This window comes from Nocardia sp. XZ_19_231, assembly GCF_015355705.1.
Lineage (GTDB): Bacteria > Actinomycetota > Actinomycetes > Mycobacteriales > Mycobacteriaceae > Nocardia > Nocardia salmonicida.
Window position 1 is genome coordinate 343,215 of sequence record NZ_JACUZI010000004.1, and the last position, 111,700, is coordinate 454,914.

At 66.6% G+C, this 111,700-nt stretch carries 113 protein-coding genes and 1 pseudogene (2 of these 114 only partly in view); 61 read left to right on the plus strand and 53 right to left on the minus strand.

Annotation, left to right across the window (positions count from 1 at the left end):
• The 4 genes from IBJ82_RS20155 to IBJ82_RS20170 form a co-directional block, all read right to left on the minus strand.
• A protein-coding gene (locus IBJ82_RS20155; protein WP_194827503.1) for an ABC transporter ATP-binding protein crosses the window boundary here: on the minus strand, positions 1 to 293 show its beginning. It extends 505 nt beyond the left edge of the window; only the first 293 of its 798 coding nucleotides appear in the window; it begins with the start codon at positions 291 to 293; the stop codon falls past the left edge of the window.
• On the minus strand, positions 283 to 2,295 hold the full coding sequence (locus IBJ82_RS20160) for an ABC transporter permease (protein WP_194827504.1): 2,013 nt from the start codon (positions 2,293 to 2,295) through the stop codon (positions 283 to 285). The genes IBJ82_RS20155 and IBJ82_RS20160 overlap by 11 nt, the downstream gene beginning before the upstream one ends.
• 88 nt (positions 2,296 to 2,383) lie before the next feature.
• On the minus strand, positions 2,384 to 3,646 hold the full coding sequence (locus tag IBJ82_RS20165) for an ABC transporter substrate-binding protein (protein WP_194827505.1): 1,263 nt from the start codon (positions 3,644 to 3,646) through the stop codon (positions 2,384 to 2,386).
• A 232-nt stretch (positions 3,647 to 3,878) separates the two neighbouring features.
• On the minus strand, positions 3,879 to 4,865 hold the full coding sequence (locus IBJ82_RS20170) for an oxygenase MpaB family protein (protein ID WP_370585396.1): 987 nt from the start codon (positions 4,863 to 4,865) through the stop codon (positions 3,879 to 3,881).
• A 144-nt stretch (positions 4,866 to 5,009) separates the two neighbouring features.
• Here IBJ82_RS20170 and IBJ82_RS20175 point away from each other — a divergent pair, with 144 nt between their 5' ends.
• Positions 5,010 to 5,642: a TetR/AcrR family transcriptional regulator gene (locus IBJ82_RS20175; RefSeq protein WP_370585397.1), complete on the plus strand. Its 633-nt coding sequence runs from the start codon at positions 5,010 to 5,012 to the stop codon at positions 5,640 to 5,642.
• Positions 5,643 to 5,650: 8 nt separating this feature from the next.
• On the opposite strand, the gene IBJ82_RS20180 is transcribed toward IBJ82_RS20175, so the two are convergent.
• From IBJ82_RS20180 to IBJ82_RS20195, 4 genes are all read right to left on the minus strand, one after another.
• A complete protein-coding gene (locus tag IBJ82_RS20180; protein ID WP_194827507.1) occupies positions 5,651 to 6,625 on the minus strand; it encodes an oxygenase MpaB family protein in 975 nt (324 codons plus the stop codon).
• Between the two features lie 254 nt (positions 6,626 to 6,879).
• Positions 6,880 to 7,104: a hypothetical protein gene (locus IBJ82_RS20185; protein ID WP_194827508.1), complete on the minus strand. Its 225-nt coding sequence runs from the start codon at positions 7,102 to 7,104 to the stop codon at positions 6,880 to 6,882.
• A gap of 507 nt (positions 7,105 to 7,611) precedes the next feature.
• Entirely contained in the window at positions 7,612 to 8,793 is a 1,182-nt protein-coding gene (locus IBJ82_RS20190; RefSeq protein ID WP_194827832.1) for an acyl-CoA dehydrogenase family protein, read from the minus strand.
• Between the two features lie 259 nt (positions 8,794 to 9,052).
• The gene (locus IBJ82_RS20195; protein ID WP_194827509.1) at positions 9,053 to 10,336 is read right to left on the minus strand and encodes an MFS transporter; all 1,284 of its coding nucleotides are present in this window, start codon (positions 10,334 to 10,336) and stop codon (positions 9,053 to 9,055) included.
• A gap of 112 nt (positions 10,337 to 10,448) precedes the next feature.
• On the opposite strand from IBJ82_RS20195, the gene IBJ82_RS34730 reads away from it, so the two are divergent.
• Positions 10,449 to 11,294 (plus strand): helix-turn-helix domain-containing protein, encoded by an 846-nt coding sequence (locus tag IBJ82_RS34730; protein ID WP_228537420.1) that lies wholly within the window; start codon positions 10,449 to 10,451, stop codon positions 11,292 to 11,294.
• A 23-nt stretch (positions 11,295 to 11,317) separates the two neighbouring features.
• Here the strand turns inward: IBJ82_RS34730 and rox are convergent, their stop codons facing one another.
• Positions 11,318 to 12,748, minus strand: a complete 1,431-nt coding sequence (gene rox, locus IBJ82_RS20210; RefSeq protein WP_194827510.1) for a rifampin monooxygenase — start codon at positions 12,746 to 12,748, stop codon at positions 11,318 to 11,320.
• A 402-nt stretch (positions 12,749 to 13,150) separates the two neighbouring features.
• On the opposite strand from rox, the gene IBJ82_RS20215 reads away from it, so the two are divergent.
• Positions 13,151 to 13,363, plus strand: a complete 213-nt coding sequence (locus IBJ82_RS20215; RefSeq protein ID WP_194827511.1) for a hypothetical protein — start codon at positions 13,151 to 13,153, stop codon at positions 13,361 to 13,363.
• 75 nt (positions 13,364 to 13,438) lie between these two features.
• Positions 13,439 to 13,969, plus strand: coding sequence for a hypothetical protein (locus IBJ82_RS20220; protein ID WP_194827512.1), 531 nt, complete (start codon positions 13,439 to 13,441; stop codon positions 13,967 to 13,969).
• 63 nt (positions 13,970 to 14,032) lie between these two features.
• Here the strand turns inward: IBJ82_RS20220 and IBJ82_RS20225 are convergent, their stop codons facing one another.
• Positions 14,033 to 14,596, minus strand: coding sequence for a TetR/AcrR family transcriptional regulator (locus IBJ82_RS20225; RefSeq protein ID WP_194827513.1), 564 nt, complete (start codon positions 14,594 to 14,596; stop codon positions 14,033 to 14,035).
• A 150-nt stretch (positions 14,597 to 14,746) separates the two neighbouring features.
• Here IBJ82_RS20225 and IBJ82_RS20230 point away from each other — a divergent pair, with 150 nt between their 5' ends.
• Entirely contained in the window at positions 14,747 to 16,114 is a 1,368-nt protein-coding gene (locus tag IBJ82_RS20230; protein WP_194827514.1) for an NAD(P)/FAD-dependent oxidoreductase, read from the plus strand.
• A gap of 145 nt (positions 16,115 to 16,259) precedes the next feature.
• On the opposite strand, the gene IBJ82_RS20235 is transcribed toward IBJ82_RS20230, so the two are convergent.
• On the minus strand, positions 16,260 to 16,880 hold the full coding sequence (locus IBJ82_RS20235) for a TetR/AcrR family transcriptional regulator (RefSeq protein WP_194827515.1): 621 nt from the start codon (positions 16,878 to 16,880) through the stop codon (positions 16,260 to 16,262).
• Between the two features lie 75 nt (positions 16,881 to 16,955).
• Here IBJ82_RS20235 and IBJ82_RS20240 point away from each other — a divergent pair, with 75 nt between their 5' ends.
• Positions 16,956 to 17,834: an alpha/beta hydrolase gene (locus IBJ82_RS20240; RefSeq protein ID WP_194827516.1), complete on the plus strand. Its 879-nt coding sequence runs from the start codon at positions 16,956 to 16,958 to the stop codon at positions 17,832 to 17,834.
• 203 nt (positions 17,835 to 18,037) lie between these two features.
• Here IBJ82_RS20240 and IBJ82_RS20245 read toward each other — a convergent pair whose 3' ends face one another.
• Entirely contained in the window at positions 18,038 to 18,508 is a 471-nt protein-coding gene (locus IBJ82_RS20245; protein ID WP_194827517.1) for a nuclear transport factor 2 family protein, read from the minus strand.
• A gap of 356 nt (positions 18,509 to 18,864) precedes the next feature.
• On the opposite strand from IBJ82_RS20245, the gene IBJ82_RS20250 reads away from it, so the two are divergent.
• Positions 18,865 to 20,049 (plus strand): alanine--tRNA ligase-related protein, encoded by a 1,185-nt coding sequence (locus IBJ82_RS20250; RefSeq protein WP_194827518.1) that lies wholly within the window; start codon positions 18,865 to 18,867, stop codon positions 20,047 to 20,049.
• A gap of 283 nt (positions 20,050 to 20,332) precedes the next feature.
• Here the strand turns inward: IBJ82_RS20250 and IBJ82_RS20255 are convergent, their stop codons facing one another.
• Positions 20,333 to 21,088 carry a phosphotransferase family protein gene (locus tag IBJ82_RS20255; RefSeq protein WP_228537421.1) on the minus strand — a complete coding sequence of 252 codons (756 nt, stop codon included), beginning with the start codon at positions 21,086 to 21,088 and terminating at the stop codon, positions 20,333 to 20,335.
• Between the two features lie 224 nt (positions 21,089 to 21,312).
• Here IBJ82_RS20255 and IBJ82_RS20260 point away from each other — a divergent pair, with 224 nt between their 5' ends.
• A complete protein-coding gene (locus IBJ82_RS20260) occupies positions 21,313 to 21,720 on the plus strand; it encodes a PPOX class F420-dependent oxidoreductase (RefSeq protein ID WP_194827520.1) in 408 nt (135 codons plus the stop codon).
• A 185-nt stretch (positions 21,721 to 21,905) separates the two neighbouring features.
• Complete coding sequence (locus tag IBJ82_RS20265; RefSeq protein WP_194827521.1) at positions 21,906 to 22,244, plus strand: hypothetical protein; 339 nt, start codon at positions 21,906 to 21,908, stop codon at positions 22,242 to 22,244.
• Between the two features lie 296 nt (positions 22,245 to 22,540).
• Here IBJ82_RS20265 and IBJ82_RS20270 read toward each other — a convergent pair whose 3' ends face one another.
• Positions 22,541 to 22,906 (minus strand): hypothetical protein, encoded by a 366-nt coding sequence (locus IBJ82_RS20270; protein ID WP_194827522.1) that lies wholly within the window; start codon positions 22,904 to 22,906, stop codon positions 22,541 to 22,543.
• A gap of 529 nt (positions 22,907 to 23,435) precedes the next feature.
• Between IBJ82_RS20270 and IBJ82_RS20275 the strand changes: the two genes are divergently transcribed.
• Positions 23,436 to 23,828 (plus strand): hypothetical protein, encoded by a 393-nt coding sequence (locus IBJ82_RS20275; RefSeq protein WP_194827523.1) that lies wholly within the window; start codon positions 23,436 to 23,438, stop codon positions 23,826 to 23,828.
• Between the two features lie 193 nt (positions 23,829 to 24,021).
• Here the strand turns inward: IBJ82_RS20275 and IBJ82_RS34735 are convergent, their stop codons facing one another.
• Positions 24,022 to 24,192 (minus strand): hypothetical protein, encoded by a 171-nt coding sequence (locus tag IBJ82_RS34735; protein WP_228537539.1) that lies wholly within the window; start codon positions 24,190 to 24,192, stop codon positions 24,022 to 24,024.
• 244 nt (positions 24,193 to 24,436) lie between these two features.
• Between IBJ82_RS34735 and IBJ82_RS20285 the strand changes: the two genes are divergently transcribed.
• Positions 24,437 to 24,922, plus strand: a complete 486-nt coding sequence (locus tag IBJ82_RS20285; RefSeq protein ID WP_194827524.1) for a VOC family protein — start codon at positions 24,437 to 24,439, stop codon at positions 24,920 to 24,922.
• Between the two features lie 21 nt (positions 24,923 to 24,943).
• Here the strand turns inward: IBJ82_RS20285 and IBJ82_RS20290 are convergent, their stop codons facing one another.
• Positions 24,944 to 25,549, minus strand: coding sequence for a TetR/AcrR family transcriptional regulator (locus tag IBJ82_RS20290; RefSeq protein ID WP_194827834.1), 606 nt, complete (start codon positions 25,547 to 25,549; stop codon positions 24,944 to 24,946).
• A gap of 135 nt (positions 25,550 to 25,684) precedes the next feature.
• On the opposite strand from IBJ82_RS20290, the gene IBJ82_RS20295 reads away from it, so the two are divergent.
• The 4 genes from IBJ82_RS20295 to IBJ82_RS20310 all read left to right on the plus strand — a co-directional run bounded on the left by IBJ82_RS20295 (position 25,685) and on the right by IBJ82_RS20310 (position 29,506).
• Complete coding sequence (locus tag IBJ82_RS20295; RefSeq protein ID WP_194827525.1) at positions 25,685 to 26,857, plus strand: SRPBCC family protein; 1,173 nt, start codon at positions 25,685 to 25,687, stop codon at positions 26,855 to 26,857.
• Positions 26,858 to 27,007: 150 nt separating this feature from the next.
• The gene (locus IBJ82_RS20300; protein ID WP_194827835.1) at positions 27,008 to 27,175 is read left to right on the plus strand and encodes a CsbD family protein; all 168 of its coding nucleotides are present in this window, start codon (positions 27,008 to 27,010) and stop codon (positions 27,173 to 27,175) included.
• An 86-nt stretch (positions 27,176 to 27,261) separates the two neighbouring features.
• Positions 27,262 to 28,101, plus strand: a complete 840-nt coding sequence (locus IBJ82_RS20305) for a DUF1206 domain-containing protein (RefSeq protein ID WP_194827526.1) — start codon at positions 27,262 to 27,264, stop codon at positions 28,099 to 28,101.
• Positions 28,102 to 28,357: 256 nt separating this feature from the next.
• Positions 28,358 to 29,506, plus strand: a complete 1,149-nt coding sequence (locus IBJ82_RS20310; RefSeq protein WP_370585398.1) for a lipase family protein — start codon at positions 28,358 to 28,360, stop codon at positions 29,504 to 29,506.
• Positions 29,507 to 29,638: 132 nt separating this feature from the next.
• On the opposite strand, the gene IBJ82_RS20315 is transcribed toward IBJ82_RS20310, so the two are convergent.
• On the minus strand, positions 29,639 to 29,899 hold the full coding sequence (locus IBJ82_RS20315; RefSeq protein WP_194827528.1) for a hypothetical protein: 261 nt from the start codon (positions 29,897 to 29,899) through the stop codon (positions 29,639 to 29,641).
• A 207-nt stretch (positions 29,900 to 30,106) separates the two neighbouring features.
• On the opposite strand from IBJ82_RS20315, the gene IBJ82_RS20320 reads away from it, so the two are divergent.
• Positions 30,107 to 30,448: a DUF5713 family protein gene (locus IBJ82_RS20320; RefSeq protein ID WP_194827529.1), complete on the plus strand. Its 342-nt coding sequence runs from the start codon at positions 30,107 to 30,109 to the stop codon at positions 30,446 to 30,448.
• A gap of 87 nt (positions 30,449 to 30,535) precedes the next feature.
• Here the strand turns inward: IBJ82_RS20320 and IBJ82_RS20325 are convergent, their stop codons facing one another.
• Entirely contained in the window at positions 30,536 to 31,144 is a 609-nt protein-coding gene (locus IBJ82_RS20325) for a TetR/AcrR family transcriptional regulator (RefSeq protein ID WP_194827530.1), read from the minus strand.
• Between the two features lie 61 nt (positions 31,145 to 31,205).
• On the opposite strand from IBJ82_RS20325, the gene IBJ82_RS20330 reads away from it, so the two are divergent.
• Complete coding sequence (locus IBJ82_RS20330; protein ID WP_194827531.1) at positions 31,206 to 31,967, plus strand: nuclear transport factor 2 family protein; 762 nt, start codon at positions 31,206 to 31,208, stop codon at positions 31,965 to 31,967.
• Between the two features lie 136 nt (positions 31,968 to 32,103).
• Entirely contained in the window at positions 32,104 to 32,829 is a 726-nt protein-coding gene (locus IBJ82_RS20335; protein WP_194827532.1) for a nucleotidyltransferase domain-containing protein, read from the plus strand.
• 172 nt (positions 32,830 to 33,001) lie between these two features.
• Here the strand turns inward: IBJ82_RS20335 and IBJ82_RS20340 are convergent, their stop codons facing one another.
• The 3 genes from IBJ82_RS20340 to IBJ82_RS20350 all read right to left on the minus strand — a co-directional run bounded on the left by IBJ82_RS20340 (position 33,002) and on the right by IBJ82_RS20350 (position 36,433).
• Complete coding sequence (locus IBJ82_RS20340; RefSeq protein ID WP_194827533.1) at positions 33,002 to 33,379, minus strand: nitroreductase family deazaflavin-dependent oxidoreductase; 378 nt, start codon at positions 33,377 to 33,379, stop codon at positions 33,002 to 33,004.
• A 681-nt stretch (positions 33,380 to 34,060) separates the two neighbouring features.
• Entirely contained in the window at positions 34,061 to 35,776 is a 1,716-nt protein-coding gene (locus IBJ82_RS20345; RefSeq protein WP_194827534.1) for an SMI1/KNR4 family protein, read from the minus strand.
• Between the two features lie 135 nt (positions 35,777 to 35,911).
• Positions 35,912 to 36,433, minus strand: a complete 522-nt coding sequence (locus IBJ82_RS20350) for a hypothetical protein (protein WP_194827535.1) — start codon at positions 36,431 to 36,433, stop codon at positions 35,912 to 35,914.
• A gap of 327 nt (positions 36,434 to 36,760) precedes the next feature.
• Between IBJ82_RS20350 and IBJ82_RS20355 the strand changes: the two genes are divergently transcribed.
• Complete coding sequence (locus tag IBJ82_RS20355) at positions 36,761 to 37,081, plus strand: hypothetical protein (RefSeq protein ID WP_194827536.1); 321 nt, start codon at positions 36,761 to 36,763, stop codon at positions 37,079 to 37,081.
• 112 nt (positions 37,082 to 37,193) lie between these two features.
• On the opposite strand, the gene IBJ82_RS20360 is transcribed toward IBJ82_RS20355, so the two are convergent.
• The gene (locus tag IBJ82_RS20360; RefSeq protein WP_194827537.1) at positions 37,194 to 38,456 is read right to left on the minus strand and encodes an FAD-dependent monooxygenase; all 1,263 of its coding nucleotides are present in this window, start codon (positions 38,454 to 38,456) and stop codon (positions 37,194 to 37,196) included.
• 245 nt (positions 38,457 to 38,701) lie between these two features.
• Between IBJ82_RS20360 and IBJ82_RS20365 the strand changes: the two genes are divergently transcribed.
• On the plus strand, positions 38,702 to 38,914 hold the full coding sequence (locus IBJ82_RS20365) for a hypothetical protein (RefSeq protein ID WP_194827538.1): 213 nt from the start codon (positions 38,702 to 38,704) through the stop codon (positions 38,912 to 38,914).
• Here IBJ82_RS20365 and IBJ82_RS20370 read toward each other — a convergent pair.
• From IBJ82_RS20370 to IBJ82_RS20380, 3 genes are all read right to left on the minus strand, one after another.
• Positions 38,889 to 39,122: a hypothetical protein gene (locus tag IBJ82_RS20370; protein ID WP_194827539.1), complete on the minus strand. Its 234-nt coding sequence runs from the start codon at positions 39,120 to 39,122 to the stop codon at positions 38,889 to 38,891. The two genes, IBJ82_RS20365 and IBJ82_RS20370, sit on opposite strands and share 26 nt — an antisense overlap.
• A 566-nt stretch (positions 39,123 to 39,688) precedes the next feature.
• Positions 39,689 to 40,840 carry a hypothetical protein gene (locus IBJ82_RS20375; RefSeq protein ID WP_194827540.1) on the minus strand — a complete coding sequence of 384 codons (1,152 nt, stop codon included), beginning with the start codon at positions 40,838 to 40,840 and terminating at the stop codon, positions 39,689 to 39,691.
• 11 nt (positions 40,841 to 40,851) lie between these two features.
• Positions 40,852 to 41,778, minus strand: a complete 927-nt coding sequence (locus tag IBJ82_RS20380; protein ID WP_194827541.1) for a metal-dependent hydrolase — start codon at positions 41,776 to 41,778, stop codon at positions 40,852 to 40,854.
• 121 nt (positions 41,779 to 41,899) lie between these two features.
• On the opposite strand from IBJ82_RS20380, the gene IBJ82_RS20385 reads away from it, so the two are divergent.
• Positions 41,900 to 42,508 carry a TetR/AcrR family transcriptional regulator gene (locus IBJ82_RS20385; protein ID WP_194827542.1) on the plus strand — a complete coding sequence of 203 codons (609 nt, stop codon included), beginning with the start codon at positions 41,900 to 41,902 and terminating at the stop codon, positions 42,506 to 42,508.
• Here the strand turns inward: IBJ82_RS20385 and IBJ82_RS20390 are convergent.
• The 5 genes from IBJ82_RS20390 to IBJ82_RS20410 all read right to left on the minus strand — a co-directional run bounded on the left by IBJ82_RS20390 (position 42,457) and on the right by IBJ82_RS20410 (position 46,471).
• Positions 42,457 to 43,131 (minus strand): ABC transporter permease, encoded by a 675-nt coding sequence (locus IBJ82_RS20390; RefSeq protein ID WP_228537422.1) that lies wholly within the window; start codon positions 43,129 to 43,131, stop codon positions 42,457 to 42,459. The genes IBJ82_RS20385 and IBJ82_RS20390 overlap by 52 nt on opposite strands.
• A gap of 25 nt (positions 43,132 to 43,156) precedes the next feature.
• The gene (locus tag IBJ82_RS20395; RefSeq protein WP_194827543.1) at positions 43,157 to 44,176 is read right to left on the minus strand and encodes a medium chain dehydrogenase/reductase family protein; all 1,020 of its coding nucleotides are present in this window, start codon (positions 44,174 to 44,176) and stop codon (positions 43,157 to 43,159) included.
• An 83-nt stretch (positions 44,177 to 44,259) separates the two neighbouring features.
• On the minus strand, positions 44,260 to 44,829 hold the full coding sequence (locus tag IBJ82_RS20400; protein ID WP_194827544.1) for a TetR/AcrR family transcriptional regulator: 570 nt from the start codon (positions 44,827 to 44,829) through the stop codon (positions 44,260 to 44,262).
• A 51-nt stretch (positions 44,830 to 44,880) separates the two neighbouring features.
• Positions 44,881 to 45,687 (minus strand): sugar nucleotide-binding protein, encoded by an 807-nt coding sequence (locus IBJ82_RS20405; RefSeq protein ID WP_194827545.1) that lies wholly within the window; start codon positions 45,685 to 45,687, stop codon positions 44,881 to 44,883.
• 4 nt (positions 45,688 to 45,691) lie between these two features.
• Positions 45,692 to 46,471, minus strand: coding sequence for a crotonase/enoyl-CoA hydratase family protein (locus IBJ82_RS20410; RefSeq protein ID WP_194827546.1), 780 nt, complete (start codon positions 46,469 to 46,471; stop codon positions 45,692 to 45,694).
• A gap of 253 nt (positions 46,472 to 46,724) precedes the next feature.
• Here IBJ82_RS20410 and IBJ82_RS20415 point away from each other — a divergent pair, with 253 nt between their 5' ends.
• The 3 genes from IBJ82_RS20415 (at position 46,725) to IBJ82_RS20425 (ending at position 49,976) form a co-directional block, all read left to right on the plus strand.
• On the plus strand, positions 46,725 to 47,144 hold the full coding sequence (locus IBJ82_RS20415; protein ID WP_194827547.1) for a YciI family protein: 420 nt from the start codon (positions 46,725 to 46,727) through the stop codon (positions 47,142 to 47,144).
• A gap of 6 nt (positions 47,145 to 47,150) precedes the next feature.
• Positions 47,151 to 48,428 carry an RNA polymerase sigma factor gene (locus IBJ82_RS20420; RefSeq protein ID WP_194827548.1) on the plus strand — a complete coding sequence of 426 codons (1,278 nt, stop codon included), beginning with the start codon at positions 47,151 to 47,153 and terminating at the stop codon, positions 48,426 to 48,428.
• A gap of 189 nt (positions 48,429 to 48,617) precedes the next feature.
• Entirely contained in the window at positions 48,618 to 49,976 is a 1,359-nt protein-coding gene (locus IBJ82_RS20425) for an MFS transporter (protein ID WP_194827549.1), read from the plus strand.
• 55 nt (positions 49,977 to 50,031) lie between these two features.
• Here IBJ82_RS20425 and IBJ82_RS20430 read toward each other — a convergent pair whose 3' ends face one another.
• From IBJ82_RS20430 to IBJ82_RS20455, 6 genes are all read right to left on the minus strand, one after another.
• A complete protein-coding gene (locus IBJ82_RS20430) occupies positions 50,032 to 50,508 on the minus strand; it encodes a nucleoside deaminase (protein ID WP_194827550.1) in 477 nt (158 codons plus the stop codon).
• Positions 50,505 to 51,485 (minus strand): ornithine cyclodeaminase family protein, encoded by a 981-nt coding sequence (locus IBJ82_RS20435; protein ID WP_194827551.1) that lies wholly within the window; start codon positions 51,483 to 51,485, stop codon positions 50,505 to 50,507. Before IBJ82_RS20435 ends, IBJ82_RS20430 begins: the two co-directional genes overlap by 4 nt.
• 28 nt (positions 51,486 to 51,513) lie before the next feature.
• Complete coding sequence (locus IBJ82_RS20440) at positions 51,514 to 52,440, minus strand: ABC transporter permease (protein WP_194827552.1); 927 nt, start codon at positions 52,438 to 52,440, stop codon at positions 51,514 to 51,516.
• Complete coding sequence (locus IBJ82_RS20445; RefSeq protein WP_228537481.1) at positions 52,437 to 53,498, minus strand: ABC transporter permease; 1,062 nt, start codon at positions 53,496 to 53,498, stop codon at positions 52,437 to 52,439. The genes IBJ82_RS20440 and IBJ82_RS20445 overlap by 4 nt, the downstream gene beginning before the upstream one ends.
• 107 nt (positions 53,499 to 53,605) lie before the next feature.
• Positions 53,606 to 55,180, minus strand: a complete 1,575-nt coding sequence (locus IBJ82_RS20450; protein WP_194827554.1) for an ABC transporter ATP-binding protein — start codon at positions 55,178 to 55,180, stop codon at positions 53,606 to 53,608.
• 5 nt (positions 55,181 to 55,185) lie between these two features.
• Positions 55,186 to 56,178, minus strand: coding sequence for a BMP family protein (locus IBJ82_RS20455; protein WP_194827555.1), 993 nt, complete (start codon positions 56,176 to 56,178; stop codon positions 55,186 to 55,188).
• 159 nt (positions 56,179 to 56,337) lie between these two features.
• Between IBJ82_RS20455 and IBJ82_RS20460 the strand changes: the two genes are divergently transcribed.
• Positions 56,338 to 57,060, plus strand: a complete 723-nt coding sequence (locus tag IBJ82_RS20460; protein WP_370585399.1) for a GntR family transcriptional regulator — start codon at positions 56,338 to 56,340, stop codon at positions 57,058 to 57,060.
• Positions 57,061 to 57,123: 63 nt separating this feature from the next.
• On the opposite strand, the gene IBJ82_RS20465 is transcribed toward IBJ82_RS20460, so the two are convergent.
• Positions 57,124 to 57,996, minus strand: a complete 873-nt coding sequence (locus IBJ82_RS20465; RefSeq protein ID WP_194827557.1) for a LysR family transcriptional regulator — start codon at positions 57,994 to 57,996, stop codon at positions 57,124 to 57,126.
• A 71-nt stretch (positions 57,997 to 58,067) separates the two neighbouring features.
• Between IBJ82_RS20465 and dapA the strand changes: the two genes are divergently transcribed.
• Together dapA and IBJ82_RS20475 are read left to right on the plus strand one after the other, a co-directional pair.
• A complete protein-coding gene (gene dapA / locus IBJ82_RS20470) occupies positions 58,068 to 58,958 on the plus strand; it encodes a 4-hydroxy-tetrahydrodipicolinate synthase (protein WP_194827558.1) in 891 nt (296 codons plus the stop codon).
• A 53-nt stretch (positions 58,959 to 59,011) separates the two neighbouring features.
• Positions 59,012 to 60,544, plus strand: a complete 1,533-nt coding sequence (locus tag IBJ82_RS20475; protein ID WP_194827559.1) for a DHA2 family efflux MFS transporter permease subunit — start codon at positions 59,012 to 59,014, stop codon at positions 60,542 to 60,544.
• 61 nt (positions 60,545 to 60,605) lie between these two features.
• Here the strand turns inward: IBJ82_RS20475 and IBJ82_RS20480 are convergent, their stop codons facing one another.
• Positions 60,606 to 61,037, minus strand: a complete 432-nt coding sequence (locus IBJ82_RS20480) for an SRPBCC family protein (protein WP_194827560.1) — start codon at positions 61,035 to 61,037, stop codon at positions 60,606 to 60,608.
• A 296-nt stretch (positions 61,038 to 61,333) separates the two neighbouring features.
• Between IBJ82_RS20480 and IBJ82_RS20485 the strand changes: the two genes are divergently transcribed.
• From IBJ82_RS20485 to IBJ82_RS20520, 8 genes are all read left to right on the plus strand, one after another.
• Complete coding sequence (locus IBJ82_RS20485) at positions 61,334 to 62,713, plus strand: sensor histidine kinase (RefSeq protein ID WP_056817100.1); 1,380 nt, start codon at positions 61,334 to 61,336, stop codon at positions 62,711 to 62,713.
• Complete coding sequence (locus IBJ82_RS20490; RefSeq protein WP_194827561.1) at positions 62,691 to 63,104, plus strand: roadblock/LC7 domain-containing protein; 414 nt, start codon at positions 62,691 to 62,693, stop codon at positions 63,102 to 63,104. Before IBJ82_RS20485 ends, IBJ82_RS20490 begins: the two co-directional genes overlap by 23 nt.
• A complete protein-coding gene (locus IBJ82_RS20495; protein WP_194827562.1) occupies positions 63,101 to 63,451 on the plus strand; it encodes a DUF742 domain-containing protein in 351 nt (116 codons plus the stop codon). Before IBJ82_RS20490 ends, IBJ82_RS20495 begins: the two co-directional genes overlap by 4 nt.
• Positions 63,426 to 64,028 carry an ATP/GTP-binding protein gene (locus IBJ82_RS20500; protein ID WP_056817091.1) on the plus strand — a complete coding sequence of 201 codons (603 nt, stop codon included), beginning with the start codon at positions 63,426 to 63,428 and terminating at the stop codon, positions 64,026 to 64,028. Before IBJ82_RS20495 ends, IBJ82_RS20500 begins: the two co-directional genes overlap by 26 nt.
• Positions 64,025 to 65,230: a cytochrome P450 gene (locus IBJ82_RS20505; protein ID WP_194827563.1), complete on the plus strand. Its 1,206-nt coding sequence runs from the start codon at positions 64,025 to 64,027 to the stop codon at positions 65,228 to 65,230. The genes IBJ82_RS20500 and IBJ82_RS20505 overlap by 4 nt, the downstream gene beginning before the upstream one ends.
• 128 nt (positions 65,231 to 65,358) lie before the next feature.
• Positions 65,359 to 66,237 (plus strand): siderophore-interacting protein, encoded by an 879-nt coding sequence (locus IBJ82_RS20510; protein WP_194827564.1) that lies wholly within the window; start codon positions 65,359 to 65,361, stop codon positions 66,235 to 66,237.
• A gap of 96 nt (positions 66,238 to 66,333) precedes the next feature.
• Positions 66,334 to 66,792, plus strand: coding sequence for a MarR family winged helix-turn-helix transcriptional regulator (locus tag IBJ82_RS20515; RefSeq protein ID WP_194827565.1), 459 nt, complete (start codon positions 66,334 to 66,336; stop codon positions 66,790 to 66,792).
• A complete protein-coding gene (locus tag IBJ82_RS20520) occupies positions 66,792 to 67,169 on the plus strand; it encodes a DUF5313 family protein (protein ID WP_194827566.1) in 378 nt (125 codons plus the stop codon). Before IBJ82_RS20515 ends, IBJ82_RS20520 begins: the two co-directional genes overlap by 1 nt.
• Before the next feature lie 18 nt (positions 67,170 to 67,187).
• On the opposite strand, the gene IBJ82_RS20525 is transcribed toward IBJ82_RS20520, so the two are convergent.
• Positions 67,188 to 67,742, minus strand: coding sequence for a TetR/AcrR family transcriptional regulator (locus IBJ82_RS20525; RefSeq protein WP_194827567.1), 555 nt, complete (start codon positions 67,740 to 67,742; stop codon positions 67,188 to 67,190).
• Between the two features lie 206 nt (positions 67,743 to 67,948).
• On the opposite strand from IBJ82_RS20525, the gene IBJ82_RS20530 reads away from it, so the two are divergent.
• The 4 genes from IBJ82_RS20530 to IBJ82_RS20545 all read left to right on the plus strand — a co-directional run bounded on the left by IBJ82_RS20530 (position 67,949) and on the right by IBJ82_RS20545 (position 71,906).
• The gene (locus tag IBJ82_RS20530) at positions 67,949 to 69,184 is read left to right on the plus strand and encodes a cytochrome P450 (RefSeq protein WP_194827568.1); all 1,236 of its coding nucleotides are present in this window, start codon (positions 67,949 to 67,951) and stop codon (positions 69,182 to 69,184) included.
• A gap of 92 nt (positions 69,185 to 69,276) precedes the next feature.
• Positions 69,277 to 70,131 (plus strand): N-acetylmuramoyl-L-alanine amidase, encoded by an 855-nt coding sequence (locus tag IBJ82_RS20535; protein WP_370585400.1) that lies wholly within the window; start codon positions 69,277 to 69,279, stop codon positions 70,129 to 70,131.
• A 420-nt stretch (positions 70,132 to 70,551) separates the two neighbouring features.
• Entirely contained in the window at positions 70,552 to 71,388 is an 837-nt protein-coding gene (locus tag IBJ82_RS20540) for a carbohydrate-binding protein (protein WP_370585401.1), read from the plus strand.
• A 125-nt stretch (positions 71,389 to 71,513) separates the two neighbouring features.
• Positions 71,514 to 71,906 carry a hypothetical protein gene (locus IBJ82_RS20545; RefSeq protein ID WP_194827569.1) on the plus strand — a complete coding sequence of 131 codons (393 nt, stop codon included), beginning with the start codon at positions 71,514 to 71,516 and terminating at the stop codon, positions 71,904 to 71,906.
• Positions 71,907 to 71,963: 57 nt separating this feature from the next.
• Here the strand turns inward: IBJ82_RS20545 and IBJ82_RS20550 are convergent, their stop codons facing one another.
• Entirely contained in the window at positions 71,964 to 74,561 is a 2,598-nt protein-coding gene (locus IBJ82_RS20550; RefSeq protein WP_194827570.1) for an ATP-dependent Clp protease ATP-binding subunit, read from the minus strand.
• A gap of 317 nt (positions 74,562 to 74,878) precedes the next feature.
• Here IBJ82_RS20550 and IBJ82_RS20555 point away from each other — a divergent pair, with 317 nt between their 5' ends.
• Positions 74,879 to 76,942, plus strand: coding sequence for an AMP-binding protein (locus tag IBJ82_RS20555; RefSeq protein WP_194827571.1), 2,064 nt, complete (start codon positions 74,879 to 74,881; stop codon positions 76,940 to 76,942).
• Here the strand turns inward: IBJ82_RS20555 and IBJ82_RS20560 are convergent.
• The 4 genes from IBJ82_RS20560 to pruA form a co-directional block, all read right to left on the minus strand.
• Entirely contained in the window at positions 76,925 to 77,548 is a 624-nt protein-coding gene (locus IBJ82_RS20560; protein ID WP_194827572.1) for a TetR/AcrR family transcriptional regulator, read from the minus strand. The two genes, IBJ82_RS20555 and IBJ82_RS20560, sit on opposite strands and share 18 nt — an antisense overlap.
• 30 nt (positions 77,549 to 77,578) lie before the next feature.
• Positions 77,579 to 79,006, minus strand: coding sequence for an amino acid permease (locus IBJ82_RS20565; protein WP_194827573.1), 1,428 nt, complete (start codon positions 79,004 to 79,006; stop codon positions 77,579 to 77,581).
• Between the two features lie 127 nt (positions 79,007 to 79,133).
• A complete protein-coding gene (locus tag IBJ82_RS20570) occupies positions 79,134 to 80,099 on the minus strand; it encodes a proline dehydrogenase family protein (protein WP_194827574.1) in 966 nt (321 codons plus the stop codon).
• Positions 80,099 to 81,745 (minus strand): L-glutamate gamma-semialdehyde dehydrogenase, encoded by a 1,647-nt coding sequence (gene pruA, locus IBJ82_RS20575; protein WP_194827575.1) that lies wholly within the window; start codon positions 81,743 to 81,745, stop codon positions 80,099 to 80,101. Before pruA ends, IBJ82_RS20570 begins: the two co-directional genes overlap by 1 nt.
• Before the next feature lie 130 nt (positions 81,746 to 81,875).
• Here pruA and IBJ82_RS20580 point away from each other — a divergent pair, with 130 nt between their 5' ends.
• A complete protein-coding gene (locus tag IBJ82_RS20580; protein WP_194827576.1) occupies positions 81,876 to 83,516 on the plus strand; it encodes a CdaR family transcriptional regulator in 1,641 nt (546 codons plus the stop codon).
• 111 nt (positions 83,517 to 83,627) lie between these two features.
• Positions 83,628 to 85,622 carry an alkyl/aryl-sulfatase gene (locus IBJ82_RS20585; protein ID WP_194827838.1) on the plus strand — a complete coding sequence of 665 codons (1,995 nt, stop codon included), beginning with the start codon at positions 83,628 to 83,630 and terminating at the stop codon, positions 85,620 to 85,622.
• A 5-nt stretch (positions 85,623 to 85,627) separates the two neighbouring features.
• Here IBJ82_RS20585 and IBJ82_RS20590 read toward each other — a convergent pair whose 3' ends face one another.
• The gene (locus IBJ82_RS20590; RefSeq protein ID WP_194827577.1) at positions 85,628 to 86,431 is read right to left on the minus strand and encodes a VOC family protein; all 804 of its coding nucleotides are present in this window, start codon (positions 86,429 to 86,431) and stop codon (positions 85,628 to 85,630) included.
• Positions 86,432 to 86,678: 247 nt separating this feature from the next.
• Between IBJ82_RS20590 and IBJ82_RS20595 the strand changes: the two genes are divergently transcribed.
• Both IBJ82_RS20595 and IBJ82_RS20600 read left to right on the plus strand, forming a co-directional pair.
• Positions 86,679 to 88,718, plus strand: coding sequence for a CocE/NonD family hydrolase (locus IBJ82_RS20595; protein ID WP_194827578.1), 2,040 nt, complete (start codon positions 86,679 to 86,681; stop codon positions 88,716 to 88,718).
• A 114-nt stretch (positions 88,719 to 88,832) separates the two neighbouring features.
• On the plus strand, positions 88,833 to 89,315 hold the full coding sequence (locus IBJ82_RS20600) for a gluconokinase (protein WP_194827839.1): 483 nt from the start codon (positions 88,833 to 88,835) through the stop codon (positions 89,313 to 89,315).
• Here IBJ82_RS20600 and IBJ82_RS20605 read toward each other — a convergent pair.
• Positions 89,306 to 90,052, minus strand: a complete 747-nt coding sequence (locus tag IBJ82_RS20605; RefSeq protein WP_194827579.1) for a M50 family metallopeptidase — start codon at positions 90,050 to 90,052, stop codon at positions 89,306 to 89,308. The two genes, IBJ82_RS20600 and IBJ82_RS20605, sit on opposite strands and share 10 nt — an antisense overlap.
• A gap of 164 nt (positions 90,053 to 90,216) precedes the next feature.
• Here IBJ82_RS20605 and IBJ82_RS20610 point away from each other — a divergent pair, with 164 nt between their 5' ends.
• Positions 90,217 to 91,215, plus strand: coding sequence for an SMP-30/gluconolactonase/LRE family protein (locus IBJ82_RS20610; protein ID WP_228537423.1), 999 nt, complete (start codon positions 90,217 to 90,219; stop codon positions 91,213 to 91,215).
• Between the two features lie 2 nt (positions 91,216 to 91,217).
• On the opposite strand, the gene IBJ82_RS20615 is transcribed toward IBJ82_RS20610, so the two are convergent.
• Positions 91,218 to 91,796 (minus strand): pyridoxamine 5'-phosphate oxidase family protein, encoded by a 579-nt coding sequence (locus tag IBJ82_RS20615; RefSeq protein WP_194827580.1) that lies wholly within the window; start codon positions 91,794 to 91,796, stop codon positions 91,218 to 91,220.
• A gap of 135 nt (positions 91,797 to 91,931) precedes the next feature.
• On the opposite strand from IBJ82_RS20615, the gene IBJ82_RS20620 reads away from it, so the two are divergent.
• Entirely contained in the window at positions 91,932 to 92,759 is an 828-nt protein-coding gene (locus IBJ82_RS20620) for an NADPH-dependent oxidoreductase (RefSeq protein WP_194827581.1), read from the plus strand.
• Positions 92,760 to 92,772: 13 nt separating this feature from the next.
• Here the strand turns inward: IBJ82_RS20620 and IBJ82_RS20625 are convergent, their stop codons facing one another.
• Positions 92,773 to 93,765: an LLM class flavin-dependent oxidoreductase gene (locus IBJ82_RS20625; protein ID WP_194827582.1), complete on the minus strand. Its 993-nt coding sequence runs from the start codon at positions 93,763 to 93,765 to the stop codon at positions 92,773 to 92,775.
• 144 nt (positions 93,766 to 93,909) lie between these two features.
• On the opposite strand from IBJ82_RS20625, the gene IBJ82_RS20630 reads away from it, so the two are divergent.
• A complete protein-coding gene (locus IBJ82_RS20630) occupies positions 93,910 to 95,325 on the plus strand; it encodes an amino acid permease (RefSeq protein WP_194827583.1) in 1,416 nt (471 codons plus the stop codon).
• A gap of 127 nt (positions 95,326 to 95,452) precedes the next feature.
• A complete protein-coding gene (locus IBJ82_RS20635; RefSeq protein ID WP_194827584.1) occupies positions 95,453 to 96,457 on the plus strand; it encodes a hypothetical protein in 1,005 nt (334 codons plus the stop codon).
• Between the two features lie 5 nt (positions 96,458 to 96,462).
• Here IBJ82_RS20635 and IBJ82_RS20640 read toward each other — a convergent pair whose 3' ends face one another.
• On the minus strand, positions 96,463 to 97,269 hold the full coding sequence (locus IBJ82_RS20640) for a class I SAM-dependent methyltransferase (RefSeq protein ID WP_194827585.1): 807 nt from the start codon (positions 97,267 to 97,269) through the stop codon (positions 96,463 to 96,465).
• Between the two features lie 84 nt (positions 97,270 to 97,353).
• Between IBJ82_RS20640 and IBJ82_RS20645 the strand changes: the two genes are divergently transcribed.
• Positions 97,354 to 97,992, plus strand: a complete 639-nt coding sequence (locus IBJ82_RS20645; protein ID WP_194827586.1) for a hypothetical protein — start codon at positions 97,354 to 97,356, stop codon at positions 97,990 to 97,992.
• A 95-nt stretch (positions 97,993 to 98,087) separates the two neighbouring features.
• Here IBJ82_RS20645 and IBJ82_RS20650 read toward each other — a convergent pair whose 3' ends face one another.
• Both IBJ82_RS20650 and IBJ82_RS20655 read right to left on the minus strand, forming a co-directional pair.
• Positions 98,088 to 99,515 (minus strand): MDR family MFS transporter, encoded by a 1,428-nt coding sequence (locus IBJ82_RS20650; RefSeq protein WP_194827587.1) that lies wholly within the window; start codon positions 99,513 to 99,515, stop codon positions 98,088 to 98,090.
• A gap of 114 nt (positions 99,516 to 99,629) precedes the next feature.
• The gene (locus IBJ82_RS20655; protein WP_194827588.1) at positions 99,630 to 100,376 is read right to left on the minus strand and encodes an IclR family transcriptional regulator; all 747 of its coding nucleotides are present in this window, start codon (positions 100,374 to 100,376) and stop codon (positions 99,630 to 99,632) included.
• A gap of 213 nt (positions 100,377 to 100,589) precedes the next feature.
• On the opposite strand from IBJ82_RS20655, the gene IBJ82_RS20660 reads away from it, so the two are divergent.
• The 8 genes and pseudogenes from IBJ82_RS20660 to IBJ82_RS20695 all read left to right on the plus strand — a co-directional run bounded on the left by IBJ82_RS20660 (position 100,590) and on the right by IBJ82_RS20695 (position 108,165).
• Positions 100,590 to 101,627, plus strand: a complete 1,038-nt coding sequence (locus IBJ82_RS20660) for an NrtA/SsuA/CpmA family ABC transporter substrate-binding protein (RefSeq protein ID WP_194827589.1) — start codon at positions 100,590 to 100,592, stop codon at positions 101,625 to 101,627.
• Position 101,628: 1 nt separating this feature from the next.
• Positions 101,629 to 102,444: an ABC transporter permease gene (locus IBJ82_RS20665; protein WP_194827590.1), complete on the plus strand. Its 816-nt coding sequence runs from the start codon at positions 101,629 to 101,631 to the stop codon at positions 102,442 to 102,444.
• Positions 102,441 to 103,205 (plus strand): ABC transporter ATP-binding protein, encoded by a 765-nt coding sequence (locus IBJ82_RS20670; RefSeq protein ID WP_228537425.1) that lies wholly within the window; start codon positions 102,441 to 102,443, stop codon positions 103,203 to 103,205. The genes IBJ82_RS20665 and IBJ82_RS20670 overlap by 4 nt, the downstream gene beginning before the upstream one ends.
• Complete coding sequence (locus tag IBJ82_RS20675; protein ID WP_194827592.1) at positions 103,202 to 104,227, plus strand: ABC transporter substrate-binding protein; 1,026 nt, start codon at positions 103,202 to 103,204, stop codon at positions 104,225 to 104,227. The genes IBJ82_RS20670 and IBJ82_RS20675 overlap by 4 nt, the downstream gene beginning before the upstream one ends.
• Positions 104,224 to 105,324, plus strand: a complete 1,101-nt coding sequence (locus IBJ82_RS20680) for an LLM class flavin-dependent oxidoreductase (RefSeq protein ID WP_194827593.1) — start codon at positions 104,224 to 104,226, stop codon at positions 105,322 to 105,324. The genes IBJ82_RS20675 and IBJ82_RS20680 overlap by 4 nt, the downstream gene beginning before the upstream one ends.
• Positions 105,321 to 106,489 (plus strand): annotated as a pseudogene (locus tag IBJ82_RS20685) (LLM class flavin-dependent oxidoreductase). The gene IBJ82_RS20680 and the pseudogene IBJ82_RS20685 overlap by 4 nt, the downstream one beginning before the upstream one ends.
• Positions 106,490 to 106,504: 15 nt before the next feature.
• On the plus strand, positions 106,505 to 107,224 hold the full coding sequence (locus IBJ82_RS20690) for a class II aldolase/adducin family protein (RefSeq protein WP_194827594.1): 720 nt from the start codon (positions 106,505 to 106,507) through the stop codon (positions 107,222 to 107,224).
• Entirely contained in the window at positions 107,221 to 108,165 is a 945-nt protein-coding gene (locus tag IBJ82_RS20695; RefSeq protein ID WP_194827595.1) for an ABC transporter substrate-binding protein, read from the plus strand. The genes IBJ82_RS20690 and IBJ82_RS20695 overlap by 4 nt, the downstream gene beginning before the upstream one ends.
• Before the next feature lie 92 nt (positions 108,166 to 108,257).
• Here IBJ82_RS20695 and IBJ82_RS20700 read toward each other — a convergent pair whose 3' ends face one another.
• Positions 108,258 to 108,806: a hypothetical protein gene (locus IBJ82_RS20700; RefSeq protein ID WP_194827596.1), complete on the minus strand. Its 549-nt coding sequence runs from the start codon at positions 108,804 to 108,806 to the stop codon at positions 108,258 to 108,260.
• Between the two features lie 108 nt (positions 108,807 to 108,914).
• Between IBJ82_RS20700 and IBJ82_RS20705 the strand changes: the two genes are divergently transcribed.
• Positions 108,915 to 110,063 carry a sensor histidine kinase gene (locus tag IBJ82_RS20705; RefSeq protein WP_194827597.1) on the plus strand — a complete coding sequence of 383 codons (1,149 nt, stop codon included), beginning with the start codon at positions 108,915 to 108,917 and terminating at the stop codon, positions 110,061 to 110,063.
• Positions 110,060 to 110,704 carry a response regulator transcription factor gene (locus IBJ82_RS20710; protein ID WP_194827598.1) on the plus strand — a complete coding sequence of 215 codons (645 nt, stop codon included), beginning with the start codon at positions 110,060 to 110,062 and terminating at the stop codon, positions 110,702 to 110,704. The genes IBJ82_RS20705 and IBJ82_RS20710 overlap by 4 nt, the downstream gene beginning before the upstream one ends.
• Positions 110,705 to 110,775: 71 nt before the next feature.
• On the opposite strand, the gene IBJ82_RS20715 is transcribed toward IBJ82_RS20710, so the two are convergent.
• Entirely contained in the window at positions 110,776 to 110,922 is a 147-nt protein-coding gene (locus IBJ82_RS20715; RefSeq protein WP_194827599.1) for a hypothetical protein, read from the minus strand.
• Positions 110,923 to 111,202: 280 nt separating this feature from the next.
• Between IBJ82_RS20715 and IBJ82_RS20720 the strand changes: the two genes are divergently transcribed.
• Both IBJ82_RS20720 and IBJ82_RS20725 read left to right on the plus strand, forming a co-directional pair.
• On the plus strand, positions 111,203 to 111,493 hold the full coding sequence (locus IBJ82_RS20720; RefSeq protein WP_174555379.1) for a hypothetical protein: 291 nt from the start codon (positions 111,203 to 111,205) through the stop codon (positions 111,491 to 111,493).
• A 27-nt stretch (positions 111,494 to 111,520) separates the two neighbouring features.
• A protein-coding gene (locus tag IBJ82_RS20725; RefSeq protein WP_194827600.1) for an NAD-dependent epimerase/dehydratase family protein crosses the window boundary here: on the plus strand, positions 111,521 to 111,700 show its 5' portion. It continues 405 nt past the right edge of the window; 180 of the gene's 585 nt are visible here — the first part of the coding sequence; it begins with the start codon at positions 111,521 to 111,523; its stop codon lies beyond the right edge, outside the window.

A 111,700-nucleotide genomic window follows, 5' to 3' on the forward strand; every position in this document is an offset into this window, starting at 1 on the left:
GTGAGGTCGCCGAAAAGCTCACCCGCCTGCCAGGTTCGGGCCAATCCGGCGCGTCGTCGTCGATGCGTGCCGAGTCGGTCGAGCGCGGTGCCTTCGAGGGTGACGTTTCCGGTGTAGGGGGTGAACCCGGTGACCGCGTCGACGAACGTCGTCTTTCCCGCGCCGTTGGGTCCGATCAGACCCACGATCTCTCCGGAATCGACAGCGATGTCGATGTCGGTATTGGCCACGACACCGCCGTAGCGAACCGACAATCCGTGGGTCCGCAACAGAGGTTGCACGCTATCGGACATGCGCTACTGCCTTCTTTCCCGACTCAGCGGCCTCGTCGCCGGTGATTTCACGGCTGCTTCGGCGGGGGATCGTCGCGGTGAGCCACTCGACTGCCGAGGTCACCGCCCCCGCGACGCCGACCGGGTTGAGCACGGCCATCAGCAACAACACGGTCGCGGCGATGACCTCGTAGTATTCGCCGAGTTCGAGAGTCTGGTTGAGGAATACGTAGCCGACTCCCAGTGGACCGATGGTCCCGGCGATGAACGCGCCCGACACGGAGGTGATGCCGCCGACGTAGGTCATCGCCAACAGCGTCAGGCCGATCATCACGGTGAACGAACCCGCCGAGAGCTGTCCTCTGCTGTAGCCGATCAGGCAACCGCCGATGCCGGCCAGGAACGCCGAGACAGCGAAACCGAGCAATTTCGTTGCGGCGACGTCGATTCCGACCGATGCCGCTGCTCGCTCGTTGGACCGCACGGCCAACATCGCGCGACCGGTCGCGCCCGCCATGATCCGCATCACCGCCAACGTGCAGATCGCGACGACCACCAGGACCATCAGCGAAAAGGGCAGCGTGACAAGGTTGGTGCCGTCACGAACCCCCAGGTCGATACCGAACAGGGTGGGGTCGGTGATGATGTTGCCCTGCGCGGGAGTCAACGAGGGGTTGTTGAACACGAAGCTTTGAATGGCCAATGCGGCGGCCAAGGTCACCACCGCCAATTGGGCGCCACGGATACGCAACGCAGGCACCGCGACCAGAATGCCCAACGCGGTGGCCGCCAAGGCGGCTGCGATGATGCCGAGCGGAAAGGGAACGTGCCATTCGGTGGACAATTTCGACAACGCGAAGCCCGCCGTGCCGGCGAAAGCCATACTGGCCAGCGAGATCTGACCGAGGTAGCCGGTCAGCAACACCAGTGACAGAGCGATCAGCGACAGAATGATCGAGGTCACGACGCCGTAGCGCCACGTCCCGGTCGTCATGACGATCGCGAGGACCGCGACTGCCAGCACCGCGATGGTCGGGGTGATCTTGACCCGGGGGATTCGCACGGCGGGCATCTTCACCGCCCCGAGTGAGCCGCGCGCCGGTATCCGGCCACCGAGCAGGAACAACGCCACGGCAACGATGACGAACGGCACGGCGTCGGAGAGCCCGGACTGCGCCCAATTCGGCCACAAGTCCTTGGTGTCGACCCAGAGGATGACCGCCTGGAACGAACCCAACGTCAATCCCGCCGCACAGGCCACGCCGAAGGACGACAGTCGCCCGACCAGCGCCGCCGCCAGCGCCGGGATCACATAGAACGTGTAGCTCGTCTCGTTCAATCCGATGGTGAACGCCGCTAGCACTCCGATCAGCCCGCAGGCGGCGCCGGTCAGTGCCCAGACGATCGCGGCCAGCCGATCGGGCGAATACCCGGTCAGGCGTGCGGCGAGTTCGTCTTCCGAGCCCGCGCGGGTCGCGATACCGACAGTGGTAAGGGTGAAATAGGCCCGCAGACCGACGGCGATCACGATCGCGATCGCGGCCAACACAAGATCGGATACGTTGACCAGCGCACCGGCCACGGTCACCGTGCTCTCCGGCAGAATCGGTGTGGCGAAAAGGTTTTCGGTATCGAACCGCAGTCCCGCCAACGCCTGGATGAACAACATCAGTCCTACCGAGGCGACCACCTGCGCCAGCACCGGCGCGTGACGCAGGGGCCGGAACACCACCAGATGCGCCAGCAACGCCCACACCGTCGCAGAGGCGATTCCCAGTGCGATCGCCGCCACCATGGGCGTCGGGTGATCTTCACTGCCGAGCGCGATGCTGCCGAGCGGCAGGACGAACGTCCCGTCGGTTCGCAGGGCCGCAACGACGTAGACCGCCCACAGGGCGAACGCGCCCTGCGCGAAATTGATGATTCCCGTCGCGGCGTGCACACCCACCAGTGATGTGGCCAAGACCGCGTAGACCGCGCCGGTCGACAGACCTAGGAAGACGAACTGCAAGAACTGGCCCATGTGCCCTGTTTTCTGTGGATAGCCCAGGCCCCGGTGGACAGGTCGCTGATAGTGCGAGCGCCCTGTCCACCGAGGTCATCCGGATCGATTACGCCGCACCCGGGATCAATTTGAGAACCTCGGGGCTGGGCGTGATGTACCCACCGGAGACGGGTGTTGTCTTCTTGTCCCCGGTCACCTCGAACAGCAACATGTCGGTGGTGCAGTTGGGCGTCGTGGCTTTGCCGCAGTTCAGTTTCGGGCCGAGGAAACTCTGGTAGTCGACGAGCCCCTTGAGCGCGGTGAGGATCGCCGGACCGGTGAATTCGGCAGGCGGGGTGGAGGTGAGTGCCTTGGCGAGATCGACGAGTGTGGCGAAGGTGCCGTACGCGTAGAACCCGGCCGTTCCACCGGCGTTGTCGATGAATTGTTGGGCTGTCTTCAGATTCGATTTCGCGGGTTCTGGAGCCGAGTCGATGGCGGGCGGCAGCCACACCGGCGAATAGGACTGAGCACCGACGGCTTGTGCGCCCATCACGTCGACGTATTCCGTACACGCGGCCAAAAACACAGTGCCCGAATATTTCACGGACTTCAGTGCTTGGGCCAGCTTGTTGCAGGTGTTGTCGTTGGGCGCGGTCATCAGACCGCCCGCGGCGGGAGAACCATCCGCGATCGTGGACGCGAGGGCGGTGAAGTTCGGTCCCGCCGGCGGATAATAGGCACTCTTGACTTCGATTCCCAACTGTTTGCCCAGCGGGGTCAGGAGACCGTCGAACACCTGATGTGCCTGGGGCAGATCGGAGTTGACCAAGGTCAGCGAGTTCTTCCCCGCCTGCTTCAGTGATTGCAGGAATCCGACCAGGAACGCCGCGGGCGGCGGACCGAAGAACACGCGGTTCTCGGGAACCGCGCCGGTCGCGGTATTGAAGGGAATCTGGCCGATCAGCGGAATTGCCGCGGAAGTCAAAATCGGCATCGCCGCGGCCGATTCGGCGTTGTAGCCGTCGACCGCGGCCACCACGCCTGCCTGCACGAACTGGTTGGCGCACGAGATCGTGGACTCCGGCGAGGTGTTGTCGATACCGCAGTCGACGATTTCGATCGGGCGGCCGTTGATCCCGCCGATCTGGTTGTTGATGTACTCGACCGCCGCATTCCTGCCGGTGGTCACACCCGCCTGGGTAGCCGGGCCCTTGGAGGGATTGAAAAGGCCGATCTTGATCGGGGCGCCGGCCGCTTTGACTCCCGGCGCGATGGCGGTCGTGCTGCCGCCCGCCCCGGAACTGCTGTCGTTACTGCACGAAGCAACGGAGAACACACACGCTGCGGCCACCGCAACCGCGGCGATCCGGCGAGAATTACTGGCCATTCTGAATGCCTTTCCAGGCCGGTTGTCCTGGCGAACAGCGCCGGTCAACCCGTCGATCTCATGTTCGACACCTGATCGCCCGTTCGGCGATTCCGGCGACCCGACCGCAACTTGTGATCTGGGCCACTAGAAGCTAACTCAGCCTTACACGCGTGTCAAGCTGAATTCGGAACCTCTTCGCCAGCGTGAAATGCGAGGTGAGAAGCCTTATCTCGCAGGTTTCCCACCGTGGTCAGATCGGGCAGCCGCCGCTGCGCTCCGCGGGGACCGAGAAAGTATCCAGCTCGTACTTGCGATGAACGTGTACGAGCTTCTCGTACTGGAGTCGGTTGTACGCGAGTGGCGCCAGCAGTAGCCGATCCGGCAGAAGTCGCCACGCCGCCCGCAACGCCGTGGTGTAGACGGCGAATTCCAGATCGTGGTGGGGGCGCAGCCGGAAGCCGGTGAGTGCCTGCATTTCCGGAACCATCGCCTTGGACGAGCAGACTTGAATGACGTGACCGACGATCGGCCGAATGAGCAACCACATCGGCGACAGCGCTGCTCGCGCGGGCGCGGACATTCCGATCGTGGGCAGCGGCAGCCTCGTGAGCGCGGCGAACTGTTCCACCAAGAAGGGGTTGGTCTGCAATTCGGTGTCGACCATCCGGTCGTAATAGGCGGTCGCCTCCGCCAGCGTCGCGGGCAATTTCCCGGCTTCGGCGCGCAGTTCCAGGTCGGAGAACGATTCCCGCAGCAGTTGATAGGCCGCTTCCTGCTCCGCGGGTCGCAGCACGGTGCCGGTGCAGTAGGTGAAGGTTCGCAACGCGAGATAGACGCCACTGAGGCCCACCCACACCCAGGCATCCGGATTCAGTGCGCTGTACCGGATCTCGGAAAAGTCACCCGTGCCGCGGCCGTGGACGTCGCGGTGTCGTGTCTTGAGCCGGTCTGCCTCGGCGGCTCGATCGACCGGGTCGCCCCAGATAGCCAGCAATGACGAAAACCCACTGCGCACACCACGATTGGCGAAGTTGTCCGCGAATCTGCCGGTTCGATCCACCGCGGCCGCGACGGACACCAGGGCTACTTGATCGAACGCCGCGCCGGCGAAGACGGCGGACAGGGTGCTGGCGGTGTGTTTGCGGAACTCGGTCATCACCTCGGGGCGGATCGAGTTCTGGGTGGCTGGGGATTGTTGAGAGTCCAGGACCTCTCGAATCTTCGCGTCCCGAGTCACTTCGCCACCTCATTGTGATAGTAGTACGGCGATCAGACTATCATTCAGGCTCGGTTATCGGCAGTGGCGCTTTCGTGTCTCCGCCCGCTCACGGGTGGCCGCGCTCCGCTCGAGATGGCCGAATCAGCCGGTAGGGTGTCAGCGGTGAACGACCATCCAGCCCCCTTGCCCGAATCCTGGGCCGAGCTGAGTCGACTGGACGCCAAATCCCGGCGCATCGTCGATGCCGCCCGCGAGTCTTTCGTGCAGGTCGGCTTCGAAGAAACGACGATGGTGCACATCGCCGACGGCGCCGAAGTGGGCGTCGCGACGGTCTATCGCAGGTTCGGGACGAAGTCGGCGATCGTCCGATACGCGCTGATGGCCGAGGCCGAACGGGTCGGCGACATCATCTACGGGGCCATGCGGAAATCGGCGGGCCCGGTCGGCGCGCTCGCGGAGATGTTCTCGGCCTTCGTCAGTGAAGCTTCCGCACCACGGCTGCTGACGCGAAACCTGCGCACCTCGGGCGCGGCCGAGCAGATGGCCGATTTCGTGACCGGTGACGAATTCGTCGATCACGGGCGCATCGGTGTCGCCCGGTTCATCGCCTACTGGCAGCAACGCGGCGAGCTCGGCGACTTCGACCCCGACGTCGTGGCCGAGCTGTTCGTCCGACTGACCATGTCTTTCATCTCGAATCCGGGTGGGGTCCTACCGCTCCATGATGCTGATGCCGCACGCGATTTCGCCCGGCAGTACCTTGCTCCGCTGCTGTTTCCGCACGCCATTCGATAGCGCGCAGGCTACTGCTTCGGACGCACTTTGTATGCGGCCGATTTCAGCTCCCGCTTCTTCATCCGCTCGATGGACTGGTGGTGCTTTCGCGCATGGTAGGCGATCGGAAAGTAGGTCAACCGTTCCGGCAGCACGCGGTAGGCGAACCGGATCACCGCGTAAATTCGCTCCAGGCTGCGTTGTTCGGCGCGGCTCCATTCGACGCCGATCATGGCTCGCAGCCGCGGGTCGAGGAGACCGACGATGGACAGGTAGTTGAATCGCAGCATCGGCAGCAGCGCCAAGCGCAACACCCGATCCGCCGGAAACGGCATCTTCGCCAGTTGTTCGATCTCGCCGTCACGCAGCTGCCGGAACTGCTCGCGCACATCGTCGGTGGCGCACAGTACATCGCGGACCATGTGCTCGTAATAGGTGTCGAACTCGGCTCTGGTCTGTGGGTAACCCTTCATGGGCACCTGCAATATCCGCGCGATGCGGATATTGTCGGCCAGCAACCCGTCCAATTCCGCAGCGGTGAACTCGCGCCCGATCAGCAGCGGACCGGCCTTGGCGGTAGTGACGTAGGCGGTGGCGATAACCCATTGGTAGGCATCGGGATTCAGGGCGCTGATGGATTTTCCGTCCGCGTTCTTCATCCGCAACGGTTCGTGCAGCGAGCGCAGGCGTTGGCCTTCCTTGATCGCTTCGGCACCGCCGTAGGTCCAGCGCAGCACCGAGTCGACCGACCGAATGGCGCGTCCCGCCGGATCGGTGCGCGAGACCGAGTACTTGTCGACGACGTCGCGGATGGTCGGGTGCAGACCCTGCATGGCGAAGGCTGCGCCTTCGACCATGAGGTAGGTCCAGTGGCCGACCATCTCGGCGGTCATCGAATCGATGGCGACCAGTTCGATCGGGTCAGCGGGATCGCTGCCGACTCTCGCGCTTCGAGGTTCGGATTCGTTGCCGGAGCCGGCATTTCGGTGAGTGGTGGTGGTCATCGTCTTCCTTCTGTCTCCGGCGATCGGCGTATTCCAGGTGGTGGCGGCCCGGATGCGGATCTCGCCGCGGCCGGGATCGCGCACGATCAGCGCGAAGACCGGATGACGTACAGACCGCTGTGATAGTTGAACTGCTATGAAGCTATCAAAATGCCTCGGTTTGTGGCCCAGTATCCAGAGTTTGATCGTCAAAGAAGCGATAGGCGCTCGACAGGCGCGCTCGGTCGAGCACGCCGGATCACCAGCGCGAGGCTTCAGGCGCCCGAGGATTCGTCGGGGGCCGGTGGGGGAGTGCAGGATTCGTCGCTGTGTATGCGCCCGTCACGCAGGCTGGTGACCCGATCGGTGCCTTCAGCGGCCTGCTGGTCGTGGGTCACCATCACGACGGCGCGTAAGGTGTCGTGAGCGATGGCGGCGAGCGGGTTCATGATGTCCGCGCCGGTACGGGAATCCAGGTTGTCGATCACGGGTGTAGCCACAGCGCCTCGCAGGGCATTCGTCGGTTCGGGAGGAACCCATCGCTGATCTCTATGGCGACGATGGAGGGATGCGGGTGGGATAGCCTGTCGCGCAGGTAGTTCCGCACAGCGGTGCGGCAACCGCAGAAATCCACCACCAGGTCGGCACTGATCACTCGCAGGTGAGTGTCGGGTTCCTCGGGGCGAGGTGATCGAGACAGTGGCATCAGCCTCTACTGTCGACAATCGCGCCGGGGCTGCCGTGCGCGCGGTAGGGCTTCAGGAGTAACAGGCATAGCTTGACTGCCGACACCGTGTGACCTCCCCGTTTCTGCGTCAAGTATGCTGAAATGCTCCATTACTTAACCCGGTTCTCATGCCGCATCAGTGCCGCATATGTAGTGATCTAGGCCATATGGCACTAGATACTCTAGCTGTTTAGCGCTGGAATTGATAGTAACTTAGCGCACTGAAGGAAGATCCCGGAATCTTGCAATTCTCTTAGCCCCCGCCCGACTGGGATGGTGCTCACGAGGCCCGTCTGTCGGCTGCGCGAAGCGCCCGACGTGCGATCGCCCACCGTTGAGTCTCCAGGGGGCCGTCGTCTATGCGGAACAGTCGAACCTCGCGGTACAGCCACGACAGTGGCGCGTCCTCGAAATTGCCTGGTGCACTGCAGATCTGCAGCGACCGATCGACCACCCGCCCCACCGCCTCGGCAACGAATGTCTTCGCGATCGAGGTCGCCTGCGCCGACGGCTCACCCGCATCGAGCAACAGGCACGCCCGGTCCACCAATCCCCGGGACGCCGCGATGTCGATCTCGTTGTCGGCGATCAACTGCTGGACCATGCCGAGGTCGCCCAGCCTGCCCCCGGACGACGACTGAGTCGCAGCGCGCGCCACCGCGATGTCGGCAGCGCGCCGCGCTGATCCGAGCCACCGCATGCAGTTGGTGAGCCTGGTGTTCCACAGTCTGGTCTGGGCGTAGTCGAATCCGCGGTCCACCTCGCCCAGGACCATATCGTCGCTCACCTCGAGATTCTCGAAGATCAACTCCGACTCCCGCGCGAACACAGTCGCCCGGTCATGCTGAACTCGTAAACCGGGTGCGCCCGCGTCGACGAGGAACATCGTCGCGCCGCCCCGGGAATCCGGCTCGCCACTCGTGCGCGCCACCGCGATGGCGAACGCGGCGCCGTCGGCGCCGGTGACAAACCATTTCCGGCCGTTGATCACCCACCCGTACCTGGTCTTTTCGGCAGTCGTGCTCAGAGTGGACGGGTCGAATCCATTGCGGGGCACCGGCTCTGTCATCGCGAAGCACGACCGGATTCGCCCAGTTGCCAATGGCAGCAAGTATTGATCCTGTTGAGCCGGCGACGCCACTCGTTCCAGTAGGTGCATATTGCCTTCGTCGGGTGCTGCGCAGTTCTGTGCGATAGGGCCGAACAGCGAATACCCGGAAGCCTCGAAGACGGGCGCGCGATCGCGCATGTTCAGGCCGAGGCCGCCGAACGCCGCACCCACCTGGGGCGCGAAGACCCCCGCCGTTCTCGCCGCAGTCTGCAACGCGCGCCGCACGTCGCCGGGCAGGTCGTGCGCATTCCCGCCGTGTTGCTCTTCGACCGGCAAGATCAGCTGTCGCACCAGTAGCTCGGTCTTCTTGGTCAGATCAGCGACCGCCGTCGCAACGCCGTCGCCGGTCATCTCGGCCGCTCGGTGGTCGTGGCGCTTGCCGCCCACATCGCACACGCCGACGGCGTACGGGCAACATCGACGAAGACTGCGGACATCATGGCCTCCTCGGCTCACATCGACCTTCGACGTAAGCCCAATAAGTTAATGCACATTCTGGTATGAGGATTCCAATTATTGGCCACTAATCGCGTAGTAGTCGACTACTTGTGGCCTATGTTACTGAGCATTCGCCTGAGTGAGATGCTGGTGAACCTATGGACCTCGGGACTCATCTGAAACGGGAGCTGGCGGTTCCGAGACCGGCCGCGGTGAGGCACGCGAGGGCAGCGGTGATCCACAGGGGCGTGTAGGAGCCGTTGATATCGCGGATCAGTCCGCCCGTGAGGGCCATCGCGCCCGCGCCGAGTTGGTGGAAGACGCTGATCCAGCCGAAGGTCAGGGCGCTGTCGGCGCCGAAGTAGTGGCGGCACAGGGTCAGTGTCGGTGGCACTGTCGCGACGTCGAGGATGCCGAACACCACGGCGAAGACGACGAGGTCCGGGGACCAGCCGCTGGTGAACAGGAGAGGAAGGAGGGCGAGGGACACGCCGCGGCCGAGGAAGAACACCGCGAGTAGCAGCCGCGGTTCGATCCGGTCGGTGAGCCACCCCGCGGAGACGGTGCCGAGGATATTGGCGACGCCGATGATGGCCAGCAGGCCCGACGCGGCGGTGGCGGCCATGCCGTGATCATGCGCGGCCGGCGTGAAGTGACTCCACATCAGGCCGTTCGTGGTCGCCCCGCACAGCGCGAACATCGAGGCCAGAACCCAGAATCGAGTATCGCGAAGGGCCCGAAGCAGGGCGGCGATCGTGCGGGCGAACGGGTTGACCTGGCGATCCGTGCCGACCGGTTCGGTGTTCGGATCCGCGCCGAACCGGACGGCGCCGACCGAGGCGGGGCTCTCGCGCAGAAGGAACAGGACGCCGAGCAATGCCACCGTCGCCAAGGCGCCGCACGCGAGAACGGGTGCGCGCCAGTCGGACCGTTCGAGCAGCACCGACAGCAGGGGCAGCATCGCGAACTGACCGAATACGCCGGCCGCGGTGAGTATTCCGGTGGCAAGACCGATCTTTCGGTAGAACCACCGGTTCGCCACCGTCGCGGCGAACACCGTGGTGATCGACCCGGTCCCGACACCGATGGCGAAGCCGAACCATAAGACGAACCAGATCACCGACGGGGTAAACGTCGCGGTGAGAACCGAACTCGCGATCAGCGTGAGCAGTGCGTACGACGTCACGCGGCGGATGCCGTAGCGGTCCATCATGGCCGCCGCGAACGGCCCGACCACCCCGTAGAGCACCATGTTCACCGCCACAGCCGCACCGATGCCGGTGCGACTCCACCCCCTCGTCTCGACCAGCGGTTCGGTGATCAGGCCCGCGATGGTGGCGAAGCTCCCCGCCGCGATGAGCGCGAGGGCGGCCACGGCCACGATCGTCCACGCGGGATGAACACGGTGCACTCGCCGGTTCGCGCGCGGCTCGATATCGACTTCGGAAATACTCACCGGAACCCTTCGCGTTGCTCGACGTCCTTACCCTCGTTTCTATCAACCACCGAACGAGATCGACAGTATGCACAATATTGTCCATATGGACGAGTTGGATACCATCGAGCGTATGGCTATCGAGGACGAAGTCCGGGCCCCGATCGTGCGAGCGATGCGGAGCTGTCCCGTCGAAGTGAGCATCGCCGTGCTCGGCGGCGCGTGGAAGATGACGATCGTCAAATACCTCCTCGACGAGCCCCTGCGCTACGGCGAATTACGCCGCAAGGTCGGCGAGGTGACCCCGCGCGTACTCACCCGCCAACTGCGCGAGCTGGAACAAGACGGCATCGTGAACAGGCACGCCTTCGCCGAAGTCCCACCACGCGTAGAGTATTCGCTCACCACCACCGGGAAAGCGCTGCGCGGCTTCGTCACCGAACTGAACCGATGGGGTGCCGAGTACATCGAGGGTCTGGCGGGTGATCCGGTCCGCCATCACGGCGCACTGCGAATCAGCGTCACCGGGCACACGAACATCACCGCCGACACAGTTCCGATCGTTCGCGCGGCGATCGCCGATCTGATCGCCGACACACCGAATCCGGTCGGCATCTCGTGCCTCGCCCGCGGCGCCGACAGCGTGTTCGCCGAAGCCGTCCTCGACGCGGGAGGCAGCCTCGAGGTGGTGCTGCCGTCGCGCGACTACCGAGAGGCGAAGGTGAAGCCGGACGCTCTGGTGCAGTTCGACACGCTCATCGAGCGAGCCACGACGGTTCGGGTGATGGACTTCGACACTGCGGGCCGCGAAGCATATGAGGCCGCCAACGAGGTCATCGTCGGCGAGGCCGATCGGATGATCGCGGTGTGGGACGGCAAGGTCGGCGAGCGGGCCGGTACCGGGACAGTCGTCGCCCTGGCGCGTGAGCGAGGTGTCCCAGTCGACGTGGTGTGGCCGCACGGCGCCGAGCGCGGCTGACCGCGCCCGTTTCGCGGGTGAAATCAGTGGGTGGGCTGGCCGAACCAGTGGGAGAGATGGTCGTTCAGGTCGTGCTGGTGCTCGCCGATCCAGGCGACGTGGCCGTCAGGGCGGAGCAGAAGGCCTGGGACATCCAGTGGCGCAGTGGGATCCGTGATGACATCGACACGGTCCGACCAGCCGTTGACGTTCAGGCGTTCGGTGCGATCCAGTACCAGGCCCCGGCCCTGATGTAGTCGGTCGTACAGCCTGCCCTGTTCCAGATCGATGTCTCGCAGGCGGCGGCCGAGCAGATCGGGCCCCGCGCCGAGGTCGTAGCGGATATCGATCGCGGTGATCTTCTCGACCAGGTAGCGGTTCACCTCGTCGAAATCCATCAACTCGGTGAGCAGCCTGCGCACGGCCTGCGCGCCCGGCTCGGTGGACGACAGCTCCACCTGGGCGCGGGTGTTGTCCAGCACATCCGCGGCGACCGGATGACGTTCGGTCTGGTAGGTATCGAGCAAAGTTTCCGGCGCCCAGCCGTGGATCTGTGCGGCCAGTTTCCAGCCGAGGTTGACTGCGTCCTGCACGCCCAGGTTGAGGCCCTGACCACCGGCGGGCGGGTGGATGTGCGCCGCATCGCCTGCCAGCAGCACCCGACCGACCCGATAGCGCTCGGCCAGTCGGGTGGCATCGCCGAAGCGCGACAGCCAGCGCGAGGAGTGCACGCCGAAATCGGTTCCGGCGACGGCGCGCAACTGCTGTCGGAAATCCTCGAGGGTGGGAGGTTCCGTGCGATCCTCGTTGACTCCCGCGGCGGGGATCACGACGCTATAGATCCCTTCGCCGAAGGGCCGGAGACTGAATCGCTTGTTCGTGTCGCCGATTTCGGCCACCTTGGCGGCGATCTCCTCGGGCGTCACACCCACTTCCATCTCGCCCATCAGCGTCTCGGTCCGCGCGGGTTCGCCGGGGAAACCGACGCCGAGCAGTTTGCGCACCGTACTGCGCGCGCCGTCGCAGCCGACGAGATACCGCGACCGCAGTCGCTCCCCGTCGTCCAGCTCGACGGTCACACCTTCGTCATCCTGGGCGAAACCGGCCACCGCACAACCGCTCCGCACCTGCGCGCCCAGTTCGATCGCGTGTTCTTCGAGCAGATGATTGATGATCGGCTGCGGGATGCCCAGCTGATAGGCGTAGGCGGAATCCAAGCCCTCGGGCGTGGGTTTGGCGATGGCGGCGAAGACGCCGCCCACCGGACGCTGTCGTCCGCGTTCGAGAACGCGATCCAGCAGTCCGCGCATCGCCATCAATTCGAGACTGCGAATATGCAGACTGACGATGCGAACGTAGGACGCCACGGGCTCGGGTTCCTTCTCCACGACGAGTACCCGCACATCGTGCAGCCGTAGTTCGGCGGCCAGCATCGCACCGGTCGGCCCGCACCCGGCAATGATCACATCGAACATGAACCACCCATTCGCCCAATTCTCGCCGACCCAGCAGCCGCGCGTGCCCCTCATCCAGCGCCGCCACGCGTGCACGCGTTTCGCTGATCCTGGTTTTCCGCTGGTCCTGGCCTCGGCCGCCCATTGTGCGGCACCTCCGCGTCTTGCCACAAGCGATATATGTGGAGCCGACCAGCCTATCGTGGGCTGCCTGAGTCTCGGATATCCAGCGTGGCGAGGCGAGCTGAAGCCGCAACTTGTCCGCAAATAGGCTGAGTGGGGTGGATCCACCACGCGAGCCAGCTTGACAAAGTGTGGACGTTCGAAATCTACTGGATGCCGCACGGGCAGTGGCAATCTATTGGTTAACGATCAGCGGGCAGCGCTCCGACCTGTCTCGCTACCAGCGAAGGACGGACGATCATGCGGAAGTTGTTGGGTGCAGCCCTCGTCGGTGGCGCGATCGCCACAATCACTGTCGCGGCGAGCGGCGTCTCGAACGCCACCCCCGCGCCGGCCTCGCCCTTGTGCTCGGTCGTGGCGTACCCGCTGGCCATTGTCGTCGAGGTAACCGGAGGAAAGGCCAGCCCCTTGCTGCCAGTGGCACAAGCGATCTCCGATTCCGTCTGCCGCTGACCCGCGCCGAATCCTTCAGGACCACATCCCCGCTGGCGGATACTGCCGCCGGACACCATCTGAAACGGAGCTTCGATGAAGCGTGCGCTGACCGTTCTCGCTGGAATGGCCCTCATTCTGGGTTCCGCTGCATGCTCGACGGACTCGACGCCCTCGCCGGCGCCCAGCAGCGCGACCGCGACCGCCGCTTCATCGACCAAGGCGGCCCCGGCCTCGGCGACCTCGGTCCCGCCGCAGCCGACCGCCGACCCGGGACAACGCGGCGCCGACGGCTCCACCGGCAACAACCTGGGCGCCGAATATTGCGCGAAGAACCAAGATCCGGGCTGCCCACTCGGCAGCTACATCGGCCCCGATGCCATGGCGAACCCCAACGGCGACGGCACCTGGGTGCCCTGCGAGGGGACGATCTGCACCAACCCGAACCATGGTGCGGGTCCGGACACCACGGCCCCCGCCGAAACCCCCGCACCGGTCGTTCCTTCGACCACCCCGCAGGACCCGTCGCAGGTCGAAGGCGCACCCTGCGAGGGTGACGGCCATTGGGTCCGCCTGGGCGGAGGCAACGCCGGGCACTACGGCACCGAATGGCTCTGCCAGCACTGAACACATCCAGCGAGGCGTCATTCGCTGATACGAATGGTGTAAACCGTCGCAGGGTGGGATCCGCTAGCGGCTGATGGCGCGGGCTACCGCGTCGCCGACCTGTTCGTCGGTGAGGCTGCTGCGCTTGATCAGTACATGCGACAACGCGGTGCGGACGGCGATCTCCGCCGCCTGCGCCGGTGTGACCATGAGCGACGCGCTGTCGTCGCGAGCCGCCAGCAGCGGTGCGATGAAGGCACCGACGGTCTCGATCAGGTTGAGCTCGGACCCTTCGTGCTCGATGGCGACATTGATCAGCCATCCGGGTTCCTGGTCGCGCAGCCGGGAGATCACCGGGTGTCGGCGCAGGTAGCGAATAGCAAAGACCACAGCGTCTTTCGCCAACTGCGGTACCGGAGTGAAGATGTCGATCTCCTGGTAGGCGGCGCTCATCATGCGGGCTACTTCGATCTTGCTGACGGCGGCGATGAGGCCGTTCTTGTCGCCGAACTCGCGGTAGGCGGTCGCGCGTGAGACGCCCGCCCGGCGCGCGACCGCGGTCAGCGTCAGGTCGTCCAGGCCGGTCTCGGCCATCATCGCCAAGGCGGTGTCCACGAGCAACGAGGACGACTGCGTCGCATTGGTCATGCGGGTCATTCTGCATGCTCCTCGCTCCGGGGTGGCACGACCGGTTGCGACCGAATCGGTACTGAGACTATATTCGATATCAGTCTCAGTGATGGATCCACGACTCGATCCGTGTACAGGACTCGGAACATCGACGTTCGGAGGTATGACATGCCGGAAATCGGCGATCACGCGGTCGTGTTGGGTGCGGGCATCGGCGGGCTACTTGCCGCCCGGGTGCTCAGCGAGGCCTATTCGAGAGTGACGGTGATCGAGCGAGATGCCCTGCTCCCGGATTCCGAGGCGCGAAAAGGCGTCCCGCAGGGTCGTCACGTGCATGGGCTGCTGCCGCGAGGCAAGGACATCCTCGAGGAACTGTTCCCAGGGTTCGGCGACGACATGCGAACAAGCGGCGTGGTCGAATGCGATGCGCTCCGCGAAGTCCGCTTCACCATGGCCGGCCGCACCCTCGAGCGAGTATCGACCGGACACAATGCTTTTCAGGCAAGTCGCCCCCACCTGGAGTATCAGCTCCGCAGGCGAGTCGAGGCGCTGTCCAACGTCACCATTCGCGACAGGTGCGAGGCGGGGGCGCCCGTCGTGAATACCGACGGAACGCGGATCACCGGCGTCGCAATCCTGGACCGCTCGGACGGCGCGCGCGAAACCATCGACGCGGACCTGGTCGTAGCATCGATGGGCCGTGCCAGTGTCGTCCCCGCATGGCTGGACAGGCTCGGCTACGACCGCCCGGTCGAAGAAGGCACCACGATCGACATCATCTACCGCAGCGCCCTCATCCAGCTGCCGCCGAACGCGCTGCCCCACGACAAGCTGGTCACGATCGGCGTACGCGACCTACCTCCGCGCGCCCTCGCCCTGTTCGCCGTCGAAGGCAACCGCCACATCCTCACCCTGATCGGCCACGACGGCGAGGAACCACCGAAGGATGCGGCCGGATTCCTCGACTTCGCCGCAGTGATCGCCCCGCCCGATGTACTCGACGCCATCAAGAACGGTGAACTGCTGGGCGACATCTCGGCCTTCCGGTACAAGGCCAATCTGCGCCGCCGCTATGAGCGGCTCGATCGTTTTCCCGAGGGATTGCTCGCGGTCGGCGACAGCTTGTGCAGCTTCAGCCCCATCTACGGACAGGGCATGACCGTCGCCGCGATCCAGATGGCCGTGCTGCGCGAGTGTCTCGCTCGGGGTGGAAACAACCTTGCCGCAAGGTTTTACACCGCGGTCACGCCCGAGATCGACAACGCCTGGCAACTCACCGTGATCGCCGACGGAGCCATGCCACACGTCAGCGCCAGTGCCTCGTTGCCGGTGCGAGCCGCCGTCGCGGCGCTCGATCCGGTGCTGATCGCCGCCGAACGTGACCCCGCGGTCGCGACCGCCCTGTACCGGGTGATGGGACTCGTCGACAAACCCAGCGCACTACTCACGCCCACCATCGCCGCCCGCATCGGAATCGCGAATGCCCGCGCGGTGCTGGAAGGCCTCGGCCGTATTCTGAGCGTGGGCCGGAAATAGTCGAGAGTCCTTTCGCGACAAGCGTTTTACGCCCGCGCCACGTTTGCATCCACTCAGTCGAGGCAGAACTCGTTACCCTCGATGTCCCGCATGACTTGCGGACGTCCCGAGCCGCAACGCATCTCATCCGTCAACGCTGTGCCCCTCACGCATGGAGGCCGGTCAGGATCAGTTGTAAACCGGCGCGAAATTCGTCTTGCGGGTCGCTGTCGGCGGCGACTATCGCGATTTCGATCAGCTTGGGGAATCGGTCGGCGGGCAGGGCCGCGATACGTTCGGTGACGGCCGCGGGTGTAGCTGCCGACAGCGGGCTTGTGAGTTCGGCCTGGGCGAAGCCGGAGATGTATCCCGACACCGTACGGAAGGCGATGAGCAGTTCCCAGCTCGACCGCCTGCTGTCGGATAGCGCTCGCAACAGAGCCTCGGCCGGGGCGAGGGTGGCGACGTCGGAACTGCGGCGGGTCAAGATCAACGGGATGGCGTGGGGGTGGGCACGCACCGCCCGCCACATCCCCTCGGCAATCGCCGCCACCTGTGCCGCCCAGTCGTCACCGGTATCAGCCCACTGCGCCTGGCTCATCACGGCGGCGGCTACAAGTTCCTCGAGGCCCTCGCGGCCGTTGACATAGTTGTAGATCGTCATCGCCCCGGTGCCGAGTTCGGCGGCGAGATTGCGCATGGTCAACCCCGTCAATCCCTGCTCGTCGACCAAGTTCAACGCCGCCGTTTGCAGCTGCTCCCGGCTGAATTTTCTGGGCGCGGGCATACCCCTCCTTGTTTAAGTACGTTGTACGTGATTGACTCTGCCTCGTTCACGTACAAAGTACCTAATCGAGGTGTCATGACAATCCGAACTACTTTCCCCTCCGGCAACGACGAATGCGCGGCCTGGCTGACCTTGCCGGAATCGGCAGGCCCGCACCCGGTCGTGGTACTCGTCCACGGTGGCGGAGCCACCCACGCGATGATGCTCGCCCAGTACGAACAAGCGTTCGCGAAGGCGGGACTGGCCGTGCTGGCCTTCGACTTCCGCCACCTCGGCGAATCCGGCGGCGAGCCACGACAACTCGTCGATCAACGCCGTTACGCCCAGGACGTCGACGCCGCACTGGCCTTCGCCCGCTCCCGACCTGAACTCGATGCGGACCGAATCGCACTGTGGGGCACCTCCTTCGGCGCCAGCCACGTGCTGGCCGCCGCCGCACGCCAGCAGAACCTGCGCGCCGCGGTCGTCCAATGCCCGGTCTTCAGCGGGCGCGCCGTCGTTTCCCGTGCGGGCCTACGACATCTGCTGCGGCTCACCTTCCCCGTCGCTTCCGATTTGGTACGCGCCACACTGGGGCTCCCGAGGCGCTATGTACCGCTGGTCGGCCGCCCGGGCGAACTGGCCTTCGTCAACCAGCCGGGCGCACTCGAAGGCTGGCAATCGGTGATGCCCGCCGGATACGACTTCGACAACCGCATCACCGCGGCCTCCGGACTGGACATGCTCTTCTACAACGCCGCATCGGCCGCGCCTCGCGTGCACTGCCCCCTGCTGGTCTGCGCCTGCGACCAGGAAAACCTCATCGATCCGGCGATCGCGGGACGAGTCGCGGCCACCGCGCCCCGCGCCACCCTCAATCACTACGACGCCGACCACTTCACCGTCTACCACCCACCGGCAGTGGAGAAGATCCTCGCCGACCAGATCGACTTCCTCACCACACACCTGCGCTAACGGCAGGCCGATGCGCGCGGGCAGCCATAAGGTCGTTCGACGGTCCATCATGTTCGAGTTCGATTGCACGGACGTGAAGGCCACGGATGAACGCGCACAGCAAGTTGAGACACCGCTGACCCCCCAATCCGGTGATCCGAGTGGGGGCTCAGCCGTTGCGTGGAGTGGTGCGCTCGGCTGAGTCGCTCAGCCCGGTATGCGCACTATTTTGCGTCCGAATTCTCACCGGGCTCCGCCGCTTGCGGGGCGAACGCCTGAGCAACGGCGAGGCTGTCTTCGTAGACGTGGTGGCGGGTGATGAGGTCGTTCTCGACAGTGAGGTGCAGCGCGAATCGGGAACGGTAGGCGCGGCCGGTAGGCCGGGCGGTTTGGCGGATTTCACCCAGGATCACCGCATCCGTGCCGTCGACCAGGATCCGTTCGATCACAGTCCCGTTCTGATCGGGCACGTGGTACTGCGAGATTTCGCGGTAGTGCTCAGCCACGTCGGCGCGCGTGGCCCGATGCCGAATCCACGGGGTCTCGGTCCGGCCGTGCTCGTCCGCTGGCCAATCCAACTTCCAGTCGACGGCCGGGGCGTAGAGCGCCGAGGTGGCGTCCGGGTCGCCCGAACCGATTCGACGCAGAAGCTCTTCGACAACGGTGCGGGTGGCGCTTGTCAGGATGTTACCCATACAGCCACCTTGCCCGAGCCGGGCGCATTTCGTCGACTACCTCATCTGGACGAACGCAAGACCATCGGCAGAGCGTGCATCGGGAAGCGCTGTCGACCAAGCGATCTGGACGGTAACTCCACCAGCCCGTAAATCGGTGGTGCTCCGCACAGCCCGTTGCTACGGTCGCAGCATGAAGGTCACTTCACGAATCGCTGCCGCGGCCGCACGAGCTCTCAGCTCGCCGGTCGCTGCCGCCTGACCTCTTTCTCCCACGCCGGCGGCCGGAAACGGTCCGCTGGTTTTCGCCGGTCTTGTTGCCGGACTTGCCGTGTGCGGTCGCTTCCGGTCGATTTCACATCGATGGAGCAACCACCATGATCACAACAGACCAGACCGTTCAGACCTTCCTCGACTTCTTCCGCGAACGAGGACACGAACTCACGCCGGGCGGATCGCTCATTCCTTCACCAGGGGACCCGGTGCTGTTCACCACCTCCGGGATGCACCCGTTGACCCCGTATCTGATGGGCCGGCCCCACCCACTCGGCCATCGGCTCACCAGCCTGCAACGATGCCTGCGCACCACCGATCTCGATGAGGTCGGTGACGACACCCACCTCACCGTGTTCGAAATGCTCGGGTCCTGGTCACTCGGCGACTACGGCGGGCCGCAGAGTCTGCGTTGGGGATTCGAACTGCTGCGCGACGGCTTCGGCATCGACCCCTGCCGGATGCACGTCACGGTCTTCGGCGGTGACGACCAGGTCGAGCCCGACCACGATTCGTGGCGCACATGGGATGAACTGGGGTTGCCGGTCGAACCGACCACTGACGAGAACTGGTGGTCCAACGGCCCGACCGGACTCTGCGGGCCCGATTCCGAGATCTTCATCTGGACGGGAGATGAAAGGCCGCAGGGCACACCGACATCCGATGACCGGTGGGTGGAGGTGTGGAATCACGTCATGATGCGCTACGTCCGGCATCCCGACGGCAGCCTCGAACCGATGCGCCGACCCGGTATCGACACCGGCCTGGGTGTCGAACGGTTGGTGCGAATCCTGCAGAACACGCAGTCCGTCTTCGAGATCGACGTTTTCGAACCCTGGCTCACCACCCTGCCCCGAATCTGGGGCCCGCAGGACGAGCGGTCGCTGCGACTGCTGTCGGACCATCTGCGATCGAGCATCGTCGTCCTCGGCGACCGCGTCACACCATCCCCGTCCGGCCGCGGTCACATACTCCGCCGTTTGATCCGCCGCACCCTGACCACACTGTGGCGCGACGATCCGACCCGCACCCTGTCCGACTTGCCGATCGAGCTCGTGGAACACACCCTCGACCACTTCCAGCAATCTGTTCACTCCAACGAGGTGCGCACCACCCTGCTCGACGAGGAACGACAATTCGACCTACTACTCCAACGCGGACGAAAGGTCTTGTCCCACCGCCGATTCACCGGACCCGTGACCGACGACGACTACCACTACCTGCACGACACCCACGGCCTGCCCCGCGATCTCGTGGTGTTCCTGAACACCGAAGCCGGTGTCAGATGACAGGTCAGGCGGTGCCGATTTGATTGGTGGGGATGTCGGCGGGCAGCTCCAAGGCGCTGCGAAGCCGCTCGCCACAGACGGTGACAGTGTCCATGTCGGCGGTAGTGCCGGGGGCCTTCGAGCTCGAGCCGGCCTTGCTGCGCGATCTCTTGGAAGGGTTGCCACTTCGGCAAGCAACTGCTCCGCATCGCACCCGACCCTCTGTCGTAGCGCGTTCGGCGCATCACCTTGGTGCCTGATCGACTCTGCAGGTAGAGGCATGAGATCGGATGTCGCGTTCTCATCAGCCTCGCATCGCCTGGGTTCTCAGCACGTCGACCTCGCAGCCTGGCGAGGTCGGGTCGAAACCGTGCTCGACCAGCCAGCGGACCCCGCGAAGGCTGCGCAACGACCACCACGCGCGGATCACGTCGAGGTCTACGTCGGCGCCGTAACCGGCGACCACGTCGCCGAGGTGTTCCTCGTGTCCGAGTGTCAGGGTGGCGAGGTCGTACAGGGGGTCGCCTCGAGCCGCCTCGGACCAGTCGATGATGCCGGTGACCTCGTCACCGTCGACGAACACATGGGCGACCTGGAGGTCGCCGTGGGTGAACGTAGGTGTCCACGGTCGGAGCGCAGTCTCGGCAGCTCGGCGGTTGTAGGCGACCACGTCGGCGGCAACCACCCCACTCTCGGCAAGCCATGCACATCCGTGGTCGAGTTCCGTCGCGATCTCGTCGACGCTGCGACCGGGCCATGGCGGGAGCGGCGCGTCGTGCAGCACGCGGACGGCGGCACCTGCCGCGGACCACGCCGCCGACGACGCGGTCGACGGCTCACCGAGGCGACCGAGCGGCTTCCCCGGTAGCGCGGCGAGCGCTAGCACAGGAGGCTTGCGCCACAAGACCTTCGGAGTCGGGATCGGCGCCATGGCCATTGCCTCGACCTCGACGTCGGTATTCGATTGATCAGCGTCGATCTTCAGGAACACGTCGCCGACCCGCAAGGTCGCGCGCTCGTGATGGGCGACGAGGACCTCGACTTCTTTCACGTCGGCCATTATGGCTGGGATGAACACCGACGTCGCCGGGTTTATCGCCTGCAGTGGTTGGTCGCGGGCTTCACCGACGAAGGCGACGTCGGTATCCGATGAATTGGTCAGGCATTCGACGAGGCGCAGAACATCAGCCAGTTCGCTCGGGTCGCGGCATTTCAGGACGGATGTGTCCTGAGCGAACCCCACTGAGTCGGAATGCGTGGTCGATTAGAGGATAATCCGATGGCATGAGCTTCACGGATGCCGAAGTGGACTATCTCCGGTCCCAGCCGCTCGCTCGCCTCGCAACCCGAGCCTCGGATGGACAGCCCGACGTCGTGCCGGTCGCCTTCGAATTCGACGGCACCTGCTTCTGGGTCGGCGGTGGTGCAACGTTTCCCAGGACGCGCAAGGCGCGCAATGTCGCTGCGGGCAACGCCGAGGTGGCACTGGTCGTCGATGACGTGATCTCGATCGAACCGTTCATCGCCCGCGGTCTCCGCGTCTACGGTCGCGCCGAACCGCCCGTCGAGCGAGTGGGCATGGTGGGGCCCGGCTTCTATCTACGAATAACTCCTGTGCAGTCCTGGAGTTGGAACCTCGCCGGTGAGCCAGTCGGTGACCAGTGGTACGACACCCGCCACGCCTGGCACTGACGAACATGTGGGCAGCTACCTCAGCGATTTCGGCTGACGCGCCGGACCAGCGGCGGGTTGTGGTCGAGTCCGCTTCGGTGTGATGCCAGGTGGGACACTTATCCAGCGCTTGGGCCCGAGTGCTTGTCACCAGTTGTGCTGTCTTCGAATACCCCGTGGACCATTCGGCCGATGGGAGAACAGGCATGACGATCACTAGCGGTGTCCGGCGGTACGGATCTCTCGCCGCTGTGCTGGCGAGCACGACAGCGGTGGTGGTGGGGCTGTGCGGCCCAGCCAGTGCAGCGACCGGCGGGTTCGGGTACCGCGACCTCAACGTCGAGGGACTGACGCGCGCCTTGATCGACCCACCTGCCGGAAAATGCATCCCACTGCTGGCTCCGGCACGGCAGATGGACAACCAGACCGATGTCGTGGTCCAACTGTTCTCGAACGCAACGTGCGGCAGCCGCATCAGCGTCCTCCAGCCGGACACGACCACCACTACGGGTCCCCTCGTCGCAGCCGTGGTCTTCAACGGTTAGCCCGATCACGACCGGTAGCTGTATCGCGTGAACTCCGCCGACGCCGTTTCTCCGCGGCGTCGGCGGGGGAGTGCGATTCGGTCAGCCGATCTTCATCTCGATCGACGGGCAGGCAAAAGAGCGGAGTTGAACGCTTCGCTCAGCGCGCGCCCAGCGGCATGAGCGGATGCTCTTGACAACGTGTCTGAAAACCCTTGTGGGGTATTCGGACACCGCCCTTCTCGGGCGTCGCCGATTCACACCGCGAAGGTGTGAACGTCGGTTCCCGCGCCTTTCTGGCCGGTTTTCACCGTTGGTTACGCACTCGCGCGGTGACGTTCGCGCGCAGCGGCGAGCAGCGTTGTCAGGATGGGGAACGCTACCCACACCACCCACGCTGTCAGCACGATCTCGGGCGGATTCGGCGGCGTCTCGGGTTCGATGGGCAAGGTCCCTGGCGGGACGAGGACATGCGAATACCAGACGGACAGCAGGACGAAATCCAGGATGAACAGCAGGCAGCCGCCGATGATCGCCGTGGTCCGCCCGGTAATCGCGCCGACCACCAGTGTGAAGGCCGTGGCTGCGACGACGGTCATTTTGATCACGAGGAGGACGTTCTGTACGGCGGGCGCGGCCTCCTCGTCGGGTATGCCACCGACCACGCCGAACAGCAGCGCCAAGCCGTACACGGGGACCAGTCCGACGGCGACCAAACCTCCAAGTCCCGAAAGAATCCTCGCCGATATGTCTGCCGATTCCATGAGGTGAGTTAACCAGAGCGATAGGGGGATTCGCGATGAAGAGTTCGGTCTCGAGTCATGATTGGTTCGTCTCCCATACTGCCGCTTTCGGATCACCCGGCGAACGGCATGAGCGCGCACTGCTGGCGGCCGTGAAGCGCTCTGCCCGTTGGTCTTCCCGAGGTGCGGCGCAAGCGGTGGCGGGACCTACTCGACATTCACCGCCAGGAGGGCCCGCTCACGCTCATCGGCAGAAAAGTGCGTCGGCGGCTGGTGCGGCGGCCCTACGTTCAGCGATTCGCAGCCAGTACTCAGGACCCGATCCCGGCCAGGATCTGGTTCAGGCGCCCGGTGGGGTGCTCCCTCAGCAGCTGCCATTACAGGATGTTTTGGGCCGCAGTGGATCTCACCGCGCACGGCGCCGACGTCGGCCGGATCGACAGCGTCATCCAACGTTTATGATCTCGCCATGAAGGTCTGGACGGAGCGCCCTGCCGAGACCGACGTAGAAGCGGTCGTTTGCCACTATTTCAGCCTGCTTCGAGCTGGGAAGATCACTGAGGCCGAACAGCTCGTCGATCATTCATCGGTCCGGCATGTGCTCAAGTCGTTGTGGGTCGGCTCGGTAGGAGCGAGCATCGATGAGGACGAGGCGAGTCATAGCCTTGCGGCCGCCGCGTGGGAGCAGGACCTATCGTGGCTGCGCGAACTCGATCTCGGGGACTTCAACTGGAGCCACACTGCCAGCAATTTCTATGCCGAGGTCATCTACCGCGCGCAGATAATCGAGGTGGCATTGGGATTTTGGGTCAAGCCTACCGACGCTGGCTGGGTCATCTCGGGGCCGTCCACCTTGTGGTAGGAAACGAAACAACAACTCGATCACTTTGTCCGCCACCACCTCGGGCGGTCTGGACCAATGCTCGCTCATCGGCACTATCGTGCGTTGGGCTGAGCCTCGATCTGGTCGGCCGAACCGCGCGGGTCACGGCAAGCGCGGACATGTCACTAATTGTCGAACTGCCGGAGTCGAGCCGCAGTTCGACCGGGCTCCTTTAGCGCGAATTCGGAATCGGTGATATCTCCCGCGAAACGGTGACCGAGCGGACGAAGAAGTCCTCGCCCTCTGGAAACGTTGGCGAGAGATACGCGATCACGTGACTCATCACCAGGTCGGATGACAGCAGTTCGCCGGCCACCATGAATTGTCGATCGATCTCGATCATCGGAGCTGCCAAGTCCGGGTCGGTCGTAGCCCCCACCCACAACTCGTGCCATGCGGTGAATGTGGGGCGCGCGTACATCGACCACAGCAGATCGATCGCCGCGTCGAGCTTGTCTGCCGTGGGATCCGGATCGGCAATGTCACGCCCACCGCCGTGGCGAAATCGGCGTGGATCTAGGACAGAGGCAGACCTACATGGTTCCTAGGGTCGAAGACGAGTCGTACGCCGATCTGCAGGAGGAATTATGGCTGTCGAACACGTCCCCGCGGGGTACAGCACCGTCACGCCCTGGGTCATCTCGCAGGACACCGCAAGAGTCATCGACTACCTGAAGGCCGCCTTCGGGGCCGAGGAACTGGGGCGAGTCAGCGATGCACGCGGGCGTATCGGGCATGCCGAGGTGCGAATCGGGGATGCCGTGGTGATGCTGTTCGACGGTGACCCGAGCTGGCCTGCGACCCCGGCGTTCCTGCGGCTGTACGTGCAGGATGCGCGCGCCGTGCACCGGCAGGCCGTGGCCGCCGGGGGCGTGTCGATCTCGGAGGTGACACACCTGGCGTTCGGGGATCTCGTCGGGCGGATACGTGATCCGTTCGGAAATGTCTGGTGGATTCAGACCCGTATCGAGGACGTGTCGCCAGAAGAGATGGAACGACGCTTCACTGATCCGGGGTTCACCGCGGCGATGGAGTACATGCAGCGTCCGCAGACCGCGATCTTCCCTGGCTGAGAATGTGAGCGGTTGCTGTCGTTACCGCTGGTGGATATTGCGCAGGGCGGGTGCAACCCAGGTTGTGAGGTAGGCGCGAAGTTCTGAGCCGCGGCGAGGGGGGCGCCCTGGATCGAGGACGAAGGACTGGACGATGCGGAGCATGTGCTCGACGAGTTCGTCGAGGCGGGTGTTGTCGATTCCCGCTCGCTCCCAGTCGACGGCGAAGCGTTCGAGGATGGAACGACCCAGTATCAGCGCGGTGTCGGAGGTGACATCGGCGGAGTAGGCGCCGACGCGGCCCGGGGTCAACAGCAGGCTGAGGTAGCGGTCACGCGGCAGTGTTTCGAGGGTGTAGGCGATGCCTTCGACCACCGCGTCGGCAGGGTCGGTGATGCGGTCCAGGTGTGCGGCAAGAACGTCGAGGAAGCGACCGGTCTCGACCAGGGCGGTGGCGGCGATCAACGCTTCGGCATTGGGGAAGTAGCGGTACACCGTCTGCCGGGTGACGCCGAGTTCGCGGGCGATCTCGGCCATCGTGAAATCAGCGCCGGAGCGCTCGATAGCCGCACGAGCGACCGCCAGGATGCGGTCGACGGCCTCGGCATCGGTGCTCGGGACCGCTCCGGACCAGCCATGCCTGCGCAATCGAACCTCCACTCGGGCGCGTCTATCAGGCCGACACTATCGACTGATCATCGTTCGTGGGTTCCTCGCCGATCTTGACCATACAGATTGAGTTAAGTGTATGTTCTGAATGGATACGGAAAGGGAGGTCTCCCGATGACTCTTCACACTGTCCCCGGCACTGCCGGGTTGACCGACGACCTGACTCGACGCGCTCTGCGCCTGGTCCTCGACCGCACCACCGATATGGCTGAATCCCCCTTGCGTGTGCCGTTGCACTACTACCGGGATCCGAAGATCACCGAGGTGGAGGAGTCGCAGATCCTGCGCCGCACCCCGCTGGCGATCATGCCCAGCGCCCGGATTCCCGAACCCAACGACTACGTCGTGCGCCAGGTATTGAACGATTCGCTGCTGATCACCCGCGACCGTGCGGGCACCGCGCACGTGCTGCTGAACTACTGCCGCCACCGCGGTGCGCAACCGGCGTGCGGGTCGGGCAACGCCACTCGCTTCACATGTCCGTACCACGCCTGGACCTACAAGAACACTGGCGAACTTGCCGGTATGCCGGGCAAGGAAGGCTTCACCGGCCTCGACCGCGGCGACTACGGGTTGGTCGAACTGCCCAGCCAGGAACGCCACGGTTTCATCTGGGCAGTGCTCTCCGCCGATGGCGCGATCGACATCGATGCACACCTCGGTGCGATGGGACCGGAGCTGGCGCAGCTGGACTACGGCTCCTACGGCTACCACGACGACCGCGAATTCGTCTCCGAGGTCAGCTGGAAAGGCGCGCTGGAAGCCTTCGCCGAGAGCTATCACTTCCCCTTCGTTCACGGACAGAGCGTGATCGGGCAGAACACCGTCGCCAACACCTCCACCCACGACGGCTTCGGCCGACACCATCGCATGGGATTCCCCTTCAACTGGATCACCAACCTCGACACCGACGCGACCGGCGACTGGAACCCGTTGATGAACATGGGCGTCATCTACTGGATCTATCCCAACCTGATCCTGGCCAACAGCCCGGTCGGGGTGGAGGTCCTGGACATGCTGCCCGCGGGCGCCCCGACCAGGTGCACCGTCCGGCACAGCTGGATGGCCAAGATCCCCGCCACCACCGATGAACAACGCGCCGTCTACAGCACCATCTACGACCAGGTCCACGCCGCGGTCCGCGACGAAGACTTCGCCATGCTGCCGCAATGCGGGGAAGGTGTCCGCCAGGGCCAGCACGACCATATGATCATCGGCCGCAACGAAATCGGCGTCCAGCACATGATCAAGACCTTCGCCGCCGAACTCGGCGTCGCCCTCGACTGACCGGCATCGCTGATCCCTGATTCCCTCCGCACATCGACGGCTGTTCTCTTGCCTCGAAAGTGGGTATCCGTGTGTTGAAGATCAACGTCGTTGACAGCAGTGGAATGCGGCGTTGAGTCGATCTCACACAGCGAGGAAACCGCCATGAGTATGAGCAAGAAGATCGCGAATTCCGTCGAGGCCACCAAGGGTCGGGTGAAGAAGGCCTACGGTCGGGCCACCGGCAACCGAAGCCTCGAGGCCGAAGGTCGAGCCGAACAGGTCAAGGGCAATCTGAAGCAGTCTGCCGCCAAGATCAAAGACGCCTTCAAGAACTAGTTTCGCCGGACGCGACCGCACAGTAGATCCCGCGCGCCGACCGTTGCGGACCATCTCGACGGATCCACCACACGAGGGTTATCACCATGCCGAACAACACCGCATCTCCATCGTCATACGACAACTCGTCCAGCACCGTGGCCAAGGTGGCCCAGAACAGCATCTTCGAACGATTCGCCCGCGCGGGCTTCGTCATGAGCGGCCTCGTGCACCTGTTCATCGGTTACATCGCCATCCGGCTCGCCCTCGGCGGCGGGGGCGGCACCGCCGATCAATCGGGGGCCATGGCCGAACTGGCCGCCAAGCCGGGCGGTGTCCTCGCGCTCTGGATCGGTGTCGTGGCGTTCTCGCTGATGGCGTTGTGGCGGCTCGCCGAAGCGGGACTCGGCAGCTCGTCCAAACCCGACTCCGACAGCAAGAAATCCGAGGCCGTCCATCGCGTCAAGGCATTCTCCTTGGCGGTGGTCTACCTCGGCTTCGCCATCTCCGCATTCGGATTCGCCAGGGGTGCGGGCAAATCCAGTAGCGAGCAGAGTACGGGGATCACCGCTGCGATGATGAAATCGAGCGTGGGCACGATCGCCCTCATCGCCGCCGGGGTGATCATCATCGCGATCGGTGGCTATCACGTGTACAAGGGAGCGACCCAGAGCTTCCTCGAAGACTTGCACGGCTCCCCGAGCAACCTGGTTCGCCGGTTGGGCACGGTGGGATACATCGCGAAGGGGTTGGCCGTCGCGGCCATCGGGTTGCTGGTGATTATCGCGGTCGGTCGATCCGACCCCAGCGAAGCCACCGGACTCGACGGCGCGTTCAAAACCCTGGGGGCGCAGCCTTTCGGAGCGACCCTGTTGATCGCGTCCGGCCTGGGCATCATCACCTACGGCCTCTACAGTTTCGCCATGGCGCGATACACCAAGATGTAGCTGGCTCTGTGTAGTGCCAGACCGACCATAGGCACATCGCTGGGGGAGGGTTTCGGCTGCGGAGGGCGGTAACCGGCCGCTCGGACGGGACTTCCGCGCAACTCGAGTATCAGGTCTCATCGAATGCGCTACGCTCGCGGACGCAAACTAGAACAGGTTCTCGGGGTGGGAGTGTGCGATGCGGACAGTCGTGACTTTGCGGGCGACGGTAGTCGGCGCGGTTTTCGCGCTGGTTACGGCTTGCGCAGGATGGGCTGTGGCAGTGCCGCTGCCGGAACAGGATTCGTTCTACGCCGAGCCAGGCGGTCTCGCGGACCTACCCAACGGGACAGTGCTCACGTCCCGGGCGATCGAACCGGAGTCGTTCTTGCAGCCGCTGCCCGCAGATGCGTGGCAGGTGCAGTACAAGACGATCGACAACCATGGGGTACCACGCGCCTACATCGCGACAGTGCTTGTACCGCAACAAGAATGGACCGGAGACGGCCCACGTCCGCTGCTGTCGTATCAGGTCGCCGAAGACGGTGTCGGCTCGAAATGCGCACCCTCGTACGCGCTGCGCGGTGGGATCGACGGCGTCCCGAGCAACGCGTATACCGAGACCGGCATGATTCGGTTTGCACTGCAACAAGGTTGGGCTCTGGTCGTGCCGGACTATCAGGGGCCCGACTCCGACTTGTTCGGTGCCGACGGCTATGTTCACGGTGTCCTGGACGGCATTCGCGCCGCAAGAGCGTTCGCGCCGGCGAATGTCGACCCCGCGGCGCCGATCGGCATGTGGGGATATTCCGGCGGGGCGCAGGCCACCGCCATCGCAGCGCAAGCGCAAAGGACCTACGCTCCTGATCTGAGATTGACAGGTGTGGCGCTGGGTGGGATCGTCGCCGACCTGGAAGCCACCATGTCCGGCTTCAGCGGGGGAATCGCCGGCGGGGCGGCGGTGGTCGGTCTGGTGGGGTTGAACCGATCCTATCCGGAAGCCGATGTGGCTCAGTACCTCAATGAATCCGGCCGCAGAATGTTGGCCGCAAGCCGAGCCGATTGCCTGCTCGACGCCGCTATCGCGTATCCCTTCCTCGATGCGGCGGCGCTGGAAGCTTGGCCTGGATCGATCACGAACAACACCGAATTGAGCAAGGTGGTTCGGATGGCCAGCCCCTTGTTCCGCCCGGGCGTACCCGCCGTGCCGGTGCTGCTCCATCACGCTGTCGCTGACGAGTTCGCGCCGATCGACTCGGCACGGGCACTGGCCGGAAAATACTGTGCCGCTGGGGTTCCGGTGCAGCTGGTGGAGAATTCGGTCGGCGAGCATGGTACCGAAGCCGTGGTGGGAATGTCGACGGCCCTGACCTATCTGGCCGACCGATTCGCCGCAAAGCCGGCGGCAAGCACTTGCGCGCTCTAACGCCCGAGATCATTTCGGGCCGTTGATTTTCGGACCTGCCGGGATGGCTGATTCGAACAGCGCGGCATGCGGCAGGTCCGGGTGTTCCGCTGCGTATCACCAGCGCGGGCCTGAGTCTTTTGCGGGGCGGGCTCAATCGGCCGGGAACCTCAACGGAGCGGTAACGTCGAAGTTGCGGTCGATGACGTCGACGAGGTCGGTTCCATTGCTGCCCAAACCATTACGTTCAGTCCATGCCTGGACGCGCGACAGAAATCCGATCAGGTCCCGGTGCACCTCATTCAACAGGTCCGGCAACAAGGATCGCGCCACCACGACGCTCTCCGCGGCACGGCGGTTCGGACCGCTGTCCTGCCACACGCGGAGCTCGTTGACACCGATCTCGACCTTCACACAGCGGCATCTCCATGCGTTCGAGGACACGATAGTTTCAGCGCTGCTATGCCGATCCTGGGGCGATCATGCGCTTCGTCCGTATGCGCACGCCGCTGACGCTTCGTGGTCAGTTCGGGCAGTGGGGTCCGAGGGCATCGGTGACCGCGCAGCTGTCGGTGGTGTCATGCATGATCGACGCGCCACACCGAGAGACGGAGAAGCGCCATGCCGATCACAAATCATCAGACCGCAGCGCATGCGTTCCTGCAAGAGATGTACGAGGACCCCTACTATCCCGATGCCGTGCTCGACCAGTGCAGGGCGGTCTTGCAGCGGCTGTGCGAGACGATCGAGTCGGAGCGGCCATCGGATCTGGCGACCCTGTACGTGCTTACCCAAGCGGCGACGGCGGAGTTCAACGACCTGCAGGCGGAATTCGAGGCGGCCGGAAGCGAAATCGAGACGGTCGCGCGAGAACTGATCGCCGCCGACTTCTGCTTGATCGCCTCGGCTTACGGCTTCACTGAGGCGGATTCCGAGGAACTGATCGCCGGGCGAGACTGGTGAGCCGCGGGTATCGGGGCTCGAAAACGAATGAGTGAACCCACGCCCAGCCCGCGAGGCACGCCCACATTGCGATTTACGAGGCTCGCCTCACTGTCGGCGCCTTGTTTCGGCCGAGCTGATCTCGCTCATGAGTTGTGTCGCGACGGTAGTCACATGGCTGGCGAAGGCGTTCCGGTCGGTGCCGAGACTGCCTTCCGTCCACTCGACGAACAGTGAGATCAAGGCACCGAAGAGTGCCGAAAAATGCATGCGGACAATGGGATCGCCCGGGGAACCCACGATCCGATTGCCCAGTGCGGCTGTTGCGATAGCCGGAATGGTCTCTCGCACATAGCCCCGCAGTCGCACATCCGCCACCGGCTCGACCAACAGGATGCGACAGACCCGAGGATCGGCCTCCATGAGGCGGGCGGCGGCCTCGAACACCGCGTGCAGATCGTCGGATGCCACACCGGGCGCAACAGCTTGTTGTAGGCGAGACAGTGCCGCCCGGTACACCGCGTGCAGCAGCACGTCTGTGTCGGCGAAGCTCTCGTAGAAGAACCGCTGACTCAGCCCCGCCGCACGGCAGACGGACCGCATGCCCAGGGCGGAAACACCCTGCGTGCCAACTATTTCGACACCCACATCGATCAGCCGCGCCCGCCGGTCGGCGGCGCGGCTCTCAGCCGTCTGTCCGCCGTAGCTCCTTGACACGGCACCACTTTACAACAACCATCATTCATCAGGAAGCATCTGCTTCCGGATGGAGAGGGTCATGTTCACCGAGGAGCAGTTCCAACTGTCACTGCGACAGCCGCGCCTGACACAGCCGATACCGACAGCGCTGACGAACCGTGCCGAGCCGGTCGATGTTCTCGATGAAGCCGCGCTGACCGTCATGACGCAGACGTGGTTCGACGAATACGAGAAGAAGATCGAGTTCTATGCCGACCACGGCTTCGATATCGCCTGGACTCTCGACTGGGCGAAGAAGTACTGGTGGAGCTGGCAGACCCGGGATATGAGCCATAACCACGAGCTCTACACAGACGATCTCAGGTACAAGGATGTGACGACTCTCGGCGCGACCATGGTCGGCCTCGATGAATTCGTGGCCTACAACTTCGCGTTCTTCGATGCCATCCCCGACTGGCGCTACGACCCGATACCTGGGCAGTGCTACATCGACCTGTCACCGGACGGTGAGGTCAGAATGGTCGTGCGCTACTACGGAAGTGGTCACATCGTCGGGCCGCTGAAGCTTCATCCCTACGGAGCGGACGCCCCCGCGATCCCGGGCAACGGCGCGTTCATCCAGTGCACCGCCGTGGACCGGTATCACTTCAACGCCGAACACCTGATGTACGAAGGCGAAACGCTCTACGACCTGCTCGACGGCGTACAGCTGGCCGGAATCGTACCGGGGCCTTCGACCGCAGCCTTCAAATGGCTGATGCGCGGCGCAGGACTCGCAACCCGAACCATCACCCGACTTCGTCCTCCTGCCACTCGGCATCGTTCGACATCCATCCGATAATCGGCAGATGCGGACGTTCGTCACCGCGCGCCCAGCAGCATTATGGTGCGTTCGCCGGAACTGAGCTGGATCACGGCCACAGTCTCCGCCGTTTCCGGCGTCTTGCCGGGAGGGGGTTCGATGCCAGACTGGCAGGATGACGACCGACGGAATTGATGTCGCACGCCAACTGGTGCGGCGGGACTTCCCACACGCGCGGGCGGCATGGCTGGGTGGCAGCGTTGCACTCGGAATCGCTACGGCTACTTCCGATCTGGACATTACCGTCCTGTTGCCGGGTTCGCCGGCACCCTACCGTGCATCGATGTATCACGACTCATGGCCCGTGGAGTTGTTCGTGCAAACCGAAGCATCCCTGGAACACTTCTGCGTAAAGGAACATGCCGCGCGCAGGCCTGCCACCTTAAGGCTGATCGCGCATAGTCACCTTCTTCACGATGCCGATGGCAGCGGCGCGCGTCTTCGGGAGTCCTACGCAAATCGGCTGGCTTTAGGGCCTGATCCGTTGACCGACCAGGAATTACGATCTGCTCGCTATCGCATCACCGACCTGCTCGATGATCTCATCGGATCAAAAGATCCTGCCGAGCGGCTGATGATCGCGGCGACCTTGTGGCAGGTGACAGCGGACTTGTTGCTTACCGGGAACAAGCGTTGGACGGGCGGTGGCAAATGGTTGCACCGCGAACTGGACACCTTCGATCGGATTACAGGGACTTCCTACGCGCATGTGCTAGCGGGCGCAGTGGAATCGGTCGCGGCTGATGTGATCGAGCCGATGGTCGATGCAGTCACCGAGGCTCTTGATCGATTCGGTGGGCGACTGTTCGATGGATACTGCGTCCGCGGGCCCGCGGCATAGTCGGCAGATGCGGACGTTCGTGACCCGCGCGCCCAGCGGCAGAAGCGCGTGTTCGAATCCCTGGCGGTGCTAGCGGGTTTCGACGACGAGTTTGATGCCTAACCCAATAAGGACCGTCGCGGTGACGCGATCGGATGGCCGTTGTGGCGGCTCGGATGCGCTGGGCCGGAGACTATACGCGTTCGCCGAGTGTGGCGACCAGCGTCGAGTTTCCGGCCCGGGTGTAGCGCCCGGCGATACCCTTCGCAGTGATCTCCGACGCCGGGACGACCCGCGGATCGACGAGCTTGTAGCGCTTGCCGACCCGCTGGATCTCGCCGCCACCCGCAGCCAGCACGTTTTTGACCCAATGGCTTTGCGGCCCATAAAGAATCGGTATCGCGAAGCCCTCCGGGGTATTGAAGCCGACGATCGGCGTCCTGAACGCGCGGCCTGATGACCGGCCCGTGTGATGCACGACCGCCCACGGCGGGAGTAGCCACGCCCAGAGACCCTGTATGCGGTTGGTGACGTACTTGTTGAAGGTCGCGACCGGACGAGGGAAACGCATGGCGCTGACACTACCGCCGAACACGAACCGCTGCCGGGGACGGCAGCAATGACCCCGGCTCACCATCGGGTGTCGCCATCCAACGCCCATAGGCACAGAACGTGCACCGTAACGCCACATAATCGGCGGATGCGGACGTCCGTGACCGCGGGCCCAGCGGCGTTATTGCTCACTCGTGCTGACTAAAGTCAGCGCCGATGAGTGCGATCTAGAACGTCTCGAGCTGATGAGCGGTTTATTCGTCACCTGCAGCCAAAGCATGGCCTCGAACGCATCGAAAACGGCTGCGCGCCAGGCCTCACCGGCCAAGTGGCCGCGCGGAATTCCGAGGTGGTTGCCGAGTGAGGTCAGGTCCGGTCCGGAGGTTCACCGGCGGGTACCAGACACCTGGCCACACCGGAACTCCGAGAGCGCGAATGTTCACCGGAAGGTTCTCGTTCACCACGATGTCCGGCGTGATGCGGCGCACCGGAGGTAACTCCGCGCCGTCGGTGAGCAGATCCGCCACCATTGTCAAACAGTCCTGCTCGTTGTAGCCGGTGACACCGGCATACGGCGCGATCCACCAGAGGGCTGACGCGTGGCCTCTATCGAATTCAATCCAGAACCGCCGTACCACGGCATATACGCCCCCTTCGTAATCACCGATCGCTGAGCAGGAGTCCGGTCGGGGGGCAGGGATCAGTCATCGGCCAGCTGCTTGCGAAACTCCCGCCGCCACTGCGGGTCCTGACGCAGGACTACGACCAAGCCCAAGGCTTCCCGAACCGGCAAGGTGAGCGCGTCGGCCAGCGCGCGGGCGGCCATGGCACGGTCCTGCCAGACAACCTGGTCGCTGTAAACGTTTCGCGTCGCCCGGGACTCGACGTGTACGCGACGTAACCGCAGGCCCAGGGCCGAATCGTCGGTGAGACCGGGGCGATTACCCTCGCTCAGAAGCGGCAATGCGTCGGTGACCTCGTCGTAGGTGTCGAGTCCGGTCTCGGCGGCCAGCGACGTCATTTGTGTGGCGAGTACGCGGCGTAGGTGCTCGGGCGTCGCGGCGTCGACCAGGGTCGCGAACCGGTCAGGCACGGGAACCCGCTGGTTGTCGTCGGCGGGAAGCAGGGGCAGGATCTGTGCGCTGTCGAGTTCCCCGTTCAGGCCGGGTGGGGGCAGCGGGATGCCACAGCCGCGAACGACCGCGCCGCACACCGCCAGCAGCTGTTCGCGCCACTGCTCGGGCGTGGATTCCCGACCGAGCGGGGGCACAACGCTGACCACGCACTGTCGGTCCGGATCCCAACGCGCCGCCCACTTGTCGTGCAACGGCAGACCGGGGAAGACGTCGAACGGGTCGCGCGCCCCGTCGGGCACAACAGCCGATCGGGTGTCGTACCTCGTCACAGGTTCACTGTTGTCGAAAAGGGACACCACGATCGAGCCGATTTCGCCCCAACAGCTCACGGACACCGCGCGGGTACCACAGGACACACGGCGCAGCACCTCCTCGCGCGTGCCCTCGAAACCATAGACACCTGCCTCTTCCTGGATCCCGAACGCCCAGCCGTCGTGGGTTCCCACCCGGACGGCTGGCAGCAGCACGCTGTTCCCACCCCTTGTCTTACGCCGACCTCTGGGGCGCCGGGTCTCGGGCAACGCTCCGAACCGGCGCAGTAGTTCGGCCTCATCCAAGCCCTGTGCGAAGGTCAGACAGAACGAGTTGTATCCGCTGGGCCAGTTCTTCGTCGGTGCCGCGCGGGAGATCGGCCGGCGCGGCGCGGCGACGAGCGGGTCGGCGGCGGCGGATGCGAGGTCGAGCAGGGACTGGGGCTCGGAGCTGGGCTCGGCAGTGAACTCCCACAGCAACATCCCGTCGTCGACTACAGGGACATACGGTAGGCCCACTGTCATAGCGGTTCCGCCCTCGAGGGAGTCGGCGATCTGTTCCGAGAATGCTGCGAGACTTTCCCAGTTCCCGAATCTCGTACCCTCGGACTCCACGTGCTGGCCTACCGCGCCGAACGACTCGCCTCGACGGCAGTCCACGACCAGCGCGTCCACACTGGAGGTGCGGGCGAAGGTGACCAAATCCTGGTGCAAGTAGCCCTCGAATGGCGGGTCCTCGCCGTGCCTGCCCCACAGTTCGTGGTGCATCCGGCTCGAGGCGAGGATCTCGGCGAGGGTGTAGGGCTGATGGCCGGGGAAGCGGAAACTCCCCTCACCGGGGGAGACTCCGTCGTGGTGCCGCAGATACGCGACCAGATCGGCGGGGAACTCCACCCCCAGCTCGGCAGCTGCGGCGCTGATGGCCTCCGGTGCGGCAGGTGGCTGCATCGATGCGTAGGTGCGCGGCGCGTGCGCGGCGAGCCATGAGTCGATCCGTCGCAGGGATTCTTCGATGGGGGTCACGTGCATTGTCTGATCATCACCTTCACCTACGACATCGCTGTCTGCTCCGGAAACCGCCTCCACCTGCCAGCTCTGCCGATGGTCGAGAATCGCTCAGCATGTTGCGCTTCCACGTGCTGAGAACTTTGGGCTGAAAGCTGGTCAGGTGTCGGCTACGTAGCGCTGCCACAACGGCAGCTCGGTTACCTGCGTCGGAATGTTCAATCGTGCCCGCATGTCGCCATTGCGCCGCCCAGCACCGTTGGAGTCGGCGAAACCGATCGAAGTGCTAGCGGCAGCCGTGTCCTGTGAGGCATGCCTTGAATGCGAGGGACTTGATGTTCGTGTACGGCTTGTTGAAGCTCTTGCCGTCGGCGGTCTCGGTGCCTGCGGCGACAAAACTGACCCAGCGTCCGGTTCGACTCGGGCCTGAAGATAGATCTTGCCGTTGTTGGTGTAGGGGTCGTAGAACTTGCCCCAGACCCGGCCGTCGTAGGCGCCCCGGCCATTACTGACCCAGTTCCAGCAGACGTTTATCGACGCCGTTTTTCCGCCCACGGTCGGCGTGCTGAAGTCCATGCACTTTTCGTTGGCGGCCATCGCTGGGGATGCCGTAACAGCTGGTATACCTACGGCAAACGCAACTGCGGCAATTGCGGCGCCGAGGTATTTGATTCGCGTCATCGGGTTCCCCTTGCTCATGTGTCGATCAAGCTGCTGACGAAACCGTATGTGCTACAGCATGGTTGACTCAATCCCACAAAACTGAGGTCTGGCGCCGGAGCGTTTCGGGGCGAGGCGGTGAATCCTGTCCCAGCATGCTGGAGCAAAACGAGCCTCGGGCAGACGCAGACCGGTCCGGGCTCGATTGGTTCGAGGGCCGAATCGCGCACCCGTGGTGCCGGATTGCAGGTCTTTGACCGGTTTCGATCCGAACTTGTCGGCCGCATAATCGGCAGCAGCGGAAGAGGGCGCGCGTTTGGTGCTCGAGGTGAGAAGGTTGTTCGCGATATGACGTACTTGAATGCCGCAGTGACCCGATGGTTCGATCACCACTTCTCCGGGTTCGTCGAGATTCAGTTCCGGCAGGCTGATGAGACAACCGTCGTACTGATCGAGAAGGCCCCTGTACTCGACAATGAAGACCGCCTGACCGCCGAGGCGGCGTATCCGGTTTCCTGGCGCCTGGGCTGCGACCTTGTAACCATCGAACACGACCAGGATGGACGGCAGATTGCCACCATCGAGTTGCATGCGGGAGTGTCAGACCCCTCGGGCAATGGCGTGTATAACGTCTCGATCGACCAGCTTGGCGACATTCCTGCCACGTAGTCGATCTGGTTTGGAAGTCGCGAGGATCGGCGCACTGCAGACTGTCGATGAGCGGACGTGGTCCGACGGTGTCCTGTGGGAGCGTCGGACCTTCCGTCATGTCGTGTGACACCTAAGGCTTGGCCGAGGAGGTGATCGGCGGCTCGGTCGGGGCCGCGGAGTGCGGCACCCCTGCGTAGTCGGGTAGCTCGACGCCGTTGATCGCACGCTCGATCAGTTCGGTGAACCATTCACTGTCGAAATCGGGGGTCGGTTCGGGATCCGACCCAGGAAGGTCGCGGCTGCGTGCGTGCAAACGGCCGATCTCCTGGTTGGCCTCGACGAACGAGCGCATTCGGCTCTCGTAGGCACCGAACCCGGCTTCGGGCTCCCAGCCGACGGTGGCCAGCTCGCCGGCCAGTACGTAGGCGCCGACCAGGGCCAGCCCGGTGCCTGCTCCGGACATCGGCGACGAGCTGAACGCCGCGTCCCCCAGCAGTGCCACCCGACCGCTCGACCAGCGGTCCATCACCACCTGAGCGACCTGGTCGAGGTAAAAGTCCGGTGTGTCGTCCAGGTGCGCGAGGATGTCCGAGGTCAGCCAGCCCAGGTCGGCCATTCGCTCGCGCAACAGACGCTTCTGGGCTTCGACGTCGCGGTAGTCGACGTCGAAGTCTCGCGAAGGAAAGGAGAACATGGCCATCGCCCGGGTGGCGTCCTGGATGGGCCGCAGCCCGGCCGAGCGACCGGACTCCTGGAAGTCGATCAGCCATCGGTCCAGCCCGAACTCGTTGGGCACACTGTAGAAGGCCAGCATGTGCCCAAGATGGCGGACGAACCGCTCGTGCGGCCCGAAGACCATCGCTCGAAGCGACGAATGCAATCCGTCCGCCCCGACCACCAGGTCGAAGCGTCGCCGGTCGCCGCCCGCGAAGGCCACGTCGGCCCCGTCTGGATCCTGGGTGAGTTCAATGATGCGGTCGCCGAAGATGTACTCGACACCGTCGCGAGTGTCGTCGTAGAGCACCTGGGACAGGTCTCCGCGCAGAATCTCGATCTCGGCGATGTACCCGTCGCCACCGTGGTCGTCGGCACGGAAGGTCTCCAGCACGTTGCCGTCGACGTCCACGGTGTATGCGCCAGCGGTCTCGGTGCGCGCCGCGCGGACCGCCGCGTCCAGCCCCATGCGCCGGATGACCTCCTTGGCCACCCCGCGCGCATCTACGGCCTGTCCTCCCGGACGCAAGGCGGGCGCCCGCTCCACCACAGTCACCTCGGCCCCCCACCGGCTCAACCAGTGGGCCAGCGCGGGCCCCGCGATGCTCGCCCCGGCCACCAGAACCCTAGGATCGCTCGTCCGGATCGTGTGTCCCTGTTCGGAACTGTCGACGCCCATCCACTGCCTCCTGTATTTCCTCCTGCACGGGAAAGGTCCCGGTACAGGCCACCGCTGTGGGTGTATCCAGCTGTATCGACGACGGATCCATCCAAAATTCATCGGTGCAGCCGAAAACAGGTGCCCCCGGTTCCGTGGGCCACGGAACCGGGGGCTAGTGGCTCAGCTGATGCCGCAAAAGCGTGACCTTCGCTGCTCGGGGGGCAGTTAGACAGTTCGAAAGCTAAGAGCAGTAGGGACTTTCGATGAGACGATCACTGGCCGCGACCACACTGGCCGGTGTGCTGATGTTGGCACAGCTGGCTACCGCCCAGGCCGCGACCGAACAGGTTGCCCCAGTCGCTGGGTGCGTGGAGTTCCCCATCGGCGCGCCGGGCGGGTGCGACTTCTTCCAGAACATTCTGCAACTGCTGAGCGTCGGCTCGTCCGGCCTCAGTGGTAGTCCGAAGGCATCCTGAACCGAATAAGGCGGGGGAGTCCGGAGCGGAGTCGGTCCTTTGCGTACCGGTCGACGAATTCGAGGTAGATGTCCATCGAAAATCCCTCGACCGCAAGCGGTTCGCCGGAAACCATGATGTGCAGCATGTCGTCGGCGATTCCGAGGTCGTGCAGGACAACGACGGTGGCGGTGGCCGCCACGCGGGCCTGTCCGGCGTCGCCGGCCACCGGCGCAGAGCAGGACCCTGTGCGCTGTCGACGAACTCGTGTGCGGTTGAGTGGTCGGCGGCGCGGTGAGGTCCATGTCGTCCTCGCCGATGGATTCCAGGTACTCGTGCGGGTTTTCGTACCAGTGCATCCGCCGGTGGTCGTCGCCTTCGACCGCGCAGACGGTCAGATCCAGTGTTCCGTGCTCGGACAGATCGAAACTGCTCTTACCGAGAGGGACGGTGAATTGGGTGGTCCACGTACCGCGTGTCGGACCCGGCGCGGGCTCGATGCGGCCTCTGAAGTCGGTGCCTTGGATCAGCGCCGAGAGGGAATCGCGTCGTAGTGGCAGGTGCCGACGTCAATCGTGGCAACTCCTGAACGTATTGCCGGGCAATTGGTCCTACAGCCTGTGACATCGGAGAATGGCGGGGAGCGATGACCCCGACGGCAACCCGTTCATCCCGGTCACCGCGCAGATCGTCGCGGAATCGCCGGTTGGGTCGTAGGCGATGATGTCGGCGCCTACCCTGCGCGCCGACATCATCGCCTCTCGTGCCGGTTAGCCCCGGCCCGCTGGTGCTGGATCAGCTGGGCACGTTCGAAGCCGCCGAAACGGGAGCCTCTGGACTGGTCTGTGCGCGGGGCACGGTGAAGGTGGCCACGACCGATGCGATGGCGATGACGAAGCAGGCCGCTGTGTACCAAAGGTTTCCGATGGGATCGCCGTTGCTCGTCTGACCGTCGACGGCGTCGAAGAAGTCGGGCAGTGACGCGATCCAGAGGAGCGCGAAAACGGCGAGATAGAGAGTGGCGAACCGCTGGACGAACGGGTCTGTGTACTGCGAGGGTTTCGCGGAGCCCTGGCGCAGTTGGGTCCACTGGCGGATCATCACGAATCCGGCGACCACGGCGAGGACGGCCAACTCCAGTGCGTAGACAACGCCACGAACGGTGTTGCTGCTCATGCCGATGACGGTCGCGGGCAGCGGGAGCAGGAAGGTGCCGAGCGAGGCCAGCAGGCCGATGACGATGGTGCGCCAAGTCAATTCGATGCCGGAGAAACTTCTGCCGTCATCGACGTGGCGGCCGACGAAATACTGCACGCAGAAAGCGAGCGACATCGGCCACAGCGCCGCGAACACCACGACGCTGCCCATCGGGACCGAATCGAACATCGGCTGATTGATCGGGTTGTCTACCGACCATTCCCACCAACGCAGCTGCGGCCCGAGGTGATCGAAGATCTCGTAGAAAGCGTGGTGGACGAAACCCACGCAGGTGGCGCCGATCAGAACGCCGTATCGACGGAAGATACCGAGCATCCGGACGATGCCGAACGCCATCGTCGCCATCAGCGGATAGATCGCGATGATGTAGAGGGGTAGGCGGCCCCAGAGGAAGTCCACGGTGAACACGTTGTGCGCGAACATCGTGTCGATGTGGTCTTCGATACCGAACGCGGCCGGGAAGTACAGGGGCGGTTCGATGATGAACAGATAGGCGGTGGCGCCGAACCACAGGACCAGATTGGTGGGGTCGCCGTGGCGGCGCCAGCGCGCGATCGCGTACCAGAGCGCGAGAATCGCGCCGACGACGATAGTGAGTTCGAGAACCGGCAGGGTCCAGTTCTCCAGGGCGAACGGGCTCCGGAATTCGACGAGACCGCCCGCTTCTTCGCAGGAGAAGCCGAGTTCGTGAGCGAGGTCGGCGAAGGTGGGGGAACAGTGATCAGCCATCGGGATACCTTCTACGAGCTGACGGAATCGGCGGTGTACCAACGGGTGACGTCATAGCCCTCGTCGTAGCGGCGGAACCACTGGTCGGCGAGCACGGGCAGCTTCTCGTGCGCGGGATTGTGGCGCGGCATCTGACTGCGGATGATGCCGCCCAGTGCGACGAGCTGTTCGCCCAGCCCGAGATCGTCGAACGCGCGCGGCATCGTCCCGTTGTCGGCCGGCTGGAGGAAGGGCAGCCAGCGGCGCAGCGTCTGGCCCCTGCGGTAGTTGGCGAACATCGACAGCGCGTCGACCTGCCGATCTTCCAGCGGCACATGCTCGTTGAAGCCCTCGCACGCCACCCGGATCACCTGCAGCACGTGCCGGAAGATCGACGCCGCCACCCGCATCCGGTACAGCTCACTGTCGACCACCGAGTTGAAGATGATCAGTGCCGAGCTGCGATGCTCGACTTCCTCGACGAAATGCCAGATGAACAGTGAGGCGACGCGATCGTCGCCGGGGGCGAACAGATCCTTGTCGTTGTCGAGCATCAGCTTGAACACCGGCGTGAAGGTCGCCTCGAGGTCGGCGGTGTAGGCGAGGCGGTACTTCACCGAGGTCTCGGCGGTGAGCTTGTCGAACTCGCCGATCACCGCGTCGAGGGTCTCCTGCAGGCCCGGGTAACGGCGGATCAGTGCCTTCACATGTTGGCGGTGGGCATTGGAATGCTGACCCTCCTGGCGCATGAACGCGTCGGCCTCCGAGGCCACCTCGGGGTCGGTGATCTGCGGTTTCGCCTGGGTGATCAGCTGCACGATCATCTTCTCGAAGCCGATCGCAAGGAACGACACGGCATTGGCCATCGACGAGAACGCCGGATTCTGTGGGTTCCACAGAAACGGCACGTCGTAGTCGGAGAACGCGAAATCCATTTTGCGGACGTGAAGATCGGTCACGGTGCGGTTACCTCGTTGTCTGCCACTCGGTTGATTGAAGCAATCATACGAAGAGTCGTCCGAGTGTATGATCACTTTGGCGGAATTCGCTCTGACCTGGGGTTGTGCTAGCGTCCACCCGGTGGCACGTAGACGTGGGTGGGGCGGTAGTCCGCCGGGGGACGATGCGGAGGCGACCCGCCGGATCATCGCCGCGGCAGTCGAACTGATCGGCCGGACCGGTGCGGAGATCAGCATCGCCGACGTAGCCGAATCCCTCGGTGTCATCCGCCAGACGGTCTATCGGTATTTTCCCAGCGCCGACGCGCTCATGACCGCCGCGGCCATCGCCTCGGTCGACGATTTCCTCGACCGCCTCACCAGCCAGGTCAGTGGCCTCGCTGACCCCGTCGAGGCGATGACCGAGGCCGTCGTCTTCACCCTCACCGATGTCCGTCGTACGCCCCACCTGGGCATTCTGCTTTCGAGTTCGTACTCCAACGTCCACCCGGAGAGCATCACTTCCGACGAGGCCCAAGCTTTCGGCATGACCATGATCCGCCGCTTCGATGTCGACTGGGCCGCTCATGGTTACGACGAGCCCGCCCTGCGCGAACTCGTCGAGTACGTCCTGCGCACGATGCAGTCGTTCTTCCTGTCGCCGGGTAGTCCGACACGTTCCGACGAAGAATTGCGCCGCTACCTGCACCGATGGATGGGAACCGCGATCAGCGCGCAGCCGTCGAGCTGAAACGCCGAACGTGCCCGCCCGGAAGCCGGACGGGCACGTTGCTGAAATCTCAGGCCGCCGCGGCGGGCAATCCGGCGCGGCTCGATCGCGGCGGCGAGCAGATAACTGCCGCCACCGGCCAGCGCCAGCGCCCAGTACAGAGACGCGCCGTCGAGAAACAGTGCGGCCGTGGAACTCACGGCAAGCCATGCACCGAGCGTGTACTGCAGGACGTCGCGGTAGGCGGCACCGCCTGCCAGATAGAGCAGTCCGACGATCAGCCCGGACCCGGTCGGCCACAGGGTCGCGGCGGTATCGGGACTCAGCGTGGAACCGAGCGCCGTGATCAGGAAGAACAGCGCTGCGAAACCGATCAGCCACGAGGCGCCGAGCAGGTTGCCCACGACTGCTTCCCGTCCTGTCGCGCCGCGCTGGGCTCTCATGGAGACCACGGTTGTCACGATCATGGCCGCCAGCAAGCCGACGCCGAGGAGCGCGCTCGGCACGAAACTCGGGAGATCGAGCAGTGGGTTCGGACCATGACTGAGGGCGAAGGTGCCGTGGCCGACGAGCCAGGCGAGACCGAAACTCAGGTAGATGGGGCGATTGTCGAGGACGGTGCGAACGGGCTGGGAAACGTACATGATCGATCTCCAGTGTGTGAGCGGGTCAGGCGCTGACGAGGACGACTTTGCCGGTGACGGTGCCGGATTCGGCGAGCTCCATCGCTCGGGCGGCATCGGTGAGCGTGATGCGGGCCGCGACCTGGGCGGTCACGGTGCCCGCGGCGGCGAGCGCGAAGACCTGGCCGAGATCTTCGGCGATACGAGCACGGAAGCGGGTGAGGTTGCGTTTGCCCGCCCACAGGTTGTAGAAATGCGCACTTCGCTTGTTGGGCAGCATGTTCCACCACAGCAGGCGGGCGAACAGTTTCAAGACCGGCAGTCGGGAGTCGCCCTTGTCGTTCTTGGTGGCCGCCGTTCCGTAGGAAACGAGCGTGCCGCCGTCGGCGAGCAGGTCGAACGAGTCGATGATGCCGGGCCCGCCGACGTGATCGAAGACGGCATCGACGCCGTGCGGTGCGAGAGTTCGAACCCGTTGCGGCACATCGCCGCGGTAGTCGATCCAGGTGGCTCCCAGTGCGGTGACCGCGTCGGCATGACGAGCGGACGCGGTGCCGATCACGTGAATGCCGGCGGCCCTGGCCAATTGGACCAATGTCGAGCCGACGCCGCCGTTGGCGCCGTGGACGAGAATCGTGTCGCCGGGCCGGACGTCGGCCGTGCGGTGCAGCATCTGCCACGCGGTAATGCCGTTCACGACAAAGGTTTCCGCGTCGGCGGCGCCCAGCGCGTCCGGCACCGGGATCAGGTCGGCGGCGTCGAGGTCGACGTGGCTGCTCCAGCCGCCGGTCTTGGTCAGCGCGGCGACCCGTTGCCCGATCAGCGTCGCGTCCTCGGCGGCGATCACCGTACCGACCAGGTCGTAGCCGGGGACGAAGGGGAAGGGCGGCTGGTCGAAGTACTTGCCGCGGCGCATCTGCTGCTCGGCGAAGGACACTCCGGAGGCTTCGACTCGGACCAGCGCGCGACCGGGGCCGGGTGCGGGGAGTTCGCGGCGGGTGACGAGTAGGCCGCTCGGGTCCACTCGGCCGGGCAGGACGATCTCGGTGGCGGTAATGGTGTTCATCAGGCTGCCTTATGTAGTGTGTGACTGGTCAATCACTCATAGTGGAAAAGAAAGCTCCAACCGGAAAGGGCTGGAGCGAGGGGTCAGTGGGCCTTCGGGTGGCGCATTCCGGTGGTGAGGGCGGTGGCCCAGGGGCTGTCGTTGCCGTCGAGTCCGAGGGTGGTGACGAGGTGGCACAGCTGGCCGTAGGCGATGAAGTACTGGATCTGCTCGGGAGTGCCGCCGGAGCGGCGCTGCACGAACGTGGTCACCTTGGCCAGGCCGCGGCGCAGCGCGTCGGCGATTTCCGGGATGTCGGTGGCGGATTGGGCATGCACCTGGAGCATGAGCAGGCTCTTGTCGGCGATGAGTTCGGCATAGGCGCCGCCCATGTCGTGCAGGATTCCGGCCGGGTCATCGGCGGTGGAATTGGCCGCGCCCGTGGACATCGTGCGTTCGACCAGGTCGAAGCAGTGATCGAGCGCGGCGACGAACAGTGCCACCTTGCCGGGGAAGAGTTTGAAGACGTAAGCGGGGGAGATGTCGGCGCGTGCGGCGACGGTGTTGATCGGGGTGCCGTGGTAGCCGGTCTTGGCGAACTCGATGATCGCGGCGTCGACAACTGCGTCCCGCCGGACGTCCGAGGTGGAGAGGGTGGCACCGCGCTTGGTCATGTGAGTGACTGTACACTCACTCTTCGCTGGGCGTCAACGCCAACCAGGGGATCAGTGCAGATCAGCTAGGGCGGTATCGACGTCCGGGCCGGTCAGCCTGTGCCGGTTACTGTGCATGACCAGGCGTAATGGCCGTGGGCAGTCCGGTGCTGCGCTGAAGCGATCAGTTGGCACGATGCGCGCCGGGGAGTCGAGGTGGTCGCGGACCCTGGTCATGAGGTCGTAGCGGCTGAGGGTTTCCGCGCCCGCGATATGCACGACGCCCGATTCGTCGGTGAGCTGCTCGAGTGCGGGCGCCAGGCTCGGCAGATATAGCGGATTGCACACGATGTCGGTACGCGCCTGGATCTCGGGTGCGGCGAAGCGGGCCAGGAATTTGTTCGACAACGGGCTGCGCCCGTACACGAGCGGGAGGCGGACAACCAGGTGGTGCTCGTGTGCGAGGACCAGATCCTCGGCGGCCACCTTGGTCTCGCCGTAGACGTTGATCGGTGTGCGCGTTGCGCTTTCGTCGTAGTGGTCGGCCGTGCCGTCGAAGACATTGTCGGTCGACAGGTAGACGAGTTTGGCGCCTGTCTCGCCGATGGCCTCGAGCAGCGGCACCATCGGCGCGACGTTCGCCGCGTAGGCGGCGGCGGGATCGCGTTGCGCGGCAGCGAGATCCACGACACCGGCGGTGTGGACCACCACGTCGAACCGCTGCTCGAGCAGTGTCCGTAGCGCGCCGGTGTCGGCGAGATCCACCGGGGCGAGCCCGTGCCCGCCCCGGCTGGTCCCGACGACCTCGTGGTTCTCGGCGAAGTGCGCGTGCAGCGCGCTGCCGACGAAACCGGAGGCGCCGAGGATCAGGATCCGCATCGTGTCAGCGTGCCTGCCAGTTCGGCTTGCGCTTCTGCGCGAAAGCGATGGCGCCCTCACGCATGTCCTCGGTCACCGCGACGGCCATGATCTCGCGGTTGGACTGGTCCCAGGCGTCGTCGTCGGCGAGCTTGCCGTCGATGATGCCCAGCGCCACCCGCTTGCTCGCCTGCACCGCCAGCGGCGCGTTCTCGGCGATCCGACCGGCCAGCGCCAGCGCCGCATCGAGTACCTCGGCGGCAGGCACGACACGATTGATCAGACCCAGTTCCAGCGCGCGGGCCGCGGTGATCGGCTCGCCGGTGAGGATCATCTCCATCGCCACCTTGCGCGGCAGCTGCTCGGGCAGGCGGAACGCGCCACCGGCCGCGGCGAACAGGCCGCGGGCGACCTCGGGCAGACCGAAGGTGGCGGTCTCGGCGGCGACCGCGAGATCGCTGGCCAGGACGAGTTCGGTACCGCCGCCGAGTGCGAAACCGTTCACCGCGGCGATGGTCGGCTTGCTGATCGGGTGTCGGACGTACCCGGCCAGGTTCCAATCCTCATGTCCTGGGGCGAGAATCGACTCACCACGGCTCAGCGCCTTCAGATCCGCGCCAGCACAGAACGCCCGCTCGCCGGCACCGGTGAGAACCACCGCGCGGATCTGCGGGTCGGCCTCGGCTCGCTCGAGCGCCTCGCCGACCCCGGTGCTCACTTCGGCGTTGACCGAGTTCATGGCTTCGGGCCGATTCAGCACGATAACGAGCACATGCTCGCGTTGCTCGACGAGGACTGCGCTCACGAGTGACTCCTTCGCTAGGTGGCTGTCAGCATGACAAACCTCTTCGATCTGTATCACGCCGGACGATCTTGATCATCCGAATCGGGGATTCGTGTCCGTCGTCGACGCACGCACTCTGCGCTCGTCGTAGGCTGCCGAACACTCGCGAAAAAGAATTTTCGGCCGGGTGTCGATCTGCCGTGGTGCCCGTTCGACCTAGGGATGAACGCAGGGCCCGGCAGGCGGGCCCACACCGATCCGAGGAGACGAAACCATGAAGTACATGCTGATCATGCGTGCCACCGACGAAGCCTGGGCCGCCATGGCCGATATCGACTTCAACGAGATTCTCGAGACCATGGGCAAGTTCAACGACGAGTTGATCAGCGCCGGGGTACTCGTCGCCGCCGAGGGGCTCGACGATGCGGCCCAGGGCGTGGTCGTGGACTACTCGTCGGAGACCCCGGTGATCACCGACGGGCCTTACGGGGAGACCAAGGAACTCTTCGGCGGGTACTACATCCTCAACGTGGCCTCCAAGGAGGAGGCGATCGAGTGGGCCAAGCGGATGCCCTATGTCGGCCCCGGCTCCAAGACCGAGATCCGTCGGGTCACCAGCATCGACGAGTTCCCGCAGGACAACATCTGGATCAAGAAGGAGCGCGCCTGGCGTGAAGCCACCGGCCAGCTCTGAACCGCGATGAGCGACCACACCGGCCGCGAGGCCGTCGCCGCCGTCTGGCGGATCGAATCGGCCCGCATCGTCGGCGCGCTCGCGCGCTACACCCGCGATTTCGCGATGGCCGAGGATCTTGCCCAGGAAGCGCTGGCAGAGGCGCTGGTGACGTGGCCGCGTGAAGGCGTGCCACGTCAGCCGGCCGCGTGGTTGCTCACCGTCGGCAGACGCCGCGCGATCGACGCGTTCCGGCGTCGCGCCGCCCTCGACGACCGCTACACCGCCCTCGCCGCCGACCTCGGCGAGGGCGATGCGCTCACCGGTGGCGACCCCGTGCGCGCGGCGGCGGACGTGCTGTGGGATCCCGATCAGATCGACGACGACGTGCTCGCGTTGATGTTCATCTCGTGTCACCCGGTGCTGTCGCGGGAGGCGCGTCTGGCCTTGACGCTGCGCGTCGTCGGCGGTCTGACCAGCGACGAGATCGCCAAGGCCTGCCTGGTGCCCACCGCGACCGTGCAGGCCAGGATCACCAGGGCGAAGAAGACACTCGGCGCGGCCGAGGTCGCGTTCGAAGTGCCGCCCGCCGCCGAGCGCCGGGCCCGCCTGGGTTCGGTGCTCGGCGTCATCTACCTGATCTTCACCGAGGGATCATCGGCCAGCACCGGCGACGACCTCATCCGCTTCGATCTCGCGGGGGAGGCGCAGCGGCTGGCCCGTGTGCTCTCGCGGCTGATGCCCGCCGAACCCGAGGTCTACGGCCTGCTCGCGCTGCTCGAGCTGACCGCGGCACGGTTCCCCGCTCGCACCGGTCCCGACGGCGAGCCGGTGTTGCTCGAACAGCAGGATCGCCGCCGCTGGGACCGCTCGGCGATCCGACGCGGCCGTGCCGCGCTGGTGAAAGCCGGTGAAGTCGGGCGCGGGTTGGGCGCCTACGGTCTGCAGGCCGCGATCGCCGAATGTCACGCGGTCGCGCCCTCGGTCGAGCGGACCGATTGGGAACGGGTGGTGGTGCTGTACGAGGCGCTGGGCAGGCTCGCGCCCTCACCGGTGGTTGACCTGAACCGGGCGGTGGCGGTGTCGATGGCCGAGGGACCCGCGGCGGCCCTGCCGATCGTCGACGAGCTCGCCGCATCCGGCGCCCTGGCCACCTCGCACCTGCTGCCCAGCGTGCGCGGCGAACTGCTCACCCGACTCGGCCGCACCACCGACGCTCGCGCGGAGCTGGCAGAAGCCATTCGCCGGTGCGGCAACGAACGCGAAAAGGCGGTCCTCGCAAACAAACTCGCTGCCCTCGCGTAACACGCCTCAGTCGGGGCCTCGGCCGGCACCCGCGGGTCGGCCAGCTCGCCGAACGGCGGCAGATAAACCCCGTGTCGCAGCACCATATTCGCAGTATGGAGGCCATAATGGCGGGTCTTCGCGCGCTCGTAACGTTTGTTCGCAAAGGGGTCGGGTATCCGTGAAAGGCGACGACGAGAGGTGTTGTGGATGTCAAGGGAATCGAAATCGGTGCTGCACCGGGCCATCGGTGCGTCGGCGATCGGTAATGCGGTCGAATGGTTCGACTACGGTGTCTATGCCTATCTGGCGACATATATCGCGAGATCGTTGTTTCCCGGCGACGGTGAGTCCGGGATGGTCTACACGCTGCTCGGTTTCGCTGTATCGTTCCTGATCCGGCCGGTGGGCGGCATGATCTGGGGTCCGCTCGGCGACCGCATCGGGCGCAAGCGAGTACTCGCCACCACGATTATTCTGATGGCCGGATCGACGCTCGCCGTCGGCCTTATCCCGAGCTTCGACATGATCGGCATCGGCGCCCCGATTCTGCTGTACGCGCTGCGCATGATCCAGGGACTTTCCGCCGGTGGCGAATACGGTGGTGCCGCGACATTCATGGCCGAATACGCGCCCGATCGCAAGCGCGGATTCTATGGCAGTTTCCTGGAGGTCGGTACGCTCGTCGGCTTCACTCTCGGCAATCTGGTCGCCCTGCTGCTGGTGAATGTGCTCGACGACGCGTCGATGAATTCGTGGGGCTGGCGTATCCCGTTCATGATCGCCGGTCCGCTCGGCCTGATCGGCATGTATCTGCGCAGCCGGGTGGAGGACACCCCGGTGTTCCGCGAGGTCGAGCGCAAGGACGAGACCGAGGAAATCTCCGGCGTGTACCGCGATCTGGTGACGAAATACCTGCGTCCGGTGCTGACCCTGTTCGGCCTGGTGATCGCGCTCAACGTCGTCAACTACTCGTTGCTCAGCTACACCCCGACCTACCTCGGTTCCACGCTTGGCATGGAGGAATCGGATGCGTTGCTCGTGCCGCTGATCGGCCAGGTCGCGATGCTGTGCACCCTGCCGTTCCTCGGTGCACTCTCGGACCGGATCGGTCGCAAACCGATGTGGATGTTCTCGTGCGCGGCGATGATGATCGCGGTGATCCCGGTCTACCACCTGATCGGGTCCTCGCTCACCGGCGCGATCGTCGGCTTCGCCATCCTGGGCCTGCTCTACGCTCCCCAGTTGGCGACGATCTCGGCCACCTTCCCCGCGATGTTCCCCACGATCGTGCGTTTCGCCGGTGTGGCGATCGGCTACAACGTCGCCACCTCGATGTTCGGCGGTACCGCGCCGGTGATCAACGAGGCGCTCATCGGCGCCACCGGCAACAACATGATTCCGGCGTTCTACATGTTCGGTGCGTGCGCCGTCGGCTTGATCGCGTCGTTCTTCCTCATCGAGACCAAGGGCGTCTCGCTGCGCGGCACGCAGGTGCCGGGCACTCCCGAGGCGATCGAGGAACAGCGTGAACTGGGCGAGCCCGTCGAGGTCGTCGCGGCGAAGTGACCGCACACCGAGGGCGCGGCGTCGAGGTGGCGCCGCGCCCTCGGTGTGTTCGGGACTAGTTCTGCGCGGCCGCGCGGAACACGGCGAGAGCTTCCTCGCCGAGGTGCGGTCCGCTGACCTCGACCGGCACGTTCGAGCGCGCGACGACCTCGGCGCAGGTGAGCTCGAAGCTGGGACCAGGGGGCAGGATCGGCCCGAATTCGGCTGCGGCCGCGGCGAAGACGATGCGCCCGACCCCGGCCCACACCATCGCGGCCGCGCACATCGGACACGGTTCGCCACTGGCGTAGACGGTGGCGCCGCGCAGTCGCGCGGCGTGGCCCGCGGCGGTCGCGAGGGTGATCGCGACCAGTTCGGCGTGGGTGGTGACATCGCCGGTGGAGTTCACCGCGTTCACGCCCTCGGCCAGAACAGCGCCGTCAGGGGTGACCGCGACCGCGCCGAAAGGTCGGTCACCGAGCGCGGCCGCGTGCCCGGCGAGGTCGATGGCGCGGCGCAGGTGGGTGATGTCGATATCGGTCAGCTCGCTCATGAGGTGAGATCCACTTCCGTTCCGATGCCGTTGGCGCGGGCCTTGTCGATGAGCAGGCGGGCGGCGGCCAGATCCTGCAGGCCGATGCCCACCGAATTGAACAGGGTGATGTCGCGGTCGCCGCGACGCCCGGGTGCCCGGCCCGCGATCACCTCGCCCAGCTCGGTGCTCACCGCGTCCTGGGTGATCGCGCCTTCGGCGATGGCCATCAGGGTGTCCCCGGACTTGGTGAGCGTGGTGCCGATCGAGTCTACGACGACCCTGGACCGGCGCATGGCCTCGCCGTCCACCTCCCGGTGATCGGCACGCGGCGGCGCTCCGACGGCATTGACGTGCAGGCCGTCGCCGAACCAGGCGCCGTGGACGATCGGTTCGCGTGAGGGCGTGAGGGTGCACAGCACATCGGCGGCACGGGTGACTGCCTCCGGGCTGTCGAGGGCACGCACCTCGAGGCCGAGATCGGCTATCGCACTGCGGAATCGGTCGACGGTAGCCGCGGTGCGCGACCAGACCAGCACGGTCTTCAGCTCGCGCACGGTCGCGATCGCGCGGGTGTGTTCGACGGCCAGATTGCCCGCGCCGATCACGCCCAGGACCGAACTGGCTTGCCGGGAAAGGTATTTCGTGGCCACCGCGCTGGCGGCGGCGGTGCGTACGGCGGTCACGAGGCGTCCGTCGATCAGTGCCTCGCACGCACCGTCGGCCGCCGAGGTCACCACGATCACCGACCGCTGCACCGGCAGTCCGCGCTCGCGATTGGCAGGCAGGTCGGCGAGCAGTTTCACAGCGGCGGCGCCGGCGGATTCGGCGGCGGCGACCATCGGCACGAAGGCGGCCTCGCCCAGGGTCATCGCCGGTGGGGCGGGCACGAACGCGGTGCCGAGGGCCAGGTCGGCGTGTGCGCGCTCGACGGCGGCGAGCACCTCGCCGCGATCGAGAACGGCGGTCACATCGGAGTGCGACAGGATCAGAGTCAACGGTGGCTCCTACGAAAGTAGCGGCGGGTCAGGAAGTTCGGGCGAAGGCGACGGTGAGGTCGCGCGGTGAGCGGCTGTTGCCGACCAGGCCGCTGACGGCGACGATCGCGATCAGGTAGGGCAGCATCACCAGCAGCGCGAACGGCACGTCCACACCGAGTGCGGGCAAGGCGAACTGCAACGCCTGGGCGATGCCGAAGAACACCGATGCCCAGATCACGCCGAGCGCGCGCCAGCGGCCCGCGATCACCGCGACCACGGCGAGATAGCCGATGCCGCCGGTCATGTTGTCACTGAACGAATGCACTTCCGACAGCGCGAGTTGCGCACCGCCGAGGCCCGCGGCGAACGCGGCCAGCAGGACACAGCCGAAGCGGACGGCCCGCACGGAAAGCCCGGTGCGGTCGGCGGCGACGGCGTCTTCACCGATCGCATCGATCACCAGGCCCAGCTTGGTGCGGCGGGAGAACACGAACGCAAGGACGGCGACGACGGCGATGCACAGATAGCCGAGTGCGGTCTGACCGAACAGGGCGGGCCCGATGACCGGAATGCCGTGCAGCAGCGGAATCTTCAGCGCATCGAAGCCCGGCACGCTGTGCCCCTTGCCGTCGGCGAGCAGTAGCCGCGCACCGTAGGTGGTGGCGCCCAGCGCCAGCGCGTTGCTGGCGATGCCGACGACGATCTGGTCGGCACGCAGGCCGATACTCCAGATCGCCTGCAGCGCACCGAAGATCAGCGCGGCGATCACCGCGGTGGCCGCACCCAGTACCGGCGAACCGGTGGTGACGGCGCCGAGTACACCGGCGAACGCGCCGGTCAGCATCATCGCCTCGAGGCTCAGATTGAGCACGCCCGCGCGCTCGCTGACGAGCTCGCCGCTCGCGGCGACCAGGATGGGCAGGGTGAAACCGATGCCGCTGGTAGCGATGTCGGTGACCGTGTCGAGGCTCATCGCGGTGCTCCTGCCAGATCGGCGGTATCCACGGGGGAAACCGGTTGTGGTGCCGCGGGTTCGGACTTGCGGGCGCTTCTGGTCCAGATCGCGGCGCCCGCGATGAAAACGATCATCAGCGACTCCACGACGGCGATGGTCGAGGCGGGCACGTTGGCCGCCAGTTGCAGGTTGATCCCGCCGGAGACGAGGAAGCCGAGCAACAGCGAGACGGCGACGACCGCCGACAACGAGCCGCGGGCGAGCAGGCCGACGACAAGGCCGGAGAAGCCGTAGCCGGAGGAGAATCCTTCGGCGAGCACGAACGGCGCTGTCGCCACCAGTAGTCCACCCGCCACACCGGCGAACGCACCCGCGCTCGACAGGCTCAGGAAACGCAACCGGCCGACCGGCAGTCCGAGCCGGGCGGCCGCGTCGGGATTGAGTCCGACCGCGCGCAAGCGGGTGCCGAGCGCGGTGTGGCGCACCAGGATCGCGGTGCCGAGCGCGGCGATCACCGCGATCCACAGGGCGATCGTCGCGGGGGAGCGTTCGATGCCGAGCAGCGGTAGATGTGCCGCCGCGGTGAGCTGCTCGGACTGTGGGAGCGTCTCCGAGGAGGTCACCGGCTGACGCAGCAGCGCGGGTTCGTGCACGACGAGCAGCACCAGTGCCAGACCGACGAAGTTGAGCAGCAGCGTGGTGATGATCTCGCTGGTTCCACGTCGGACCCGCAGATACGCCGCGATCGCCGCCCACAGCCAGCCGGCCGCCGCGGCGCCGATCAGGACAGCGGGCAGGGTGATCGCGGTCGGTGCGCCGGTGAGCGTGGTGCCGATCGCGGTGGCGGCGATACCGCCCGCGCAGATCTGCCCCTCGCCGCCGACATTGACCAATCCGGCGCGGTGCGCGATGGTGAAACCGACCGCGACCAGCATCAATGTGGCGGCGACATTGAGCGAAGCGCCGATCGCGTAGTCGCTGCCGAACATTCCCTCCAACAGTGCGGTCATCGTCGCGGCCGGCGCCGCGCCCGCGACGGCGGCCAGGATCAGACCGATCACACCGGCGGCGACCATGGCCGCGGCGGCGACGACGATCGGCTGATGCGCCCACTGCCGCAGGTCGATCCGGCCGAGTCCGGCAGTGGCTGGTCGCCGCGCGGGACGGCTCTCGTTCGCCGCGGTCATACCGATACTCCCATCATCAGTTCGCTGATCTGTTGTGCCGCTGTGGGATCGGAGGTTTCCACCGGTCCGGCGAGGGCGCCGCGATAGGCGACGAATACTCGGTCGCACAGGGCCAGCAGTTCGGGCACCTCGCTCGACACCACCAGCACGCCGCAGCCGTCGGCAGCGGCGCACCGCAGCTGGGTCAGCACGAAATCGACCGCGCCGATATCCAATCCGCGTGTCGGCTGAGCGGCGACGAGGCAGCGCAGGTTCGTGGCCGACAGCTCGCGGGCCAGCACCACCTTCTGCTGATTGCCGCCCGAGAGCGAGCCCATCCGCACCCACGGTCCGGCCGCTCGCACATCGAACCGGTCGAGTTCGGTCTGTGCGGCGCGGCCGATGGCCCGTTTGTCGAGCAGGCCGAAGCGCCGGAATCGGCTGAGCTGTCCGAGGAAGAGGTTCTCGGCCAACGTCATATCGGCGACCATCGCGTCGCGATGGCGGTCCTCGGGCACGATGCCGAGACCGCGCTCGGTGCGTGCCGCCGGTCGTGCGGTGGTGATGTCGACGCCGTCGAGGGTGACGGTCCCTGCGTTCACCGGGGTGCTGCCCGCGAGCACCGCGACCAGCTCGCTCTGCCCGTTGCCTTCGACGCCCGCGATCCCGACGATCTCGCCGGGCCGCACGACCAGTCGCGCGTCGTCGAGCGCGGCGCTACCGTCGGCGCGGCGCACGGTGACTCGATCGACGGTCAGAACCGGTGCGGGTGAGCCGGATTCGTCCGCCGACTCCTTCACGACCGTTTCCGTCGTCGAGGCAAGTGCCGTGGGATCGAGCCCGATGGTCGCGGCGACAGTCGGGTCGAGGTCGGCAGCGGTGCGTCCCACCATGGCGGTGAGCAACTGGGCGATGGTGGTATTCGACATCCGCCCGCCACCGGCGACCGTGCCGCGTCGCAGCACGGTCGCGGCGTCGGCGACCCTGGCGACCTCGCCGAGTTTGTGCGTCACCAGGACCACCGCTTTGCCGTCGGCGGCGATGGCGCGACAGGTGTCGATCAACGCGTCGATCTCGGCCGGGTCGAGCACTCCTGTCGGTTCGTCGAGCAGGATCAATGCCGGATCGCGCAGCAACGCCTTGACGATCTCGACCTTCTGCCGCGCGCCGACCGGCATCGCCGCGACCTGCTGGTCGAGATCGATCCGCAGGCGGTAACGCTGGGCGATCTCGGCGAGCCGGTCGGTCAGGTCCTTGCGGCGCATCCGGAGTCCGCGCTGGGTGAGCAACAGGTTCTCGCCGACGGTCATGGTCGTGACCAAGCTGAAGTGCTGGTGCACCATCGCGACGCCCGCGGCCATCGCGGCGGCGGGGGAGTCGGGGCGGAAATCGTTGCCGCCCAGCTCTATACGACCGGCATCGGGGCGGTAGCCGCCGAAGACGAGATTGCACAGCGTCGATTTGCCTGCGCCGTTCTCGCCGAGAATGCAATGGACAGTGCCGGATTCGACGGTGACGTCCACGTCGTGGAGGGCCTGCACGTCACCGAAGCGCTTACCGACCCCCTGCAGGGTCAATGCGGGAGTGCTCATGGTGCTCAGTACGGCTTGACCGCGCCGGTGGACAGGGCCGTTTTCGCCTTCGCGAGTGCGTCGGCGACCCCGGAGTCCTTGCTGCACAACACGAAATCGGTGCCGTCGTTGGGCGAGGTCAGCCCGAAACGCACATTTTCGGCCTTCCACGAGTTGTCGAGCGCGGCGTTCACTGCGAACTCGACCTCGGCGCCGATATCGGTGTGCACATAGCCCAGGTACACGGGGTTGGTGCAGTCACCGGGGATCGGACCGCCCACCATCGTGGCGCCGGACTGGGTCGCGGCCTGCTCCATGCCAGCCTTGCCCAGGTTCACGATCTGGCCGAGCGTGCCCGCACCCGCGCCGTAGTCGGCCAGCGCGGCCTGCTTGGCCTTGGCGGGGTCGTTGAAGTCACCGACGTACTGCGGGGTCAGTACCTTCGCGTCCGGCTTGGCGAAACGGGCGCCGTTACTGAAAGCGTTGGCGGCGTTGACAATCGCGGGCAACTCGACACCACCGATGAAGGCCACTGCGCCGGACTTGGAGCCCGCCGCCGACACCGCGCCGCTGAGGAATTCAGCTTCGGCCTGCTGGGGGTCGTAGTAGGCGAGGTTGGCCAAGGGCTTCGCGTCGGCCGGGCCACCGATCTCGACGAACTTCACGTTCGGGAACTGCGGCGCCACCTTGCGCACGTCGGCGTCGGTCTGGCCGCCGAGGGAGATCACCAGGTCGTTGGTGGAGGCGAAGCGGACCAGTGCCTGCTGGTAGTCGCTGGCCGCGACCTGCTCGACCTTGCTGAGTTCCACCTTGTCGCCGAGCTTGTCGGCAATGCGCTGGTAGCCCAGATACCCCGACTGCATGAAGCCGGTGTCGGAGAGCGAGCCGGGGAAGAACACACCGACCTTCAGCTTGCCCCCCGTTGCCGAGGTGTCGGCGGAACCGCAGGCCGACAGGAGGGCAGCGGCGGCGAGGGCGGCCGAGCCGAAGGCGATCGCGCGCCGAGTGGACTTGTGCACGGGGTACTCCTTGTTCGAACGAACCGCTCACTTAGCGGTATACCGTTAAGTGTCAGCCTGGGGCTCGCAGATGACAGGCGGATTACGGAAAAGTAAGAAACGGTCGCACGCCGCGAGCGGGCTACCGTTGTCGATGTGCAGGAGCAGAAGGATGGTGCGGTGGCAGACGAACCGGCGAAGAAGTCGCTGCGGGATCGGGCCTATGAGGAGTTGCGTGACCGGATCATCGATCTGCGATTGAGTCCAGGTCAGCGGCTGGTGGAACGCGACCTCGCGACCGAGCTGGCCATCTCGCGGATCCCGCTGCGCGAGGCGCTGCAGATGCTCGAACGAGAAGGTCTGGTCGTGATCGTGCCGCGGCAGGGCGCGATCGTCGCCCCGTTCACGGTGACCGACGTGCGCGACCTCTTCGATGTTCGCGAGAGCCTCGAGGTCCTCGCCGCGCGCCTGGCCGCCGAACGCGCCGAAACGGCCGATCTGGCCGCGCTGCGCGCGCAGCTGACCGCGGCGCGTCAGGCAACCGCCCGTGGCGATCAGGCCGCGATCGCCGCCGCGAACGCCGGCTTTCACGCGGTGATCGTCGAAGTCTCGGGCAACCCGCTGTTGCAGTCGCTGTTGCGCCCCTTGGAATCTCGAGTCCGCTGGCTGTTCCACCTGACGAAGGAACGCGACCCGGGCACCCAATGTGACGAACACGAAGCCCTGTACGCGGCTATCGCCGCCAACGACCCCGACGCCGCGGCGGAAATCGCTTACCGCCATGTAGCTTCCGGCCGGGAACCCAGCCTCGCCCTCTCGGCCCAATGGTCGATGCCCGACATCGACCCCGTCTCGGCTACCCGCACTCGCCAGCGCAGCTCCCACCGCGAGAAGACCGCCTGAGCCGCGGCATTACGAGTGGGGTGACCTGCCGAGTTCGGTACGGACCCCTCGCTCGATCCGGATCTAGGCCGCGGCGTGCAGAGCGATGCGGGCGGCGTGGATCGCAGGGTGTAGACCGGTGCCGTTCCGGTACACGAGCTGGGTGTGGCGGCGGATGGGGAGGGGGGTCAGAATGATCTGTTCTGGGGGCGCATAGAGGGCCAGGGCGGGGACTATCGCGGTGCCCGCGCCTGCGGCGACGAGGGTGAGGACGGTGTCGAAGTCGTCGGCGTGGTGACGGATGTGTGGAGTGAATCCCGTTGCCTGGCAGGCTCGGATCGTCAATGTGTGACACAGGGTTCCGGGAGTTCCCGCGATCCAGGGGGATTGGCGGTGTGCTGCCAGCGAATCCTTGGTGGGCACGGGCGTTCGTGTGGCCAGGTAGACGATTTCGGTGTGCAGGGGTTCGGTTTGCAAAGAGGGGTCGGCGTCGGTGGGAACCAGGTCGTAGTCGTGGGTGAGCGCGACATCCAAAGTGCCCGCGCGTAAGGCGTTCGGGATGTCGGCGGGGTCGATCTCGGTGACGGTGAGTTCCAGGCGCGGGTGTTCGGTACTCAGGGTGACCAGGGCGGGGGACAGTAGGGTGCGCGCCGCGGTCGGGAAAGTTCCGATGCGCAGGGTGCCTGCCAATTCGTCACGGGTACAGGACAATTCGGCGTCGGCATGTTCGAGGGCCGCCAGGATCGTCTCGGTGTGGCCGACCAACAGGTGGGCGGCGGGCGTGAGAGTGACGCGACGGCCCGAACGTTCGAGCAGCGCGACGCCCGCCTCGCGTTCGAGCGCGGTGAGCTGTTGGGACACCGCCGAGGGCGTATAGCTGAGCGCCTCGGCGACCGCGGCGATGGTGCCGCGATGGGCGAGTTCGCGGAGCAGGCGAAGTTTGCGTACATCGAGCATCAGTTCATCTTACGGTGGTCATCATGAATGTGAACTGGACCTGATGGTGGGTCCGGCTCGACTATAGAGATATGACATCGCTACACGGCCTCTTCGTCCCCCTGATCACCCCGTTCACCGCCGACGGGGCACTCGAGCCCGGCGCACTGGAACGGCACGCGCATGCGGTCCTCGATGCGGGGGCGAGCGGGCTTGTCGCGCTCGGCACCACCGCGGAACCGTCGGCGCTCACCGCCGCCGAGCGCGGGCGTGTCCTGGATATCTGTGCGGGCGTCTGCGCCGACCGCGATGCGCCACTGATCGCCTGTGCGGGGGGCAACGCCACCGCGGAATCGGTCAGATCGATCGCCGAACTCGGGCGGCCGGTCGCGGCGGTGCTGGCGGTGGTGCCGTACTACGTGCGGCCCAGCGAGGAGGGCGTGATCGCGCACTTCACGCAGCTGGCGGCGATCAGTCCGGCTCCGCTGCTGGTCTACGACGTGCCGCACCGCACCGGTCGCCCGCTGAGTGGGAGCACGCTGATTCGCCTCGCGAACACGCCGAATATCGCCGGCTTCAAGCACGCCGTCGGCGGTATCGACGCGGCCAGCGTCGAATTGATGGCCGCGCAGACCCCGGCGACGGTGCTCAGCGGCGACGACCGATTCGCCTCTGCCCTGCTCGCCCTCGGCGCACATGGTGCGATCCTGGCCGCGGCCAATATCGCGCCCCGCGCATACGCCGATCTCATCGAGGCGTGGCACGCCGGTGACGTACTCAGGGCCCGCGCCATCGGCAACAGCCTCGACGCACTCGGCGCGGCGCTGTTCGCCGAACCGAACCCCACCGTCATCAAGGCGGTACTCGCCGAGCGCGGCCAGATCTCCAGTCCGGCCGTTCGATTGCCGATGTTGCCCGCCTCGAACGCGGCGACCAAGGCGGCGCTCGCGGCGAGCGAGGCGGCAACGATCACGCGGGTGTGACACCGAGATAGATTTCACTGGTCATCGGGGCCGAAAAGTGCTTGGGTTAACCGGTGACGAAACCTCCGGATATCGGTGCCGCCGCGCCCGATCGCAATCCCGACAAGCTGGATGCCGCGGTACTGAAGGTGGCGGGCGTAGTCGTCCTCGGCGCCGTGATGTCGATTCTCGACATCACGGTGGTCACCGTGGCGATCCCGACATTCATGCAGGACTTCAACGCTTCCGTCGAGGTCGTCGCCTGGACCATGACCGGCTACACCTTGGCGCTGGCCTCGGTCATCCCGATGACGGGTTGGGCCGCCGACCGCTTCGGCACCAAACGCCTCTATATGGCGGCGCTGACCTTCTTCATCTTCGGGTCGGTGCTGTGTTCGATGGCGTGGAGTATCGAGTCGCTGGTGGCGTTCCGCGTTATTCAGGGCATCGGCGGCGGCATGCTGATGCCGCTGGGCATGACGATCATGACCCACGCCGCGGGCCCGCAGCGGATCGGGCGGGTGATGGCGGTGCTCGGTGTGCCCATGCTGCTCGGCCCGATCTGTGGCCCCATTCTCGGTGGCTGGCTGATCGACGCGTTCAGCTGGCACTGGATCTTCCTGATCAACCTGCCGCTCGGCATCGTCGCGCTGATCCTGGCGTGGATCGTGCTCGCTCCCGACAAGCCGAAGCCGTCGGAATCGTTCGACTTCCTCGGCATGCTGCTGGCCTCGCCCGGCCTCGCGCTGTTCCTGTTCGGTGTCTCCTCCATTCCGGAGAAGGGCACGGTCATGGCCGCGCGCGTGCTGATTCCGGCCGTTATCGGCGCGGCGCTGTTGATCGCGTTCGTCTTCCACGCGTTGCGCACCGAGCATCCGCTGATCGACCTGCGGCTGTTCTCCAACCCGTCGCTGCGCTACTCCGTGCTGACCATGTCGCTGTTCGCGACGGCCTTCTTCGGCGCCGGTTTCCTGTTGCCGAACTACCTGCAGCAGGTTCGCGGCGAATCCGCGTTCGACTCCGGTCTCCTCATGGCACCACAGGGGATCGGCGCGATGCTGACGATGCCGATCGCGGGATTCCTGGTCGACAAGATCGGCCCCGGCAAGATCGTTATGTTCGGCATCACCTTCATCACCCTCGGCCTGGCCGGGTTCACCCAGCTGGGCGCCGACACCTCGTACCTGCTGATCGGTGGCGCGCTGTTCGTGATGGGGCTCGGCATGGGCTGCACGATGATGCCGGTGATGACCGCCGCCATCCAGACGCTCTCGCACGCACAGGTAGCTCGCGGGTCGACATTGATGAACATCATCAACCAGACCGCGGCGTCGATCGGCACAGCGACGATGTCTGTTGTGCTGGCCGCTCAGTTCAACGATCATCCGGAGGCCAAGGTGGCCATCGGCGCCAACGCCAATCCCGACCTCGCCGCGCAGATTCCGCCCTCGGTCATCGAGCAGGGACTGGAGCTGGCAGCGACAGCGTTCAGCAACACCTACTGGGTCACCGTGGTGCTCGCGCTGCTGACCTTGATCCCGGCGTTCTTCCTGCCGAGGACCAAGCCGAAGGCGCCGATCGACGCCGAGGCCGTGGCGCTGGCCTGACCCCGCGTAGACGAAAGCCCGGACAGAACATCGTGTTCTGTCCGGGCTTTCGCGCAGCGGCTCAGCCGTAGAGCTTGACGAACATTTCCAGCGAGCGTTCGATATCGCCGCGCAGGGCCTTCGCGACGGCGGATCCGATCGGGCCGAACAGTGGTGCGCCGCCCAGGTCGATATCGACACTCACCTTCGACCCGGTGCCGCTCGGTTCGACGAGCAGGCCGAGGCCGAACTTGGTGCCCCCGATGCCCGTGCCGGTGAGGGCGAGCTTGCGCGGCGGCTCGGCGGTGCGCACCGTCCAGGTGACCTTGTTGCGGAAGCCCTTCACGCGGGCGATGCCGACGAGAACGGTGCCCGGCGTGAGTTCCTCGGGCAGCGTGCCGCGCCACGCCTCGTGAATGGTCAGCCAATCGCCGAGGTGCGGAAGGTCGGACGCGTGTGCCCAGGCCTGGTCCGGCGGGACGGGGACATCGACGGAGAGCTTCAATTTCGCCACGTCGGCGATATTATCCGGTACCCGGGGTTCCGCAACCATCGGCTCGAGGCATAGCGAAGCAGAATAGATCAACCGTCCAGTAGCGTGGAATGATTCGGGCGGGAATCATGATGTCTGACAGTGTGATCCGTGTCGCGATCGTTACGTGTGCTGCTAATGTGTGCGGGTCGCTCGAAGCGGGGCGTGTGAATCGGGTATCCGAAATCACCCTGCGGCGGAAAGCGAATGCCTCGGCGGGCCGGCCGGCGAGGGCCACCGGCAACAGCGTCGTGTGGTCGAGGACGACGAAAGATCTGATGAACTCAGGAATCGCGGTGCTGTTGCTCGTCATCGGTGCGCCGCTGTTACTGCTCGCGATCGCGGTCAGTGTGTTTGCTATGCGAAACGAGCGTCGACAGCGGCAGCGAGCCGACGCCGCCATCCGCGAACGCCTCGCCTGTGAGAACGCCTTGATGCAGCTCGCGCAGGCGACGCTGCCCGCGATCACCGCCGCCGTGCGTCGACACGAGATCCCGTCGGTCGCTGTGGATCTGCCGGTGGAACTGGGTGATTCACAGTTCGGCCAGGCGCTGCAGTGGATCGCCACGGGTCATGCCGAGGATCTGCGCGTGGTCGCCGAGGAAACCAGGGCGATGGTCGAACGCTACGGCGAGCAACGTCGCCTGAGCGAGATACAGGCCGCGCAGGAGCAGACCCGCGGTGATCTCTCGGCGTCCTCGCGGGCAGCCACGAGCGCCGCCGTTCGATCCTTCGGCACCTCGGTGGTGAGCCTGGGCACCGACCTCGGCCAGGTCGTCAGTGCCGCGCTGCGCGAACACCGCGATGACGCGATCTACGAGACGCTCACCAGGATCGACCACACCGTGCAGCAGATGATCCGGCAGGCGCAGTCCTACGTGATCGTCTCCGGTGGACTGCCCGGACGTCGGTGGCCACAACAGTCGCTCACCGATGTGGCGGGCGGCGCCACCGGGCGGGTCAGGGAATTCCTGCGCGTGCGGGCGGCGCAGTCCGATCGGATCGTGATCAGCCGCGCGGTCGAACCGCTCGTGCACACGATGGCGACTCTGCTCGACAACGCGCTGCGCTACTCGCCGCCGTCGTCGTTCGTCGAGATCGGTTTCCAGGAGGGCCATCACGGCGTCACCGTCATCATCGACGACGCGGGCATGCGCATGAGCCCCGAGCAGCTCGAGGACGCGCGCCTGGTGCTCAGCGGCGAACGTCCGGTCGACATCCACGATCTCGGCCCCGCGCCGAAGGTCGGCTTCCCCGGTATCGCGGCCCTGGCCCGGCGCTACGGATTCTCCGTGCACGTCGACGGGCCCAACATCTTCGGTGGCATGCGTGCCATGGTGTACGTACCGTCGGCGCTGCTGGTGAGTGGGGACGCACCGCGGCTGCCCGAGCCCGAACTCGCCGCGCCCGCCCATATTCCCGTACCGGTCGCCGAGGTGGAATCGCCCGGCGCCGATGTCCACGAGATCACCAGCGGCGGGCTGCCCAAGCGTCGCCGCAGACCGGTTGCCCCGGATTCGGCGGGGGTAATCACGGAGTCGGGGCAGGCGCGCCCCGACCTCGCCGCTGCCTGGCGCAGCGGATCCCGCAGCGGTCGTGCCGCTGCGGCCGAGCGAACCACGGAAGGAACAGCCGATGAGCACACCGGTAGCCGATAGCACCAACCGATTGGCGTGGCTGCTCGAGGATCTCGAGATCCCCGGCGTCCGCTTCGCGGTACTGCTGTCCGAAGACGGACTGCGCATCGCCCACTCCCGTGGCGTGATCAAAGACGACGCCGAACGGTTCGCCGCGGCCGCCTCCGGCCTGCGCTCGCTCGGTAAGGCGCTCGGCGAATTCTGCGGCGGCCCGACGAATACGGTGCGCCAGAACATGACCGAGTACGACGAGGGCATGATCATGATCACCGCCGCGGGCGCGGGCGCCCTGCTCGGCGTCGCCACCACCGCCGATGTCGACGTGGCGCTGGTGGCCCATCGGATGAACGAACTGGCTTCGCGCGTCGGTCACGAGATCGGAAGCGCGCCCCGCCTAGGCGGGAGGAATTGAGCCGCGGCAGGCGCGATCCCGATCTGGTGCGCTCCTATGTGCGCACCGGCGGCCGGGTGCGCGCCGCCCATGATCTGGATCTGGTGACGCTGGTCCGTGCCGTCGACGACGCACGTCCCGATCACCGCCCCGACGAGCGTCGCCTGCTGGCACTCACCAGCCGCCGCGGCGCACTGTCGATCGCCGAACTGTCGGCCTATCTGGACCTGCCCGCCTCCGTCGTGAAGATCATCGTCTCCGATCTGCTCGACAGCGGTCACCTGCACTGCCCCACCCCGGCACAGGTGAAGCCGGAACTCGCATTGATCAAGGAGGTGTTGCATGGCCTCCGCGCCATTGCGGGATGAGGTCGACTACGTCGCGGAAACCGTGACACGGTCGGTGAAGATCCTGGTCGCAGGCAATTTCGGTGTCGGCAAAACCACCTTCGTGTGCGGCGTGTCCGAGATCAGGCCATTGCGCACGGAAGAGACGATCACCGAGGCCAGCATCGGTGTCGACGACATGGCAGGGTTGGGAAGCAAGGTTTCCACCACTGTCGCCCTGGATTTCGGCCGCATCACCCTGAATTCCCAACTGGCGCTGTATCTGTTCGGTACACCGGGCCAGGAACGGTTCGCCCCGCTGTGGGAGGAACTGGCGCGCGGCGCCCTCGGTGCGCTGGTGCTCGTCGACACCCGGCGCATCGAGAAGGCCGACGACGTGCTCTCGGCGCTGGAACAGCGTGGCGTGCCGTACGCGGTGGCGGTGAACGAATTCGAGGGATTCCGCCGCTATCCACTCGAAGAAGTGCGCGAGGCACTCGACCTCGCACCGGATACTCCGGTGATCGCACTCGACGCACGTCGCCGTGATCAGGGGCTGCGCGCACTGATCACCTTGGCGGAATATCTCTTTCGCAGACAGGAAGCAACAGCGTCATGACGGTCGATATCGCCGCCGGCGAGCGGGTGGCGATGTGGGCACCCGAGTTCGCGGCAGATCCGCAGGCGGCCTACCAGCAGATGCGGAGCCGGTTCGGCTCGGTGGTGCCGGTGGAGCTGTCGCCGGGCATTCGGGCCACGCTGGTGGTCGGCTACCACACCGCCGTGCGCATCCTCAACGATCCGGAGCACTTTCCGGCCGACCCACGGATGTGGGAACGCGATATCCCGCTGGACTGCCCGGTACTGCCGATGCTGCAATTCCGTCCGGCCGCGTTGCGCACCACCGGCGCCGAGCACACCCGGTATCGGCAGGCCAATGTCGCCGGTCTCGCCGGGGTGGATCTGTACGCGATGCACAGCACCGTCGAACAGTTCGCCATCCCGCTGATCAACAGCTTCTGCGCGACCGGATCCGCGGACCTGTTGAGTCAGTACGCGTTTCCGCTGGTGTTCCAAGCGCTGAACTCGATGCTCGGGTGCACCCCCGAGATCGGGCAGCAGGTCGCCACCGGAATGGCGCAGATCTTCGAAGGCGACGACGCCGAGGCGGGCAACAACCTGCTCGCCGCCGCGCTGGCGGATCTGGTGGGGCTGCGTCAGCGCGAACCCGGTGACGATGTCGCCACCCGCCTGCTCCATCACCAGGCGGCGCTGACCGACGAGGAAATGGTGCACCAACTACTGGTGCTCTACGGCGCGGGCATCGAGCCGATGCTGAACCTGGTGGTCAACACCTTGCGGCTGATGCTCACCGACGACCGGTTCGCGGGAAATGTCCTCGGCGGCAGCCTGTCCACGCGCGACGCGCTCGACGAGGTGCTGTTCACCGACCCGCCGCTGGCCAACTTCTGCATGACCTACCCGCGTCAGCCGATCCTGGTCGAGGACACCTGGCTGCCCGCGCACGAACCGGTCGTCATCAGTATGTCGGCGTGCAACAACGATCCGGCCATCGCCGGACGCGATGTCGTCGACAATCGGGCGCACCTGGCCTGGAGCGCTGGTCCGCACGGCTGTCCGGCCAAGCCGGTGGCGTACCTGATCGTGCAGGACGCGATCGATCAATTGCTCGATGCCCTCCCGGAACTGACCCTCGCCGTGCCCGTCGAGGAGCTGGTATGGCGGCCCGGCCCGTTCCATCGGTCGCTCGCGGCGTTGCCCGTGATATTCCCGCAGACACCGCCACTGCCGATGCCCTGAATCAGCCCGCACTCAGATCTGCCGCAGGGCGCGCGGCACGCGACGTCGTCGCTACCCGCGTGTGGTCGAACAGCCTCGCTGTCGGCTGGGCTAGTTAGCCCGACTCCGCAATAGGTTAGCCTTGCCTAATGGCAACTGGGACTGTGAATCGACCGGCCATGGTCTACGCGTCGGCGACGGTTCGTCGCGCGGTACGGCTGACGCCGCGCATGGTGCGGGTCACCCTCGGCTGTCAGGACCCGGCCGCCCTCGCCGACGTCGGGCCTGACCAGTACACGAAGCTTTTCTTCCCGCTCCCGGGTCGGCCACGGCCCGTGGTGCCGCCGCCCCTGGAAGACTCGGGCAACGTAATGAGTTGGTATCAGCGGTATCTCGCTATGCCTGACGAGATCCGCCCGCCGATGCGCACCTATACCATCCGCGCGCAGCGGCCCGAACTGGGCGAACTCGACATCGACTTCGTCCTGCACGCCGAGCATGCGGGCCCCGCCTCGAACTGGGCTTCGACCGCGACGCCGGGCGACGAGATCGGCCTGCTCTGTCCGCCGCACGCGCTCTATGCCCCGTCCGGTGACCCCGACTGGCAGCTGCTCGTCGGTGACGAGACCGCCGTTCCGGCGATCGGCGCGATCATCGAACGCCTCGACGTGGGTGCGCCGGTGCGAGCGTTCATCGAGGTCGGCAGCCCGGCCGACGAGCAGTGGTTCGAGACGCGCGGCGACGTGAGGATCGAGTGGGTGCACCGAGGCGATCGTCGGTACGGCGACGCGGTGGTCGACGCGGTGCGCGCCGCCGAGCTCCCCGTGGGCGCGCCCTACGCGTGGATCTCCGGTGAGGCCGAGTTGGTGAAGCTTGCCCGCCGCAATCTCGTCCGCGACCGAGGCGTCGACAAGCGGGCGATCACCTTCACCGGCTACTGGCGTCAGGGCCGCACCGAGGAGGACAACGGCCGCGAGAAGGTCCGCCGCGCCGCCGCCGGGGAGCCGCTGGTCGTCGACGAGGACTGACGCGCAGCGTCCCTGCGCCATCTGTGACGCCACTAATAGTTATTGCACTAACTATTAGTGGCGTAATAGTGTGTGGGCTAAGGAAGGTGGTGGACGATGCAAGAGCTCGAAGATCCGTTGCGGCTCGACCGGCAGGTGTGCTTCGCCCTGGCGGTGGCCAACCGATCGGTGCTGGCGGTCTACCGGCCGCTGCTCGAACCGCTCGGCCTGACACATCCGCAGTATCTGGTGATGCTCGCCCTGTGGGGTGAGGCGCCGATGTCGGTGAAGGCCGTCGCCGAGGCGATCCAGCTCGACTCCGCGACGTTGTCACCGCTGCTCAAACGGCTCGAATCCGCCGGTCTCATCACCCGCCGCCGCGATCCGCTCGACGAGCGCACGCTGCACATCGACCTCACCGAGGTGGGTCGCGACCTGCGTAAACAAGCCGAGCAGATCCCGCCCGCCGTCGTGGCACGCCTCGGCGTGAGCCTGGCGGATCTGGAAGAATTGCGCGATGTCCTGGGCCGAGTGAACGCGGCCGCGCGACGCGCCTCCGACGTGAGGGAGCAGTAATGAGCAACTCGACCCCGAACTTCTGGCAGCGCGTTCGCTACATCACCGGCGGCACCCTGCCGCCCTCGATGGGGGACTGGGTGCTGGCCGACCTCACCGGCCCCGGCGCGACCCGCCGATACCTGATGCGTTTCCTGCTGCCCGTGCTTCCGGTGCTGTGCCTGTTCCTACTGGTGCCTGGCCCGCTGTGGATCGGGCTGTCGATGATGGCGCTGCTGTACCTGCCGCTGGTCTACTTCACCGTGGCGTTGGTCTATGTGTACCGGCGGCACCGCCTGGTCAGCCATGGCTTCGATCCGGAGTTGGCGAACGAGGCCGAACGCCGTCGAGCCGAGGTCGAGCGCGTTGCCTACGAGAGTCGCCACCACCGCGGCTGAGCGCGCTCCCGTCGGGAGTCAGCTTGCGCGGAGGATGGGCCCGACGAAGCGTTCGACCAGGTGACGTTCCGCCGTGGCGTCGGGCAGCGGCCAGGTGAGCAGCGACAAGACGACGCGCACGACCCAGCCCGCGGCCTCGTCGTCAGGGACGATCCTGGTCAGCGCTGTCGCGATGTGACCGAGTTCCGGTGCGCCGGCGAGGAATTCGTCGGTGTCGGGGGAGCGGTGCCGGATCAGCCACTGGCGCAGCACCGGGTCGGCGCGGATCGCGGCGACGGCGGCCAGGATGGCTTCGACGGGCCGTCGGGCGGGCGGGACCGAGTCGACGACCGACTCGACCCGCGCCACCACGGACCCGGCGGCCCTGACCATCACCGCGCGCACCAGTTGTGGTTTGCCGCCGACGTAGCGATACAGCGTCGCGCGCGAGCAGCCGGCGGCCGCGGCGATGTCCTCCGCGGTGACGTTGTCGATGCCGTGTTCGAGGAACAGCGTGAGGGCGGCGCGTTCGAGGCGGTCGACCGCGATGGTGCGTCGGTTACCGCCGGTCAACCAGTCCACGTGGTCGGTCATCGGTGAATCCTCCCACGGCCTGTCTCATAATGAGACGATCGGTCACATCTGTCTACCCAAATAAGGCTAGGTAGAGAGACTTTTCGAACGAGTATGTCGGCGACAACAACATTGCCACGCCGTCTCACACTGAGACAGACATTGACCGCGTGCTTCTCGGCGATGCACCGTGAGCGCCGACAGCCTGACCAGGAAAGGCGGCGGCCATGACCACAGACCTCGAAGCGATCGACCTGTTCGACGCGGCGGTGCTCGACGACCCGTACCCGATGTATCGCACCCTGCGCGAGGAAGCGCCCGTCTATCGGGTACCGGGGACCGATTTCTTTCTCGTCGCCTCGTGGGCCGCGGTCACCGAGGCGACCCGGCGCCCGGCGGAGTTCTCCTCGCATCTGACCGGCGTGCTCGTCGCCCAGCCGGGTGCGGCGCCGATGACCTTCGATCTCGACGCGACCGGGCAGGGTGTCCACGTGCTCGCCACTGCCGACGGCGATGTCCATGCCGCGCACCGCGCCATCGTCGGACCGGCCCTGGCCAAACGGGGCCGCACGCTGGCCCCGGCAGTCACCGCGCTGACCGAACAGCTGTGGACGGAGGAACTCGACGGCGACCGGATCGACTGGGCCACCGGGGTCGCCGACCGCTTGCCGCTGGCGCTGATCGCCGAACTCGTCGGACTGCCTGGCGCCGATGTGCCGACACTGCTCTCGCTGGCCTACGACTCCACCGAGATGCTGGGCGGTGTCGTCGCCGACGGCCGGATGACAGCGCTGATCACCTCGGCGGCCGAGCTCGCTCACTACGCGTACCTGGCGATCAGTGAAGCGAAAGATCGTGTGGCCGAGCACGATTCGTCGCGGACACTGCTCGAAGTACTCGTCGCGGCAATGGCGGCGGGCACGATCGACGAACAGCAGGCGGTGCTGATCGTGGTGCAGCTGATCGGCGCGGGCGGGGAATCGACCGCGGGTCTGATCGCCTCGGCGGCGCGACTGCTCGCCACCGACCTCGACCTGCAGACCCGCCTGCGCGAACGCGCCGAACTCGTCCCCGCGTTCCTCGACGAGGCGCTGCGCCTGGAGTCGCCCTTCCGTGGCCACCACCGCCACGTCGTCACCGACACGCAGCTCGACGGCGTCGACCTGCCCGCCGGGAGTCACCTGCTGTTGCTGTGGGGAGCCGCCAACCGTGATCCCGCCGCCTACCCGGATCCCGACGTCGTCGACCTGGACCGCCCGCGTGCACGTGCCAACGCGGCGTTCGGCGCGGGCGCCCACTTCTGTATCGGGTCCACGCTGGCCCGACTGGAAGCGACCGCCGCGCTCACCCTGCTCCTCGAACGCACCGAGCGATTCAGCCTGATCGATGCGGAGCCGCCGCGCTGGCTGCCCAGCCTGTTCGCCCGACGCCATGCGACTCTTCCCCTGCGCATTCACCACTGAGCACGGTTCGGTGCTAATTCTCGCGATGTCGGCCGCGAGTCATCGTCTCGGACTGCGATGCCGCGTCAGGCAGGCAGGCGACCCCGGGCTGCGTGCGTGACACGGTGCGGACGAAGTCGCCTCGTCGCCGGGTGTGGCACGGTGGCGGGGTGCGCCCCCGCTTGTTCCTGCCCGCCTGCCTGCTCGCGACGACAGCGCTGTTCGCCGGATGCGCGTCCACCACCACGGATGCGAACCCGCCGACGTCGACCGCGACGGCCGTTTCCTCGGAGAGTGCCATGCCGCCGACTTCCCCCGCCGCGAGCCGTACCGTTGTCCTCGATCCCGGTCACAACGGTGGCAATGCCGCCCATCTCGCGCAGATCGACGCGCGAGTGCCCGACGGGCGCGGTGGGACGAAAGCCTGCAACACCACCGGCACCTCGGCCGCGAGTGGCTATCCCGAGCACGAGTTCACCTGGGACGTCACCCTGCGGGTGCGCGACGCCCTCGCCGCGCGAGGTGTGCGGGTGATCCTCACGCGCCCTGACGACACCGGCGTCGGACCGTGCGTCGACCAGCGGGCCGCTATCGCGAACCAGTCGGGCGCCGATGCGGTGGTCTCGATCCACGCCGACGGCAATACCGGCGCGGGCGCGCACGGATTCCACATCGCCTATGCCGAACCCCCGCTGAACCCGGTCCAGGCCGAGGAGGGAACGCGACTGGCGACTGCGCTGCGCGATGCCATGATCGCCGGTGGTGCGGTGCCGTCGACCTATGTGGGCGCGGCGGGACTGGATCCGCGGGCTGATCTGGCCGGGCTCAACCTGGCCGAGCGGCCCAGCGCCCTGGTCGAATGCGGGAACATGCGCTCGGCCACCGATGCCGCGCTCATCGAGACCCCGGAGGGGCGCGCCCGCTACGCCGAGCTCATCACCGCCGGAATCCTCGCGTTCCTCGGCTGATTCGAGACGGCCTCCCGCTGATTTTGGAGGAGTCGCGCAAAGTTCGCCAGGCCCCTGCGGCGGGTGCCCGCGCTTGAGCGGTAAGGCGGCTTGTTGTCAACATGGCTACCTATCGACAACTCCTGGCAAATCTGTGCACCCGGGATAGCTGCGAGATTAACCAGTCGTTTGCCATCGATGGATACCGGTTGGTTCGAAACGGAGTTGTTCGCTGAATTCGCACGTGTGCGAAACGGCCTGTGAATACCGGCTGGTAACAGTATTTTTCGCTACTGGAACGGTTGACGGTTGATCTTCGTCACCCTAATGTTCGGTGTCACAGTTCGATATCGAAGTGTTCAGTGTCATCGCTCGAAATGTTTCCCGGACGGCAAGCCGGCCCCTGCCGTCCTCCGCGTGCGTTTCCAAGGAGTATTGATAGTGAGAAGTCGAATTCTGTTCATCGCCGGAGCAATGGCATTGGCGCCCATCGTCACAGCGTTGGTTCCCGCCGGAAGTGCCACTGCGCACGGCTGGATCACCGGACCGGCGAGCAGGCAGGAACAATGCGCCCGTGGCCTCGTGCCCTGCGGTGCGGTGAAATATGAACCGCAGAGCGTCGAGGGCTCGAAGGGGCTCACCAACTGCAGCGCGAACAAGTACCCCGAGCTCGATGACGACAGTCTCGGGTGGGTGCCGCAGAAAGTCTCCAACAGCGCGAGTTTCACGTGGAAGAATACCGCGAATCATCGCACATTGAATTGGGAATACTTCATCGGCAATACCAGGGTTGCCGTGTTCGACGGTCGAAATGGACAGCCCGCGATGGAAGTAACCCATACCGTCGATTTGTCGAACTATTCCGGTCGTCAGAAATTGCGTGCGGTATGGAATATCGGTGATACCGCAGCGGCCTTCTACAGTTGCGTCGATCTCGAGGTGGCTGGTGGTGGCGGCACCCCGCCGACTACGACCACTCCGAAGCCCACCACGCCCCGGCCGACCACCAGCACCCCCGCCCCCACCACCACGCCACCGGCGACGACCACGAAACCGCCTGCCACAACCACGAAACCGCCGGTGACGACCACCCCCGGGCACGAGCACCCGACAACCACGACTGCGCCCGCCGGATCGTCGTGGCGTCAGGGCGCCACCTATGCCATCGGCGACAAGGTCACCTACCAGGGCGCCACCTATAGCTGCAGACAGGCGCACACGGTGCACGACCCGAACTGGACGCCGCCGAATACCCCCGCACTCTGGTCTCGGGTGTAGTCGGCGCGACGAGGTCGGCGAAACGGTTCGTGTGTTCTCCCACCATCGGTCCCGCGATGGGGTGAGGATGAGACCGACTCGCCGGCCTCGCGTTCGGTCGGCCCCGCAGCACAAGGACGTGAGATATGAGTGACAGGAAATTCGCCATCGCCGTCGCCGCCATCGGGACGGCGTTGCTGGCCACGACCATCGGCGCTCCCACCGCCACGGCCGGTGTTTCGCAGTTGACCGTGAAACCCAACCTGAGCGTCGGCTCGGCTACCAACTACGGCACCGGATGTACCCACCAGTTGCTGGCCAGGCTCAGCGTCGGCATCATTCCTGTCGCCTTCTACGACAACGGCGTACTGCTGGCCGTGGTCGCCCCGACCGACGGCGTCGCCATGTTCAACTGGGTGCCGTCCTACACCGGTGCCCACGCGCTGATCGCCGTCCAGGACGGCATCGCCAGTGGCGCGAATGTGTCGGTGGGCCGCGGCTTCCGCTTCGGGGAATCGTGTGTGGTCAGCGGCGGCTGACCCACGCGACAACACTGTGGCCCGGTTCTCGCGAACCGGGCCACAGTCGTTCATCCGCTACTTCGATGCGAGCTTCTTGTCGTCACTCTTCTTGCCCGAGGCCTTCTTGGCGGGCTTCTTCGCCGCCTTCTTCGGGGTCGGCGCGGCCGGCGAACCGTTGGTCTCCGGTGTGCCTGCCGGGTTCACCGCGGTGACGACCAGATCGTCGTCGGCGGTATCGACCTTCACCGTGCCACCCGGCTCCAACCCGCCGTCGAGCAACAACCGCGAGACCCGGTTGTCGAGCTCCTTCTGGACGATGCGCCGCAACGGCCGCGCACCGAACTCGGGCTGAAAACCCCGCTCGCCCAACCAGTCCACCGCGGATCGGCTGATCTCGAGTTCGATGTCCTGGGCGGCGAGCATGCGTCGCGTGCGATCCAGGATCAGTTCCACGATCTGTTGCAACTGCGCGGAGTCGAGGCGGTGGAACACGATCTGCTCGTCGATGCGGTTGAGGAACTCGGGCCGGAAGTGCTGGCGCAGTAGCTGTTCGAGCTGCGGCACGATCGAGTCGAGGTCGCCGGGGGGCGCCTCGAGGATCACGTGCGAACCGATATTGGACGTCATGATCACGATCGTGTTCTTGAAATCGACTGTGCGGCCCTTGGAATCGGTGACGCGGCCGTCATCGAGCAATTGCAGCAGCACATTGAACACATCGGGGTGGGCCTTCTCGACCTCGTCGAACAGGATCACCGAATACGGCTGACGACGCACCTTGTCGGTGAGCTGCGCGGCATCGTCGTAGCCGACGTATCCGGGCGGGGCGCCGACGAGCCGCGAGACCGTGTGCTTCTCCTGGAACTCGCTCATGTCGAACCGGATCAGCCGGTCCTCGTCGCCGAAGACCGCCTCCGCCAGGGCCTTCGCCAGCTCGGTCTTGCCCACACCGGTGGGACCGAGGAACAGGAACGACCCGATCGGCCGGTTCGGATCCTTGAGCCCGGCCCTGGCCCTGCGGACCGCTTCGGCGATCGCCACGATCGCCTCGTTCTGCCCGATCACCCGCTTGTGCAGGACGTCTTCGAGCTGGAGCAGACGCTGCTTCTCCTCGGCGGTCAGATCGGCGACCGGAATGCCGGTGCGCCTGGAGATCACCTCGGCGATGTCGACGACCTCGACGATCGGCTCCGAGGACGTGGCACCGGAATCCTCCAGTTCCTCCTCGGCGGCGTCGATGTCGGCCTTGAGCGCCTTGGCCTTCTCGTAGTCCTCGTTGTCGACCGCGGCGTCCTTCTCCCGGTACAGGCGCGCGATCGCCTCGTCCCTGGCCTTCACCGCCGGGTCGGGGGTACCCGAACGGAGCCGGACCCGCGCGCCCGCTTGATCGATCAGGTCGATCGCCTTGTCGGGCATGAACCGGTCGGTGATGTAGCGATCCGACAGCTGCGCGGCCGCGACCAGCGATTCGTCGGAGTAGCGCACCTGGTGGTGCTCTTCGTACACATCGGCGAGACCGCGCAGGATCTCGATGGTGTCGTCCACCGAGGGCTCCGAGACCAGCACCGGCTGGAACCGGCGTTCCAGGGCAGCGTCTTTTTCGATGTATCTGCGGTACTCGTCGATGGTGGTCGCGCCGACGACGTGCAGATCGCCGCGGGCCAGCGCGGGCTTGAGCAGATTGCCCGCATCCATCGAGCCCTCGCCGCCGCCACCGGCGCCGACGATGGTGTGCAGCTCGTCGATGAACACGATCAGCTCGTCCTTGTGCGCGCGGACCTCGTCGAGGATCTTGGTCAGGCGCTCCTCGAATTCGCCGCGGTACTTACTGCCCGCCACCAGCGAGCCGACATCGAGGGCGATGACGCGGCGGTCGGCGAGGGTGACCGGCACGTCACCGTTGACGATGCGCTGGGCCAGCCCCTCCACGATCGCGGTCTTGCCGACGCCGGGATCACCGATCAGCACCGGGTTGTTCTTGCGCCGCCGCGACAGGATCTCGATGGTCTGCTCGATCTCCTCCGCGCGGCCGACGACCGGGTCGATCAAGCCCTCGCGGGCTTCGGCGGTGAGATCGCGACCGTATTCGTCGAGGGTGGGTGTGTCCGATTCCGGCTGCTGCCGCTTCGAGGGCGCGGTCGCCATCGGGGTTCCCGGCGCGGGCACACCACCGCTCTCGGTGGCCGCTATTCCGGCGACCAGGGCCTGCGCCGCGACGCTGTCGGGCAGCGAGGCGATGCCGAGCAGGATGTGTTCGGGGCCGATGTAGCTGGCGCCGGACTGGGCCGCCTGCCGCTGGGCCGCCCGCAATGCGACCTTGGTGGCGGGGCTGAGCGTGATGTCGGCGAGGTCGTCCTCGCTGGGTCGGCCGGTGTCGAGATAGTCCTGCATCTGCTCGGCGACCTGGTCGGGGTCCAGGCTGAGTTCGGCCACGATGCTGCGCCCTGGTTCTGCTTCGGTGGCCGCGTAGAGCAGGTGTTCGGGAGTGATGTCGGGGTTGCCCCAATCCTGGGCCGCCTCGCGAGCCGTACCGACCAGCAACTTCGCGTTGTCGGTCATGAGTCTGCCGAGATCGATGCGTTGGACCGGTGGCTTCGATGACATTCCGGAACCGAAAAACCGCTGGAAGATGTCGTCGAAAGGGTCCCGAGAACTCGGCCAGCTCGCTGTCATGTCCACACCTCTTCGCTCGTCGTGCCGCGGATCGCGGCGACTCCTGCAGATCGGGTCGGTACTGCCAGCAATACTTCGGCATCCCCGAAGGGTGTGCAAGGGATTGGACAGTTTCACATCGGCGATGTCGGCAGGAGTGGCCCTCCGACCAAAATCCGGCGGAAACGGTCCCGAACCACCGGTTTTGTCCGATTCTTGATGACGGGGCGCCGCTGCCGGGTAGCGTGGCGACCCGCGAGGTGGTACCGACCACAGCGCCCATTTTTGCCCGCCGACCAACTGGGTCGAACAGGCCGACGGGAAGTAGAGCACGGAGTTTGGTCACCGACGTCATCGATGTCAGCGCGGATTTCACGATCGCGCGTCAAGCGTTGTGGGATGTACTACTCGATCCCCAGAGTTACCCACGCATGTTCACCGGTATCGGCAGTTGTGAACCGGTGGAACGCCCCGACGGTGCGGTCCACTGGCAGGTGCGGATCGGGTCGGCGAGCGGCGGTATCCGCACGCACGAGTTCATCCTCGTCATCGGCCGCTGGTACGAGAGTTTCGAACTGCGCAGCCCCGAGCTCGGCAGCTTCGCCGCGGTTCGATTGCGTGGCGATCAGGAGCGGACGCGTCTGGATATCACCCTCTTCGCGGTGGCGCGTATCCATCCCCTGCTCGAGCAGGGCGGCAATTCGCTGGTCACCGACTGGGTGAAGGCGGGGCTGCGCCGCACCGCCGACTCGATCGCGGGCACCCGTTCCTCGGTGGTGGTCAATGCCGAACGCTCGATGGTGCGCCGAAACGCCGGGGTGGCTCGCAGTATCGCGGCCACCGGGCTGATGCGGCCCGAGCCGGTGTCGATCATGAGACAGCTTCGCTCCCTGTCGAAGTGGGGCTTCAACCTGGCCGGTGGCTACGCGGCGGGTACGGCCTACGCCCCGGATCGGCTCGCGCTGATCGATGCGGGCGGGCACCGCACCTTCGCCGAGGTCGACGCCAGATCCACCGCGCTGGCCGCGGCGATGTACTCGATCGGTCTGCGCAAGGGCGACGCCATCGGCCTGTTGGCTCGCAATCACGCGGGCATGGTCGAAACCATGGTCGCGGCAGGCAAACTCGGCGTCGACGTGGCGCTGCTCAACGCGGGGTTGTCGGGGCGGCGGATCGAGGAGATCGTGCAGCGGCACCGGCTCAGCTCGGTCTTCGTCGACGGTGCGCTGGAAACGCTGATCCGCTACCTGCACAGCGAGGTACCGCGCTACACCACCGACGACTGTCCGCCGCATCCGGACCGCACGACGGTCGACGACCTGATCACCCAGGCGCACACCGACTTCCCGGTGCCCGCCCATCCCGGCAGGCTGATCGTGCTCACCTCGGGCACCAGCGGTTCGCCGAAGGGTGCGCGGCGCCCGCACGCCAAGGGTTTCGGCACCATCGCCGCACTGCTCTCACGGATTCCGCTGCGCGTGGAGGAGGTGATGCTCATTCCCGCGCCCCTGTTCCACACCTGGGGTCTGGCCGGATTGCAGCTCAGCACCGCACTGCGTGCCACCGTGGTGCTCTCGGACGGTTTCGATGCGATGGACTGCCTGCGCGCGGTGGCCGAACACCGGATCACCACGTTGATCGTGGTGCCGACAATGGTGGAACGGCTGCTCGAGGTCTCCGAGGAGGTGCGCGCGGGCTTGGATCTGTCGAGTCTTCGATTCGTGGTCAGCTGTGGCGCGCCGTTGGCCGGGGCCACCGTGCTGCGATTCCTCGACAGCTACGGCGACGTGCTCTACAACGTGTACGGCTCCACCGAGGTGTCGTGGGCCAGCGTCGCCACCCCCGACGACCTGCGGGTATCGCCCACCACCGCGGGCCGCCCGCCGCTGGGCACCCGGGTCGCGGTGCTCGGTCCCGATCTGCGTCCGGTGCCGGTCGGCTCCACCGGGCACATCTTCGTCGCCAACCACATGCTCTTCGACGGCTACGTCAACTCCGCGCCGCCGGAGGAGGCCGACGGCATGCTCGATACCGGCGACCTCGGCTATCTCGACGCCGCGGGGCGGCTGTTCGTAGCGGGCCGCGACGACGAGATGATCATCTCCGGCGGTGAGAACGTCTTCCCGCGCCCGGTCGAGGAGGCACTCGCCCATCTGCCGCAGATCAGCGAAGTCGCGGTCGTCGGCGTCCCCGACCGGGAGTTCGGCCAGCGGCTGGCCGCGTTCGTGGTGAAACGCGAAGGGGCAGGCCTGGATTCGGACATGGTCCGGACCTATATCCGCAACCGCCTCAGCCGTTTCTCGGTCCCGCGCGACGTGACGTTCTTGACCGCTCTGCCGCGTGGCGAGACCGGCAAGATCCTCAAGCGGGTGCTCGTGCCGGGGTCAGCGCTGAGCGAGTAGCGACCCGACCGCGCGCTCGATCGTCGCCGAGGCCTGCTCGGCCGTCAGTCCGCGCCGGTCCTGCAGGTGATGGCGCATCGGCCAGCCGAGGGTGCCGTCGACCAGATCGAGTAGCCCGTCGTCCAACCCACCGTCGGGTCGGAGCAGTTCGGGGGCGAACAGCGCGGCCAGGACGGCGCGGATACGTTCGTCGGTGCGCCGCATCCGCGCGTCGATCGCGTCGATCGATCGGGATTCCTGCAGACCGGGCAGCCGGGGCACCCGCTGTAGCGCGAAGATCGCGGCGCTCTGCCGGACCGCGCTCGTGATCCGCTCGGCCAGAGCAGGCGACGGATCGGGGGTCACCAGGCACGCCTCGACCATCTCGGACTGGCGTTCGGTCGCGGCCACCAGCAACGCTTCCCGATCGGGAAAGTGCACGAACACACTGCGTTCCGAGGTGCCCGCCCTGGTCGCGATCGCGCGCGCGGTCGGCGCGAAATCACCCGCGGTGACAGCGGCGAGCAGCCCGTCGATGATGGCTTCGCGCGTTTTCGCCGGATCCCGCCGCCGCGGCGCGCGCGCCTGCCTCGCGCCCGCCGCGGCGGCGTCCTGCTCCGATCTCATCGACCCATCACAGCACAGTCGGCCGGCGACCTAGTCGCTCGGCTCCGGCGCGGTCCGGTTCATCACCGAATGCTTGCGTGAGTACGCGAAGTACACGATCAGACCGACTACGAGCCAACCGGCGAACCGCACCCAGGTCTCCCACGGCAGCGACCAGATCAGGTAGGCCGAGAAACCGATCCCGACCAGCGGGATCACCGGCATCAACGGCAGCCGGAACGAGCGCGGGGCGTCGGGCCTGGTGCGCCGCAACACGATCACCGAGATGCACACCACGATGAAGGCCATCAGGATGCCGATATTGGTGAGCTCGGCGACGGTGTTGATCGGCAGCACGCCGGCCAGGATCGCGGCGCCGAAGCCGACGATCCAGGTGACCCTGGTCGGCACCTTGCGGGTGGGGTGGGTCTTGGCGAACCAGAGGGGCAGCAGCCCGTCGCGGCTCATCGCGAACCACACCCGGGTGACGCCGAGCATGAAGGTGAGCACGACGGTGACGATGCCCACGATCGCGCCGACCGCGATGATATTGGCGACGCCCGGCATCCCGACCGATTCGAACGCGGTGGAGAAACCACTGGTCGGGCTGATCTCGGTGTATTTCTGCATGCCGGTGAGCACGAGCGTGGCCAGCACGTAGAGCACCATCGCGATGGCGAGGGAGTAGATGATCGCCTTGGGCAGGTGCTTGCGCCCGTCGATGGACTCCTCGGCCGCGGTACTCATCGCGTCGTAACCGAATACCGCGAAGAACACCGTCGCCGCGCCCGTCCACACCGCGCCGGTGCCGAACGGGAAATACGGGTCGTAGTTGGCGCTGTCGATGTGGAACACCCCGAGCGCCACGATGAGCACGACCAGGGCGACCTTGATGCCGACCGCGATCGTCTCGAACCGGCCGACACTGGCGATACCGCGCGAGAGCACCCACGCGGTGCCCAGACAGAACAGCACCGCGAACAGGTCGACTACCCGGCCGTCCCCGGTATCGGGCGCGCCGAGCATCCACTCCGGCAGGGTCAGGCCGATCTGATCGAGTAGGAACCCGAAGTACCCCGACACACCGATCGCGACCACCGCCGCCACCGCGATGTACTCGAGCAACAGGTCCCAGCCGATGAACCAGCCGGCGAGCTCACCGAGCGAGACGTAGCCGTAGGTGTAGGCCGACCCGGCTTTCGGGACCATGCCGGCGAATTCGGCGTAGCACAGCGCTGCCGCGGCACTGGCCACACCGGCGATCAGGAACGAGATCAGCACCGCGGGACCGGTGACCGAGTGCGCGACCGAGCCCGCCAGGGTGAAGATGCCCGCACCGATGATGCCGCCCACGCCGATCGCGGTGAGCTGCCAGAGCCCGAGTGATTTGGCGAGCCGCTCGTCACTGGGGATCTCGTCGTCGACCTCCATCAGTGGTTTGCGACGCAACATCTGCATGCGCAGCTCTGCGAAAGACATTCGCGTTTCCTTCCATCGGCGCACACCGCCGCGTCACGGTGAGCTCCTGCGAGTACACCGCCACGCGCGCGGCGCGGTCACCGAGAGTGAATAATGTTCAGCGGCAATGATTGTTCGACCGAGCCGGTCATCGTCCGCGCGAGCCGACCAGTGCGCGGAGGAAGAACCCGAGGTTGGCCGGCCTTTCGGCCAGCCTGCGCATGAAGTACCCGTACCACTGGTCACCGTAAGGGACATACACCCGAACATGGTTGCCCGCGGCGGCGAGTCGCTGCTGTTCGTCGGGCCGAATGCCGAACAGCATCTGGTACTCGTACTCCTCGGTCTTGCGCTGCGCCGACTGCACCCCGACCGCGGCCGCGGTGAGCACCGCCGGGTCGTGCGAGGCGATCATCGGGTAGCCCGCGCCCGCGGTGAGCACGCCGAGGCACCGCAGGTAGGACGCGTCGACTTCGGCCTTGTCACGGAAGGCGACCGACTCCGGTTCGTCGTAGGCGCCCTTGCACAGCCTGATGCGCGACCCCGGACCCGCCATCGCGCGGCAGTCGTCCTCGGTGCGGCGCAGATACGCCTGCAACACCGTGCCCAGCCACGGGTAGTCGGCGCGGAGTTCGCGCACGATCGACAGCGTCGAGTCGGTGGTGGTGTGGTCTTCGGCGTCGACGGTCACCCAGATCCCCGCGGCCTCGGCGGCGGCACAGATCTGGCGGGCGTGCTCGCGCGCGACGGCGTGACCGTCGCTCGGCACGGCCTGTCCGAGCGCGGACAGCTTCACCGAAACCTCCAGTGGCCGAACAGCTCCCGTGGCCACCTCGGACTGGGGGAGTGCGCCGAGCGCGGCGATCAAGGTCCGGTACTGCGCGAGGGTCGCCTCGGCGCCGGCGAGGTCGGTGGTGTCCTCACCGAGATAGTCGATGCTGACGAAACGCCCCGAGCGCAACAGGGTTTCGGTGGCACGCACCGCCTGCTCCGTGGTGGTGCCCGCGACGAAGCGGGCCACCACCGCCCGGCTGACCGGCAGCCGGGTGACGGTGCGTTCCAGCCGGGGCGAGCGCGCGGCGGCGAGCATGGTCGAACGCAGTAGCACCGACATCAGTCGACCTCCGGTGCCTGGTGGGGGTAGCGATGCTCGGTCGGCGCGACGAAGGTTTCCTTGATGGTGCGCGCGGAGGTCCAGCGCAGCAGGTTCTGTGGGGAACCGGCCTTGTCGTTGGTGCCGGACGCTCGCGCGCCGCCGAACGGCTGCTGGCCGACGACCGCCCCGGACGGTTTGTCGTTGATGTAGAAATTGCCCGCGGCGAAGGTGAGTCGCTGGGTCGCGTCGGTGATCGCGGTGCGATCTCGCGCGATGATCGAGCCGGTGAGGCCGTAGGGGCTGCCGCTGTCGACGAGGTCCATCGCGTCGGCGAAGGCGGTCGGGGTGCTGTCGTCGTAGACGTGCACCGCCAGGATCGGGCCGAAGTACTCGGTGTGGAACATCTCGTCGGCCGGATCGTCACCGACCACGATGGTCGGGTCGACGAACCAGCCGACGCTGTCGTCGCTGTGTCCGCCTGCCACGACGGTCAGACCCGGTGTGGCCTTGGCGCGCTCGAGTGCGGCGGTATTGCGGTCGAAGGCGCGTCGATCGATCAGTGCCCCACCGAAATTGGTGAAGTCGGCGACATCGCCGTAGCGCAGGTCCGACGTCCGCTCGATCAGGTCCTCCGACATCGCCGCCCACACCGAACGCGGGATGAACGCCCGGGAGGCGGCCGAACATTTCTGGCCCTGATAGTCGAACGCGCCGCGCACCAGTGCGGTGGTGAGCACCGCCGGATCGGCCGACGGGTGCGCGAGCACGAAGTCCTTGCCGCCGGTCTCGCCGACCAGCCGCGGGTAGGTGCGGTAGCCGTCCAGGCGCTGCGCCACCTCGCGCCACAGATGCTGGAACGTCGCCGTGGACCCGGTGAAATGCACGCCTGCCAGCCGTGGGTCGGCCAGCACGACATCGGAGATCACCGGACCGGGCCCGTTGACCAGGTTGATCACCCCGGGCGGCAGTCCGGCGGCTTCGAGCAGGCACATCGTCAGGTAGGCCGCTACGGCCTGGCTCCTGGCCGGCTTCCACACCACGGTGTTGCCCATCAGCGCGGGTGCGGTGGGCAGGTTGCCCGCGATCGCGGTGAAATTGAACGGTGTCACCGCGTAGACGAACCCCTCGAGCGAGCGGTACTGCATCCGATTCCACACACCCGGCGAGGAGAGCGGCTGGCCGGCGAGGATCTCGCGGGCGAACGAGACATTGAATCGCCAGAAGTCGATCAGCTCGCACGGGGCGTCGATCTCGGCCTGATAGGCGGACTTGGATTGCCCGAGCATCGTTGCGGCGGCGATCTTCTCGCGCCACGGCCCGGACAGCAGGTCGGCCGCGCGCAGGAAGATCGCGGCTCGGTCGTCGAACGGCATCGCCCGCCAGGCGGGCGCCGCGGCGCAGGCGGCCTCGACCGCGGCGGCGGTTTCGGTGGTGCTCGCATCGCGCGAAGTGCCGAGGACGGCGCCGTGGCGGTGCGGTTCGACCACATCGAAGGCGGGGCCGTCGCCGGGCAGATGGCGGCCGCCGATCACGTGGGCGATCTCGGTGGGGGAGGCGGACAACTCGGCGAGCGCGGTCCGGAGGCGAGCCCGCTCCGGGCTTCCCGGAGCGAAAGTGCCGACGGGCTCGTTGACCGGCGGCGGGGTGGTCGCGATGGCGTCCATGAGTGCGGCTCCTGCGTCGTAAGGGATAGCGGGATGTGACGTAGTCAACACCGATCGGCAGCAGTCATAATCGTCTGATCGGATGAAGATCCGGATGGTTGTTTGTCCGATCGACCAATGGAGGTGCGCCATGTCCGAAGGGGCCACAACGCTGGGCGAGTTGCTCGCCGCCCTCGACCACACCGTGGCCACGCTCGTGGACGCGCCCGCCGGTCACGAGGTCGCGGTGCGAACGGTCGCGTTGGCTGAGCCCGCCGACCTGCCCGAACACCTCGACGGCGAGGGCGCGCTGCCCGAGGTGTATCTGCTTGTCGGTGTCGATGCCGTCGTGACCGAGCGCTGGTTGCGCGAGATCGGTGCGCGCGACCCCGCTCAGCGGCCGCGAGTGCTGATGACCAAGAGCGCCAACGACTCGCCCGCGGTGCGCGCCGCCGCCCATGCCGCGGGCATCGCGCTGGTCCACGTGGACCGGCAGGCGCGCTGGGGCCACGTGTTCTCGCTGATCCGCCGGACGCTGGCCCGCTCACCCGGTCAGCGCGCCGCGTCCGACGAGCACGACCTGCTCGCCCCCGACACCGATCTGTTCGGGCTGGCCCAGGTGCTGGCCAAAGAAACCGGCGGCATGGTCTCGATCGAAGACCCCCAGTCACATGTGCTGGCCTACTCGGCCTCCGACGCGTCGGCCGACCGGCTGCGCATCCAGTCCATCCTCGGCAGGGAAGGCCCGAGCGACTACCTGCGGATCCTGCGGGAGTGGGGCGTGTTCGACCGGGTGCGCCGTGGTGACGAGGTCGTCGACGTGCCGGAACATCCCGAGCTCGATATTCGCCGCAGGCTCGTCGTCGGGATCCGGCGTGGCGGCGACGGCGCGCGGTCCAGAATGCTCGGGACCATCTGGTTGCAGCAGGGCGCGGGACCGCTACGGCCCGACGCGGCGCAGGTGCTGCGTGGCGCGTCGGCGGTGGCGGCCAGGATCATCGCCAGGCGGTTGGACGCTCCCTCGACCGAAGCCTTGCTCGTCCGCAGATTGTTCGGCGCGCACGGCGACGGCGTCGACGTGCCCTCGGTGGCCGCCGCGCTCAACCTGCCGACGGCCGGTCCCGCCGCGGTGATCGGCTTCGCGCCGGTGGGTCCCGCCGCGGGTCTGGCCGCTTCGAGTGGTCTGATCCGGTTGCACGCCAGCGCTTTCCGTGATGATTCGGTCACCGAGTCGATCGGCGAGCGCGTCTATGTCCTGCTGCCCGGCTACCACTCCGAGCGCAGCGTCGGCTCGTGGGTGCGCGAGCTGGTCACTCGACTCGAGCAGACGCGCGAACTGATGGTGCGGGCCGCGATCGCCGCACCGGTTGCCGGGCTCACCGCGGTCGCGGTCGCGCGCGCCGAGGTCGACCGGGTGCTGGACAGTCCGGTCGCCGATCCGTCGGGCAGCCGGGTCGCCACGCTGGCCGACGCCAGGACCGCGGTGCTGCTGGCCGAGATCATGGAGCTGATCCGCGAGCACCCGCGCCTGCACGATCCGCGTCTGGCAGCCCTCGACGCCTATGACCGCGCTCATGCCGCTGAACTGCGGGTATCGGTGCAGGCGTATCTGCGCGCGCACGGTGAGGTGCGCGCCGCCGCGGCCGCGTTGCGCGTGCATCCGAACACACTGCGCTATCGGCTGCGGCGGGTGGAGACGGTCCTCGGCATCGACCTGACAGATTCCGAGGACCGGCTTCTGCTCGACATCCAGCTGGCCGCACTGCCGACTATATCGATTGCTCAGAAGTAACACAGGTATTGCAGTTAGTCTGCAATAGTAGTCCGGGTCGGACAGTCGTGGAACGAAGGAGTAACGGTGAACAGTGCACACAGGGGTCGCGCCGAGCTGTCGCGGCGCGGGATGCTGGGTGTCGGAGTCGGTGCGGCCGCCGCGGTCGCGGTCGGCGCCACCGTCACCGGATGTGGTGACCAACCGAGCGGAGTCACTCCGTCGAGCACCCAGACCGAGCCGACCGAGGCCATCCTGAATGCCAACCGCGCGCTGGCCGACACGCTGCCCTTCGGCGATACCACCGACTTCGTCGATGCCGACCGTGGCTGGATCGCCTCCCTCGAACCGGGCAAGGTGACCGATCAAGCAGGGAAAGTGGTGTGGGACAACGACTCCTACGACTTTCTCGCCGGCTCCTGTCCGCAGTCGGTGAACCCGAGCCTGTGGCGGCAGTCCCAGCTCACCGTCAAGCAGGGCCTCTACGAGATCGCGCCGGGCTTCTATCAGATCCGCGGTCTCGACCTGTCGAACATGACGCTGATCGAAGGCGATACCGGCGTGGTCGTCATCGATCCGCTGGTCTCCGCGGAGACCGCGGCCGCCGGACTCGCGCTCTATCGCAAACATCGTGGCGATCGGCCGGTCACCGGCCTGATCTACTCGCACTCCCACGTCGACCACTTCGGCGGCAGCTACGGCGTCATCACCCCGCAGGACGTCGCGGCCGGGCGCTGTCCGGTGATCGCACCGTCGGGATTCATGGAACACGCTGTCGCCGAGAACATCTACACGGGTACGGCGATGGCCCGGCGTGCCGCCTACATGTACGGCGCCGCCTTGCCTCGCGGTCCGAAAGGCCAGGTGGGATCCGGTCTCGGGCAGACCACGTCGGTCGGCACGGTCAGCCTGATCCCGCCCACCGTGCACGTCACCCGCACCGACCAGGAGGAAAGGGTCGACGGCGTGCGGATGGTCTTCCAGCTGACGCCGGGCACCGAAGCGCCCTCGGAGATGAACTTCTACTTCCCCGACCGGCGCATCCTGTGCATGGCCGAGAACGCCACCCACACCATGCACAACATCGTCACACTGCGCGGCGCGCTGGTCCGCGACCCGCATGTCTGGTCGAAATATCTCACCGATTCGATCAACCGCTACGGCCGCCGGTCGGATCTGGTGTTCTCCTCGCACCACTGGCCGGTCTGGGGGACCGATCGGATCGTGGAGTTCCTGTCGTCGCAGCGAGACATGTACGGCTACCTCAACGATCAGACGCTGCGACTGCTGAACCAGGGCTACGTCGGCGCCGAGATCGCCGAAATGCTGCAGATGCCGCCCGCGCTGACCGCGTCGTGGTCGACGCACGGGTACTACGGCTCGGTGAGCCACAACGTCAAGGCGGTCTATCAGCGGTATATGGGCTGGTTCGACGGCAACCCCGCGCACCTGTGGGAACACCCGCCGGTGGACAACGCCCGACGCCACGTCGAGGCGATGGGCGGAGCCGACGCGGCACTGCGGACCGCGCAGAAGGCCTACGATGCCGCCGACTTCCGCTGGGTCGTACAACTGGTGAACTACGTGATCTTCGCCGACCCGACCAACAAGACGGCAAAGGACTTGCAGGCCAGCGCCTTCGAACAACTCGCCTACGGTGCGGAGAACGCCACCTGGCGCAACTTCTATCTCAGCGGCGCCCACGAACTGCGCCACGGCTCCTTCGGCACGCCGACCACCGCCGACTCCGCCGCGATGGCCGCAGCGCTGAGCGTGGAGCAGGTCTTCGACGCGGTGTCGTTGCGAATCGACGGTCCGAAGGCCTGGGATGTCCGAATGACCACGGACTGGCGGATCAGCGACGAGAACAACCGCGTCCATCGCGTGGAACTGCGCAACGGCGTACTCGTGCACCACGATCGATTCCCCGATGACGCGCTGCCCGCGCCCGACGCGACGATCACCCTCACCCGCCGCACCCTGATCGCCACCCTGGTCGGCGGCGCCGACCTGCGCAAGGGCGTCGCGAGCGGTGACATCGCCATCGACGGCGACGCCACCGCCCTGGCGAAGCTGCCCGGCCTGATCGACAAGCCGGACCCGAACTTCGCCATCGTCACCCCGTGACGGTGTCAGGACCCGGTGGGAACCTCGCCGACCGCCTTGGCCGTATCGATCACAGCGAACACCTCGCCCTGCGGCGCGGCCAGAACGCCCGTCCGGCCGAAGGGACTGTCCTCGGCGCCCATGATCACCGAGGCGCCCAGCTCGGTAGCCCTGGCCAGGAGCCCGTCGGTGTCGTCGGTCTGGATCCAGGTGAGCCAGTAGGGCGGGGTGCTCAGCGCTGAGGCGTCCATCATGCCGCCGACTTCGTGGCTGTCGCCGGGCAGCGCGAAGGTGGAGTAGGTGAAGCTCGCCCCGTCGCCGATCTCGGTGTATTGCCAGCCGAACACCTCGTTGTAGAACTGGTGTGCCTGATCGTAGGCAGGGGTGTGCAGCTCGTTCCAGCAATAGGCGCCGTTCTGGTTGTACACGCCGCAACCGGTGTGCGCCTTGGCCTCCCACACGCCGAAGACGCCGCCTGCCGGGTCGGCGGCGACGAACATGCGTCCCACGTCGAGCACGTCGAACGGTGGCATGAACACCTGCCCACCGGACTTGCTCACGCGTTCGGCGATCTCGTCGGCACGCCGCGCGGCGAAGTAGGTGGTCCATACCGACGGCATCGCTTCCATGCCCTGTTGTTTCGGACCGATGCCCGCGGCGGGTCGGCCGTCGAGTGTGGCCATGAGATAGCCGCCGGCTTCGGCGGGACCGTCCTGGACCTCCCAGCCGAACAGCGTGCTGTAGAAATCGCGGGCGGCGGTGGTGTCGTCCACCTGACAGTCGATCCAGCAGGGAGTTCCCTGCGGCCAAGCTTCGTCGCGTGTCGGCATTGTCGAACGTCCTCCTCGGCGATGGATGAGGCCGGTCCCGATCGCACCGGCACGAGCCAAGTCAACCACCGGCAACCGACAACACGCAGAACCCCGCAACCGCGCTGAACTGGAACAACGCGTATTCACAGCGACAGTCCGAGCGGGCCGACGCTCGCCCGGCGAACTCGTTACCCCTGTTACGGTTTCTGCGCCGATCGTGCGGTGGCTCGGTCAACGGTGGAGACGAACCGGTCGGGAGCGATACATGGTGGGTAGAGGTTCGAAACGCGGGTTCGGCCGGGTACTGGTGACGATCCTCGCGGTGGTCGTCGTGCTCGGCTGCGGCGGTGGTCCCGCCGGCGGGCAGCCCCCGCACGCGCCCGGCGCCGACTGGACCGCCCTGCACGACGGGCCGGGTGCCTACCCCGAGGTCCGGGTGGAGCGCGGCGTCCAGATCACGATGAGCGACGGTGTGGTGCTCAAGGCCGACGTCTACCGCCCCGCCGATGCCGCGGGCGTGATCGAGCAGAAGCCGCTGCCGACCGTGCTCAGCCTCACCCCGTACTCGAAACTGATGACGGGCCTGATCGAATCGGCCGCCGCGATCCCGGGCCTGCAGTCCACCGCCGTCGACATCGTGCGCAGATTGAACCTGTCCACCACCCCGATCAGCGGTTTCGGTGACCTCATGCAGGCGCTGGACGGCGGCATGATCCAGACCATGCTCGGTGTCGACCGCAAACTCGTCCGCGCCGGGTACACCGTCGTCGTGGCCGATGTGCGCGGAACCGGTCTGTCCCAGGGCAAATGGGACACCCTCGGCGCGCGCGAACAGCTCGACACCCGCGAGGTGATCGACTGGGCGGCCACGCAGCCGTGGTCGAACGGCCGCATCGGGATGAGCGGTGGTTCCTACTCCGGCATCAACCAGCTGCGTGCCGCCGAGAACGCACCGCCCGCGCTGCAGGCGATCTTCCCGGTCGAGCCCGGCAGCGACCTCATGCGTGACGTGGTCGCGCCCGGCGGCGGTGTCGGCACCACCTTCTTGCCGATGTGGCTGAACTCGGTCAACCAGCTCAAACTCGTCCCCGATGTGGCCTCCATGGTTGACGGCAGCTTCGACTGGACCTGGTTCAACGACCGCCTCGCCGACCCGACCACCAATTTCGACCTGCTCGCCCAATCGCTGCTCACGCCGTCGCTGTCGAATATGCCGCCCGCGCTCGACGGTGCGCTAGACGACACCTCGGCCTTCCGCGAGGCGATCATGGGCCACCCCGAGAACGTCACGGTGCCGACCTTCGTCTACGGCGGCTGGCACGACATCTTCGCCAACAGCGCGACCAAGCTCTACGAGCAGATCCCGCTACAGGCCGGGCGCAAGCAGCTGATCGTCGGCGACACCTATCACGCCAATCCCGGTGCGGGCACCGGTGTTCCCGGCGCACCTCCGCGCCTGGACGTGCTGCAGCGGGCCTGGTTCGACACCTGGCTCAAAGACATCGACAACGGCGTGGAAGGATTCGGGCCCGTCACGGTGAAACAGCAAGGCGGGAGCTGGATTACGCTGCGGGAGTTCCCCCAGCCGGGCGTGACGCATCGCCGCGTCTACCTCTCCGCCGCACCGAGCGGCAGCACCGAGGACAGCCTGCACGACGGATCGCTCAGTGCCACCGGGCCATCGGCCGCCGAAACACTCACCGTCGCACCGGGTTTGAATCAGATCTGTTCGCGCGACGCGGCGCAGGGCGCGGCGGGCATGACCGCCGCATTCGATGCCTGCGCGAAGGACTCCCGCATCGCCGAACGCAACGGCCTCACCTTCACCAGCGCCTCGCTGACCGAACAGACGGTCATCTCGGGCCCGATCAACGTGCGGCTCAACACGATCCACGATGCCACCGACGGATTCTGGAACGTCACCGTCAACGACGTGGCACCCGACGGCACCTCGACCGTGCTCACCACCGGACAGCTCACCTCGTCGATGCGGGCCGTCGACGAGCGCCGCAGCGCACGCTCGATCAACGGCGACTTCACCGCGCCCTTCAACCCGCTCACCGTCGACCGGCTGCTCCCGGTGATACCCGGCGCACCCACCGATATCGATGTCGCCGTCATCCCGACCCAGGCGGTACTGGCACCGGGACACCGGTTGCGCATCGACGTCTTCGCGGGCAACGCGCCCAAGGCATTGCCGTTTCGGCCGATGCTGAACGCCAGCGGCCTCGAGCCCCAGCACGTTCGTCTCGATCCCGCGTCGCCGAGCTTCGTCAACCTGCCCACCGACCGCCCGATTCCCTGATCGACACGGGGGCGTCACAGCCCCCGGCTACCCTCGATCGAGCGGGATGCGTAGGCATGCCGTGCGGAGTTCTTTCGACGAGGAGGCGCTGTGGTCGAACCTGTCATCGTGGTGATGGGGGTGTCGGGATGCGGGAAGACGACGGTCGGCGCGCTGACCGCCGACCGGCTCGAAGTCCCGTACGCCGAAGGCGACGACTTCCATCCGCTGGCCAATATCGAGAAAATGGCCGCCGGCGTCCCTCTCACCGACGAGGACCGGCGGCCCTGGCTCGACACCGTCGCGGACTGGCTCGCCGAACACCAGGAAACCGGTGGAGTAGCGACCTGCTCGGCACTGCGACGCGCCTACCGTGACCGCCTGCGCGCGAAGGCACCGCAGACCTACTTCGTGCACCTGGCGGCCACCCGCGAGGAGTTGCTGCGCCGAATGACCGGCCGACTCGGCCATTTCATGCCGACGATCCTGCTGGATTCCCAGCTCGACACCCTCGAACCACTGCAATCCGACGAAGTGGGCGTCACCCTCAACGCGCTACAACCGCCGAGCGCGCTCGTCTCCGAGGCCGTCGACGCCTGGATCGCCGATCACCGCTGAAGCAGCGGATGTAGCTCCTCGACCGGCAAGAGCATCAGCATCGCGCCGACGACCAGCGCCGCCAGGCAGACGGCGGTGAAGAACAACACCCACAGCACGGCGGGTAGGTGCGTCAACCGGGCGAGTTGGTCGGCATCGGAATCGGTACGCCCCGGCTGCCTCCGTCGACTCCCTTGCAGCTCGAACACCGGCCGCACCCCGGCGGCCAACAGGAACCACGCCGTCAGATACGCGAACGCGGCCTGGAGCAGATCGCTGCCGAACCAGGACACCCCGAACACCAGCGCACCGAGCACCAGCACGGTGAGCAGCCCGTACATGTTGCGTACCTTGATCAGCACCGCGGCCAGCATCACCAGCGTCGCCCACAACATCACCGTGACTCGGCCTGTCCCGAGCAGCGCCGCGTAGCCGAGCCCGAGCAGCGCGGGCGCCGGATACCCGGCCGCCGCGGTGAGAATCATGCCGGGACCACTCGGTTTGCCGCTGGACACGGTCAGTCCCGAAGTGTCGGTGTGCAGGGTGATCGCGTGCAGCCTGCGCCCGGTGAGCAGCGCGGCCAACGCGTGGCCGCCCTCGTGCGCCACCGTCACCGCGTTGCGGGTCAGCCGCCATAGTGGCCAGTACCCGACCAGCACCAGCGCCACCGCGGCGGTGGCGAGCACCAGCCACCACGCGGGAGCGGGCTGAGGTGCGATGAGATGATCGAGCAGCGAGCTGGCGGATCCGGTGTTCACCGCCAAACTTTAGCCGCCCGCGGGGTCGCCGCGCAGGCTGCTGCGCCCTACTCGATCGACGGCGCGGACATTCGCTGCGCGAGTGGCACTTCCGGCCGAGCTGATCTGGTCGCGGCACTCGTGCCAACGGTCCCGTGGCGCCTCTCCTCGTGGTAGCAATGGGCATGCAGATGCGCCCTCACCGCTGGACTCCGCCGCGACCCACCGCTCGTGCGCGCCGGACCCACAGCGATCCGCCGATGCCGCCGGTCCGACTGCTGCCGCTGCCGGGAAGTGGCCCGGAGGACGTCGTGGTGCTGCCCGACGGTCGGCTCGTCACCGGAACCGACGACGGTGCGATCTGGCGCGTCGATCCGGCGGGCGGCGCGGTCGAGCGGATCGCGGACGCCGGTGGCCGGCCACTGGGCATGCACGTCGACCCGGACGGTTCCCTGCTGATCTGCGTAGCGGGCCGAGGCATCCTTCGCCTGGCCGAGGCGGGCGCGGAACTGGAAGTCGTCGTCGGTGAGATCGACGGCGCCCCGATCGCGTTCCCCAGCAATGTGGTTCGCGACGACGACGGCACGATCTACTTCTCGATCTCGACGCGGCGGTGGCCGTTCGAAGAGTGGATGACCGACATCCTGGAACATTCCGGCAGCGGACAGCTGGTCCGCCGCGATCCGGACGGACGCCTGGAGGTGCTCGTCGACGGTCTCCAGTTCGCCAACGGACTGGTGCTCGCGCCGGACCGATCCTGTGTGCTGGTCGCCGAGACCGGCGCCTACCGGATCACGCGATACTGGCTGACAGGTCCGCGCGCGGGCACCACCGACTACCTCGCCGAGAACCTGCCCGGCTCACCCGACAACATGCTGCTCGGCAGCGACGGACTGGTCTGGGTCGGCATCGTCTCGCCACGTAACCCGTTGCTGGACAAGCTCTTCCCGCTTCCCGGCATCCTACGGCGAATTGTCGACGCGCTGCCGGATCGCCTGACACCCGCGCCCGTCCGCTCGGTCTGGGTGCTCGCATTCAATTTCGACGGCACCATCGTGCACGACCTGCAGCGCGACGGCACCGACTACGCGTTGGTCACCGCGGTGGCCGAACACGAGGGCACCCTCTACCTCGGCAGCCTGTCCGAATCCGCGATCGCGGTGACCTCGGTACCCACGAGCTGACCTCAGCGGCGAACGGTGGACGGCACCGGATGGTCCGGCTCGAGCGCGGGCAGCCCATCGATACTGGTGGAGTTGTCGCCCGCGATACGGCGGGCGAAGTCGGCGTCGGTACGGCGGGTGTGGGCTTCGTCGAGGATGAAGCGCTCCTCGACGAGGTCGAGTTTGGGCACCGACCAGCCACAGGAGTCGGCGATACGCTCCACCGAGATCGTCACCACCGCGCGGACACCGGGGTGTCCGGTGCCGAAATACTCACGGAGCGTGTCGAATTCGTCGGAGTCGGGGCGAACGACGCGGCCGGTACCGAACAGTCGCAGGATGCGGGTGGTGCGGGTGAACGAGCAGAACATCACGGTGATCCGGCCGTTGTCGCGCAGGTGGGCGATCGTTTCCGAACCGCTGCCGAACAGATCGAGGTAGGCGACGGTGTGGTCGTCGATCACGGCGAAGGTGTCGCGATAACCCTTGGGGGAGACATTCACGTGGCCGCCCACCGACGGCGCGGTGCCGATGAAGAACATCGGCTGTTCGGTGATGAACGCCCGCAACTTGTCGTCGATCCGATCGAACACCTTGCCCATGACGCACTCTCTCGTCCCGCCAGTCGGCAGGCTCCCCGCATCCACTGTATCGACGGCCTAAACCGGGACGAGCGTTCGGTTCACGGTGAGGGTTACCGCAGACGGCGACCCGCACCGTATCCGACGATGTCTTCTATGACGCAGACCGCACCGAGCCCCGTCCACCCCGTGCAGCAGCGCTACGCGGACCCGGCCACCGAGATCCCCGCCCAGTGGAATCCGGTGCTCGAGGTAGTGCACGCCCACAAGTCGGTGCGCCGCTACCTCCCGGATGCCGTGTCGCCGGAGACGATTCGGCTGTTGGTCTCGGCCGCGCAATCGGCGCCGACCTCGTCGAACCTGCAGGTGTGGAGCGTCATCGAGGTGCGTGACCCGGCGCGCCGGGCCAGGCTGGCCGCGATAGCAGGTGGTCAGGCACATATCGAGCAGGCACCGGTGCTGCTGGTGTGGACCGCCGACTTCGCCCGGCTGCGTCAGCTCGCCGACGATCACGGCGCACCGCTGGAAGGCGCGGACTATCTCGAATCCAGCTACGTCGGCTTCGTCGACGCCGCGCTGGCCGCACAGAACGCGGTGGTCGCCGCCGAATCCCTCGGCTTGGGCACGGTCTACATCGGCGCGCTGCGCAACGACCCGGAAGCGGTTGCGGCCGAACTGAATCTGCCCGATCACGTCTTCGCGGTCTTCGGCCTGGTCGTCGGCCACCCGGACCCGACGGAGGGCACCAGGGTCAAGCCGCGCCTACCGCAGGCGGCGGTGCTGCATCAGGAGACCTACGACCTGCCCGCCCAGCGCGAGCCGGTCGCCGAGTACGAACAGCGGATCGGCGAGATCTACACCGATCAGGGCCTGCCGTTCTCGTGGACCGAGCGCACCCTGGCCCGCCTGGCCTCGGCGGCCTCGCTCAACGGCCGCCACCGCCTGCGGGAATCCTTGGCACTCAGGGGATTCCGACTGCGCTGAGCAGGCGGACCACTCAGCCGTCGATCGCCTTCTTTGTCAGATCGAGCGAGCGGATGCGGGCGTCGAGGTCGTAGACGAGGATGTTGAGCATCAGCTCGTCGGGGGAGGTGGCGTCGAGCAGTTGCGCGGCCTGGGCCCGCACCGTCTCCGGCGAACCCTGCAACTGCGCGGCCCTGCGCTGCGCGGCGAAGTGGCGTTCGGCGTCGTTGCCGGGGAAGCCCGCGGCCTGCTCCGGCGTGGCCAGCGCCTGCGGGCGCCCCGAGCGCAAGTTGGCGAAGGCGAGATCACGGGGTGCGGCGAGGCGATCGGCTTCGGCGTCGGTGTCGGCGCAGATCGCCGAGGCCGCCACGATCGTGTACGGCTCGCTCAGGGTCTGCGAGGGCCGGAAATTGTCGCGGTAGAGCGTCAGCGCGGCGACGGTGTTGTCCGGCGCGATGTGATGGGCGAACGCGAACGGCAGTCCCAGTACCGCGGCCACCTGCGCGCTGTAACCACTCGAACCGAGCAGCCACACCTCCGGTTCGGCGCCGAGTCCGGGGCTTGCCACGATCCCGTTCGGATCGGCGCCACGGAAGAAGCCGATCAGCGCGGTGAGTTCCTGGGGAAACTCGTCACCGCCGAGTCCCTCGGCACTTCGGCGCAGGGCGCGCGCGGTCACCGGATCGGTGCCAGGTGCGCGTCCGATCCCGAGATCGATCCGTCCGGGATGCAGCGACTCGAGCGTGCCGAACTGCTCGGCGACCACCAGGGGCGCATGGTTCGGCAGCATCACCCCACCTGAACCGACCCTGATCCGCGAGGTGGACGCGGCCAGATGGGCCAGTACCACCGCGGGCGCCGCACTCGCGATGCCGGGCATGTTGTGGTGCTCGGCCACCCAGAATCGACGAAAGCCCTGTTCCTCGGCGTGCTGTGCGAAGCGCGTCGTCGCGTGCAACGCCGCACCCGCCGTCGCATCGGACTGCACCGGTGCCAGATCCAGAACCGACAGCGTGACGGCGCTCATGAGCCTCCTCGAGTTGTGTATTGCCCCTATCGGAGCCAACCCGCGCCGGGCCGCCGGTATTTCCGTGGACCGGTGGTGGTGACACCGGCCACGGTAGCGGGGCGGTAGCGTGCACGACTGATCGCGCGAAGGAAGGACTGCTCCATGTCAGCCGATGGCTCCGGCCTATCCACCGACGCCCCCGTGGCGTCCGCCCCTACGGCCGAATCGGAGGGATACGAACGCGGCCTGAACCCGCGCACCATCCAGATGATCGCCATCGGCGGTGCGATCGGCACCGGCCTGTTCTACGGCTCCGGCGCGGCGATCGAACAGGCGGGCCCGTCGCTGATCCTGGCCTACCTCGTCGCCGGTCTGGCGATCTTCGTCATCATGCGCGCACTTGGTGAGCTGCTGACCTACCGTCCGGTCTCGGGCAGCTTCGCCGAGTACGCCCACGAGTTCCTCGGCCGGTTCGCCGGGTTCGCGACCGGCTGGTCGTACTGGGCGGTCTGGGTGTCGACCTGCATGGCCGAGATCACCGTGGCAGGCCACTACGTGCAGTACTGGTTCGACATCCCGCAGTGGGTGACGGCGCTGGTCGTGCTCGCGGTGCTGTTCACCGCCAACCTGATCTCGGTGCGGTTCTTCGGTGAGGGGGAGTTCTGGTTCTCGGCCATCAAGGTCACCGCGATCCTGGCGATGATCCTGATCGGCATCGGCGTGCTCGTGTTCGGTTTCGGTCATGCCGCCGACCCGACGGTGACCAATCTGTGGGCCGATGGCGGGATGTTCCCGCACGGCTTCGGTCAGACCCTGCTGGTGTTGCAGATCGTGGTGTTCGCCTACGTCGGTGTCGAGTTGGTCGGTGTGACGGCAGGGGAGGCGCGCGATCCGAAGACCACCCTGCGCAAGGCGATCAACACCCTGCCGTTCCGGATCGGCCTGTTCTATGTCGGCGCGCTCGTGGTGATCATGTCGGTGGCGAGCTGGCGCAGTTTCCACGCCGGCCGCAGCCCGTTCGTCGAGGTCTTCGAACAGATCGGCATCCCCGCCGCCGCGGGCATCATCAATTTCGTGCTGCTCACCGCGGCGCTGTCGTCGTGCAATTCCGGCATTTACTCCACCGGCCGGATGCTGCGCAGCCTCGCGCTGCGCGACGAAGCGCCCGCGAAGTTCGCGACGCTGAGCAGGCAGTCGGTGCCGTTCACCGGTATCTGCGCGTCGGCGGGCGCGATGGTGATCGGCGTGGTGGTCAACCTCGTCTCGCCGGACAAGGCCTTCGCCTACATCACCTCGGTGAGCACCGTCGGGATCATCGTCGTGTGGGGTGTGATCCTGGTGTGCCACCTCAAGTATCGCGCGAAGGTTCGTGCGGGCGAGTTGCCCGGCAGCGACTACCGACTGCCCGGCGCTCCCGTCACCACGTGGGCCGCACTGGGTTTCCTCGGATTGGTCGTGGTGCTGTTGCTGTGGACCGACGGTGGCCGTACGGCGCTGCTCGTCGGTGCGGTGTGGGCGGCGCTGGTGTGTGCGGGCTACTACGCCTTCGGCCGTCGCGACGCCGTGCACACCGGATAGCTCCGTTTGCTGGAAAGCCGCTGGCAGAGAGCCGTTTTCTGTCGTACCCCCCCGGTATCGTCGAAGTGTCACACAACCAGCCCGGACGCGAGTGTGGCCGGGCGGTGCGAGAACGGGGGCACACGAGATGAGTGACGACAACAGCGGCGATCTGCGGCCGCCACGCCAGCACGGAACCACCTGGCGGGAATCGGAATACCGAGTACTGGCCGACGATCTGCGCGCGGGCGCCGATTTGGCCCGCACGGCGATCACGGTCGGGCGCACCGAATCGGCGGTGCGCAGCGCACTGCGCAATTTCGTGCCGCCAGAGGAACGGGTACCGACCGCCGAACGGGAACGCTGGATCCGCACACGCCTTGTCGCCGAGCCGGAATGGGACTGGTGGGCGGTGGTGATCGACCATCACCGCCGCTCCCGGGGCGGCCTGTGGTTCACCCGCCACGAACACTGTGCCCGCATCGGCTGGCGCAGACGTACCCCCATGCCCGCACTCGCCCAGGAACTGGCCACCTCGGAACTCTCGGTCGCCGAGCTGTTGCGTTCGCTGGGGCTGGTCGACAGCATCGAGGAAGCCGCCGACCGCCTCGGCGCCACCCCGGGCCTCGCGTTGGCCAAACGGGTCACCGCCCGCCGTGACGAAGCCGTCGGCGCCCGCTGGATCCTGGTCGTCGACGGCGCCGCGGGCACCACCCGGCCCCGCAACGCTCCGGTCCGGCGCCAGCTGTCCCTGCACGAGACCCGCGCCGGCGCCGAAGCCGAACGCGACCGAATCCTGTCCTGGCACAACCGAATCGGCCCGGAAGAACCCGACTCATCCGTCTGGTGGACCATCGCCGAACGTGGGCTCGGCGCATCAGTCGGCCACACCCGTTGCGGCACAAACTATCCCACCGCCACCGGCGGACGAATCCGCGCCGAAGCCCTCACGGTCGGTGACATCATCCGTGTCCCGGTCCCCGACGGCGGCTTCCTGCAAGACCGCATCACCGCGATCAGTCAACCCGCCGCGGGCGCATCGATCGTCGTGGACTTGGCGCCGGTCGCCAACTCGCGCGTCCGCCGAGTGGTCGAATTCGCCTCCGACGAGGTCGTCGATGTGGTGCGCAGATCGGAGGAACGCTCGGCATAGCGGGCTCACCGGGGTGTATTCGCGCGCCGGACCGCGCGGATCACCTCGGTGCGCAGGGGAAAATCGAACTCGCCCTCGGCGGTCTCCGGTGTCGCCCGCAGGTAGTCGAGAATCCGGCCGAGCACTTCGGCTCGTTCTTGCGCGGAGATCACCACGGTGTGTGAATGGGTGCCGATGGACGCGGTCAGCGATTCGGCGGTCCGCCGCTGGCTGTGTGCGAACTCGGCGTGCTCGAACGGGGCGAACAGCGGATGCGCGGGCAGCCCGTCATCGGACGACGACGGCGGAAACGATGCCGACGAACGAGAGACATCCCCCAGCCCCGCAACCCACTCGACCTTGTCGTCGTCGTTGTTCCAGAACGCGGCGAACACCCCCTCCGCGCGCAGCACCCGCGCGATTTCGGGAAAGGCCCGCGCTTGATCGAACCAGTGGAACGCCTGCCCGGCGAGCACCGCGTCCACCGACCCGTCGGCCAGTGGAATCGCCTCCGCCGCACCGGAAAGCGCCGTCACCCCGGGATAGAGACGAATGAGCTCGGCCCGCATCCCCTCATCGGGTTCCACCGCGATCACCTCGACCCCCGCGGCGAGCAAACCTCCGGTGAGCTTGCCCGTCCCCGCCCCCAGATCCAGGACAACAGCCCCCGCCTTTCCCGCGACTGCCTCCAGCGCCCACCGAATCCCCGCCGCCGGATAGTCCGGCCGATACTGGGCGTAGACGGCTGCCTGCGTGCCGAACGAGCCCGCCCGTCGCTTCCGGCGCTGGACCTCGTCCGCGTCCCTATCCTCAGAATTCCCGAATCCCACCATGGTAGGAAGCTACCGACCGCCGTGGCGTCGCGGAATGATCGCGCGGGTGGTGAATTTTATTGGGGTACAGCGAGAATGGCCACTATGGATTGGACCAATGTGGCGGTTGCCTCGATCACGGTCGTCGGCACGCTCGGGGGCGGCATCGTGACCCAGGCTTTCGCGATTCGGAGCAAGCGCATCGATGCGAAGGTGCAGCGCGACAATCGGGCGGAGGAATTGCGGGAACTCACCCGAAAAGAGGCCACCGACGAGAAGCGGACGGTCTACGCGGGCCTCAACACCACGGCGCATTCCTGCCGAGCGGCTATCCGGCACTACCTCGACGAGAAGTCCGGCGGGCGCACTCCTGATCTCGCCAAGTTCGAGGCAGCGCGGGAGGCCCTGCGCGACAGCTATTCCCGTGCGCAGATGGTGGTGTCGGACCGAGCGCTCGATTTCGCGTCCGAGGTGAATCGGTGCCTCGACGTCGGCCATCGCGCATCGCTCGAGCTCGACGCGAACGACGCCGTAGCGGTGGCGGCCCTCTATCGCTTCGTGGACGACTCGCTTGGCTTCGGCGTCCGCCTCCTGCGTCGAGCGATCCGGGAGGATCTCGGAATCGAACCCGGGGTCGATGCCGATCTCGACGGCCACCTCGTCTCGCTCAGAGCCAGGCGCCACGAGTTCGTCAGGAGGGACACCTCCGACGTGACCGCCCAACAGCCCGACCTCCTCGGTTGAGGTGGGTGACTCCGAATTTCCGCGCGTCCAGAGCGAGCGTGTCACTCCGTGGCATCGCCTCGACGGTGAGGTCGTGGCCGACATCGCGCAGTGGATCACGGCGCACTGACCGCTGATGCGCCGTGGCTGCGGCCCGGCATGGTCGCGGCGGCGATCAGCATGACGACAGCCATGGCGAGCATCGCGAGAAAGACCAGGTGGATGCCGTGGGCGAGTTCACCGGGTGCGGGGTGGTCGGGGTCGTGGATGCCGGCGTTGACGATGGCGCCGAACATCGCGACGCCCAGTGCGCTGCCGAGGGAGCGGGCGAACATGTTGGCGGAGGTGACCACGCCGCGTTCGTGCCATTCGGCGCTGGCCTGGGCGGCGATGAGGGTGGGGGAGGCGACCAGGCCCATACCGCAGCCGATGAGGAAGCACGAGGCCGCGATCTGCCAGGGGCTCGACTGCGGGCCGACGAGCAGGGTGGTCGCGCAGCCGAGCGCGGCGATCGTGCTGCCGATGATGCCGCTGATGCGGAACCCCCAGCGCAGGTACAGCCTTCCGGACAGCGTCGCGGCGAGCGGCCAGCCGAGCGTGAGCCCGCCGACGGTCAGTCCGGCCACCAGGGCGGTGGTCCCGAGCACCCCCTGGGCGAAAGTCGGCACGTACGAGGTCAATCCGAGGATGACGGCGCCGACCAGCAGGGAGACGGTGCTGCTCGCGATCACCACGCGCCGGGTGAAGATCCACAGCGGCAGAATCGGATTCGTGGTCCGCAGCTCGACGACCGCGAACAGCGCCAGCACTGCCACGCTCCCCACGAACAGGGTGAGCGAGACCGGCGAGGTCCACTCCCAGGCCTGGCCACCTTCGAGCAGGGCGAGGATCAAGGCCCCCGCGCCGACGGTGAGCAGGATCGCGCCGAGATAGTCGATGCGCTGGGTGCGGCGTACCGCCGATTCGGTGAAGTGGCGCACCAACATCCAGGCCGCGACCGCGCACAGCGGAAGATTGATCAGGAAGATCCACCGCCAGCTCAGATGGTCGGCGAACATTCCGCCCAGCAGCGGACCGAGCACGGCTGAACTCGCCCACACCCCGGCCAGGTAACCCTGGACCTTGGCGCGTTCGGTCAGTGTGTACAGGTCACCGGCGATCACCATCGTCATCGGCTGGATCGCGCCCGCCCCGATGCCTTGGATCGCCCGAAAGGCGATGAGCGCCACCATGCTCGTGGCCAGTCCGCACAGCAGTGACCCCACCGCGAACGCCGCGATCCCGAACAGGATCACCGGCTTGCGCCCGACCATGTCGGCGAGCTTGCCGTAGATCGGCACCGTCACTGCCTGTGCGAGCAGGTAGATGGAGAACAACCACGGGAACATCGCGAACCCGCCGAGAGTGTCGGTGATGGTGAGCACCGCTGTCGCGATGATGGTGGAGTCGAGGGCCACCAGCCCGGTGGAGAGCATGAGCGAGGCCAGGATCGGACCTCGTTCGGATCGCAGACCGACAGCCGGGCTCGCGGTATCGGTAGCCACCGAGGTCCTTTCGTTGCATCGACTAACCACTCGGGTTCACGGTATCGGTGGCGCGACTGTTTCCGCGCGGCATTTTCCGAGGGTGTGACGCGATCGGTGTCGGGGGAAGTGTGTTCAGTCGGCGGCGAACCGCGCGGCGATATCGGCCGCGGTGACCTTGGCCAGTTCGACGAAGAACGGCACCCGCTCGTCGATCATCAGCGTCGCGGGTCCGCGCATGCCGAGCGCGAAGCGGCAGCGGCTCTGAGAATCCAGGATCGGCAGTCCGATGGTGCGAAATCCTGGATCCAGTTCGCGATCGTTGAACGCGTAGCCGCGCTCGCGCGTGGTGATCAGTTCCGCGCGTAGTTCCTCGGGGCTCGACACCGAACGCTCGGTGCCCTCTTCGTAAGGCAGCGAACGCAATTCGTCATCGTCGGCCTCCGACCAGGCCAGCAGTGCTTTGCCGAGTGCGCTGGCGTGCAACGGAAGTCGCACGCCCTGGAGCTTGTGCCCGTCGCTCTCGCGCCACCGACTGGTCCCGAGCAGTACCGCGTGGATGCCGTGGCGGGTGGCCACCGAACCGGTCGCTCCGGTGGTGGCGGCCAGTTGCTCGAGGTAGGGCTCGGCGAGGTAGATGCGGTGCTGGCGATAGGCGATCTGACCGTATTCGGCCAGCGCCCCACCCATCCGGTAGCGACTGGACTCGGCGTCCTTCTCCAAGAACCCCGCCTGCACGAGCGCGCCGAGCAGGCGATGGGTGGTGCTGACCGCAAGGCCCTGGGCGCGGGCGACTTCCGAGACCCCACGCTCCTCGCCACCGCGGAAGCAGTCGAGTACCGAGAGGGCCCTGGTCACGGTCTGCACGCCGGAGGTCTCCACGGAGCCGACGGTAACACAGGTGTTCGAGCCCATGAGCTCTCGATTTTCCGGTATGTGGAAAAACAATGCCGGAGAAACCGCGTCACGTGCCATAGAACGACAAGTCCGCCGCTGTCAAGCTTTCCGATCCGTGGAAAGGCATACCTCGTTCGAAACCGCACCCGCTCCTACGCTGCGAAGGCATCAACCCCCCAGCCCCGAACAGGAGCCCCGATGTCCCGCAGGCTGCCGGCCTTCTCGCGGATCGCCCTCGCGATCGTCCCCGTCGTAGCCCTCGTCGCGGCGTGTGGCTCCGACTCCACGCCGGAACAGGGGGCGCAAGCCTCGTTCGTTCTCAAGGTCACCGATCCGGGCAACAGCGGCCCGCTCGCGGTCGGCAAGCGCGACGGCACCTTCGACGCCGCACTCGCCCCGCTGGGCGCCAAGATCGAATGGGTCAGTACCACACCGGGTTTCAGTTCCATGTTGAAGCTGTTCAACACCAGCGAACTCGACGTCTCCGGCGCCGCGTTCAGTCCCGTCGTCGGTGCGCTGTCCAAGGACGTCGGCGTGAGGATCGTCGCCGTGGCCGACCCGGCGGGTCAGGATCAGAGCGGCATCGTGGTGACTCCGGAGTCGGGCGTGACCACCGTGGCGGGTCTGGTGGGCAAGCGGATCGCGGTGAATCCCGCGGGCAAGGGCGAGTACATCACGCTCAAAGCGCTGGCCCAGGCAGGCATTCCGGCCGACAAGGTGACCCGGGTGCCCCTGCAGCAGAAGGACGCCGCTTCGGCCTTCGCGACCGGCAAGGTCGACGCGTGGGCGTCGTTCCTGGTGCCCTACCAGGAGGCCAAGGCCGCGGGCGCCAAGGAGATCGCCACCGAGAAGTCCGTCGGCTCCAAGGACAACACCGTGGTGGTGTTCCGCACCGAGGTCCTCGACGAGCGCCCCGATATCGCTGCGAAGTACCTGGAAGTGCTGCAGGGACTCACCGCGAAGCAGAAGGCCGCGCCCGCCGACTTCGAGAACGTCTTCGAGAAGTCCGGCCCGCGTGCGCTGACCGGCGACCGGCTCGCCGACGCGGTCCGGGTCGGCGGTGAGGTCACCGTGCCCCGCCTGCCCGCCGAATCCGATGCCACCGACCTGGCCGATGTGGTGAACACCTTCGCCGACAACGGCGTCATCTCCCGCCGGATCACCGCCGACGACATCTTCTACGACCTGAAATCCAAGCTCACCCCGGACCAGCTCGCCGCCTTGAAGGGCAAGTGAGGTGAGCAGCCTCGCATTGGCCCCGCCCCGGGCGCGCGTCGCCCGGCAGCGGCCGAGGTGGTTGTCGCTCGGCCTGCGTGCTGTTCTCCCCGCCGCGATCGTGCTGGTCTGGTGGGTGGGTTCGGCGAGCGGCGCGATCTCGCCGCGGGTGATCGCCGGCCCCGGCGCGGTCTGGTCGGCGTTCGTCGAACTGTTCGACAGCGGTCAGTTGGTGGAGTTCGCGCTCGCCTCGTTCGGGCGCGCGGCCGCCGGGGTGGCGATCGGCGTCGGGGTCGGGCTGGTGCTCGGCCTGCTGTCTGGCCTGTCCAGCCTCGGTGAGGAACTGGTCGATTCGACCATGCAGATCGTGCGGGCCGTGCCGTTCCTGGCGCTGGTTCCGCTGTTCATCGCCTGGTTCGGCATCGACGAGCTGTACAAGATCCTGCTCATCGCGGTGGCGACGACCGCGCCGATGTATGCCTACACCTATCTCGGCGTGCGCAATGTCGACCGCAAGATGGTCGAGGCGGCCCGCAGTTTCGGGCTCACCGGCACCCGGCTGGTGCTCGAGGTGATCGTGCCCGCCGCACTGCCCGGGATTCTGATGGCGCTGCGGGTATGCCTGTCGATCAGCATCACCGCGCTCATCGCCGCCGAGCAGGTCGGCACCCAGCAGGGCGTCGGGTACCTGGTGACCCTCGCTCAGGAATACAACCGCACCGACTACATGGTGCTGTGCGTCGTGCTCTACGCACTGCTCGGTCTGGTGTTCGACGCACTCGTACGGCTCGCGGAACGCTACGCGATGCCATGGCGGAAGCAGGTGGCGATCCGATGACGACGACAACAGCCGCGCCGGTCCAGGTCGAGACCGAAGCACCGGCCCCGGTCGCGGTATCGATCACCGGCCTGCGCAAGGCGTTCGGCGAGAAGACAGTGCTCGACGGAGTCGACCTGACCATCCGCCGCGGCGAGTTCGTGGTGCTGCTCGGCCCGAGCGGCACCGGCAAGACCACCCTGCTGCGTCTGCTCACCGGGCTCGAAACCCCGGATGCTGGTGCGGTATTGGTGCCCTCCCGACGCACGACGGTCTATCAGGAGCCCCGGCTGATCCCGTCGAAGCGGGTGCTGGCCAACGTGATCGTCGGCCTGCGGCGCGGTAAGGCACAGCGAGACGCCGGACTTCGCGCACTGAACGAGGTCCACCTCGACGGTAAAGCAGGCCAGTGGCCCGCCACACTGTCCGGCGGCGAAGCCCAGCGCGCCGCACTCGCCAGGGCGCTGGTGCGGGAACCGGAACTGCTGCTGCTCGACGAACCGTTCGCGGCATTGGACGCCCTCACCCGGCTCCAGATGCAGGACCTCGTCGGCGATCTCGTCGCCCGGCACCGGCCCGCCGTCCTCATGGTCACCCACGACGTCGACGAGGCGATCCGCCTCGCTGATCGGGTGATCATCCTCGACCACGGCCGTTTCGCCGTCGACGAGGTCATCGACCTACCCCACCCGCGTGATCACGCGGCACCCGAAACCCTCGGTTACCGCACGCAATTCCTCGCCCAGCTCGGCGTCGGACCACACACCAGGAGCCTGTCATGACCGAAACCCTGTGGTACACCCGCTGCCCCGTGCCGACCGCGAGCGGTCTCGCGCACAGCCTCGGCTGGCTCGGCGAGACCGCCGCGAGCGCGGGCCTCGAATTCGGTGTCCTGCAGGACGCCGGTCCCGAGCTCGCGGGCCACCACTTCCTGCACGACCTGTCCGGCCTGATCCGTGAGGGCGGCAATGTTCCCGCCCTGGCCGCTCGCGCGCAGGGTTCGCCCACCCGCCTGATCGGGCTCACCTGGATCGACGAGTCCCAGGCGATCCTGGTCGGCCCCGATTCGCCGGTCACCGACGCGGCGGGCCTGGCCGGTCTGCGCGTCGGCATCCCTGCCTGGGCCCAGGACCAGGCGCGCAGTTTCCCGCGCGCGATGGCACTGCACGGCTTCGCCAACGCGCTGCGCCCCGCCGGGCTGACGCTGGCCGATGTCCGGGTCGTCGAGCTCGATGTCGAGCGGGACCCGCAGGTGCGCACCGCGATCCAGAGCGCACGGCGCTCGACGACGTGGGGTGTTGAGGAACTCCTCGACGGCAAGGTCGACGCCATCTACGTCAAGGGCGCCCGCGCCCAGGAAGTGGCGAAGGAGAACGGGCTTCGCGTCGCGGTCGACCTCGACGCCTCGGCCACCAAGCACCTGCGGGTCAACAACGGAACACCGCGTCCGATCACCGTGCACGCCGACTTGCTCGAGTCCCGGCCCGAGGTCGTCGTCGGTTTCCTCGCGCAGAGCCTGCGCGCCGCCGACTGGGCAGCCGACGATCTCGACGGCGTCCGCGCGGTGCTGCAGCGCGAAACACTGTCCGGGCCAGAGGGAGTCGCCGCCGCCTACGGCGACGAATTCCATCGCGGACTGCATCCCTCGCTCACCGCCGAACGCGTCGAACTGCTCGGGGTGCAGAAGCAGTTCCTCTACAGCCACGGTTTCCTGGCCGCGGACTTCGATCTCGACTCCTGGGTCGCCCCTGAGCCGTTGGCTCGCGCACAGGAGCTCGTCGCCTCCGAGCGGGTGCCCGCATGACCGAGTTCTCTTGGCGGCTGCCCAGCCGCGGCGACGGCCGCCGTGCGAAGCCCGAACTGCGTGGTCGCGGTGGCTTCGGTCCGCCGACGCAGCCTACCGAGGCCACCGATGTCCGGCCCGGCCGGTTCGGTCCTTTCGACGATCTCGCCCAGATCGTCGATGCCGCCGAGCTGAACGGCTTCGACGGCGTACTCGCGCCCTACGACCCGTTCGGCGAAGAATCCTGGATCGTGGCGGCCGCGGCCTTGCGCGCCACCCGCTACACCCAGGTCACGGTCGAATTCCAGCCCGCCTTCGGCACACCGGTGTACGCGGCCAAGGTGTCGGCGACCCTGCAGCGGCACTCGGCAGGCCGACTGAACTGGCGACTGGCCGTCGACACCGACGAGGCCGAGGCCCGCTCGCGCGGCGACCGCGTCACCGGCGACGAGCGCTACGACCGCGCCGCGGAGTTCCTCACCGTCGCCCGCGGCGTCTGGAACGAGAACGAGATCGGCGCAGCGGGATTCGCGGGTACCGGCTTCGACTACTCAGGCCGCTACTACGACGTCATCGACGGCGGATTCCGTGGAATCCTGTCCGGTCTGCCGTTCCCGAGTGTGCACCTGAGCGGCACCTCACCGGCCGCGCTGGCACTGTCGGCCGCGCACGGTGACCTACACCTGTTCGCCGAGAGCCCGGACGGAATCGCCGGTGCCGTCACCGAATTGGGGGAGCGCGCCACCGCTGCGAGACGCCGGGTACGAGTCGGTCTGGAGCTGCCGATCATCGCCAGGGAGACCGAGGACGAAGCCTGGGCCAGGGTCCACCGGCAGTGGGCCGAATTGGACCGCTCCGACACCGCGGCCGAGCACGCGCTCGGCGAGGGCCGCTGGGCGGGCTTCGACGCTCTCGGCTACGACCGGCGCATCGGCCTGGTCGGCAGCTATGAGCAGGTGGCACAACAACTCTCGGCCTATCAGAGCGCCGGAGTACAGACCTTCGTGCTGGCCGGACACCCGAACATCGAGGAAATCCATCGCGCGGGCGAACATCTGCTGTTCCTCGCCGACCCGGCGGGCCGCACCCTCACCACCACGCAGGAGCTCACCGCATGACCATCGACGTCTATTGGCGCATCGGCATGGAAGGCGACCACGCTTCCCTGCGCACCCCGCGCCGCTACAACCGGGGCAATGCGAGCGGCTACGGACCGGGCAATATCGCACCGGCCATCCGCGACGGCGCACTCGACCAGTACAGCTATCTCGACCACGTCGTCGCGGTCGCGAAAGCCTCGGAATCGGCGGGTTTCCTCGGCGGGCTACTGCCGTCGTTCCCGGTGACCGACGACCCCTGGGCGGTGGCCGCCGCGCTCGCCGCCGAGACCACCACCTACCGCTTCATGGTCGCCTTCCAGCCCGGCTTCCTGCACCCGGTGCAGGCGGCCAGGATGTCGGCGAGCCTGCAGCGCGCCACCGGCGGGCGACTCGTCTACAACATCATCAGCGGTGGCGGCGGACCGGCCCAATTGTGGTGGGGCGACAAGGTTTCCCATGACGACCGCTACGCGCGGACGAGCGAATTCCTCGACGTGCTGCGCGGGGTATGGGACGGCGAACCCTTCGATCACGACGGCCGCTTCTTCGGCACCGAGGGCGCCGCCCTGCCGCCGGGCCTGGCCGGACAGCCCTTCCCCGAGGTGTACTTCTCCGGCTCCTCGGGTGCCGCCGTCGCCGCGGCGGGCCGCCACGCCGACTACTACCTGTCCTGGCTCGAGCCCTACGCCGACCTGCGCGCCAAATTCGACGGTGTGCGCCGCAACGCCGAAACCACCGGCCGCACAACCAAGTTCGCGGTCCGGATCGACATCGTCGCCCGCCACACCGAGGAAGCGGCCTGGGCCGAGATCGAGAAGGGCTGGGCCTTCGTCGACCGCGACGCCGCCAACCGTGCCGCCCAGGGCGACTCCGTCGGGGCCGCTCGGATCAAGGGCTGGGTGCCCGAAACCATCACCGGCTACCGCGATCTGGAAGTCCAGCCCAATGTGTGGGCCGGGTTCAGTCTGATCCGTGGTGGCCCGGCCTTCGGCCTGGTCGGCAGCTACGAACAGGTCGCCCAGCGGCTCGACGAACTGATCGACCTCGGCGTCGACGCCTTCATTCTCGCGGGCAACCCGCACCGGAAGAGGCCTACCGGGTCGGCGAGGAAGTCCTCCCACTGCTCGGCCGCTCCAGGCTCACCACCCCGTCCACCGAGACCGTCCTCGCGACGGCCCGATAACGCAGGAGTCCTTCGATGACCACCACCGAAACCCGTCTGCCGGAGGCTGTCACGGCCTTCGTCGATGCGGTCACCCGCGACGCCGACACGGCGTTGCGGGTATTCCGGGAAACCGGAACCGTCACCGGCAACGGCACCGTCAACTTCGTCGAGCGGGTACCCGGCGAGGAGATCGCCGTCGCGCTCAACGCACCCGGCCCGTGGGCCACCGACCGCACCGTCGAACCCGTCGTCGCCACCTTCGACGGAGAAGTACTGTCCGGCAGGGGATCCGCCGGATTCGTCACCGGCTACGCGAAGGTGTTCCGCGCGCACCCCGAGATCACCTCCGTCGTCCACATCCACACCCCGTGGCTCGGCGGCTGGGCCCAGACCCACCGCACCCTGCCGATCCGCTACGCCGCCTCGCAGCGCCTCACCCTCTCGCGCGAGATCCCGCCGCACATCGACCGCACGATCGGCGCGGGCGACTTCATCCTGGGCCGCCTCGCGGTCGACCCGCACCTGGTCGCGATCTTCGAGGCCAACGGCGGCGCCAATGTGATCGGTCGCGCCGGTCTGCTGGAGCTGGCGAAGTTCGTCGTGCTGCTCGAAGAGGGCGCGCAGTACCAGGCGATCGCCGAAACCCTCGGCGGCTCGGTCGAATTCGATCCGTCGAACCTCGCCGTGCAGTGGCAGCGCAGCGGTCTGGCCGACGAGGCCCGTCGCCTCGGCCTGATCGGAGACGCGCGATGAGCATCCGGGTCGGCTATTTCCCGCACAACAACTCGCTGTTCGTCCTGCGCCACCGCGGAATCCTGGAACGGTCGCTGCCCGAGGTCGAATGGGTCGACCTGCGCGCTCTGCCGCAGCCCGCGCGCGTCGATCCGAAAACCGCGTTGCCGAGCGAACATTCGGACTGGCTGTTCACCGAGGGCGGCTACGACATCATCGGCACCGGCTTCACCCCGCCGATCACCGCGCTCGCCAACCAGCGCGACATCGTCTATCTGGGTATCTCGGGTCCCCGGGTGGAGAACGGCAGACTGGTCGCGACCGCGGCGAGCGGCATCACCTCCGCCGCGGATCTGAAGGGCAAGCGGGTCGGCATCGCGCACGGCTCATGGCAGACCACCCTGCTGCTGTTCGCCCTCGATCAGGCCGGTCTCACCTGGGCCGATGTCGAACCGGTCGACGTCGATGTGCGCGGGGGCGGCGCCGCGCTGCTGGCCGGTGATCTCGACGCCTGGGTCGGCACCTACCCCGGCCTGCAGGAGGTGGAGGCCGCCACCGAGCTCACCACGCTGGTCGACACCGCCTCGGTGTTCAGCCACCCGTCGCTGTGGTTCACCCGCCGCGACCTGGCCGAAGGCAACCGTGCCGCGGTGGAAGCGGTACTGGCCGCGCTGCAGGAGTCCGATGCCTGGATCGCCGCGCAGCCCCGCGAGGCGGCGCAGTATTTCGTCGACGACGCCGAGTCGCGCGGCATCCCCGCCGACCTCGACGCCTGGGAAGCCGCGCTGCGCGGGCGCCCGTTCGGCGTGCACCAGGTGAGCGAGGACTTCCTCGACGAGCAACAGCGCGCCGCCGACCTCCTCGCGACGAACGGGCTGCTCCCGCGCACGGTCGACGTGCGGTCCGCGGTGCTGCCCTGGATCAGTGAGGTTGTCACCGAACAGGCTGCCGCTACCGTCTGAGCAATCGACAACCGATACTCCGGGTGATCCCCTCGGTCACCCGGAGTATTGCCGGCCGAGGCTCACGCAAAGTCGTCGCGGCGATGCCGGCCTCAGTTGCCGCGAGACCCGGTGACCCACACCGGCCCGGTGATCAGCCAGATCACGGTGATCACGCCGAGGCTGCCGAAGACCCCCATCAACTGCTCGCGCTGCTCGGCATCGGCGACCGTATAGCTCAACACCACGGTGAGCGCGCCGGCGATGGCGGCCGCACCGAGCCACCGGGAGAAATCGGCCCACTCCTTGCGGGTGCGCTCGGGCCCGTATTTCGGGACCTTCACCGGAACCGGCCCACCGGCGAATCGGTGGGCGAATCGCTCATCGGCCCAACGGATCATCCGGCCACCGAACATCACCGTGCAGCCGAGATAGATCCCGGCGACCCGATGGGCGAAGGTCACCTCGCCACCGCGATGCAGGTCGATCGCCACCGCGACCACCAGCACGACATCCAGCACCGGCACCAGCGCGAGCGTCACCGTGCTCGCGCGCGGCAGCCGGATCACGTAGCGCAGCAGCAAACCGCCCACCACCAGCACCCAGAAACCGACTTCGCACGCGGCGATCGTCAGCAATACGGGGTTGTTCAGTTCGTCCATGTCCTCACTGTGCCCGCGACACCGGTCCACCGTCGTCCCGCTTCGGGCCGTTCTCCGGTCCGCCTTTCGGGGGACCCGCCGCGTGCGCGCGGTGTGCTGAAATGGGGCATGCCACCACCGCGCACGCTCCTGAGCAGGCTCGCGGACGTCTTCGACAGCGCGACCTCCGCTGCCGTCGGGGTGTTTCTGGTGGGGCTGCTGCTGTGGGCCGCGGGGGGCTGGGCGGTCGCGGTGGACCGCGACCTCTACCCCCCGCCCGCGAAATTGGCGCTGTTGTGCGCGGCGTTCGCGATCCAGATGACCGCGCAACACAGGCCCGCCCTCGCCTTCGGTCTGATGATCGTCCTGCTGGCCGGTGACTTCGTGTACGGTCCCTCCCTGCCGCTGTGGATCGCGCTGACCGATGTGATCTACCTGGCCGTCAGCACCGGATCGGACCGGCTGGGCGCGGTGGTCGGCTGGTTCTCACTGACGGTCACCCTGGGCGGTTCCCTGCTGGCGCTGGCCGTGGTCGGCCTCAGGGCGGCGCTGTACACCGCTCTGATCGGTGTAGCGCTCACCTGGTCACCGCTGGGATACGCGCGCGCGGTGCGAGCCTCCCGCCGCACCGTCGACGCCGAACGCGTCGCTGCCCGCGCCGAGCTCACCGCCCGCGACGCCGAACGATCGGCCGCGATCGGCGAGGAGCGCAGGCGGTTGGCCCGAGACCTGCACGACGCGGTGGCAGGCCACGTCTCGGCCGTGGCGATCCTGGCCGAAGTGGCGCAGAAGGATCCCGGCAATATGGCGGTCCTGCAGACGATCCGCTCGGGCAGTCTGGCCGCACTCGAAGAGATGCGAACCACCATCGAACTGCTGACCGCACCTGACGACACCGCGGTGACCACACGGCTCTCCTCCCTGGACGGCCTGATCGACGCGGCCGAGGCCGCGGGCGGTGCGGTGACCTTGCGACGGCCCGCCGACCTCGAACTGCCCATCGCGGTCGAGGCCGTGGTCACCCGGATCCTGAGCGAGACCCTGGCCAACGCGACCAAACACGCACCCGGTGCACCCCTCGACATCGAATTGAGCCGCGATGCGACAAGATTGGTGATGACCGCGACGAATTCGATCCCACCGGGAGCGGCTCAGGGGCAGGGAAATGGATTGCGCAACATGATGTTTCGCGCGGAGTCGGTCGACGGTACGATCACCGCGGGCCCACACGACGGCAACTGGCGCGTGTCGGCGCGAATTCCGCTGGGGGACAAGTGACAGTGACCGTGGTGGTGGCCGATGATCACGCCACCATCCGAGCTGGCCTGAAAATGCTGCTCGAGGTTTCCGGCCGAGTGCGGGTGATCGGGGAAGCGGCCGACGGCGCCGCCGCGGTGCGGCAGGCCCGTGCCCTGAGCCCTGATGTGGTGCTGATGGATGTGCGCATGCCGCGCGTCGACGGGCTGGAGGCCACCGCCGCCGTCGTCGCCGAGACCAGCGCGAAAGTGCTGGTTCTCACCACCTTCGCCATCGACGAATACGTCCTGGGCGCGCTCTCGGCCGGCGCGAGCGGATTTCTGCTCAAGTCCGTCGGCGGCGACGACCTGGTCAGTGCCGTGCTGGCGGTGGCCGACGGGGACGCGGTCCTGGACCCGAAGGTGACGCGTGCGGTGATCGCCGCGCTGCCCCGCGTGGCCGATACCCCGCCGCCACCGGACCTGTCCGCGCTCACCGACCGCGAACGGCAGGTGCTCGCCGGCCTCGGCGCCGGTCTGTCCAATATCCAGATCGGCACACGCCTGCGCATCGGCGAGGCCACGGTGAAGACGCACGTTTCCCGGGTGCTGAGCAAGCTCGGCGTGCAATCGCGCGTGCAGGCCGCGGTGATCGCATCGCAGTCCGGTCTCGATCTGGTCTGAATGTGATCGGGGCGAAACCGACGATGTCCCGGTACCGCGTGGGATACCGGGACATCGAGTCGGAACGGGGCTCAGCGTGCAGGATGCGGGTCGGACTGTTCCGGACTTATCCGGCGTGATTCAAACCAATAGGTCAGGAAAACGGTGGCGTAGGAAGCCGCCACCACTGCTGCGGTCACCAAGAGAAACGCGATGAACAAGGGAATCAGGAAAGTCATTGTGCCCTCCTCGCGGTACGGTAGGCGTGCGATGAAGGTGGTGGTCAGCGCCTCGTCGCGCCGAATCTGAACGAGCCCCGCACGTTCGATAGTAGGGGCACGGCGCGACGCGGGCACGGATCTGCGGCTGTGACTGCGGTCATGGTTTGCGCGGAGTGTTGCCCACGTCACCGATCCGCCCATGAGGTTGAATGTTCAACATATCTGGGTTCTACCGCGTCACGAGTTCTCGACATCGGCTTCACCACGAACAACCGACGAAGGAGCACCGATCGTGAGCATGATCCTGGCCGCAGTGCACGACACCTATGGCATCGTTGTCGCCCAGGTGGGCAATCCCACGCCGGAGGCACCGCCGATGGCCGACAAGGTGATGCAGCTGGGCCGGTATTTCACCTGGATGATCCTGTTGTCCGGCGTCACGGCCATCACCTACGGCGGCGGTCGCTTCGCCTGGGAGAAGTGGAACGGCGGTGGCCTGCAATCGCCGAAGATGATCGCCAGCGCCATGGCGGGCGGCGCGGTCGCCACCAGCGCGGGCACGATAATGAACGCGGTCATCGGGGCCTGAGAACCGTCCGGCGCTACTGTCGGGGACGTGCGTATCTTTCTCGCGGGCGCCACGGGCGTCATCGGAGCACGGTTGCTGCCGCTACTGGTCGGCGCCGGTCACGAGGTGGCCGGCCTGACCCGTTCCCCGAGTAAAGCGGCAGCCGTCCGTGCGACCGGAGCCGACGCGGTGGTCCACGACGTCTACGACGCCGACGGCCTCACCACC

Bases quoted from the DNA above. Each gene is read 5' to 3' on its own strand.
- IBJ82_RS20445 (WP_228537481.1), bottom strand. From the start codon at position 53,498: ATGGTCGCCGCCGGTGTGATCGGTCTGATCCTGGCCGCCGTCGCGGGC.
- IBJ82_RS20365 (WP_194827538.1), top strand. From the start codon at position 38,702: ATGAGACGATCACTGGCCGCGACCACACTGGCCGGTGTGCTGATGTTG.
- IBJ82_RS20585 (WP_194827838.1), top strand. From the start codon at position 83,628: ATGCTGGGTGTCGGAGTCGGTGCGGCCGCCGCGGTCGCGGTCGGCGCC.
- IBJ82_RS20500 (WP_056817091.1), top strand. From the start codon at position 63,426: ATGGCCTCCGCGCCATTGCGGGATGAGGTCGACTACGTCGCGGAAACC.
- IBJ82_RS20600 (WP_194827839.1), top strand. From the start codon at position 88,833: ATGGGGGTGTCGGGATGCGGGAAGACGACGGTCGGCGCGCTGACCGCC.
- IBJ82_RS20215 (WP_194827511.1), top strand. From the start codon at position 13,151: ATGCGGAAGTTGTTGGGTGCAGCCCTCGTCGGTGGCGCGATCGCCACA.
- IBJ82_RS20360 (WP_194827537.1), bottom strand. From the start codon at position 38,456: ATGGGCGTCGACAGTTCCGAACAGGGACACACGATCCGGACGAGCGAT.
- IBJ82_RS20645 (WP_194827586.1), top strand. From the start codon at position 97,354: ATGGATTGGACCAATGTGGCGGTTGCCTCGATCACGGTCGTCGGCACG.
- IBJ82_RS20450 (WP_194827554.1), bottom strand. From the start codon at position 55,180: ATGAGCACTCCCGCATTGACCCTGCAGGGGGTCGGTAAGCGCTTCGGT.
- IBJ82_RS20440 (WP_194827552.1), bottom strand. From the start codon at position 52,440: ATGAGCCTCGACACGGTCACCGACATCGCTACCAGCGGCATCGGTTTC.
- IBJ82_RS20660 (WP_194827589.1), top strand. From the start codon at position 100,590: ATGTCCCGCAGGCTGCCGGCCTTCTCGCGGATCGCCCTCGCGATCGTC.
- IBJ82_RS20180 (WP_194827507.1), bottom strand. From the start codon at position 6,625: ATGACCACCACCACTCACCGAAATGCCGGCTCCGGCAACGAATCCGAA.
- IBJ82_RS20335 (WP_194827532.1), top strand. From the start codon at position 32,104: ATGACGACCGACGGAATTGATGTCGCACGCCAACTGGTGCGGCGGGAC.
- IBJ82_RS34735 (WP_228537539.1), bottom strand. From the start codon at position 24,192: ATGATCGAGATCGATCGACAATTCATGGTGGCCGGCGAACTGCTGTCA.
- IBJ82_RS20700 (WP_194827596.1), bottom strand. From the start codon at position 108,806: ATGGACGAACTGAACAACCCCGTATTGCTGACGATCGCCGCGTGCGAA.
- IBJ82_RS20255 (WP_228537421.1), bottom strand. From the start codon at position 21,088: ATGGCCGACGTGAAAGAAGTCGAGGTCCTCGTCGCCCATCACGAGCGC.
- IBJ82_RS20630 (WP_194827583.1), top strand. From the start codon at position 93,910: ATGTCAGCCGATGGCTCCGGCCTATCCACCGACGCCCCCGTGGCGTCC.
- IBJ82_RS20375 (WP_194827540.1), bottom strand. From the start codon at position 40,840: ATGGCTGATCACTGTTCCCCCACCTTCGCCGACCTCGCTCACGAACTC.
- IBJ82_RS20580 (WP_194827576.1), top strand. From the start codon at position 81,876: ATGTCCGAAGGGGCCACAACGCTGGGCGAGTTGCTCGCCGCCCTCGAC.
- IBJ82_RS20590 (WP_194827577.1), bottom strand. From the start codon at position 86,431: ATGCCGACACGCGACGAAGCTTGGCCGCAGGGAACTCCCTGCTGGATC.
- IBJ82_RS20720 (WP_174555379.1), top strand. From the start codon at position 111,203: ATGATCCTGGCCGCAGTGCACGACACCTATGGCATCGTTGTCGCCCAG.
- IBJ82_RS20330 (WP_194827531.1), top strand. From the start codon at position 31,206: ATGTTCACCGAGGAGCAGTTCCAACTGTCACTGCGACAGCCGCGCCTG.
- IBJ82_RS20560 (WP_194827572.1), bottom strand. From the start codon at position 77,548: ATGAGATCGGAGCAGGACGCCGCCGCGGCGGGCGCGAGGCAGGCGCGC.
- IBJ82_RS20240 (WP_194827516.1), top strand. From the start codon at position 16,956: ATGACAATCCGAACTACTTTCCCCTCCGGCAACGACGAATGCGCGGCC.
- IBJ82_RS20390 (WP_228537422.1), bottom strand. From the start codon at position 43,131: ATGTACGTTTCCCAGCCCGTTCGCACCGTCCTCGACAATCGCCCCATC.
- IBJ82_RS20695 (WP_194827595.1), top strand. From the start codon at position 107,221: ATGAGCATCCGGGTCGGCTATTTCCCGCACAACAACTCGCTGTTCGTC.
- IBJ82_RS20265 (WP_194827521.1), top strand. From the start codon at position 21,906: ATGACGATCACTAGCGGTGTCCGGCGGTACGGATCTCTCGCCGCTGTG.
- IBJ82_RS20160 (WP_194827504.1), bottom strand. From the start codon at position 2,295: ATGGGCCAGTTCTTGCAGTTCGTCTTCCTAGGTCTGTCGACCGGCGCG.
- IBJ82_RS20680 (WP_194827593.1), top strand. From the start codon at position 104,224: ATGACCGAGTTCTCTTGGCGGCTGCCCAGCCGCGGCGACGGCCGCCGT.
- IBJ82_RS20530 (WP_194827568.1), top strand. From the start codon at position 67,949: ATGACCACAGACCTCGAAGCGATCGACCTGTTCGACGCGGCGGTGCTC.
- IBJ82_RS20165 (WP_194827505.1), bottom strand. From the start codon at position 3,646: ATGGCCAGTAATTCTCGCCGGATCGCCGCGGTTGCGGTGGCCGCAGCG.
- IBJ82_RS20625 (WP_194827582.1), bottom strand. From the start codon at position 93,765: ATGAGCGCCGTCACGCTGTCGGTTCTGGATCTGGCACCGGTGCAGTCC.
- IBJ82_RS20570 (WP_194827574.1), bottom strand. From the start codon at position 80,099: ATGTCGGTGCTACTGCGTTCGACCATGCTCGCCGCCGCGCGCTCGCCC.
- IBJ82_RS20230 (WP_194827514.1), top strand. From the start codon at position 14,747: ATGCCGGAAATCGGCGATCACGCGGTCGTGTTGGGTGCGGGCATCGGC.
- IBJ82_RS20190 (WP_194827832.1), bottom strand. From the start codon at position 8,793: ATGACCGGCGACGGCGTTGCGACGGCGGTCGCTGATCTGACCAAGAAG.
- IBJ82_RS20275 (WP_194827523.1), top strand. From the start codon at position 23,436: ATGAAGGTCTGGACGGAGCGCCCTGCCGAGACCGACGTAGAAGCGGTC.
- IBJ82_RS20690 (WP_194827594.1), top strand. From the start codon at position 106,505: ATGACCACCACCGAAACCCGTCTGCCGGAGGCTGTCACGGCCTTCGTC.
- IBJ82_RS20615 (WP_194827580.1), bottom strand. From the start codon at position 91,796: ATGGGCAAGGTGTTCGATCGGATCGACGACAAGTTGCGGGCGTTCATC.
- IBJ82_RS20245 (WP_194827517.1), bottom strand. From the start codon at position 18,508: ATGGGTAACATCCTGACAAGCGCCACCCGCACCGTTGTCGAAGAGCTT.
- IBJ82_RS20465 (WP_194827557.1), bottom strand. From the start codon at position 57,996: ATGCTCGATGTACGCAAACTTCGCCTGCTCCGCGAACTCGCCCATCGC.
- IBJ82_RS20285 (WP_194827524.1), top strand. From the start codon at position 24,437: ATGGCTGTCGAACACGTCCCCGCGGGGTACAGCACCGTCACGCCCTGG.
- IBJ82_RS34730 (WP_228537420.1), top strand. From the start codon at position 10,449: ATGGCTATCGAGGACGAAGTCCGGGCCCCGATCGTGCGAGCGATGCGG.
- IBJ82_RS20355 (WP_194827536.1), top strand. From the start codon at position 36,761: ATGACGTACTTGAATGCCGCAGTGACCCGATGGTTCGATCACCACTTC.
- IBJ82_RS20485 (WP_056817100.1), top strand. From the start codon at position 61,334: ATGAACTCAGGAATCGCGGTGCTGTTGCTCGTCATCGGTGCGCCGCTG.
- IBJ82_RS20520 (WP_194827566.1), top strand. From the start codon at position 66,792: ATGAGCAACTCGACCCCGAACTTCTGGCAGCGCGTTCGCTACATCACC.
- IBJ82_RS20220 (WP_194827512.1), top strand. From the start codon at position 13,439: ATGAAGCGTGCGCTGACCGTTCTCGCTGGAATGGCCCTCATTCTGGGT.
- IBJ82_RS20505 (WP_194827563.1), top strand. From the start codon at position 64,025: ATGACGGTCGATATCGCCGCCGGCGAGCGGGTGGCGATGTGGGCACCC.
- IBJ82_RS20595 (WP_194827578.1), top strand. From the start codon at position 86,679: ATGGTGGGTAGAGGTTCGAAACGCGGGTTCGGCCGGGTACTGGTGACG.
- IBJ82_RS20305 (WP_194827526.1), top strand. From the start codon at position 27,262: ATGCCGAACAACACCGCATCTCCATCGTCATACGACAACTCGTCCAGC.
- IBJ82_RS20490 (WP_194827561.1), top strand. From the start codon at position 62,691: ATGAGCACACCGGTAGCCGATAGCACCAACCGATTGGCGTGGCTGCTC.
- pruA (WP_194827575.1), bottom strand. From the start codon at position 81,745: ATGGACGCCATCGCGACCACCCCGCCGCCGGTCAACGAGCCCGTCGGC.
- IBJ82_RS20340 (WP_194827533.1), bottom strand. From the start codon at position 33,379: ATGCGTTTCCCTCGTCCGGTCGCGACCTTCAACAAGTACGTCACCAAC.
- IBJ82_RS20350 (WP_194827535.1), bottom strand. From the start codon at position 36,433: ATGACGCGAATCAAATACCTCGGCGCCGCAATTGCCGCAGTTGCGTTT.
- IBJ82_RS20620 (WP_194827581.1), top strand. From the start codon at position 91,932: ATGACGCAGACCGCACCGAGCCCCGTCCACCCCGTGCAGCAGCGCTAC.
- IBJ82_RS20430 (WP_194827550.1), bottom strand. From the start codon at position 50,508: ATGAGCGAGCTGACCGATATCGACATCACCCACCTGCGCCGCGCCATC.
- IBJ82_RS20225 (WP_194827513.1), bottom strand. From the start codon at position 14,596: ATGACCAATGCGACGCAGTCGTCCTCGTTGCTCGTGGACACCGCCTTG.
- IBJ82_RS20675 (WP_194827592.1), top strand. From the start codon at position 103,202: ATGACCGAAACCCTGTGGTACACCCGCTGCCCCGTGCCGACCGCGAGC.
- IBJ82_RS20565 (WP_194827573.1), bottom strand. From the start codon at position 79,006: ATGTCTTTCGCAGAGCTGCGCATGCAGATGTTGCGTCGCAAACCACTG.
- IBJ82_RS20415 (WP_194827547.1), top strand. From the start codon at position 46,725: ATGAAGTACATGCTGATCATGCGTGCCACCGACGAAGCCTGGGCCGCC.
- IBJ82_RS20515 (WP_194827565.1), top strand. From the start codon at position 66,334: ATGCAAGAGCTCGAAGATCCGTTGCGGCTCGACCGGCAGGTGTGCTTC.
- IBJ82_RS20420 (WP_194827548.1), top strand. From the start codon at position 47,151: ATGAGCGACCACACCGGCCGCGAGGCCGTCGCCGCCGTCTGGCGGATC.
- IBJ82_RS20525 (WP_194827567.1), bottom strand. From the start codon at position 67,742: ATGACCGACCACGTGGACTGGTTGACCGGCGGTAACCGACGCACCATC.
- IBJ82_RS20395 (WP_194827543.1), bottom strand. From the start codon at position 44,176: ATGAACACCATTACCGCCACCGAGATCGTCCTGCCCGGCCGAGTGGAC.
- IBJ82_RS20260 (WP_194827520.1), top strand. From the start codon at position 21,313: ATGAGCTTCACGGATGCCGAAGTGGACTATCTCCGGTCCCAGCCGCTC.
- IBJ82_RS20400 (WP_194827544.1), bottom strand. From the start codon at position 44,829: ATGACCAAGCGCGGTGCCACCCTCTCCACCTCGGACGTCCGGCGGGAC.
- IBJ82_RS20510 (WP_194827564.1), top strand. From the start codon at position 65,359: ATGGCAACTGGGACTGTGAATCGACCGGCCATGGTCTACGCGTCGGCG.
- IBJ82_RS20705 (WP_194827597.1), top strand. From the start codon at position 108,915: ATGCCACCACCGCGCACGCTCCTGAGCAGGCTCGCGGACGTCTTCGAC.
- IBJ82_RS20300 (WP_194827835.1), top strand. From the start codon at position 27,008: ATGAGCAAGAAGATCGCGAATTCCGTCGAGGCCACCAAGGGTCGGGTG.
- dapA (WP_194827558.1), top strand. From the start codon at position 58,068: ATGACATCGCTACACGGCCTCTTCGTCCCCCTGATCACCCCGTTCACC.
- IBJ82_RS20345 (WP_194827534.1), bottom strand. From the start codon at position 35,776: ATGCACGTGACCCCCATCGAAGAATCCCTGCGACGGATCGACTCATGG.
- IBJ82_RS20405 (WP_194827545.1), bottom strand. From the start codon at position 45,687: ATGCGGATCCTGATCCTCGGCGCCTCCGGTTTCGTCGGCAGCGCGCTG.
- IBJ82_RS20250 (WP_194827518.1), top strand. From the start codon at position 18,865: ATGATCACAACAGACCAGACCGTTCAGACCTTCCTCGACTTCTTCCGC.
- rox (WP_194827510.1), bottom strand. From the start codon at position 12,748: ATGTTCGATGTGATCATTGCCGGGTGCGGGCCGACCGGTGCGATGCTG.
- IBJ82_RS20640 (WP_194827585.1), bottom strand. From the start codon at position 97,269: ATGGTGGGATTCGGGAATTCTGAGGATAGGGACGCGGACGAGGTCCAG.
- IBJ82_RS20295 (WP_194827525.1), top strand. From the start codon at position 25,685: ATGACTCTTCACACTGTCCCCGGCACTGCCGGGTTGACCGACGACCTG.
- IBJ82_RS20550 (WP_194827570.1), bottom strand. From the start codon at position 74,561: ATGACAGCGAGCTGGCCGAGTTCTCGGGACCCTTTCGACGACATCTTC.
- IBJ82_RS20670 (WP_228537425.1), top strand. From the start codon at position 102,441: ATGACGACGACAACAGCCGCGCCGGTCCAGGTCGAGACCGAAGCACCG.
- IBJ82_RS20545 (WP_194827569.1), top strand. From the start codon at position 71,514: ATGAGTGACAGGAAATTCGCCATCGCCGTCGCCGCCATCGGGACGGCG.
- IBJ82_RS20425 (WP_194827549.1), top strand. From the start codon at position 48,618: ATGTCAAGGGAATCGAAATCGGTGCTGCACCGGGCCATCGGTGCGTCG.
- IBJ82_RS20635 (WP_194827584.1), top strand. From the start codon at position 95,453: ATGAGTGACGACAACAGCGGCGATCTGCGGCCGCCACGCCAGCACGGA.
- IBJ82_RS20610 (WP_228537423.1), top strand. From the start codon at position 90,217: ATGCAGATGCGCCCTCACCGCTGGACTCCGCCGCGACCCACCGCTCGT.
- IBJ82_RS20235 (WP_194827515.1), bottom strand. From the start codon at position 16,880: ATGCCCGCGCCCAGAAAATTCAGCCGGGAGCAGCTGCAAACGGCGGCG.
- IBJ82_RS20715 (WP_194827599.1), bottom strand. From the start codon at position 110,922: ATGACTTTCCTGATTCCCTTGTTCATCGCGTTTCTCTTGGTGACCGCA.
- IBJ82_RS20320 (WP_194827529.1), top strand. From the start codon at position 30,107: ATGCCGATCACAAATCATCAGACCGCAGCGCATGCGTTCCTGCAAGAG.